This is a genomic window from Streptomyces albus subsp. albus (genome assembly GCF_000725885.1).
Classification (GTDB): domain Bacteria; phylum Actinomycetota; class Actinomycetes; order Streptomycetales; family Streptomycetaceae; genus Streptomyces; species Streptomyces albus.
Genome location: NZ_JODR01000018.1, coordinates 1 through 115,343, shown reverse-complemented (window position 1 = coordinate 115,343; position 115,343 = coordinate 1). Strand labels below are relative to the sequence as shown.

General features: G+C 73.3%; 93 protein-coding genes, 1 tRNA gene and 2 pseudogenes (1 of these 96 running past the window's edge). 44 read left to right on the top strand and 52 right to left on the bottom strand.

The genetic code is table 11. The features are described from left to right. The 3 genes from IO40_RS0121415 to IO40_RS0121405 form a co-directional block, all read right to left on the bottom strand. Positions 1–952, bottom strand: partial view of a cytochrome P450 gene (locus IO40_RS0121415; protein WP_016470752.1) — the 5' portion only. The gene continues 278 nt to the left of window position 1, outside the view; only the first 952 of its 1,230 coding nucleotides appear in the window; its start codon is at positions 950–952; its stop codon lies off the left edge, out of view. Between the two features lie 222 nt (positions 953–1,174). Then, the gene (locus IO40_RS0121410) at positions 1,175–2,083 is read right to left on the bottom strand and encodes a PDR/VanB family oxidoreductase (RefSeq protein WP_016470751.1); all 909 of its coding nucleotides are present in this window, start codon (positions 2,081–2,083) and stop codon (positions 1,175–1,177) included. 24 nt (positions 2,084–2,107) lie between these two features. Beyond that, a complete protein-coding gene (locus IO40_RS0121405) occupies positions 2,108–2,737 on the bottom strand; it encodes an MSMEG_1061 family FMN-dependent PPOX-type flavoprotein (protein ID WP_031175947.1) in 630 nt (209 codons plus the stop codon). Positions 2,738–2,910: 173 nt separating this feature from the next. On the opposite strand from IO40_RS0121405, the gene IO40_RS0121400 reads away from it, so the two are divergent. The 5 genes from IO40_RS0121400 (at position 2,911) to IO40_RS37080 (ending at position 8,245) form a co-directional block, all read left to right on the top strand. Next, complete coding sequence (locus IO40_RS0121400) at positions 2,911–3,552, top strand: TetR/AcrR family transcriptional regulator (RefSeq protein WP_016470749.1); 642 nt, start codon at positions 2,911–2,913, stop codon at positions 3,550–3,552. A 93-nt stretch (positions 3,553–3,645) separates the two neighbouring features. After that, positions 3,646–6,234 (top strand): polysaccharide lyase family 8 super-sandwich domain-containing protein, encoded by a 2,589-nt coding sequence (locus IO40_RS0121395; protein WP_031175946.1) that lies wholly within the window; start codon positions 3,646–3,648, stop codon positions 6,232–6,234. Between the two features lie 243 nt (positions 6,235–6,477). Beyond that, positions 6,478–7,221: a class I SAM-dependent methyltransferase gene (locus IO40_RS0121390; RefSeq protein ID WP_016470747.1), complete on the top strand. Its 744-nt coding sequence runs from the start codon at positions 6,478–6,480 to the stop codon at positions 7,219–7,221. Between the two features lie 186 nt (positions 7,222–7,407). Next, positions 7,408–7,869, top strand: coding sequence for a VOC family protein (locus IO40_RS0121385; RefSeq protein ID WP_016470746.1), 462 nt, complete (start codon positions 7,408–7,410; stop codon positions 7,867–7,869). A gap of 208 nt (positions 7,870–8,077) precedes the next feature. Then, positions 8,078–8,245 carry a hypothetical protein gene (locus IO40_RS37080; RefSeq protein ID WP_016470745.1) on the top strand — a complete coding sequence of 56 codons (168 nt, stop codon included), beginning with the start codon at positions 8,078–8,080 and terminating at the stop codon, positions 8,243–8,245. Between the two features lie 131 nt (positions 8,246–8,376). Here the strand turns inward: IO40_RS37080 and IO40_RS38915 are convergent, their stop codons facing one another. Continuing rightward, positions 8,377–8,748, bottom strand: coding sequence for a DUF5132 domain-containing protein (locus IO40_RS38915; protein WP_234029823.1), 372 nt, complete (start codon positions 8,746–8,748; stop codon positions 8,377–8,379). Positions 8,749–8,863: 115 nt separating this feature from the next. Between IO40_RS38915 and IO40_RS0121370 the strand changes: the two genes are divergently transcribed. Further along, positions 8,864–9,103 (top strand): hypothetical protein, encoded by a 240-nt coding sequence (locus IO40_RS0121370; RefSeq protein ID WP_016470743.1) that lies wholly within the window; start codon positions 8,864–8,866, stop codon positions 9,101–9,103. A 73-nt stretch (positions 9,104–9,176) separates the two neighbouring features. On the opposite strand, the gene IO40_RS0121365 is transcribed toward IO40_RS0121370, so the two are convergent. Beyond that, positions 9,177–11,582, bottom strand: a complete 2,406-nt coding sequence (locus IO40_RS0121365) for an ABC transporter ATP-binding protein/permease (protein WP_078659743.1) — start codon at positions 11,580–11,582, stop codon at positions 9,177–9,179. A gap of 21 nt (positions 11,583–11,603) precedes the next feature. Then, entirely contained in the window at positions 11,604–11,849 is a 246-nt protein-coding gene (locus tag IO40_RS36060; RefSeq protein WP_033229334.1) for a DUF5132 domain-containing protein, read from the bottom strand. 371 nt (positions 11,850–12,220) lie between these two features. On the opposite strand from IO40_RS36060, the gene IO40_RS0121355 reads away from it, so the two are divergent. The 3 genes from IO40_RS0121355 to IO40_RS0121345 all read left to right on the top strand — a co-directional run bounded on the left by IO40_RS0121355 (position 12,221) and on the right by IO40_RS0121345 (position 16,273). Then, complete coding sequence (locus IO40_RS0121355; RefSeq protein ID WP_031175944.1) at positions 12,221–13,132, top strand: hypothetical protein; 912 nt, start codon at positions 12,221–12,223, stop codon at positions 13,130–13,132. Positions 13,133–13,262: 130 nt separating this feature from the next. Beyond that, positions 13,263–14,951 carry an AMP-binding protein gene (locus IO40_RS0121350; protein ID WP_031175943.1) on the top strand — a complete coding sequence of 563 codons (1,689 nt, stop codon included), beginning with the start codon at positions 13,263–13,265 and terminating at the stop codon, positions 14,949–14,951. Positions 14,952–15,013: 62 nt separating this feature from the next. Beyond that, positions 15,014–16,273 carry a pyridoxal-dependent decarboxylase gene (locus tag IO40_RS0121345; protein ID WP_041969086.1) on the top strand — a complete coding sequence of 420 codons (1,260 nt, stop codon included), beginning with the start codon at positions 15,014–15,016 and terminating at the stop codon, positions 16,271–16,273. Here the strand turns inward: IO40_RS0121345 and IO40_RS33870 are convergent. The 4 genes from IO40_RS33870 to IO40_RS0121325 all read right to left on the bottom strand — a co-directional run bounded on the left by IO40_RS33870 (position 16,190) and on the right by IO40_RS0121325 (position 21,526). Next, positions 16,190–17,044 (bottom strand): GNAT family N-acetyltransferase, encoded by an 855-nt coding sequence (locus IO40_RS33870; protein ID WP_137017221.1) that lies wholly within the window; start codon positions 17,042–17,044, stop codon positions 16,190–16,192. The two genes, IO40_RS0121345 and IO40_RS33870, sit on opposite strands and share 84 nt — an antisense overlap. 412 nt (positions 17,045–17,456) lie before the next feature. Continuing rightward, a complete protein-coding gene (locus IO40_RS0121335) occupies positions 17,457–18,380 on the bottom strand; it encodes a hypothetical protein (RefSeq protein WP_033229368.1) in 924 nt (307 codons plus the stop codon). A gap of 220 nt (positions 18,381–18,600) precedes the next feature. Continuing rightward, on the bottom strand, positions 18,601–20,661 hold the full coding sequence (locus IO40_RS0121330; protein WP_031175939.1) for a phosphocholine-specific phospholipase C: 2,061 nt from the start codon (positions 20,659–20,661) through the stop codon (positions 18,601–18,603). A gap of 217 nt (positions 20,662–20,878) precedes the next feature. Continuing rightward, positions 20,879–21,526 (bottom strand): TetR/AcrR family transcriptional regulator, encoded by a 648-nt coding sequence (locus IO40_RS0121325; protein WP_016470734.1) that lies wholly within the window; start codon positions 21,524–21,526, stop codon positions 20,879–20,881. Between the two features lie 416 nt (positions 21,527–21,942). Here IO40_RS0121325 and IO40_RS0121320 point away from each other — a divergent pair, with 416 nt between their 5' ends. Further along, complete coding sequence (locus tag IO40_RS0121320; protein ID WP_031175938.1) at positions 21,943–23,433, top strand: MFS transporter; 1,491 nt, start codon at positions 21,943–21,945, stop codon at positions 23,431–23,433. Between the two features lie 155 nt (positions 23,434–23,588). On the opposite strand, the gene IO40_RS0121315 is transcribed toward IO40_RS0121320, so the two are convergent. Next, complete coding sequence (locus IO40_RS0121315; protein ID WP_031175937.1) at positions 23,589–23,996, bottom strand: PGPGW domain-containing protein; 408 nt, start codon at positions 23,994–23,996, stop codon at positions 23,589–23,591. 139 nt (positions 23,997–24,135) lie between these two features. Then, positions 24,136–24,510: an ArsR/SmtB family transcription factor gene (locus IO40_RS0121310; protein WP_016470731.1), complete on the bottom strand. Its 375-nt coding sequence runs from the start codon at positions 24,508–24,510 to the stop codon at positions 24,136–24,138. A gap of 94 nt (positions 24,511–24,604) precedes the next feature. Between IO40_RS0121310 and IO40_RS0121305 the strand changes: the two genes are divergently transcribed. Then, positions 24,605–26,605 carry a heavy metal translocating P-type ATPase gene (locus tag IO40_RS0121305; RefSeq protein ID WP_030405921.1) on the top strand — a complete coding sequence of 667 codons (2,001 nt, stop codon included), beginning with the start codon at positions 24,605–24,607 and terminating at the stop codon, positions 26,603–26,605. A gap of 204 nt (positions 26,606–26,809) precedes the next feature. Here IO40_RS0121305 and IO40_RS0121300 read toward each other — a convergent pair whose 3' ends face one another. Beyond that, a complete protein-coding gene (locus IO40_RS0121300) occupies positions 26,810–27,799 on the bottom strand; it encodes a DMT family transporter (protein WP_234336560.1) in 990 nt (329 codons plus the stop codon). A 37-nt stretch (positions 27,800–27,836) separates the two neighbouring features. Here IO40_RS0121300 and IO40_RS0121295 point away from each other — a divergent pair, with 37 nt between their 5' ends. After that, positions 27,837–29,252: an aminotransferase-like domain-containing protein gene (locus tag IO40_RS0121295; RefSeq protein WP_031175935.1), complete on the top strand. Its 1,416-nt coding sequence runs from the start codon at positions 27,837–27,839 to the stop codon at positions 29,250–29,252. A 360-nt stretch (positions 29,253–29,612) separates the two neighbouring features. Here IO40_RS0121295 and IO40_RS0121290 read toward each other — a convergent pair whose 3' ends face one another. Together IO40_RS0121290 and IO40_RS0121285 are read right to left on the bottom strand one after the other, a co-directional pair. Next, positions 29,613–30,458, bottom strand: coding sequence for an NAD(P)H-binding protein (locus IO40_RS0121290; protein ID WP_030405918.1), 846 nt, complete (start codon positions 30,456–30,458; stop codon positions 29,613–29,615). After that, positions 30,455–30,889 carry a nuclear transport factor 2 family protein gene (locus IO40_RS0121285; protein ID WP_031175934.1) on the bottom strand — a complete coding sequence of 145 codons (435 nt, stop codon included), beginning with the start codon at positions 30,887–30,889 and terminating at the stop codon, positions 30,455–30,457. Before IO40_RS0121285 ends, IO40_RS0121290 begins: the two co-directional genes overlap by 4 nt. A gap of 89 nt (positions 30,890–30,978) precedes the next feature. Between IO40_RS0121285 and IO40_RS0121280 the strand changes: the two genes are divergently transcribed. After that, positions 30,979–31,566: a TetR/AcrR family transcriptional regulator gene (locus IO40_RS0121280; RefSeq protein WP_031175933.1), complete on the top strand. Its 588-nt coding sequence runs from the start codon at positions 30,979–30,981 to the stop codon at positions 31,564–31,566. A gap of 154 nt (positions 31,567–31,720) precedes the next feature. On the opposite strand, the gene IO40_RS34935 is transcribed toward IO40_RS0121280, so the two are convergent. Next, a complete protein-coding gene (locus IO40_RS34935; protein ID WP_051719288.1) occupies positions 31,721–32,284 on the bottom strand; it encodes a TetR/AcrR family transcriptional regulator in 564 nt (187 codons plus the stop codon). A gap of 317 nt (positions 32,285–32,601) precedes the next feature. On the opposite strand from IO40_RS34935, the gene IO40_RS0121270 reads away from it, so the two are divergent. The 4 genes from IO40_RS0121270 (at position 32,602) to IO40_RS0121255 (ending at position 38,281) form a co-directional block, all read left to right on the top strand. Continuing rightward, complete coding sequence (locus IO40_RS0121270) at positions 32,602–34,431, top strand: flavin-containing monooxygenase (protein ID WP_031175931.1); 1,830 nt, start codon at positions 32,602–32,604, stop codon at positions 34,429–34,431. A 14-nt stretch (positions 34,432–34,445) separates the two neighbouring features. Continuing rightward, positions 34,446–36,170, top strand: coding sequence for an NHL repeat-containing protein (locus IO40_RS0121265; RefSeq protein ID WP_031175930.1), 1,725 nt, complete (start codon positions 34,446–34,448; stop codon positions 36,168–36,170). 114 nt (positions 36,171–36,284) lie between these two features. Beyond that, complete coding sequence (locus tag IO40_RS0121260; RefSeq protein ID WP_031026237.1) at positions 36,285–37,052, top strand: SDR family NAD(P)-dependent oxidoreductase; 768 nt, start codon at positions 36,285–36,287, stop codon at positions 37,050–37,052. Positions 37,053–37,177: 125 nt separating this feature from the next. After that, positions 37,178–38,281, top strand: a complete 1,104-nt coding sequence (locus tag IO40_RS0121255; RefSeq protein WP_041969087.1) for a GNAT family N-acetyltransferase — start codon at positions 37,178–37,180, stop codon at positions 38,279–38,281. Between the two features lie 131 nt (positions 38,282–38,412). On the opposite strand, the gene IO40_RS0121250 is transcribed toward IO40_RS0121255, so the two are convergent. The 17 genes from IO40_RS0121250 to IO40_RS0121170 form a co-directional block, all read right to left on the bottom strand. Then, positions 38,413–38,497 (bottom strand) — tRNA-Leu (locus IO40_RS0121250). A gap of 129 nt (positions 38,498–38,626) precedes the next feature. Then, a complete protein-coding gene (locus IO40_RS0121245; RefSeq protein WP_031175928.1) occupies positions 38,627–39,670 on the bottom strand; it encodes a sugar phosphate isomerase/epimerase family protein in 1,044 nt (347 codons plus the stop codon). Further along, positions 39,670–41,052 (bottom strand): alkaline phosphatase family protein, encoded by a 1,383-nt coding sequence (locus IO40_RS0121240; RefSeq protein WP_031175927.1) that lies wholly within the window; start codon positions 41,050–41,052, stop codon positions 39,670–39,672. Before IO40_RS0121240 ends, IO40_RS0121245 begins: the two co-directional genes overlap by 1 nt. An 85-nt stretch (positions 41,053–41,137) precedes the next feature. Next, positions 41,138–42,319: a metabolite traffic protein EboE gene (gene eboE / locus IO40_RS0121235; protein WP_031175926.1), complete on the bottom strand. Its 1,182-nt coding sequence runs from the start codon at positions 42,317–42,319 to the stop codon at positions 41,138–41,140. Between the two features lie 10 nt (positions 42,320–42,329). Continuing rightward, entirely contained in the window at positions 42,330–43,196 is an 867-nt protein-coding gene (locus IO40_RS0121230; RefSeq protein WP_016470717.1) for a TatD family hydrolase, read from the bottom strand. 84 nt (positions 43,197–43,280) lie between these two features. Next, on the bottom strand, positions 43,281–44,009 hold the full coding sequence (locus tag IO40_RS38270; protein WP_016470716.1) for an EboA domain-containing protein: 729 nt from the start codon (positions 44,007–44,009) through the stop codon (positions 43,281–43,283). Then, positions 44,003–45,022 carry a sugar phosphate isomerase/epimerase family protein gene (locus IO40_RS0121220; protein WP_016470715.1) on the bottom strand — a complete coding sequence of 340 codons (1,020 nt, stop codon included), beginning with the start codon at positions 45,020–45,022 and terminating at the stop codon, positions 44,003–44,005. Before IO40_RS0121220 ends, IO40_RS38270 begins: the two co-directional genes overlap by 7 nt. Next, a complete protein-coding gene (locus IO40_RS39475; protein WP_033229328.1) occupies positions 45,019–46,443 on the bottom strand; it encodes a UbiA family prenyltransferase in 1,425 nt (474 codons plus the stop codon). The genes IO40_RS0121220 and IO40_RS39475 overlap by 4 nt, the downstream gene beginning before the upstream one ends. Then, on the bottom strand, positions 46,440–47,570 hold the full coding sequence (locus tag IO40_RS0121210) for an inositol-3-phosphate synthase (protein ID WP_016470713.1): 1,131 nt from the start codon (positions 47,568–47,570) through the stop codon (positions 46,440–46,442). Before IO40_RS0121210 ends, IO40_RS39475 begins: the two co-directional genes overlap by 4 nt. Positions 47,571–47,745: 175 nt before the next feature. Then, positions 47,746–49,122 carry a ThuA domain-containing protein gene (locus IO40_RS0121205; RefSeq protein WP_016470712.1) on the bottom strand — a complete coding sequence of 459 codons (1,377 nt, stop codon included), beginning with the start codon at positions 49,120–49,122 and terminating at the stop codon, positions 47,746–47,748. A 13-nt stretch (positions 49,123–49,135) separates the two neighbouring features. Next, positions 49,136–51,580, bottom strand: coding sequence for a PQQ-dependent sugar dehydrogenase (locus IO40_RS0121200; RefSeq protein ID WP_016470711.1), 2,445 nt, complete (start codon positions 51,578–51,580; stop codon positions 49,136–49,138). A gap of 216 nt (positions 51,581–51,796) precedes the next feature. Then, complete coding sequence (locus tag IO40_RS0121195) at positions 51,797–52,795, bottom strand: sugar phosphate isomerase/epimerase family protein (protein WP_016470710.1); 999 nt, start codon at positions 52,793–52,795, stop codon at positions 51,797–51,799. Positions 52,796–52,804: 9 nt separating this feature from the next. Beyond that, positions 52,805–53,995 (bottom strand): Gfo/Idh/MocA family protein, encoded by a 1,191-nt coding sequence (locus tag IO40_RS0121190; protein WP_016470709.1) that lies wholly within the window; start codon positions 53,993–53,995, stop codon positions 52,805–52,807. Positions 53,996–54,170: 175 nt separating this feature from the next. Further along, a complete protein-coding gene (locus tag IO40_RS0121185) occupies positions 54,171–55,235 on the bottom strand; it encodes a substrate-binding domain-containing protein (protein ID WP_016470708.1) in 1,065 nt (354 codons plus the stop codon). Beyond that, positions 55,232–56,221, bottom strand: a complete 990-nt coding sequence (locus tag IO40_RS0121180; protein ID WP_030405902.1) for an ABC transporter permease — start codon at positions 56,219–56,221, stop codon at positions 55,232–55,234. Before IO40_RS0121180 ends, IO40_RS0121185 begins: the two co-directional genes overlap by 4 nt. A 127-nt stretch (positions 56,222–56,348) precedes the next feature. Beyond that, on the bottom strand, positions 56,349–57,848 hold the full coding sequence (locus IO40_RS0121175; RefSeq protein WP_031175924.1) for a sugar ABC transporter ATP-binding protein: 1,500 nt from the start codon (positions 57,846–57,848) through the stop codon (positions 56,349–56,351). Between the two features lie 385 nt (positions 57,849–58,233). Next, the gene (locus IO40_RS0121170; RefSeq protein ID WP_030405900.1) at positions 58,234–59,415 is read right to left on the bottom strand and encodes an ROK family transcriptional regulator; all 1,182 of its coding nucleotides are present in this window, start codon (positions 59,413–59,415) and stop codon (positions 58,234–58,236) included. Positions 59,416–59,610: 195 nt separating this feature from the next. Here IO40_RS0121170 and fdhD point away from each other — a divergent pair, with 195 nt between their 5' ends. After that, positions 59,611–60,453, top strand: a complete 843-nt coding sequence (gene fdhD, locus IO40_RS0121165; protein ID WP_031026211.1) for a formate dehydrogenase accessory sulfurtransferase FdhD — start codon at positions 59,611–59,613, stop codon at positions 60,451–60,453. A 43-nt stretch (positions 60,454–60,496) separates the two neighbouring features. Here the strand turns inward: fdhD and IO40_RS0121160 are convergent, their stop codons facing one another. Both IO40_RS0121160 and IO40_RS0121155 read right to left on the bottom strand, forming a co-directional pair. Continuing rightward, positions 60,497–60,904: a hypothetical protein gene (locus IO40_RS0121160; RefSeq protein ID WP_031026209.1), complete on the bottom strand. Its 408-nt coding sequence runs from the start codon at positions 60,902–60,904 to the stop codon at positions 60,497–60,499. A gap of 96 nt (positions 60,905–61,000) precedes the next feature. After that, complete coding sequence (locus IO40_RS0121155; protein ID WP_031175923.1) at positions 61,001–61,735, bottom strand: hypothetical protein; 735 nt, start codon at positions 61,733–61,735, stop codon at positions 61,001–61,003. A 387-nt stretch (positions 61,736–62,122) separates the two neighbouring features. Here IO40_RS0121155 and IO40_RS0121145 point away from each other — a divergent pair, with 387 nt between their 5' ends. The 3 genes from IO40_RS0121145 to IO40_RS38265 all read left to right on the top strand — a co-directional run bounded on the left by IO40_RS0121145 (position 62,123) and on the right by IO40_RS38265 (position 65,963). After that, on the top strand, positions 62,123–62,857 hold the full coding sequence (locus IO40_RS0121145; protein ID WP_031175922.1) for a Crp/Fnr family transcriptional regulator: 735 nt from the start codon (positions 62,123–62,125) through the stop codon (positions 62,855–62,857). Positions 62,858–63,026: 169 nt separating this feature from the next. Continuing rightward, positions 63,027–65,579 (top strand): ATP-binding protein, encoded by a 2,553-nt coding sequence (locus IO40_RS0121140; RefSeq protein WP_051719287.1) that lies wholly within the window; start codon positions 63,027–63,029, stop codon positions 65,577–65,579. 42 nt (positions 65,580–65,621) lie between these two features. Next, positions 65,622–65,963, top strand: coding sequence for a hypothetical protein (locus IO40_RS38265; RefSeq protein ID WP_016470699.1), 342 nt, complete (start codon positions 65,622–65,624; stop codon positions 65,961–65,963). A gap of 10 nt (positions 65,964–65,973) precedes the next feature. On the opposite strand, the gene IO40_RS0121130 is transcribed toward IO40_RS38265, so the two are convergent. Further along, on the bottom strand, positions 65,974–67,044 hold the full coding sequence (locus IO40_RS0121130) for a bile acid:sodium symporter family protein (protein WP_016470698.1): 1,071 nt from the start codon (positions 67,042–67,044) through the stop codon (positions 65,974–65,976). A gap of 282 nt (positions 67,045–67,326) precedes the next feature. On the opposite strand from IO40_RS0121130, the gene IO40_RS0121125 reads away from it, so the two are divergent. Then, complete coding sequence (locus tag IO40_RS0121125) at positions 67,327–69,153, top strand: AMP-dependent synthetase/ligase (protein ID WP_016470697.1); 1,827 nt, start codon at positions 67,327–67,329, stop codon at positions 69,151–69,153. 124 nt (positions 69,154–69,277) lie between these two features. Next, positions 69,278–70,114 (top strand): aldo/keto reductase, encoded by an 837-nt coding sequence (locus IO40_RS0121120; protein ID WP_016470696.1) that lies wholly within the window; start codon positions 69,278–69,280, stop codon positions 70,112–70,114. Positions 70,115–70,232: 118 nt separating this feature from the next. Here IO40_RS0121120 and IO40_RS0121115 read toward each other — a convergent pair whose 3' ends face one another. Continuing rightward, positions 70,233–70,538 carry a 4a-hydroxytetrahydrobiopterin dehydratase gene (locus tag IO40_RS0121115; protein WP_016470695.1) on the bottom strand — a complete coding sequence of 102 codons (306 nt, stop codon included), beginning with the start codon at positions 70,536–70,538 and terminating at the stop codon, positions 70,233–70,235. Positions 70,539–70,610: 72 nt separating this feature from the next. On the opposite strand from IO40_RS0121115, the gene IO40_RS0121110 reads away from it, so the two are divergent. Next, positions 70,611–71,429 (top strand): helix-turn-helix domain-containing protein, encoded by an 819-nt coding sequence (locus IO40_RS0121110; RefSeq protein WP_016470694.1) that lies wholly within the window; start codon positions 70,611–70,613, stop codon positions 71,427–71,429. 91 nt (positions 71,430–71,520) lie between these two features. Here IO40_RS0121110 and IO40_RS0121105 read toward each other — a convergent pair whose 3' ends face one another. Together IO40_RS0121105 and IO40_RS0121100 are read right to left on the bottom strand one after the other, a co-directional pair. Then, positions 71,521–72,705: a globin domain-containing protein gene (locus IO40_RS0121105; RefSeq protein WP_016470693.1), complete on the bottom strand. Its 1,185-nt coding sequence runs from the start codon at positions 72,703–72,705 to the stop codon at positions 71,521–71,523. Between the two features lie 107 nt (positions 72,706–72,812). After that, positions 72,813–73,262, bottom strand: a complete 450-nt coding sequence (locus IO40_RS0121100) for an Rrf2 family transcriptional regulator (RefSeq protein WP_016470692.1) — start codon at positions 73,260–73,262, stop codon at positions 72,813–72,815. A 133-nt stretch (positions 73,263–73,395) separates the two neighbouring features. Between IO40_RS0121100 and IO40_RS0121095 the strand changes: the two genes are divergently transcribed. Further along, positions 73,396–73,707 (top strand): YrhK family protein, encoded by a 312-nt coding sequence (locus tag IO40_RS0121095; protein WP_041969037.1) that lies wholly within the window; start codon positions 73,396–73,398, stop codon positions 73,705–73,707. A gap of 119 nt (positions 73,708–73,826) precedes the next feature. After that, a complete protein-coding gene (locus IO40_RS0121090; RefSeq protein WP_016470690.1) occupies positions 73,827–74,918 on the top strand; it encodes a fatty acid desaturase family protein in 1,092 nt (363 codons plus the stop codon). Between the two features lie 29 nt (positions 74,919–74,947). Here the strand turns inward: IO40_RS0121090 and IO40_RS0121085 are convergent, their stop codons facing one another. Next, positions 74,948–77,173: a phage holin family protein gene (locus IO40_RS0121085; protein ID WP_016470689.1), complete on the bottom strand. Its 2,226-nt coding sequence runs from the start codon at positions 77,171–77,173 to the stop codon at positions 74,948–74,950. Positions 77,174–77,315: 142 nt separating this feature from the next. Here IO40_RS0121085 and IO40_RS0121080 point away from each other — a divergent pair, with 142 nt between their 5' ends. Both IO40_RS0121080 and IO40_RS0121075 read left to right on the top strand, forming a co-directional pair. Then, on the top strand, positions 77,316–78,089 hold the full coding sequence (locus tag IO40_RS0121080; RefSeq protein ID WP_016470688.1) for an MBL fold metallo-hydrolase: 774 nt from the start codon (positions 77,316–77,318) through the stop codon (positions 78,087–78,089). Positions 78,090–78,125: 36 nt separating this feature from the next. Further along, positions 78,126–78,761, top strand: coding sequence for a DedA family protein (locus tag IO40_RS0121075; RefSeq protein ID WP_030405887.1), 636 nt, complete (start codon positions 78,126–78,128; stop codon positions 78,759–78,761). A 41-nt stretch (positions 78,762–78,802) separates the two neighbouring features. Here the strand turns inward: IO40_RS0121075 and IO40_RS0121070 are convergent, their stop codons facing one another. From IO40_RS0121070 to IO40_RS33855, 3 genes and pseudogenes are all read right to left on the bottom strand, one after another. Then, positions 78,803–79,996 carry an MBL fold metallo-hydrolase gene (locus IO40_RS0121070; protein WP_016470686.1) on the bottom strand — a complete coding sequence of 398 codons (1,194 nt, stop codon included), beginning with the start codon at positions 79,994–79,996 and terminating at the stop codon, positions 78,803–78,805. After that, positions 79,997–81,409 carry an aminotransferase class I/II-fold pyridoxal phosphate-dependent enzyme gene (locus IO40_RS0121065; protein ID WP_031175920.1) on the bottom strand — a complete coding sequence of 471 codons (1,413 nt, stop codon included), beginning with the start codon at positions 81,407–81,409 and terminating at the stop codon, positions 79,997–79,999. 781 nt (positions 81,410–82,190) lie between these two features. Next, positions 82,191–82,976 (bottom strand): annotated as a pseudogene (locus tag IO40_RS33855) (SigB/SigF/SigG family RNA polymerase sigma factor); the annotation flags it as partial. Positions 82,977–83,284: 308 nt separating this feature from the next. Between IO40_RS33855 and IO40_RS0121055 the strand changes: the two are divergent. Then, complete coding sequence (locus IO40_RS0121055; protein WP_031175919.1) at positions 83,285–84,094, top strand: methyltransferase domain-containing protein; 810 nt, start codon at positions 83,285–83,287, stop codon at positions 84,092–84,094. Between the two features lie 71 nt (positions 84,095–84,165). After that, entirely contained in the window at positions 84,166–84,519 is a 354-nt protein-coding gene (locus IO40_RS0121050; protein WP_016470682.1) for a VOC family protein, read from the top strand. A 164-nt stretch (positions 84,520–84,683) separates the two neighbouring features. Here the strand turns inward: IO40_RS0121050 and IO40_RS0121045 are convergent, their stop codons facing one another. Then, positions 84,684–86,678, bottom strand: coding sequence for a DUF5107 domain-containing protein (locus tag IO40_RS0121045; RefSeq protein WP_031175918.1), 1,995 nt, complete (start codon positions 86,676–86,678; stop codon positions 84,684–84,686). 150 nt (positions 86,679–86,828) lie between these two features. Then, positions 86,829–87,509: a 4'-phosphopantetheinyl transferase family protein gene (locus IO40_RS0121040; protein ID WP_030405883.1), complete on the bottom strand. Its 681-nt coding sequence runs from the start codon at positions 87,507–87,509 to the stop codon at positions 86,829–86,831. A gap of 649 nt (positions 87,510–88,158) precedes the next feature. On the opposite strand from IO40_RS0121040, the pseudogene IO40_RS33850 reads away from it, so the two are divergent. After that, positions 88,159–89,061 (top strand): annotated as a pseudogene (locus tag IO40_RS33850) (aminoglycoside phosphotransferase family protein). 51 nt (positions 89,062–89,112) lie between these two features. Here IO40_RS33850 and IO40_RS0121030 read toward each other — a convergent pair. The 5 genes from IO40_RS0121030 to IO40_RS0121010 form a co-directional block, all read right to left on the bottom strand. Then, entirely contained in the window at positions 89,113–91,155 is a 2,043-nt protein-coding gene (locus tag IO40_RS0121030) for a S9 family peptidase (RefSeq protein WP_031175917.1), read from the bottom strand. Between the two features lie 3 nt (positions 91,156–91,158). After that, on the bottom strand, positions 91,159–92,616 hold the full coding sequence (locus IO40_RS0121025; protein ID WP_016470676.1) for a M20/M25/M40 family metallo-hydrolase: 1,458 nt from the start codon (positions 92,614–92,616) through the stop codon (positions 91,159–91,161). Next, positions 92,609–93,442: a M55 family metallopeptidase gene (locus IO40_RS0121020; RefSeq protein ID WP_030405880.1), complete on the bottom strand. Its 834-nt coding sequence runs from the start codon at positions 93,440–93,442 to the stop codon at positions 92,609–92,611. The genes IO40_RS0121025 and IO40_RS0121020 overlap by 8 nt, the downstream gene beginning before the upstream one ends. A gap of 182 nt (positions 93,443–93,624) precedes the next feature. Next, positions 93,625–96,663: an MFS transporter gene (locus IO40_RS0121015; RefSeq protein ID WP_030405879.1), complete on the bottom strand. Its 3,039-nt coding sequence runs from the start codon at positions 96,661–96,663 to the stop codon at positions 93,625–93,627. Positions 96,664–96,927: 264 nt separating this feature from the next. Further along, positions 96,928–97,371, bottom strand: coding sequence for an SRPBCC family protein (locus IO40_RS0121010; protein WP_016470673.1), 444 nt, complete (start codon positions 97,369–97,371; stop codon positions 96,928–96,930). A 193-nt stretch (positions 97,372–97,564) separates the two neighbouring features. On the opposite strand from IO40_RS0121010, the gene IO40_RS0121005 reads away from it, so the two are divergent. The 3 genes from IO40_RS0121005 (at position 97,565) to hpnR (ending at position 101,055) form a co-directional block, all read left to right on the top strand. After that, positions 97,565–98,629, top strand: coding sequence for an Rv2578c family radical SAM protein (locus IO40_RS0121005; protein ID WP_016470672.1), 1,065 nt, complete (start codon positions 97,565–97,567; stop codon positions 98,627–98,629). Positions 98,630–98,641: 12 nt separating this feature from the next. Continuing rightward, entirely contained in the window at positions 98,642–99,055 is a 414-nt protein-coding gene (locus IO40_RS0121000) for a RidA family protein (RefSeq protein WP_016470671.1), read from the top strand. A gap of 158 nt (positions 99,056–99,213) precedes the next feature. Further along, on the top strand, positions 99,214–101,055 hold the full coding sequence (gene hpnR, locus IO40_RS0120995; protein WP_031175916.1) for a hopanoid C-3 methylase HpnR: 1,842 nt from the start codon (positions 99,214–99,216) through the stop codon (positions 101,053–101,055). Positions 101,056–101,058: 3 nt separating this feature from the next. Here the strand turns inward: hpnR and IO40_RS0120990 are convergent, their stop codons facing one another. Together IO40_RS0120990 and IO40_RS0120985 are read right to left on the bottom strand one after the other, a co-directional pair. Continuing rightward, on the bottom strand, positions 101,059–101,598 hold the full coding sequence (locus IO40_RS0120990) for a pyridoxamine 5'-phosphate oxidase family protein (RefSeq protein ID WP_031175915.1): 540 nt from the start codon (positions 101,596–101,598) through the stop codon (positions 101,059–101,061). Between the two features lie 75 nt (positions 101,599–101,673). Further along, positions 101,674–102,258: a HEAT repeat domain-containing protein gene (locus IO40_RS0120985; RefSeq protein ID WP_016470668.1), complete on the bottom strand. Its 585-nt coding sequence runs from the start codon at positions 102,256–102,258 to the stop codon at positions 101,674–101,676. Positions 102,259–102,616: 358 nt separating this feature from the next. Here IO40_RS0120985 and IO40_RS0120980 point away from each other — a divergent pair, with 358 nt between their 5' ends. The 10 genes from IO40_RS0120980 (at position 102,617) to IO40_RS0120935 (ending at position 115,211) form a co-directional block, all read left to right on the top strand. Beyond that, positions 102,617–104,401, top strand: a complete 1,785-nt coding sequence (locus IO40_RS0120980) for a 3-hydroxyacyl-CoA dehydrogenase family protein (protein WP_031175914.1) — start codon at positions 102,617–102,619, stop codon at positions 104,399–104,401. Between the two features lie 89 nt (positions 104,402–104,490). Next, on the top strand, positions 104,491–105,282 hold the full coding sequence (locus tag IO40_RS0120975; protein WP_033229353.1) for a TetR family transcriptional regulator: 792 nt from the start codon (positions 104,491–104,493) through the stop codon (positions 105,280–105,282). A gap of 128 nt (positions 105,283–105,410) precedes the next feature. Then, on the top strand, positions 105,411–106,940 hold the full coding sequence (locus tag IO40_RS0120970; protein WP_016470665.1) for an amino acid permease: 1,530 nt from the start codon (positions 105,411–105,413) through the stop codon (positions 106,938–106,940). 353 nt (positions 106,941–107,293) lie between these two features. Next, the gene (gene ccrA, locus IO40_RS0120965) at positions 107,294–108,631 is read left to right on the top strand and encodes a crotonyl-CoA carboxylase/reductase (protein ID WP_030405871.1); all 1,338 of its coding nucleotides are present in this window, start codon (positions 107,294–107,296) and stop codon (positions 108,629–108,631) included. 7 nt (positions 108,632–108,638) lie between these two features. Then, positions 108,639–110,744: a protein meaA gene (locus tag IO40_RS0120960; protein ID WP_031026182.1), complete on the top strand. Its 2,106-nt coding sequence runs from the start codon at positions 108,639–108,641 to the stop codon at positions 110,742–110,744. Continuing rightward, entirely contained in the window at positions 110,741–111,712 is a 972-nt protein-coding gene (locus tag IO40_RS0120955) for an HpcH/HpaI aldolase/citrate lyase family protein (protein ID WP_031026180.1), read from the top strand. The genes IO40_RS0120960 and IO40_RS0120955 overlap by 4 nt, the downstream gene beginning before the upstream one ends. A gap of 3 nt (positions 111,713–111,715) precedes the next feature. Further along, positions 111,716–112,240: a MaoC family dehydratase gene (locus IO40_RS0120950; RefSeq protein WP_016470661.1), complete on the top strand. Its 525-nt coding sequence runs from the start codon at positions 111,716–111,718 to the stop codon at positions 112,238–112,240. A 2-nt stretch (positions 112,241–112,242) separates the two neighbouring features. Next, positions 112,243–113,457, top strand: coding sequence for an acyl-CoA dehydrogenase family protein (locus IO40_RS0120945; protein WP_031026177.1), 1,215 nt, complete (start codon positions 112,243–112,245; stop codon positions 113,455–113,457). 169 nt (positions 113,458–113,626) lie between these two features. Beyond that, the gene (locus tag IO40_RS0120940; RefSeq protein WP_016470659.1) at positions 113,627–114,307 is read left to right on the top strand and encodes a phosphatidylserine decarboxylase; all 681 of its coding nucleotides are present in this window, start codon (positions 113,627–113,629) and stop codon (positions 114,305–114,307) included. After that, on the top strand, positions 114,294–115,211 hold the full coding sequence (locus IO40_RS0120935) for a CDP-alcohol phosphatidyltransferase family protein (protein ID WP_031026174.1): 918 nt from the start codon (positions 114,294–114,296) through the stop codon (positions 115,209–115,211). Before IO40_RS0120940 ends, IO40_RS0120935 begins: the two co-directional genes overlap by 14 nt. The last annotated feature ends 132 nt before the right edge of the window (positions 115,212–115,343 follow it).

The following is a 115,343-nucleotide window of genomic DNA, read 5'->3' as shown; positions in this document are numbered from 1 at the left end:
GCCCGAAGGTGCCGGGGTCGGTGTTGGCCTCGGGGACGCGTATCTCGACCAGTTCCCCGGCCGGCACCGTCACCTCCGCGCCGTCCGCCCCGGGAACGGTGAGCGGGGCGGTGGTGCGGCGGTGCAGGGCGGCGACGACCGGTTCGAGACGGAGGATCTCCTGGAGGACGGCCAGGCGCCCGCTCTCGTCGGCCGCCACGTACTGCGCACGGAGCGCGTCGTCGCAGAACAGGTGCCAGGCGGCGACATTGACGAACTCCCGCGTGGTGATCATGCCGGCGGCGGCGAAGGTGACGCACTCGCCGAGGATCTCGCCGTCCGAGCAGCCCTCGTCCAGCAGATGGGAGAGGAGGTCGTCGCGGCGCTGCCGGCGCCGGGCGCGTACCGCGGGCCGGACGTCCGCGAAGTACAGCCTGAGCCAGGCCGCGTTGCGCCGCAGCAGGAACCGCAGGCCGGGCAGGCTGGTGAAGGAGGCTTCCTCGAACTTGTCGGGGAAGAAACGCTCCAGCCGTCCGGCGAGACCCGGCCTGTCCCCGGCCAGTCCGATGACGGCGGCGGCCACCTGCACGGCCAGCTCGAAGCTGAGGTCCGAGAGCTGGGCCCGGCCCGCCTCCCGCAGCCGGGCGAGTTGCTGGTCCGCCACGCGCATCATCAGCTCGCGGTAGTGCTCGGAGACGCGGCGCGGGGTGAAGTAGCGGGCGGTCTGCCGCCGGTGCTCCCGGTGTTCGGCGCCGTCCCGGTAGAGGACCGGGCGCCGGAAGGAGGAGGGCAGCTTCTCCACCGTCTCGATGCCGAGCCCCGCCTGGACAGTGCCGCCGGCGCGCAATGCGGCCCGTGCGCTGTCGTGGCCGCTCAGCCGCCACACCCCGTCCTCACCCCGGGCCACCGGGCAGCGCTGCCCTTCCGTCCCTCTCCGGACCGCCTTGCGCCCGCCCGACGTCACGCCGTCCACCTGTGCCGCTCCTCCCCTGTGCCGGCCCGGTGCGGTCACCTCCGTGCGCGGTGCGCCCCGGTCGCTCCTCGTCCGCCTGTCCCCGACGTGCGGGGCCGTGTGGCCGAACCGTACGCGATCAGCGGCCGGCCGGCAGCCGGACATCGCGCCAAACGGGATACGGCGACGGGGTGTTGGGCGCTCCCGTACCGGTTCACCGGCACGGGAGCGTGCAGGTCCCGTTCACAGGTCCAGGACGAGCCGTGCGGAGCGGGCCCGTGACACGCATGCGAACATCCGGCCCTCGGCGGCACCGATGTCGTCCCGGTGCTCGGGCTCACCGTCGAGGACGGACAGTTCGCAGCTTCCGCAGACGCCCTCGCGGCAGCCGGACGCCAGGGGGAATCCGGCGTGTGTCAGGGCCTCCAGCAGTGATGCGTCCGCCGGTACCGGAACGGTCCGGCCGGACCGCGCACACGTCACCTCGAACGGGGTGTCGGGGGCGAACGTCCTGGCCACCGGGCGGAACCGCTCCGCGTGGAACCGTTCGGCGGGGAAGACGGCCTCGGCCGCGTCGAGCATCGGCCCCGGGCCGCAGCAGTAGACCCCGGTCTCGGGGCCAAAGGCGGCGGCCAGGGCCGCGAGGTCCGGCCTGCCGTCGCGCCGCGTGGCGATCACGCGCACCCGCTGACCGTACCGGTCCCGCAGCTCGTCGAGGAACGGCATCTTCTCGGGGGACCGCCCCACGTAGACGAGGGTGGCCGGGACCCCGGCGTCGCTCGCCGCCCGCAGCATGGACAGCAGCGGGGTGATGCCGATTCCGCCGGCCAGGAAGAGGTATTCCGGGGCGGGCAGCAGCGGGAAGTGGTTGCGCGGCAGCGACACCTCCAGCGGGCGGCCCAGGCGCAGGTAGCGGTGGATGTACTCCGATCCGCCGCGGCTGAGGCGGTCGTGGCGTACCGCGATGCGGTAGTGCTCCCGGTCGGCCGGGTCCGAGCACAGCGAGTACTGCCGGGTCAGCCAGTTGGGCAGGCGCAGGTCGATGTGCGCTCCCGGTTCCCAGGGCGCCAGCGGGCCGGCGGCACCGCGCAGGGTGACGGAGACGACGTCCTCGGCCACCGGCTCTATCCGGTCGATGATGGTCTGTTGCATCGGTGATTCACCTTGGGGTGGTGGTCAGTAGAGCTTCCGGTAGCTGTCTTCGAGCGCGTGGTCGAGCTGCTGAGGGGTGATGCCGGCCCCGATCTGGGCGGCGTACATCTCACCCGCGGAGGGCACCTCCTCGGCGAGGGCCTGGCTCGCGGGGTCCCACAGCCGGGAGCGGATGAGCGCACGCCCGCAGTGCCCGTATGCCTCCGCAACCTCGACGATGATGGCCAGCTCGGGGGTCCTGCCCTCGATCTGCATCCGGGCCAGCACCTCGGGGTCGTCGGTGGGGTACGCGCGGCCGTTGACCCGCAGCGTCTCGCGCACGCCGGGGACGAGGAACAGCAGCCCGATCCCGTCGTTCTCGGCAAGGTTGCGGAACGAGTCGGCGATCCGGTTGCCGGGCCGGTCGGGGATCGCGAGCGTGCGCTCGTCGAGGACCTTCACGAAGCCGGGGTAGTCGCCGCGTGGCGAGCAGTCGGCGCGTCCCCGGGCGTCGGCGGTCGCCATGGTCAGGAACGGCGAGTGGGCGATCAGGATCCGGAACTGGTCGTCGATGTGGTCGAGGATCTTGTCCTTGACCATGGCGTCCGGCTCCCCGAGCCGGGCGCGTACCTCTTCCGGTGACAGCGGCCGGGGGCGCGTACGGGCAGGCGTCACGGGGGCTCCTTCCGGATCGGGCTGAGGCGCCGGGCGCTCGGGGCCTGCGGCGCGCAGGGGCACGCCCCTGCCGTCGGCGGGACCTTCATGCTCCGCCGCAGCTCATGGCCCTATTCTGAGCAATAACTCAGTTCTTTGCCTACTCGCTTTCCCAGCGCTTCCCAGGAGGTCCCGTGCCGGCCGACCCAACGGAGCTCCAGCCTCGTAAGCAGCCACGCCAGGTGCGCGCCGAGCTCACCCGCCAGCGGATCCTCACCGCAGCTGCTCACGTTTTCGCCGAGTACGGCTACGCCGCCGGGACCACCAACCGCATCGCCGAACGGGCGCGCGTCTCGATCGGCTCGCTGTACCAGTACTATCCGAACAAGGACGCGATCCTTCTCGAACTGATGACCAGGCACCTCACCGCCGGGATCGTCGCCCACCGACAGCGGCGCGACGCCGAACCCTCCGGCACCCTCGAACAGGCACTCCGCGCCCAGGTGCGGGCCGTGATCGACAACCACAGGGACGATCCGAACCTGCTCCGGATCATGTTCGAGCACGCTCCCCGCTCCCCCGAACTGTTCCGGAAGATCGCCCAGTTCGAACGGGAACACATCGCCTACGCCCAGCAGTTGCTGGCCGAGTACCCGGAAGTCCGCGTCCAGGACACCTACGTGGCCGCGCGGCTCGTCGTCTCGACAGCCGAGCTCGTCATCCACAAACTCATGGCGGAGCCCGACCCCCTCGACGTCGAACGGCTCGAGAACGAGATGGTCGCCATGCTTCTCAGCTATCTGACGGCGCCGCCCCGCGCCGAGGGGGAAGGCTGAGGCCGCAGGCCCTGGATCCGCGCGCCCGCTTGTCGCGGGATGCCGGGCCTGTTTGACTGCGCCACGTCAGTCCGGCTCCCGGGGGGAGGCCCCATGGAGATCGCCCGCAGACATGTCCTGTCCCTCCTGTCCGCCGCCGGCCTGGCCGCGGTGATCCCCGCCCGCCCCGCCGAGGCCGGTTCCGCTTCCCGCACCCCCGTCGGCAGCACCGGCACCGGACGGCTGCTCGCCAACGCGGTCGCCGCCCTCGCCGGAACCCGCGCCTCGAACGCACGCCCGGAGACGGCGCCGAAACTGGCGGCCCTCGACAAGGCGGCAGCGGCCCACCTGGCGAAGATGGACGCGGCGGGCCCCGGGGAACTCTTCGCCGGCCTGCCCCTGGGCACCAGCGACGGCAACCTCAACGCCAGCTACCGGATGCTGTACGAGATCGCCCTCGCCGCCCGCGCACCCCGGGCCGGCGACGCTCCCGGGCCCCTCGATCCGGCCGCCGCCCGCCGCCGGGTCGCCGACGGCCTCCGCCTGCTGCACGAGCGCTACTACGGCGACCAGTCCACCGGCTACTACGGCAACTGGTACACGTGGGAGATCGGTATCTCCACCAGCGCGACCGCGACACTCGCGCTGCTCGCCGACGAACCGGCCGCCGGCCACTCCGCGCTGGTCCGCTCCTACATCACGTCCATGGACGCCTACCTGCGCAACGGCAAGGACGGCGACGTCGACCTCGACTCCCGCTTCCACACCGGCGCCAACCTCGCCGACATCACCACCAACCGCCTCCTCCAGGGCGCGCTGCTGGACGACGAGGCACGCGTCCGCAAGGCGCTGGAAGACCAGCTGACCGTCTACGCCACCGTCGACCCGTACCGCCTGCGGCACGGAGTCACCGACGGGTACTACGCGGACGGCTCCTTCCTCCAGCACGCCTCCGTGGCCTACACCGGGTCCTACGGCAAGGGCCTGCTGACCCGGGCCGTGCAGACACTGGGCCTCCTGGCCGGCACCGGCTACGCGGACACCGACGTCCTGGTGCCCGTCATCGCCCGCTGGGTGACCGACGGCTTCGCCCCCGTCGTCTTCGAGGGCTGGATGATGGAGATCGTCAAGGGCCGGGCCGTCTCCCGCACGGGCAGCGGCTACGCGGACTCGGCAGCCGTCGCGGAGGCCGTCACGGACCTGTCCGGCCACGCGGGCGGCGACCGCGCCGCCGCACTGAGGAGCTACGTCAAACATCTGGCCACGGCCTCGGCCACCGCCCCCGATCCGGCCAGGTTCGCCTCCCCCCTCACGGTGGTGCGCTACGCCGCCATCCTGGCGGACCCCGACGTACCCGCCCGCGACCTCAACCCGGCCGCCCGCAGCACCGCGTTCAACGCCATGGAACGCACGGTCCACCGGCGGCCCGGATTCGCCTTCGCCCTCGCCCGGAACTCCGAACGCATCAGCAAGTACGAGTACATGAACGGCGAGAACCTGATGCCCTGGTTCCAGGGAGAGGGCGCCCACTACCTCTATCTGTCCGGGGAGGACCAGTCGCGTACGTTCGGCGCCGACCACTTCACCACCGTCTCCCCCCACGGCCTGCCCGGGGTGACCGCCCCGGTCGAACGGCGCCGCACCGTACCCGAGCTGTACGGCAAGCCCTACTACGACAACCCGGACCACCCGCTCCACTTCACGGCCTCGTCCGAGTCGCAGAACGCCTACGTGTACTTCCCGCGCGGCACCCACGCCCACTCCGGCGGCGCCGTGCTCGGCACCTACGGCACGGCGGCGATGGTGCAGTCCGACGACGTGGCCTACGCACAACGGGACCGGCTGCCCGACGACTTCACCGTCCACCGCAACGCGACGGCGACCAAGTCGTGGTTCCTGTTCGACGAGGAGATCGTGGTGCTGGCGGCGGGCGTCGGCGACCGGGGCGGGCGCCCGGTGACGAGCACCCTGGACGCCCGCACCGCCGCCCCCGACTCCGTCATCACCCTCACCGGGGAGCGGACCGGCGGCGGCGAGTGGTCCGGCCCCGGCACGGCCCGGCTGCGCTGGCTCAGATACGCCGACGAGACCCACGGCACGGGCATCGGCTACGTCTTCCTCGACTCCCCCGGCCTCCGCGACGCGTCCGACCGCCGGCCGCACCCCGTCACCGTGAGCCTGGAGACCGTCACCCGCAGCCGCCGCGTCATCCGCACGGCCAACCCCGACACGCCCGCCACCCGTCGCGTCTTCCACGCCGCCTACCGGCAGGAGGCCGGAGCCGCGCCGCTCTCCTTCGCCTACGCACTGGTACCGCACGCCACGGCGCGGTCCCTGCGCGCGTACGACAGGCACGGGCCGCTGTCCGTCCTGGCCAACACCACCCGGCTCCAGGCCGTGCGCCACTCCCGGCTCGGGCTGCTGGCCGTCAACTCCTTCGGGCGGGGCGACCGTTCGGTGGCCGGCCTGCGCCTCGACGGAGCGGCCTCGCTCCTGCTGCGCCGCGACGGGCGTGAGGTCACGGTCGCCGTGAGCGATCCGACCATGCGCCGGGACAGCATCACCCTGCTGCTGCACGGCCGCCGCCTGCGCCCCGTACGCACCGACGACGGTGTGCGGGTGAGCCCCGCGCCCGGCGGCACCCTGGTACGGGTGCGGACCCGGCACGCCTACGGACGCTCGTTCGCCGCCACGCTCGCCTAGCACCTGTGCCGGCGGACCGCTGGACCATCACCCGGGAACAGCACCGGGTGCCCCTTGTGCGGACCTACGAAGTTCCGGTCGTCTGCCGCGGTGGATTTCGGGTCTTCCCTCCCTTAGCCGACACCACCTCTCGGCTGTGTACTCCTCGGACCGGCAGCAAGCGACCGGAAGCGGGCGTCCGCGAACGGCGGGCGCGCCCGGCCCGCCGGGCCGGGACACGAGGACGCACGGATGAGGACAGCGATGAGCGGGCAGCAGTACGACGAGATCGGCGAGGCGTTCGAAGGGTTCAAATCGCTGCCACTGGTCCGTCACGGGGAGGTGCCGAGCTTTCTCGGCATGGTCGGGGACGTGCGCGGCAAGACCGTACTCGACCTGGCATGCGGCACCGGCTTCTACAGCAGGGAGTTCAAACGGCGCGGCGCCGCGGACGTCCTCGGGATCGACATATCCGGCGAGATGATCGCCGCCGCCCGGAAGACCGAGGAGCGGGAACCGCTGGGGGTGCGCTACGAGATCGGCGACGTGGCCGAACTTCCGCCCCTGGGCAGGCGCTACGACATCGCCACCGCGGTGCAGTGCCTCAACTACGCGGAAGACCTCGCCGCGATGCGGCGGATGTGCCGCAACATCCACCAACATCTGGTTCCGGGCGGGGAGTTCTTCGTGTTCGCCCAGAATCCCGACTACCGGTTCGACTGCCCGGACCTGGACAGATACGGCTTCCGCTGCGAGCCGACGGGCGAGGAGACCGGGATGGGTCCGCGTGTACGGGTCACCGCGCTCCTCGATCCGCAGCCGATCAGCATCATCGGCGCAGCCCCACGCCGCGAGATCTACGAGGAGTGTTCGCGGTCGGCCGGGTTCACCGAACTCGCCTGGGTCCCGTTGACGATCTCCGACGCCGGTGTCCGTGAGTACGGCGCGGACTTCTGGGCCGATCTCCTCGCCCACCCGCCGCTGGAGATGTTGCGCTGCCGGGCCTGACACCAGCCGGCCGGACCGCCGGCGCATGCCGTGGTCTCTCGTGTGGCTCGGGCATTGCGGACGGATCCTGACCGCAAGGGACGGCAGGATGATCGTCGTGGGGACGGGGGAAACACCACCGGCCCGCTTCACGCGGACCGCGCCCGCACCCGCAGCACCCGCGCCCACCACGAACGGAGCGACCCGATGAGCCGCACTCTTCAGATCACCTTCGACGCCCACGACCCGCGGGCCCAGTCGACGTTCTGGGGCCGGGTACTGGGCTATGTCCACCCCGGCCCGCCCGGTGCCGGCCTTCCCGAGGGCGCCGACCCGCTGGCCGCGTGGGACGACTTCCTGGAGCGGGCCGGCGTCCCGGAGGAGCAGCGCAACACCAGATCGGCGATCGAGGACCCGGACGGCAACGGCCCGCGGCTGTTCTTCCAGCAGGTACCGGAGGGCAAAACCGTCAAGAACCGCGTCCACCTCGACGTCCGGGCCGCGCCCGGACTGCACGGGGAGGAGAGGATGGCGGCACTGGAGACCGAGTGCGAACGACTGGTCGCGCTGGGTGCCGGACGACTGCGCCGCGAGGAGCCCGCTCCTCCGCTGAGCGCCGGGTTCATCGTGATGGCCGACCCGGAAGGCAACGAATTCTGCCTGGACTGACGTCCGCACGGCTGGAGCCGCGCTCCGAGGAAACATCCGGCGCGGACGGGATCCCCGTCTCGTACGGGGTACCCGGCGGACGAAGGGACACGCACGGCCGCCCGGGGACCACCGCCGTTCCGCCGCTCCGCACCGGATCGCTCGGGATGCGCGGCCAGGGCCTGGGGCGCACCGTGGTGCACAGGGCCTTCTCCGAGAGGAGCTGAGGATGAGCGAGCAGACTCCCTCGCAGGCCGAGGGCGAGCGCGACGACGAGATGCAGGACGTCCGCCGTGGGGCGCCTGCGGAACGTCGTCGTCCGGAACACCCGGACTGCCCCCGCACGACGCCCTCTCAGGCCGAGGGCGAGCGGGACGAGGAACCCGGGAAGAGCTGAGGCGAGCGGGCCGGGGCGGCTCCGGTCGAGCCCTTCGGCCCGCCCCGGCATGGCGGCGACGACCGTGCCGGCCGGTCCGCGCGGCCGGGGTGGGGCGCGCTCCTTCACGTCCCTGGATGACGGAAGGTGCTTCAGGAGCCGGCCTTCGCGGTCGCCTGGCGGGCGGCCTTCTTCGCCGGCTGGCGCCCGTTGTCGCCGCGTTGCGGCTCCGAGGCGAGGATTTCCGCACTCGCCTCGGCGGCGATGTCGGAAAGCTCCTCATTCGCCTCGTGGGCGGCCCGTTTTGCACCAGCCGCCAGCTTCACCGACGTTTTGATGGTGCCGCGGACGATGGGTTTGACCATCTTCTTGACAAGTGGCGCCGAGACCACTCCGACCAGAAAGACAGGAACTACAGGAGGCATGACGAACCGTTCCCCTCGGAGTGTTTCCGCAGGTCTTCTGTGGTGTCGAGCATAGGTGTCCGGCCGCAGGCCCAACCAGACCGCATCCGAGATATTCACTCTTTCGAGTATTGCCGGCGGTTATTGCTCTTTTTCATCCGCATGTGTTCCGCGGGGCTGGCGAGAAAATTGTGGCTGCTATTTTCTCGTCACACACCTGCGGAGAGGAACTGCCGTGACAGAACATCTGAGCCATGACCCGGAAACCTCGGCGGACGAGGAAACCGGGGAGATCGCGGAAACGGAACCGGAGGAGGACATTCTGTATTCGGCCGAGGTGTACCGCACCGAGAACGGCTGCGTGCTGCGGGTCACCGACTGGCAGGACGGCACCGTGCAGACCTACCCGGTGGCCCGGAGGATGGTGGACAAGCTCCCCTTCTACCTCTCCATGCTGAAAAGCAAGCTCGGCTGAGCGCACCCCGCGCACCATGCGCCAAGCCGCCGCCGGGCCCCCGGCGGCGGCTCTCTCCCGTCGGCGGACGCCGTCAGGAGTTGCGGCCGTTCTGCTGGGTGACCACCGGCAGTCCGGCCGCCCTCTCCCCCGTCTGGAGATTCCAGAGGCTGGCGTACCGCCCCCCGCTGCGCAGCAGTTCCTCGTGCGTGCCCTTCTCGGCCAGGACCCCACCGCGGTCCAGCACATAGATGCGGTCGGCGTTGCGGATCGTGGACAGGCGGTGGGCGATGACGATCAGCGTCCGCCGGTGGGCGAACGCGTTGAGCGCCCGCTGGATCACCGCCTCGGTCTCGTAGTCCACGGCCGAGGTCGCCTCGTCGAGAATGACGATCGGCGGCGCGTTGAGAATCATCCTGGCCAGCGCGATGCGCTGCTTCTGCCCTCCGGACAGCGCCGCCCCGCGCTCCCCGACCCGGGTGTCGTACCCGTCCGGCAGCGCCTCGATGAACGTGTCGGCTCCGGCCTTGCGCGCCGCTTCCACGATCCGTCTCCGGTCGGCGGCGAAGGTGCCGTACTCGATGTTGTCGGCGATGGTTCCGTCGAAGAGGAACGGCTCCTGGGCCACGTAACCGATGGCGCCGCGCAGTTCCCGCAGCGACATCTGGGAGACGCTCCTGCCGTCCAGCCGGACACACCCCGAGTCGGGGTGCTCGAACCGCATCAGGAGCTTGGCGACCGTGGTCTTGCCCGCCCCGGTCGAGCCGACGATGCCGGTGACCTGCCCCTGCGCCATCTCCATCGACAGGTTCCGCAGCACAGGAGGGCGCCCCGGGTAGGCGAAGGTGACGTTCTCCAGGGTGATCCTGCCCGGCCCCCGCCGGGTGGCGGGCGGCTCGCCCTCGCCGTCCGCCTCGACGGGGAGGGAGTGCAGGTACCGCACCCGGTCGAACGCGGCCAGCGCGCGCTGGTGTTCGTCCGTGATGTCACCGAGCCGGTTGAGCCGCCACAGCGCGGCCGGCGGCATGTCGAACAGCGGGGCGAACCGTTCCACGGTGAGGGCCCCGGCGAACAGTGCCCGGCTGCCGAGCAGCATGGTGAAGGGCAGGGTCGCCCCGGCGCACAGCCGCACCAGATGGGTCTGGGCCAGGGCACTGCGGTCGGTGCGGTGGGCGGCGTCGCAGTGGGCGTCGCTGAGTTCACCGATGCGGCGGGCCTCGTAGTCCTCCGTGCAGGACGCCTTGACGGTCTGGTTGGCCTGGAGGTTGTTGACGACCTGCGCGTACAGCTGCGACTTGCGTGCCCCCGCCGCCTCGTGGTCGGCGACGGCACGGCTGTGGAACCGCAGCGACAGCCAGGTGACGAGGGGGATCGGCAGCATCGCGGCCCATGCCACCTGCGGGGCCAGCAGCAGATAGGCGCCGACCATCACACCGAAACAGGTGACCAGCGCGATGGACTCGTGCATCGTGCGCCCGACGAAGTCGCCCAGCTGGCCGACGTCCTCCGTGAGGACCTGTGCGATGCGGCTGGCCCGTTCGTCCTCCAGCACGGACGGCTTCATCCGCTGGACGTGGTCGTAGGTACGGGTCCGCCACTCGTGCTCGACCTCCTTGCCCAGCTTGTGCCAGGTGCGGCCCGCGCTGTACGAGAGGCCCATCAGCAGCAGTGTGGCCGCCCCGATGCCGGTGCCCAGGAACGCGAGCTGGCGGCCGAGACCGAGCACCCCGAGGCGGGTCAGCGCGGTGCTGCCACCGCGGATGACGGTCATCAGGGTGAAGGCGGACACCGCGAACAGCCCGCTCTCCACCACCTGCGAGAGCACCGAGAGGGACGCCGCCACGCCGAACTTCCGGCGGCGTCCGGCCACCATGCCCAGATACGCGTTCTGCCCACGCCGCCGTCCCGGCCCGGGTTCGCCGGGTCCGGGTGCGCCGGGGTCGGACCGCGCCAGTCCGGAGCGCCGCCACGCCCGTCTGATGACGACGGTCGTGCCGACGGTGACCAGGCCGAGCGCGACCAGCGGTTGGGTCAGCACGGAGAACGCGGCCTTGCCGCAGCCCAGGGCGAGCGCGGCGGTCGCGCCTCCGCCCGCGATCAGGAGAGGTGACAGGCCGGCTGCCGTCCCGCCGGCGGCACGTCGGGCGCCGGCGTCCGTCCGCGCCCCGTCCCGTGCCGGCTCCCCGCCGGACACGGCTGCCGTCCGGGCGCACACATCGGCCACGCACCGACCCAGCGCCCTGGCGACTTCGCGGGGCGCGGTCCGGGGGTCGTGGAGGAGCAGCACCCGGCCGGTGACCGGGTTGGCGCGGACCTCGTGGATGCCGTCGACCGCGGTGAGTGCGGACTCGACGAGCTGGGCGAGGTGGGGCCGGCCGAGGATGGCCGGCACGTCCCAGCGCTGCCGGCCGGGGACCACCGACCGCACCTGCACGGGGGCTCGGGCGCCGCCGGGCCTGCGGACGGCGGGCGGCCCGGGGGAACGGACCAGAAGTGACATGAGGGAAACCACCGGCTCCGGTCAGCGGGACTTGGCGGCGGCGGACCGGCTCTTGGGCACGGTCTTGTGCTCCTTGCCCTCCGGCTCGGCCATTTCGTCGAGGAAAAGCTCGGCTCCGGCCTCCGCGGTGATGTCGCGGAGTTCGTCATTGAGTTCGTGAGCAGCCCGCCGGGTGTCGGCAGCGAGTTTCAATGACGTTTTCACCACGCTGCGAACAGCGGGCTTCGCCACCTTCTTCGCGAGAACGGCCGTGAGAATACCCGCCATAAAGGCAGGAAATACAGGCATCGCGATCCGTTTCCTCTCCTGTGACGTGAGACGCGCACCGAAGCCTAGGGGACATGGCGGACCCGACCCGCCGGATTCACTCGTACGAAGGTTTAGTGCGTTGAAATTACCTCGATACGGTCAACTTCCCGGTGACGCCGGGGCCGTGCCTGCAGGATGGCGGCCGGCCGGTTCGCCGACCCGCCCGGCAACGGGCTCGCGGCGGTGCCACCCGCAGTCCCTCGGCGGCGACCGACGGCCTGCGGTGCCGTTTTCCCGTATGAGTGAAAGCATTTGACGGCCCCTCACGTCGGCCGATCGGTCCGGCAGCATGTTTCTCCTCTGACCCAGTTCATGACAGGAGGCGTCGGGTGAGCGCAGTCATTCGGGGCGGCTCGGGCGTACGGCGGACTTTCGAGGAACAGGAAGCACCGTGGAAAGCGCAGCTGCGCGAGGTGTGCCGGCGCCTTCCCGAGGACGCGCTGCCGCACACCTCGGTCACCTATCTCGAAAAACTCAAAGCCAGCGCCCTGGTGTTCGAGGTGCACCGGCTGGGCTCCATGCTCGGCTGTGAGCAGCAGGTCATCGCGCGGATGCTGCCGCTGCTGCTCCACCTGGAAGGGCTCGTCTACCGCGCCGACCTCGCCTACGAGGCGGAGCAGCGCGGCGGGGGCCCCGCCGGGACGGAGTGGCTGCGCGGCATGCGCACCGTCCTGGCCGCCCACGACCTCGACACCCCGCGGGTGGAGGCCCAGCTGTCCGCGCTGCGGGAGTACTTCGAGGAGGAGACCCGGGTGGTCACCGGGGCCGTGGAGCTGGACGAGGCCGGGCTGCGGGAGCTGACCCACAAGAGGTCATCCGATCTGCGGCTGCTGACGTGTGTGACGTGTCTGCACACGGGCCACGCCGCCGAACTCGACAAGGTGCTGTGGCTGCTGGACCCGCTGGTGGCACTGCGCGAGATCGCCAGCGACCTGCGGTCCTACCGGGCGGACTGCGAGGAGGGCACGTTCAACACCCTGCGCGAGTACGTCCGCCTGCACGGGAAGGACGAGGCCTTCGACCGGCTCGGCGCCGAATGGGGGCGGCTCACGGGCGAGTTGGCGCGCCGCTGGCGGACCGCGCCCCGGGCGTGGATGCCCGGTCTGTGGGCGGTCGCCTTCGGCCCGCTGCCCGGCTCCCGCGGACTGTTGCTGCGCATCCCGCCACAGCGCACCGTGGCCGGCTGGATCGAGCGCCGGCTGCCGCGCCCCGAGGACTACTTCACCGACTCCGTCGCGTGACCGCCACGGCCGCCGCGGAGGGCACACCCTCCACGGCGGCCGTTCCGTGTGCGGCGCCGCTTCGCACGCCGCACTCCGTACGGCCGGGACGTCCGGTCCCGGCCCCGCAGGAGAACCAGGGAGACAATCTGTGCGTGATGTCGTTGCCCGACTCCGTCCGCCGCAGGCCGCCGCGCGGCGGTACCGGGCCCAGGGCTGGTGGCGCGAGGAGACGTTCGCCGACGATCTGCGGACCGTCGCCGCCGAGGAGCCCGACCGCACCGCGCTGGTCAGCCGCCGCCACCTCGACGGCAGCGTCGTCACACTGACGTTCCGCGAACTGGGCCGCGCGGCGCGGCGCGTGAGCCGCGGGCTGCGCACCCTCGGGGTACGGCCGGGCCAGGTGGTGGCCTACCAGTTGCCGGACCGCTGGGAGACCGTCGCCTTCGTCCTGGGCTGCATCGAGGCCGGCGCGGTGACGGTGCCGGTACTGGACGGCGAGAGCCCCGCCGAGCTGGAGCGGGTGCTGGAGGCGACCGGCGCCTCGGTGTGCGCGGTCGGCGACGCGGGCGCGGCCCGTGCCCTGGCCCGGTGCGGCGGACGGCTGCCCTCGCTCGCCCACCGGATCGTGCTCGGCGCCCGGGACGGCGACGGCCGCACCGACGGCCCGGCGGCGGGCGGCGACGGCGGCGCGCTCGACTTCCACCACGCGCTGCTGTCCGCGACGCCCGGCGACCGGGAGGACCCTCCCACGCCGCTTCCGCCGGACGCACCCGCGCTGATCGCCTTCACCTCCGGCACCACCGGCCGCGCCAAGGGGGTGCTGCACAGCGGCAACACGCTGTACGCGGCCGTGACCGGGGCCCGGGACTGCGCCTCGCGGGAGCCGGCCGGCGGGGTGGTCGCCACCACGGCGCCGCTCTCCAACCTCGTCGGTGTCCGGCACGCGGTCCTCGAACCGCTGGTGCACCGCTCCACCACGGTGTTCCTGGACAGCTGGGACCCTGCGGCGCTGGTGGAGCTGGCGGCACAGCACCGGGTGGACTGTCTGCTGACCCGCCCCGCCGATCTGCGCCGGCTGCTGCACCACTCCCCCGGCCGGCCCGCGGCCTCGCTGGAGACCGTCGTGTGCACCGGCTCGCCGCTGCCCGCCGACCTGGTGGAGGCCGTCGAGCGGGGCTGGGGCGTGCGGGTGCGGAACGCCTGGGGCATGACGGAGACGGGCGGGGCGCTGAGCACCGCGCCCGACGATCCGGACGGCTGGGCGGCCCGCAGCGTGGGGCGGCCCTGGCCGAGCGTCGAGGTGCGTCTGCGGGAGGCCGGCGAGGCGGAGCCGGGCACAAGCCAGCTGGCGGTCCGCGGCCCGGGGGTGTGCCTGGCCGTTCTCGACCCGGCGCGCGGGCAGGTGACCTGGTGCCCCGACGACACCGACGGCTGGTTCGACACCGGGGACCTGGTCAGGGACGACGGGCGCGGCGGCCTGCGCCTGGTGGGCCGGCGCAGCGAACGGGTGCTGAGCGCCGCCGGGTTCATGGTCCCGGTGGTGGACGTGGAGAACGTGCTGCGGGAGCACCCCGACATCGACGACGCGGTACTGGTCGGCTGCCCGGACGCGGCGCACGGCGAGGTGCCGCGGGCCGTGGTCGTGGCGCAGGGGAGGGCACCGTCACTGGAGAACGTGCGGGACTTCCTCAGCGGCCGGCAGGTGCCCGACTGGCACCAGCCGCTGTGCCTGGGCACGGTCCCCCGGCTGCCCCGCAACGGCATGGGCAAGGTGGCCAGGAACCGGCTGCGCGAAGCCCTCTCCTGCCCGGCCGGCGCCCACGGAACCGCGCACTGACCCCCCGCACCCGACCCTTGATCCGGTATCCCGCGCGCGGCGCGGGGAAGAGGAAGTTGCACGTGCTGTCGCACTCCGATCTGAGCATCGGCCACAAGCCCCGTCCCGCCGAGGAGACCGGCCTGCTGCTGCGGGAGGTGTCCCGCCGGCTGGTGGAGGCCCGCGAACGGTTCCTGGGGTTCCCCGGGAACATGGCCTTCGACGACTCCGACAGCGGTCATCTGCTGGCCGCGCTGGCCAACAACGTCGGTGACCCCGACAGCGAGGACGCGTCCGGGGTGCACACGAAGCTCTTCGAGAGGGAGGTCACCGCCTGGTTCACCGCGCTGGCGCAGGGCGATCCGGAGACCACCTACGGGTATGTGACCAGCGGCGGCAGCGAAGGGATCACCTTCGGGCTGTACGTGGGCCGCCGCCGGTTACCGCACGCGCCCGTCTACGCGTCCTCGGCCGCCCACTACAGCGTGCGCAAGGCCGCCGATCTGCTGCGGATGCCGCTGGTCACCGTGGAGTGCGGGCCGGACGGTGCCATGGACGCGGAGGCGCTGGCGAAGCTGTGCCGCGCGCAGCGCCACGAGGACGAGGCCGCCGGACGCCCGCCGCGCGGCGCGGTGCTGCTGGCCACCGCGGGGGCGACGATGGGCGGGGCCTTCGACGACGTGCCCCCGCTGCGCGAGGCGGCCGGCGCCGCGGGCCCCTGCTATGTGCACACCGACGCGGCGCTGGGCGGCATCGTGGCGCCCTTCAGCACGCCCCGGCCCGCCTGGTGCCTGGGGGACGGCGCGGACAGCGTCTCGGTCAGCGGCCACAAGTTCCTCGGCGTGCCGGTGCCGTGCGGCATCGTGCTGGCGCGGCGGGAGCTGCTGCCGAGTTTCCCGGTGGGCGAGTACGTGGGCGCGCGGGACCACACGCTGGCCTGCTCCCGCAGCGGACTGGCCGCCGTACTGCTGTGGAAAAGGCTTCGCCAGCTGGGCACCTGCGGGCTGCGCACACTGGTGCACCGCTGCCAGGACACCGCGGAGTACGCGGTGGGGGCGCTGGCGGCCGTGGGGGCGCACCCCGGGCGGCACCGGCACGCGCTGGCCGTCACCTTCGACCGGCCGCCGGAGGAGGTGTGCCGGCGCTGGCGGCTGTCGGCGGAGGGCCGGCGCGCACAGCTGATCGCCATGCCGCATGTGACGCGCCGGGCGGTGGACGAACTGTGCGCCGCCCTGCGCCAGTCGGACCCGCCGGTGCCCTCACCGTCCCGGTGGGCAGTAGCGGTACGGGACGAGGACGCGTACCGGGCCGAACCCGCCGCGGCACAGCACCGGCCGGCTTGAGCCCAGCGCCTCCGTGTACAGCAGGCGGTGCCCGCGGTCGGCGGCGAGAGCGGCGCGGAGCCGGACGAGCGCCCGGTAGAGGCCCCGCCCCCGCCACGCGGGGGCGGTGGCCCCGCCCCACAGGGAAGCGAAGGGCGTACCGGGGTGGAAGCGGACCCACGCCGCGGCGACCAGCCGGCCGCGCGGGGTGCGTGCCGTGACGACGGTGCAGGGGGCGCGGTCGTCACGGACCCAGTGCGCGAGGGCGTCCGGCAGCCACGACCAGTCGCCGCCGCGCACCGTCCGGGCCAGGTCCCGCACCGCGGCGTAGTCGGTGCTGTCCGCCTGGACCCGGATGCCCGGCGGCAGGTCGTCGCCCCGGCCGGCGGCGGCGTGCCCGGCGCTGCCCAGCAGCACGGTGACCGGGCGGCGTTCCCGGAATCCCGCGGCGGCCAGCCGGTTCGGCAGCCGGTCGGGGAATCGCTCGTCCAGTTCCCAGTCCAGGGGCAGGCCCAGCGCGGCGGCCCGGGCGCGCTGGGTGGCCAGCAAGTGCTCCCAGCCGCGTTCGGGCAGCGCGCCGAGGGAGGCGGGGTCGGGGACGAGGACGATCCCGGCCTGTCCCGCAACGAACTTGGTGGCCACCCGCCCCGTGCAGTCCAGCGCCAGCGCGCCGGGGGAGGCGTGGAAGTCGCCGCGGACGCCGGGTCCCGCGGCGCCCACCTGCGCGTCCCAGTCGCTCAACAGTGCCTTGTCGCAGGCGGGTCGGGTCAGTTGCCGGTCGGTCCTCGTCATGGGGGACAGCATCGCCACGCTGCGGTGGTGATGATCGGCTTTCCGCTTGTGATGCCCTGCCCGCGTGACAGGGTCCGCCCGCGAGGGTGAACGCCCGAACAGCCGGGCCCGTACGCGGCCGGCGCGTCGGTACCGGCCCGGCCCGGGTACGGCGCAAGAACACGCCGGGGGCAGGCCGTCCGCGTGCCCCTCGGCGCCCGTGCGGGAACCCCGCCCGGCACACGCGTCGCGGCCGTGCCGTGACCGGACCCTCCGCATCGCCTCCGGCCGCGCGGCGTGCCGCCCCCGGCACCCCGGCACGAACCGCGGCATGCTCGGCACGGCGCAACCGGCCGTGGCTCCCCCGCACCTCGGCGCGGACCCCACCGACGGTTCCCGTGGAACTGCCCGGCACACAGCCGGGCCCTTCGCATCACTCCCGGCTGCGCGGCTTGCCGTCCCCGGCGTCCTCGGCACGGCCCGCGGCGCGCCCGGCCTGCTGCCGGGCCTCGGTGAGGGCGCGCTCGGCGCGGCGGAGCCGGTCGTGGGCGCCCCGCGCCTCGGTGCGGGCCTGTCGTTGTTGGGCGCGGGCCTGGTCGAGCTGTTCCGTCAGCCGCGCCACCTCTTCCTCGGTCTCCTGACGGCGTGTGTCCGCGCGGTGGGCCTCCGTCTCCGCGGTCTCGTGGTCCTTCTCGCGGGCGCGCAGTTCGCGCTCGGCTGCGCGGGCCCGTTCGCGGGCGCGGTCCGCCTCCTTGTGCTGTTCGCGCCGGGCGCGCTCTGCGCCGCCGCGGTCGCGCGCGGGCGCCTCGGCGGCGGGGCGTTGCGCGGGTTTCTCCGTACGGGTGGCCTTCGGGCGGCGGGACGGCGCCGGGGCGGCCGTGTCCGGGGCGAAGCCGACGGGTGCGGGCAGTGGTCTGTCCAGCCGGCCGGCGGCCCATTCGCCGGCGGCCCGGGGGTCGGCCAGCACCGCGTGCAGCGTCTCGGTGACCTCGCGCTGGGCATCGTCGCCGATCCTGTGCCCGGCACGGGCTGTCAGGTCCGCCGCTTCCCGGGCGAGCCGCGCGGTGATGCGGTGCTGTTCGGCGGAGAGCTGCCGCAGTTGTGCGCCGTCCAGGTCGCGGTGCGCCCGGCGCAGCTCCTCGCCCAGTTCCAGCAGCAGCCGCGTCTCCTCGGGCCGGTCGCGGACCAGCAGGTTGCAGGCCCAGGCGGCGAGGGTCGGGCGGCGCAGCCGGCGGATGCGCCCGGACAGTTCCCGGTCGCCCGACTTCCGTGCCTCCTGTGCCCGCCGGTCGCGTACGGCGGTGAAGTCCTCGGGCGGCAGCCCGTACAGCTCGTCGGTGACAGCGTCCAGGTCCACCGTGTTCCCTCCGCGCGCTCCCGGCACCGGTCCGGCGCGGGCCGTGAGGTCCGTACGCCGGGCCGCCCGCACGCCGGAGCGGTACCCGGCGGCGGGGGCCGGGGCGCGAGGCGGGGCGAGAAGCACCCGTGGGCGTCACCCCGCGCCCCGCCGATCGGGTGCCCGGCCGCCTGGGGAGGGCCCCTCGGAGGGGGGGCGAGGCCCCGGGGCCGGGGGCCGGTCAGGTGGTGAGCGTCGCCGGGTCGCTGACACCCGGGCGGCCGGTCTCCACGTGCCCGGCGAGCCGGCGCAGCCAGGACCGGTCGGTGTCGCAGGTGACGGTCAGGTCGTACCAGTGCTCGGTGCCGCGCAAGTTCACCGTACGGACCAGACGGGCGCCCGCCGGTATGCGGTGGGTCTCGGTGGTGCCGCCGTAGGCGTTGGTGATCTGCAAAGAGCAGTCGCTCTTCCCGGCGTTGGTCAGCGTCAGTTCGATGCCGTCGCTGTCCGGCAGGTGCCTCGCGGTCACCTCGGGGCCCGCCGTGCGGCCGGGGCCGCGGAAGGTGCGCAGGAAGCCCGCGGGGCCGTGCGCGGTCAGATCGTAGGAGCCGCCGGAGTAGGCGGTGTTCCAGGTGTCGGAGAGCGTCTTGCCCGCCTCGGCGGTGTACGTCCAGGGGCCGTCGTCGCGGTTGGCCGAGGTGACCAGGAAGCAGGCGCCGGCGTGCGGGCCGCCGCCGAAGGTCAGCGTGAACCTGCCCTCGGCGGTCTGCTGCGCGCCGTCCACCAGCGGCGCGTACCGCAGCGGACGGGTGGGCCGTGAGCCCTTCTCCTGTTTGGGCAGCACCGGGGTGGCCGGCGGCTTGGGCACGTAGCTGTCGTGCCGCTCGTTGTCCGGCGGCCGGTAGCCGTCGGTGTCCGGCAGGGCTGCCGGGGTGGTGTCCCGGAGCGAGAAGTCGAACGCGGAGGTCAGATCGCCGCAGATCGCGCGCCGCCAGGGCGAGATGTGGGGTTCGCGCACTCCGAAGCGGCGCTCCATGAAGCGCAGGAGGGAGGTGTGGTCGAACAGTTCGGAGCACACGTAGCCGCCGGTGCTCCACGGCGAGACGACCAGCATGGGCACGCGCTGGCCGAGTCCGTAGGGCCCGGGCGCGTATCCGGGCACGCCGCCACGGTAGGAATCGGGTTCGGTGTCGACGGTGGAGCGCCCCTGCGCGGCGGAGGCGGGCGGGTAGGGCGGGACGACGTGGTCGAAGTAGCCGTCGTTCTCGTCGTAGGTGATGAACAGCGCCGTTCTGGCCCACACCGCGGGGTCGGCGGTGAGCGCGTCCAGCACCTGGGAGATGTACCAGGCACCGTAGTTGGCGGGGAAGTTGGGGTGCTCGCTGAACGCCTCGGGGGCGGCGATCCAGGAGATCTGCGGCAGCTTTCCGCTCGTCACGTCGGAGCGGAGGATGTCGAAGAAGCCGTCGCCCTTCTTGGCGTCGGTACCGGTACGGGCCTTGTCGTACAGGGGGTCGCCGGGTTCGGCGTTCTGGTAGCGGGTGAACCACAGCAGGGAGTTGTCGCCGTAGTTGCCCCGGTAGGCGTCCTCGATCCAGCCCCAGCCGCCGTCCTCGTCGAGGCCGTCGCCGATGTCCTGGTAGATCTTCCAGGAGATGCCCGCCTCCTCCAGCCGCTCCGGGTAGGTCGTCCACCCGTAGCCGGCCTCCTCGTTGCCGAGGACGGGGCCGCCGCCCTCGCCGTCGTTGCCGGCGTGGCCGGTCCACATGTAGTAGCGGTTGGGGTCGGTGGCGCCGATCATCGAGCAGTGGTAGGCGTCGCAGATGGTGAAGGCGTCGGCCAGCGCGTAGTGGAAGGGGATGTCCTCGCGGGTCAGATATGCCATGGTGCCGGGCCCCTTGGCCGGTATCCACTGGTCGTAGCGGCCCTCGTGCCACGCCTGGTGCCCGCCGGCCCAGTCGTGGTTGAGGCCCGCGATGAAGCGCATGCCCAGGTTGTCGGCGTCCGGGCGGTAGGGCAGCAGGTCCTTGGTGCCGTCCGACTGGTGCCAGACCGTCTTCTTGCCGGCCGGTGCCATGGGGCGCGGGTCGCCGAAGCCGCGTACGCCGCGCAGGGTGCCGAAGTAGTGGTCGAACGAACGGTTCTCCTGCATCAGTACGACGATGTGCTCGACGTCCTCGATGGTGCCGGAGCGGCGGGCGGCGGGGATGGCGGCGGCGCGCTGGATGCTGGCGCTGAGCGCGGTGAAGGCGGCGGTGGCGCCGGCGATCTGGAGGAACCTGCGGCGGTTGAGTTCCGGCATGGGGCTGCTGACCTCGCAACGGTGGGGGGATCGTCGGGCCCTGCGAGTCTGCCAAGGCGCCCCACCGCCAGGGAAGCCACCTGTATGAACAAGCCGACAACGGACGGCAACGGCAGGGCTCTTGCGGCCCGCCCATGGGCCGCCCTCCCGGCGACCCGGCCCCCAGGCAGGAGCCGGGCTCGTGCACGGCACCGGCGCGCCCGCGCCCGTGGGGCGGTCAGCGTACGGAGGTGACCGGGGCGAGCCAGAGGCCGACGAGGGCGTCGATGAGCCCCGTCTCGTACGCCTCCCAGGTGGGGCGGGCGGTCTCCGTGCCCTCGGCCAGCGCGCGTTCCCGCTCCGCCAGGGTGTGCAGCACCAGATGGCGTGCCATGTCCGAGCGCTCCCGCCGTACCGGCGCGGGGAGTCCGGGCAGGCAGCGGTGGAGCCCGTCGAGGGTGTGCTGGAGCGAGGGGCCGAGGATCTCCTCCAGCATGACCTGGCGCAGTTGCGGGTCGGTCATCAGCTGTACGGCGAACCGCGCGTACCAGGTCGGGCTGCCCAGCTCGGCCAGGTGCCGGGGCCCCGGGGACACCAGGCAGGCCACCCAGTCGCGGATGCGGTCGGAGTCGCCGATCTGGCCGAGCATCTCGGCGCGGAGTTCCTCCACGCGTCCGCTGTGCCGGCGGACGATGGCGCGCAGCAGTTCGGTCTTGCTGCCGAAGTGGTAGCCGACGGCCGTGTTGTTGCCCTGCCCCGCCGCCTCGCTGATCTGGCGGTTGGAGACGGTGTTGACGCCGTGCTCGGCGAACAGCCGCTCCGCCACCGTCAGGATCGTCTCCCGCGTGCGGCCGGCCCGTGCGCCGCGGGCCTCCCGTCCGGACACCGTCACCGCCCGCACCGGCCGCCGTGCCGTCCGGCCCGTGGCCCGCGGTCCGCCGCCGCGGCGTCGAGCACAGGGGCGCGGTCACCGTTCCCAGCGCGGGGCGGTGCGGCGTGGTCAGCGTTCCCGGCGCGGGGCGGTGCGGCGTGGTCGGTGCGGTGACGGGTGGCCATGAGCTGCGGATCTCCCGGGGTGTGGCGGTTTCCCGCCCCGACGGTACCCGGGTGCGTGCGGCGGCTGGCCCGGGGGCGCCCGTGCGGCGGCGGCGTTCGAACGGACGCACGGCGCTCCAGCATCCTGCTAGCTTAAGTCAATCAGTTGACTTAAGGATGGGCCCGCACGTTCCGCACTGCCGGCGGGCGCGCACAGTCCCGTCCCCGCCACGGCGGCGGACAGGACGAGAAACCAGGAGGTGTTCCGTGCTGTCCGGTGCTTCGCCGCAACCCGCCGGCGGTCCCCCGGCCGAGCGTCCCGCACGAGGCAACGCCGTCGTCGCCGTACTCGCCCTCGCCGGGATCGTCGTCTCGCTGATGCAGACGGTCGTCATCCCCCTCGTCCCCGAACTGCCCCGACTGCTGCACGCCGGCCCGGCCGACACCACCTGGGCGATCACCGCGACGCTCCTCGCCGGCGCCGTCGCCACCCCCGTCATGGGACGGCTCGGCGACATGTACGGCAAGCGGCGCATGCTGCTGCTGAGCCTCGCCATGCTGACCGCGGGCTCCGTCATCGGCGCCCTCAGCGACACCCTCGCCCCGATGATCGCCGGCCGCACCCTCCAGGGCCTGGCCGCCGGCGTCATCCCGCTCGGCATCTCCATCATGCGGGACGAACTTGCCCCCGCGCGGATGGGAGCCGCCACCGCCCTGATGAGCGCCTCGCTCGGTATCGGCGGCGCCCTCGGCCTCCCCCTCGCCGCCTTCCTCGCCGAACGCGTCGACTGGCACGTGCTGTTCTGGGGCTCCGGCGCACTGGGCGCCCTCGCCGCGCTCCTCGTCGTCAGCCTGGTGCCCGAATCCGGCCTCCGCGGCGGCGGACGGTTCGACGTGCCCGGCGCACTGGGCCTCTCGGCCGCGCTGCTGTGCCTGCTGCTCGGCATCTCCAAAGGAGCCGACTGGGGCTGGGGCGGCACAGCGACACTCGGTCTGTTCGCGGGCGGCGCCGTGCTGCTGGCGGTGTGGGGCTGGTGGGAACTGCGCACCCCCGAACCCCTGGTGGACCTGCGCACCACCGCCCGCCGCCAGGTGCTGCTGACCAACCTCGCCTCCGCCGTCTTCGGCTTCGCGATGTTCGCCATGTCCCTGGTGCTGCCCCAGATCATCCAGCTGCCCGAGGCCACCGGCTACGGGCTGGGCGCCTCGATGCTGACGGTCGGTCTGGTCATGGCGCCCTCCGGGCTGGTGATGATGGCCGTCGCGCCGTTGTCCGCGCGGATATCCCGCACCCGGGGGCCCAAGGTGACGCTGATGACCGGCGCCGTGGTCGTCGCCGCCGGGTACGGGCTCGGCATCGTGCTGATGTCCGCCCTGTGGCAGCTCGTCCTCGTCTCCGCGATCGTCGGTGCCGGCATCGGCCTGGCGTACGGCTCCATGCCGGCCCTGATCATGGCGGCCGTCCCGCCGTCCGAGACGGCCGCGGCCAACAGCTTCAACACCCTGATGCGCTCGATCGGCACCTCCGTCTCCAGCGCGGTCGCCGGCGTCGTCCTCGCCCAGCTCACCATGCGGCTCGGCCCCGTCACGGTGCCCGCGCAAAGCGGCTTCCGCCTCGTGATGGCCATCGGCGCCGGCGCGGCCCTCGCCGCGCTCGCCGTCGCCTGCTTCCTGCCCGGCCGGCGCGCCCCGGCCGCGTCCGCCGCACAGCCCGCCGGCCGGGTCCCGGCCACGACGGCGGCCGAGCCCCGGGGCTGACGGGGAGACACGCGGCCCGCGAAGAGGCGGCCGGCACCGGCCGCCGTACTCCGGCGCACGGCGGACGGCCGGGACGGGCCGCCTGGCCAGGCCAGGCCAGGATGGACGGAGGCGCCCGGACCAGGACGTGGGCCGGGCACAGAAAGTGCGGTGGGTCAGCGTGGTGTCCGGGCGGCCACCACCCGCCGGCGGCTCCACACCAGCAGACCCGCCAGCAGGAACGCGGCCAGGATCAGACTGGAACCCGCGCTCCAGCCGCTGAACGGCAGCTCACGGACCAGCCCCCAGGCCACCCCGGCACCCGCCAGGGCCAGCACCGCCAGCACGGAACCGGCCAGCCGCAGCGGGGACGAGACACTCTCCTCCGCGGCTTGCAGCGCCCGCTCCCGGACGGGGACGACGTACCGGTCCAGCGCGGGGAACTCTCTTGCGAGGAGCAGCAGCCCCGCGAAGACGAGGAGCAGACCCGGCCCCGGGAGCACGAGCAGCGCCAGCCCCACGAGGACGAGCACTCCGCCGGCCACCAGGATTCCGGCGCGTCTGAAGTGCCTGCCGGTCACCATCGCCGCTCCCTTCGACGCCCTTGCCGTTCTCCAGCGTCCCCCCGGCCGGACTGCCCCCGCCGGACCGCCACGCCGTCGGGTACCACCCCCACGGACGGTCACCCGCGGCCCGTCGGCTGAGGGCAACAGGGCGGGCGGCTCAGCGGCCGGGGTCTTCGGGGGCGGGGTCCGGGAGGCCGAGGCGCTGGTGCTCGACGTGGTAGAGCGCCTGGTCGAGGAGCTCGGCGACGTGGTTGTCGTAGAGCGAGTAGACGACCGAGCGGCCCTTGCGGGTGCCCAGCACCAGGCCGAGGTTGCGCAGCAGACGCAGCTGGTGGGAGCAGGCGGACTGCTCCATGCCGACTTCGGCGGCCAGTTCGGTGGCGGCGAGCGGTCCTTCGCGCAGGCGGGCGAGGATCAGCAGCCGGGACGGGGTCGAGAGGGCCTGGAGCGTGGTGGCCACCTGCTGCGCGGCCTGCGGGGTGAGCCGCGTGCGCGGCGCCGCTGTCGTCGGGGGTTTCGCTCCGTGGCCCATGGGAACAGTCTACGGAGCCCGACGAATGAATACCTGTTCATTCATTCCTGTAAGGTGTCGGGCCGAACCGTCCCCAGCGAAGGGCAGCTCCCCCATGACCTCCGTCCTGTCCGCCGACACCACCGGGCCCGAACCCGGCGCCCCCTCCCCTCCCCCGCCCCGGACGCCGCCGACGGTCCGCACCCGGGTGCTCGCCGTGCCGGAGGCGCGCTGGGCGCTGGCGGCCCTGCTGCTCTTCCTGCTCGCCCTCCCCGCCTATCTGCTGGGGGCGCCCGCCTGGCTGTGGGGCCCGCTGTTCGCCCTGACCTACGCCACCGGCGGCTGGGAGCCGGGCTGGGCGGGGCTGTGCGCCCTGCGGGAGAAGACACTCGACGTCGATCTGCTGATGGTCGTCGCCGCACTCGGGGCCGCAGCCATCGGACAAGTACTCGACGGGGCGCTGCTCATCGTCATCTTCGCCACGTCGGGCGCACTGGAGGCGATCGCCACCGCCCGGACCGCCGACTCGGTCCGCGGACTGCTCGACCTGGCCCCCGCGACCGCCACCCGCCTCACCGACGACGGCGCGGAGGAGACCGTCCCCACCGGACAGCTCGCGGTCGGCGACACCCTCCTGGTGCGGCCCGGCGAACACATCGGCGCGGACGGCCGCGTGCTGGACGGGCTGAGCGAGGTCGACCAGGCCACCATCACCGGGGAGCCCCTGCCCGCCACCAAGAAGGCCGGCGACGAGGTCTACGCCGGCACCCTCAACGGCTCCGGGGCGCTGCGCATCAGGGTCGAGCGCGACGCGGGCGACTCCGTACTGGCCCGGATCGTCCGTCTGGTGGAGGAGGCGTCCCGCACCAAGGCGCCGACCCAGCTGTTCATCGAGAAGGTCGAACAGCGCTACAGCCTGGCCATGGTGACCGCGACGGTCGCCCTCTTCGCCGTCCCGCTGCTGTTCGGCGCCGCGTTGCAGCCCACACTGCTGCGGGCCATGACCTTCATGATCGTGGCCTCGCCCTGTGCGGTGGTCCTCGCCACCATGCCGCCGCTGCTCTCGGCGATCGCCAACGCCGGACGCCACGGCGTACTGGTGAAGTCGGCCGTGGTGATGGAACGGCTCGGACAGACCGACACCGTCGCCCTCGACAAGACCGGCACCCTGACCGAAGGCACCCCGCGGGTCACCCGTGTCCTGACGCTGCCCGGCGGCGGCCACACCGAGGAGACCGTGCTGCGGCTGGCCGCCTCCGCCGAGCACCCCAGCGAACACCCGCTGGCCCGCGCCGTGGTGGCCGCCGCCCGCGACCGCGGCCTCACCCCCGCACCCGCCGCGGACTTCACCGCCACGCCGGGCACCGGGGTGACCGCCACCGTGGAGGGCCGCACCGTGGCGGTCGGCAGCCCCGCCCGGCTGACGGCGGACGACATCGGCACGGCCCCCGGCACGCTGGAGGCCGAAGGGTGCACAACCGTACTGGTAGTCGTCGACGGCACCCCGGCAGGACTCCTGGGGATCGCCGACCGCCTCCGCACCGACGCCGCCGCGACCGTACGCGACCTGTCCGGGCTGACCGGCCGCACGCCGCTGCTGGTCACCGGCGACAACCGGCGTGCCGCCGCACGGCTCGCCGGCGAGGTCGGTATCACCGATGTCCGCGCCGGGCTGCTGCCGCAGGACAAGGTCGCGGCGGTGGAGGAGCTGCGCGGCTCCGGCCACCGGGTGCTGATGATCGGCGACGGCGTCAACGACGCGCCGGCGCTGGCCGCCGCCGACACCGGCGTCGCCATGGGCCGGACGGGCTCCGACCTCGCCCTGGAGAGCGCCGACGCCGTCGTGGTCCACGACGAGTTGGCCGCCGTGCCCCGCGTCGTCGCCCTCTCCCGCCGCGCCCGCCGCCTGGTGAAGCAGAACCTCGTCATCGCCGGCACGGTCATCGCGGCACTCGTCGTCTGGGACCTGGCCGCGACCCTGCCCCTTCCGCTGGGGGTCGCCGGGCACGAGGGCTCCACCATCCTCGTGGCCCTCAACGGCCTGCGCCTGCTGACCGACCGCTCCTGGAACGCCCCCGCCGCCGCCCACGAGGGAGCCCGCGCCCACGCGGAGTGACACCGACGCGGGCGGGGGCCGGCCGATGCGGGCGAGGCGGGCACGTGCGGCCGGACAGGACCGGGTGGTGCGGGGCGGCGCGCGGGCGGCCGGGCAGCGGCGGGTACGGGCCGCCCTCCGGGACGGGGCCGGACAGCCGGTCGGCACGGGTAGCCGGGCACTACGGGCGCCGGCGGCCGGGCGGGGCCGAGGTGCTGCGGGCCGCTACTCCGCTTCCGTGCCCGCGCGTATGCTCCCCTCCGCCACCGCCTCCGCGCCCGAGCCCGCACGCGGCTCCACACCCGTGCGCGCGTCCCCGCCCGCCGGCGCCGCGCGGCCCAGCCGGGTCCGTACGGCGGTGCCCGCGCAGCCGACCACGACGAGACCGCCCAGGACGGTGGGCCAGGTGAGGTGCTCGTGCAGGAGCAGCGCGGCCCAGCAGATGGTCAGCACCGGCTGGACGAGCTGGATCTGGCTGACCTGCGCCATCGGGCCGATGGCCAGCCCCCGGTACCAGGCGAAGAAGCCCAGGAACATGCTCACGACGCCGAGGTAGGCGAACGCGGCCCACTCGGCGGCGGAGCCGGTCGGCGGATGCTGCGCCATGGCGAGCACGGTGAGCGCGGTCATCACCGGGGCGGCCAGGACGAGGGCCCAGGAGATGGTCTGCCAGGCGCCGAGCTCGCGGGCGAGCAGCCCGCCTTCCGCGTAGCCGACACCCGCCGCGACGACGGAGCCGAACAGCAGCAGGTCCGACCAGTGCAGACCGCCCGGCCCGCCGCCCTGCAGGAAGGCGAACCCGACGGTGGCGGCGGCACCGACGCCGGCCATGGCCCAGAACGGCTTCGGGGGGCGTTCGTGCCCGCGGAGCACGGCCAGCACCGCCGTCGCGGCGGGCAGGAGCGCGATCACCACGGCACTGTGGCTCGCCGAGGCGGTGGTCAGCGCGTACGAGGTCAGCACCGGGAAGCCGACGACCACGCCGGCCGCGACGACCGCGAGCCGTCCCCACTGGAGACCGCGCGGCAGCCGCTGCCGGGTGACGGCGAGCGCGACGGCGGCGAGCAGTGCGGCGATCACCGCTCGGCCGCACCCGGTGAACAGCGCCGACATCCCGTCACCTGCGACGGCGACGCGGGTGAACGGCACGGTGAAGGAGAACGCCGTGACTCCGAGCAGACCCCACCACAGACCGGACCGGGCCGGGGGTAGCACCGGAGCGTCAGGAAGAGTAGCGCTACTATTAGATGTCATGCACAACGATAGCAGCGGGCGGATCGTCGCCGATCTTCGTGAGTGGATCGCGACGGCCCCGCCCGGCGCGAAACTGCCCTCCACCCGGGCTCTGGTCGCCGAGTACGGCGCGAGTCCGGTCACGGTGCAAAAGGCGCTGCGGGCCCTCGGGGCGCAAGGACTGGTGGAGAGCCGGCCGGGTGTGGGCACCTTCGTCCGGGCGGTCCGCGTCGCGCGGCCCCACGACTACGGGTGGCAGACGGCGGCCCTCGGCGCGCCGCCCCACCGTCTGCCGCGGCTGTCCGCCGCCTTGCGGACCACCCCCAACGACGTGATCGCGCTGCACTCGGGCTACCCGGACCGGGAGCTGCTGCCCGAACGCCTGGTGCGGGCCGCGTTCGGACGGGCGGCGCGCGGTGACTCCGCCGTCGGCCGGCCACCGGCCGCGGGACTGCCGGAGCTCCAGGCCTGGTTCGCGAACGAGCTGGCCACCGAGACGCCGCTCGGGGTCACCCCGCCCTCCCCCGGCGACATCGTCGTCTTCCCGGGCAGCCAGAGCGGGCTGAACACCGCCTTCCGGGCCCTCGTCGGCGCCGGGCGCCCGCTGCTGGTCGAGTCGCCGACCTACTGGGGGGCGATCCTGGCCGCCGCGCAGGCGGGGGTCCGTACGGTGCCCGTGCCCAGCGGAACGCACGGTCCCGACCCGGAGGCGCTGGCGCGGGCGTTCGCGCAGACCGGGGCACGGGCGTTCTACGCCCAGCCCCACTTCGCCAATCCCACCGGCGCCCGGTGGGCGCCCGGCCTCGCCGACCGGGTCCTGGATCTCGTCCGCGAGCACGGCGCGTTCCTGATCGAGGACGACTGGGCACACGACTTCGGGATCGACGCCGACCCGGTGCCGCTCGCCGCGCGCGACGACCAGGGGCACGTCGTCCACCTGCGCTCCCTGACCAAGAGCGTCTCCCCCGCCGTCCGGATCGCCGGGCTCATGGCCCGCGGGCCCGCCCGTGAACGCATCCTCGCCGACGCGCAGGCCGAGGCCATGTACGTCAGCGGGCTGCTCCAGACCGTCGCCCTCGACGTCGTGACGCAGCCGGCCTGGCGCACGCACCTGCGCAGCCTCCGCCACCAACTCGCCGCCCGGCGTGACGTGCTGCTCGGCGCACTGTGGGAGCACGTACCCGCGGCGCACGTCGAGACCGTGCCCCAGGGCGGGCTGAACCTGTGGGTCCGGCTGCCGGACACCACCGACCTGCCGCGGCTCGTCGCGGACTGCGAGAGCTCGGGGGTGGCCGTCGCCGCCGGGGGCGAGTGGTTCCCCGCCGAACCGACCGGCGCCTATCTGCGCCTCAACTACTCGGGGCCGAACCCGGGTGCCTTCCCCGAGGGCGCCCGCCTGCTCGGCCGGGCCCTCGCCCGGCAGGGGGCACGGTAGGGAAGGGCGCGTGCCAAGTCCCGTCCCGAGCCGTCACGTCACGCACGCGGGACGGCGCCGGACACGGACAACGGGGGGACACCGACAACGGGAAAGCCCCGTTCCTGCGTGTCGCAGGAACGGGGCTTTCCCGTACGGAGCGCCGGGCAGGCCTTGCACTTGCATTTCCCCGCAGGAAGCGGGGCGTCTTTCCTTAGACGACCGACGCACTGCCGACGGCCGCCGCTGCGGCCCGCCGTGCAAGATCAATCATAGGGGAGCCGCGCTCCTGATGCACATCGGGCTGACCGGGCACCATCAAGGAGCGCTGCCCGCGTCGGCGCGGCGGCCGGCCCGGAGTGCCGCCCGGCGGCGGCGCATTCACCGGGCGGACGACAACTCCCGTTCCGCGACGGTGCGGAAACTGTGCGGCGGACGGCCCGTCAGGCGCTGGACCGTGTCGGTGACGCGGTCCTCGGCCCCCTGCGCGATGGCGCCGTCCATGCCGGCCAGTATCCCGGCGAACTCCGCCGGGACCTCCGCCGCGAGACGGTCGCGCAACTGCGTCTGCGTCAGCCGGTGGTGGACCACCGGCCGGCCCGTCACCTCGGTGAGGACCGCCGCGACGTCGTCGTAGGAGAGGGCCTCGGGACCCGTGAGGACCAGATCGGTGTCCGGTGCCCGGTCGTCGGTCAGGGCCCGGACGGCGACCTCGGCGATGTCGTCCGCGTCGACGAAACCGACGCGGCCACTTCCCGTGGCGCTCCGGACCGTGCCGTCCTCGCGGATGCCACGGGCGTGCAGATGGTCGCCGGTGAAGTTCTGCATGAACCAGGAGGGGCGCAGCACGGCCCACTCGGGGAACAGCCCGGGCAGGGCCTGGTGCACCAGGCCGACCGCCGGTCCGCCGGAAGGCACGGCCGAGGAACTGAGGAGCACCGCACGGCGCACCCCTGCGGCACGGGCCTGCCGCAGGAAGGGCAGCATGACCGCGGCCGGGTCGGGATCGCCCACGGGCGGGACGAGATAGACGCGGTCCACGCCTTCCAGTGCCGGGGCGTGCGTGGCGGTGTCGTACCAGTCGAAGCGCACCGGTTCGGCGCCGGCGACCGGTGCGGCGCGCCGCGACGCGGCCTTCACACGGTGGCCCTCTGCGGTCAGCCGGGCGGCGGTGCGGCTGCCGGTGGTGCCGGTGGCACCCACGACCAGGACGGCGGGGGCGGTCACCGGCTGCTCCCCGCAAACTCGGCACCCGGCGCGACGGCGAGGGGGCTCCAGTAGTCGCGGTAGGAGGTGATGCGTCCGTCGTGGACGGTCACCACACCGACGTACCGCATATCGAAGGGGCTGTCGTCCGCGACGAGCCGGCCCACACCCCGCATCTCGACCACGATCGTCTCCGGCTCGGACGTCTGATGGATCACCACTTCGGGGAAGTCGTGCAGATCGATGTGGTCGGGATAGTGGCGCATGTAGGCGGCGACGGCCTGCTTGCCCTCCAGCCGTCGGGGCCAGTCGCCGTGGGCGAAGGGGAACTCCATGACGCCGTCCTCCGCCCACAAGTCGACCCATGCGGGGATGTCCTTGTCGAGCAGCAGACGCAGGCTGTGGCGGTACAGCTCCTCCGCCGGTGAGGGGAGTGAGGAGGGTTGGGGCATGACGCTTCCTTCCGCATAGAATACGGACCCGGAGTCCGCTTCACGCAACGATACGGACCCTTGGTCCGCTTTGCAAACGGAGGTACCGCGTGCCCGAGCGCAAACCCCGCAAGGACGCAGCCCGCAACCGGGCGGCCGTCCTGGCGGCAGCCGACAGCCTCTTCGCCGACTGCCGGAGCCCGGAGGACGTCACCATGGCCGACGTCGCCGCAGCCGCCGGCGTCGGCAAAGGCACGCTCTTCCGTGCCTTCGGCGACCGGACGGGGCTGATCCGCGCGCTGTACGAGGCCCGGCTCCAGCCGGTGGAGGAGGCGATCGGGAGCGGACCGCCGCCCCTCGGGCCGGCCACTCCCCCGGAGGAGCGCGCCCACGCCCTCCTCGACGCCGTGCTGTGCTTCAAGTTCGACAACCGGCACCTCGCGCTGGCCCTGGAGGGAGCCGGAAGCGGCAGCCCCTATCAAGCGGAGCACTACACCCGGTGGCACGCCCTGCTGAAGGGCATGCTGGAGGAGATCCCGGGCCTGGCCGGCGCCGACTTCGCCGCCCACGCACTGCTCGCCGCGACCCGCGCCGACCTCGTCGAGCATCTCGCGGGGCACGACGGCGTACCCCGCGAGGAGTTGCGCACCCGGCTCACGGTCTTCGTCACCCACGTCCTGCGCAGCCACACCGGGTAGCGCCCTCGCCCGGCACCACGGCGGACCCGGCCACCGCCGGGGCCCGCCGGCCCGCTCCCCGTCTCGATGGTGGCGGTCACGCTCCCGCCCGGCGCAGCCGGAAGGCACCCGCCCTCCGTGCCCCGCCGCACCCGGTACGGGCGGGCGCTCCCGTTCAGCGGCCGGTGAACAGGGTGCGGTGCAGCATGGCGCGTACGCGGCGGGCGAGACGTTCCCGGTCGGGCGCGTCGTGCGGCGGCGTCGCGGCCTCGGCCATCCTGAGCGCCGTCAGCACGTCCCCGGCCTCCACCTCGGGGTGGACGGTGCCGGCCTCCTTGCCCCGCGCCAGCAGCGGCTCGAACGCGCGCGTCGTCCGGGCGGCGAGCCCCTTGAACCAGGCGATGTCCGCCCCCGCGAGCACGTGCACGATGCCGCGGTCCCTCTCCTGCATGTCGAGGACGTAGCCGAACAGTTCCACGGCGCCGTCCGGTCGGTCCAGCAGGGCGGCGGCCCGCTCCTCGATGCGGTCCACGTTGGCCTCGAAGACGGTCGCCGCGAGCTCCTCCCGGGTGGCGAAGTTGCGGTACAGCGTCGTACGGCTGACCGCCGCGGCGCGTGCCACGTCCTCCAGCGGCACGTCGGGCCCCCGCTCCGCGAACAGCCGGCGGGCGGCCTCCAGCAGCCGCTCCCGATTGCGCGCGGCGTCGCGCCGCAGGGCCCGTCCGGTGTCCGTCGACATACGGGAAGGGTAGCGGCGGCCCTCCGGCCGGGACCGCCGGGGCCGGGGCCCCGCCAACCGCCGGGCCGGGCACGGCCGATGGGCGGACCGGACACGGGCGGGGACAGAACCGGCCAAGGCCGGGACGCGCACTGGCCAGGAACCGTACAGCTATGTACGGTTCCTGGGGTCGCGGTCGTTCCCGGCCTCCGCGAAGCCCTGCGCAGCACCAGTGGCCACGGGCCCGCTGCCCGTGCGGGGCGACGGCACGACCGCACGCCCGCCCGGCCCCCGGAACCGGCCGGCACCCGAGCCGCGAAAGGAGCGCACGCTCCCTGATGTCCGCACCTCCCACCGCGAACGGCGACGCACCGGCCGACCCGCCGGAAGGCGACTTCGACCTCCAGGCCCTCCGTGCGAAGTACCGGGCGGAGCGCGACCGGCGCATCCGCCCGGACGGAAACGCGCAGTACCGGCGCACGGAGGGAGAGTTCGGCTACTACGCCGAGGACCCCTACGCCGAACCCGACGTCCGCCGCGAGCCGCTGCACGACCGGGTCGAGGCGGTCGTGGTCGGCGGCGGTTTCGGCGGACTGCTGGCCGCCGCACGGCTGCGGCAGGCGGGCCTGGAGTCGATCCGGGTGATCGAGAAGGGCGGGGACTTCGGCGGCACCTGGTACTGGAACCGGTACCCGGGCATCCGCTGCGACATCGAGTCGTACATCTACATGCCGCTGCTCGAAGAGGTCGGCTACGTACCGAAGTGGCGCTACGCGCCGGGCGAGGAGATCCGGCAGCACGCGCGGGCCCTCGCACGGCACTTCGGCCTCTACGACGACGCCTGCTTCCGGACGGCGGTGACCCGACTGCGCTGGTGCGAGGACGACTCCGCATGGCTGGTGAGCACCGACCGGGGCGACGCCGTGCGGGCCCGCTACGTGGTGCTGGCCACCGGGACGCTCAGCCAGGCGAAGCTGCCGTCCATCCCGGGCATCGACACCTTCACGGGGCACACCTTCCACACCAGCCGCTGGGACTACGCCTACACGGGCGGCGACGCGTCGGGCGGCCTCCACGAACTCGCGGACAAGCGCGTCGCCCTCATCGGCACGGGCGCCACCGCCATCCAGGCCGTGCCGCACCTGGGCGCCGACGCCGGGCACCTGTACGTCTTCCAGCGGACGCCCTCCACGGTGGACGTACGTGACAACCGGCCCACCGACCCGCAGTGGGCCGCCTCCCTCGAACCGGGCTGGCAGCGCCGTCGCATGGAGAACTTCCTCGACGTCCTCTCCGGCGCCCCGGTGGACGAGGACCTGGTGAACGACGCCTGGACCGGCAGCGCACGCCTGCACGAGAAGCTCATCCCCACCGGCGCCGACGCACACCTGCCGCCCGAGGTGAGGGAACGGGCCTATGAGATCACCGACCACCGCAAGATGAACGAGCTGCGCGCCCGCGTGGACGCCGTCGTGACGGACCCGGCGACGGCCGAGAAGCTCAAACCGTGGTACCGCTACATGTGCAAGCGCCCCACGTTCAGCGACACCTACCTCCAGACCTTCAACCGGGACAACGTCACCCTGGTGGACACGGCCGACACCCACGGCGTGGAGCGGATCACCGAGACCTGTGTGGTGGTCGGCCCGGCCGAGTACGAGGTCGACTGCATCATCTTCGCGACGGGTTTCGAGGTCGGCGTCTCCGGCGTGCTGTCCGGCCGGCTCCCCGTGTACGGCAGGGGAGGCGTCTCGCTCCGGGAGGCGTGGCGCAACGGCCCGAAGACCCTCCACGGCTTCTGCAGCCACGGCTTCCCCAACCTCTTCCACCTCGGCCCGCTGCAGAAGGCCAGCTCCGTCAACTTCGTGCACGTCCTCGACGAACAGGCCCTGCACGTCGCCGAGATCGTCGCCGAGGCCCGCAGGCGCCGGGCACGCCGCATCGAGCCGAGCCCGCAGGCCGAGGACGGCTGGCTGGCGAGCCTGCGCGAGCACGCGCCGGACCTGCACAGGTTCCAGGCCGAATGCACGCCCGGCTACTACAACAACGAGGGCAAGCCGCGCGGACGCGATGACACGTACGCGCACGGACCCGTCGTCTTCCACGACCTGCTCCGCCGGTGGCGCTCGGACGGCGGCCTAAACGACGTCCTCGCCCCGGCCGAGTGAACGGGAGGCCCAGAGTGACGGAAGCGGCGGCATGGGCACGGCCCAGCAGATTCGACGACAGCGGCAACCGGCGGCCCACCTGCGCCCGTTGGCGGGCCGAACGGCTCAATCCGCCCCACCGGCTGTGGGGTTCCAACGGCGTCGCCTTCGGCCCCGACGGACGGCTGTACGTCGCGGAGTATCTGGCGGGGCGCATCAGCGCGGTGGACCCGGCGACCGGGGATGTGGACGTCGTCGTACCGATGGACAGCCCGGTGCAGTCCCCGGACGACCTGGCCTTCGGCGCGGACGGCTCCATGTACATCGCCGATCTGGTACCGGGCCGGGTGTGGCGCCGCAGCCCCGAGGGCGCGTACACCCTGGTCTCCGACCGGGTGCGGATGCCCAACGGCATCACATGCGCCGGCGACAGGCTCTTCGTCAACGAGATGCTGCCGGGCGGACGGCTGGTGGAGCTGTTCCCCGACGGCGGCGATCCCGTGGTCCTCACCGACGATCTGGCCATGGGCAACGCCATGCAGCGCGGTCCGGACGGCCATCTGTACTACCCGCACATGCTCACCGGCGAGGTGTGGCGCATCCCGGCCGACGGCGGGCAGGCCGAGGTGGTGGCCCGCCAGGTGCACGAGCCGGTCGCCGTCCGCTTCGACCGAGGCGGCGTCCTGCACGTCCTCTCCCGCGGCGTCGAGGGCATCGTGACCCGCATCGACCTGCACGGCAGCGGGTCGCGGACCCAGGTCGTCAGCGGTCTGACGGGGCTGGACAACGCGGCCTTCGACGGCGAGAACCGTATGTTCGTCTCCAGCTACGCCGGCGGCGGCATCACGGAACTGCGTCCCGACGGCCGCACCCGCGAGATCGTCCCCCGGGGTCTGGGCGGCCCCTACGGTGTGACCGTCGACCTCGGCGGCACCGTGTACGCGGGCGACCACTACCGCCTCGCCACCCCGGCGGCCACGCACGAGGGCGAACCCGTCCGGCTCCCCGCGGCGAGCGGCACGGGCGGCGGCGTGGCCTCCCTCACCTTCCTGCCGCCGTTCGTACACGGCGTGGTAGCGGCCGGCGGCCTGGTCCACAGCACCTCGCAGTACGGGGAGGTGCACACCCACGACCTCGCGCACGACACGACCCGGCTGCGCGCGAAGGGCCTGGACGAGCCCCGCGGAATCGCCGTCGCGCCCGACAGCTCGCTCGTCGTCGCGGAGGCCGGGGCCGCCCGGATCGTCACCGTCGACGCGAGCGACACCGTCACCGTGCTCGCCGAAGGCGCCGGCCGTCCCGTGGACGTCGCCCTCGACGCGGAGGGAGGCGTCTACGTCAGTGACGAGTCGCACGGTGCGGTGCTGCGCGTCGAGGACGGAGAACTGCGCACCGTCGTGGACGGGCTCGGAGCGCCACAGGGCCTGGCGGTCCTCGGGGACGAGCTGTTCGTCGTGGAGGCCGCATACCGCCGGCTCCGGTCCGTCTCCCTCACCACGGCGGAAAGCCGCATCGACGCGGAGGACCTGCCCCTGGGACCGCCGCCGGGCACCGTGCCGCGCGCCCGGCCCGCCCTCTTCGCCCACGGCATGCCCGGCGTCCCCCGCCTCTTCGCCGGCCTGGCAGCCGCCCCCGACGGCTCCCTCCTTCTCGCCGCCAACGGCGACGGAACGGTACTGCGCCTCACCCCGGTACGGGCGCAAGACGAGGCCCCCGGGGCGCGGGAGAGCCCGGCACCGGGTACGGCGTCCGAGAAGTGACAGCGCGCACGGACGGGCAGGCCGCAGGTGCCCCGGCGCCGGGCGAAGGTGCCGGGCCCGCACGCCGGTACTCGCCGGCCCTCACCCCTCACCACGGACAGGAGAGAGCAGCACATGAACACCTCCGGCGAGTTCGCCGACCGCGGTGTGGTCGTCACCGGAGCCGCCTCCGGCATAGGCCGGGCGACCGCCCTCGCGTTCGCGGAGCGCGGCGCTCGGGTGACCGTCGCCGATCTCGACGCCGAGGGTGCCGCCGCAGTCGTCGAGGAGATCGAGGGGGCCGGGGGCGGGGCGGTCGCCGTCGTCGGAGACCTCGGTGAACAGACCGTCGTGGACACGGTCGTCGACACGGCTGTGCGGCAGTTCGGCGGCATCGACGTGCTGGTCAACAACGCCGGAATCATGGACAGCATGTCGGCCCTCGCCGAGGTGACCGACGCCGAGTGGGAGCGGCTCATCCGCGTCAACCTGACCGCGCCGTTCCGCCTCACCCGGGCCGCGCTGCCCCATATGCTGCGGGCGGGACGGGGCGCGATCGTCTTCACGGCGTCGGAGGCGGCCTTGCGCGGATCGGCCGCGGGTGCCGCGTACACCGCCGCCAAACACGGTGTCGTGGGCCTGACCAAGTCGCTGGCCGTCATGTACCGCACCACGGGCGTGCGTGCCAACGCGATAGCCCCGGGCGGCACCGTCACCGGCATCCGGCTCGACACCGACCCCGAGGCCCACGGACCGCGCACCCTCGCCCCCTACATGGGCAACGTCGGCCGGCCCGCCGACGCGGAGACCCAGGCGGCGGCCATCGTGTTCCTCGCCTCGGACGCGGCGAGGAACATCAACGGCGCCGTCCTGCCGGTGGACGGCGGCTGGTCCGCGGTCTGAGGCCACCGTCGCCGGACGACGCGGCGCCGGGGCGGGTCCCGGCGCGGCGTTCCCGGCGCCGCGTGGCGGCCCGCACGGAACAAAGCGTTGGCCGGGTCTCACGGCGAGCCCTACACTCGCCGCGCATGGAGACAGCGGCGCGCGACGCCAACTCAGGCAGCCCCACGGACGGTTGGGCGGACGACGTGGACGCCACGGTGGCCGCCGTCACCACCGCGCTGCGCGCGGTGGTGGACGAGGACTGGTCGGTGCCCGCGCACGGACTGGAGTGGAGCTGCCGGGAGACGGCCGTCCACCTCGCCGACGACTTCGTCGGCTACGCCACCCAGCTGACGGGCAGGGCGGCCGAGGGATACGCCCCCTTCGAGATCGTCGCCGTACCCGGCACGGACCCGCGGGGACTCGCGCGCATCGTGCACGCCACCGGCGGACTGCTCAGCGCCGCCGTCCGTACGACGCCCCCGCAGGTGCGCGGCTGGCACCCCTACGGCGCGGCCGGCCCCGACGGGTTCGCCGCGATGGGCATCGTCGAGGCGCTGGTGCACACCCACGACATCACCGCCGCGTTCCCCGGCACCCCCTGGAAACCCCCGGCGCGGCTGTGCGAACGCGTCCTGGACCGCCTCTTCCCCCACGTGCCGCGCCCGGAGGGTGCCGACCCCTGGCAGCGGCTGCTGTACGCCACCGGCCGGCCCGCAGACGGGAGCGAGCCGCCCCTCACGGCCTGGCGCTGGTACGCCGCCCCGCTCCGCACCGAACGGCTGCTGCTGTGCGAGCTGTCGCCTCCTCTGGCGGCGGACCTGAGCGAGGGCGGCAGCGGCGGCTTCAGCTGGGCCGGCAACGGCCCCGAGGAGGGCACGAGGACCGCCGCCGGCATGGTGGCGAGCGCCGCGGAGGAGGGCTCCCACCGGCCGGGCTGGGGCACCTATGTGATCGTCCGCGCCGAGGACGGGCGTGCTGTCGGCGGCATCGGCTTCCACGCCCCGCCGGACGCGCACGGCATGGTGGAGACCGGCTACGACGTGGTCACCGCGGCCCGCGGCCAGGGCTGTGCCACGGAAGCGCTGACCGCACTGGCCGGCTGGGCCCTCGCCGACCCGTCGGTGCGGCTCGTCCGGGCCCGCGCCGCCCACACCAACGCCGCCTCCCACGCGGTCCTGACAAAAGCCGGCTTCCGAGCAGCGGGCTGCGACGAGGAAACCGTCCTGTACGAGAAGCCGGGAGGGTGAAACGAGCTGCGCAGCCGCTCCCGCCGAGGAGCCGGGGCGGCGCCGGCCGTGCTCCCGCGACGTCCGCCGTGCCCGTGGGCACAGGTTCCAGAAACAGAAAGACCCCAGGTGAGCTGGGGTCTTTTCCGGTGTGTCCGAGGGGGGACTCGAACCCCCACGCCCGATAAAGGGCACTAGCACCTCAAGCTAGCGCGTCTACCATTCCGCCACCCGGACCGGGCTGTGCCACGGAGCTGGGCTGCCGTGGCGACGCCCGTAACGATACCAAGGGTTTGGAGTGCTTCTCACCTGGGTTTGCTGGTGAATGGTGGTGATATGCGCCATTCACCGGGGATGTCCTCTCCGCTACCGCTTGCCGCGCAGGTACGCCGCGGAGCGGCGGGCCGAGGTGAGGGAGCCGGCGGGGTTGGCGGCGGGGTCGACGGCGTCGTCCCGTTCCATCAGCCAGTGGTGGCCGGCCCGGCCGCGGTGGCGGCGCAGCACGGTGTCCACGAAGTGCTCGTAGTCGATGTCGCCGTCACCGACGTCCACCATGTGGTAGCCGTCCGGTGACGCTTCGTCGTGTTCGCCGTCCTTGACGTGGAAGAGGGGGTAGCGGTGGGGGTGGGCCAGCACGTAGTCGAGGGGGTCGAAGGGGGCGGGCGTGCCGTCGGGGCGGACGCTGAAGCGGTGCTGTCCGGCGTACGCCCAGTAGATGTCCATCTCCAGGTGGACCAGCTCGGGGTCGGTCTCGGCCAGCAGCACGTCGTAGAGGCGGATGTGCGGCTTGTCCTCGGCGAAGCCGAATTCCATCTGGTGGTTGTGCTGGTAGAACTTCAGTCCGCGGGCGCGGGCCGCCGCGCCGTAGGTGTTGAAGTCCTCGGCGGCGCGCTTCCACGCGTCCACGGTGCGGCCGTAGCGGTCCGGGCTCGCCGCGGTGCCCACGTGCGGGAGGCCGAGGGCCGCCGCGTCGTCGACGACCTTCTCCAGCTGGGTGGCGAAGGTGTAGGCGGCCGGGTCGGTGGACCAGTAGCCGACGTGGCTGCCGATGCCGCGCAGGCCGTGGTCCCGCATCAGCCGTTTGAGGCCGCGCAGCGTGATCTCGCCGGTGCCCTGGGTGTACCCGGCGAACTCCACCGAGTCGTACCCGTAGCGCTCCAGTGCCCGGAAGACGGGGGCGAAGCCCAGCTTCTGGATCTGGTCGCGGACGGTGTACAACTGGATGCCCAGTTTGCCGCGGGGCACGATCGGGCGGTGCCCGTGCGCCTGCCCGGTGGCCGGGCCCGGGGCGGCGGTCGCCGTGCCGGGGCTGAGGAGGGCCGCGGCCGTGGCGCCGGCGGCGACGCCGAGGAAGCCGCGGCGGCGCAGCTTGCGGTCGAGTTCGGGGTGCTCGGAGTGTGCGGATCTCATCAGGCGTCTCCCAGTGCGAGGTCGAGAAGCAGGCGCTTCACGTCGGTGGCGGGGAACGGTTCGCGGGACGCGAGGGCGTCGGGGCGGGAGCAGAGCAGGACGGGGCCGTCCTCGGTGCGGTCGGGCAGCCGGCCGTGGCTGCCGCGGATCGGGGAGGGGTCCAGGGGGACGACGGCCATGCGGTAGCGCAGGCCGGCTTTCTTGCGGGCCAGCGCGGCGGCGGCGCGGAGCCGGACGTAGGGGTCGTGCGGGTCCATGAAGAGTTCGACCGGGTCGTAGCCGGGTTTGCGGTGGATCTCCACGAGCCGGGCGAAGTCGGGGGCGCGGCGGTCGTCGAGCCAGTAGTAGTAGGTGAACCAGGCGTCGGCCTCGGCGACGGCGACCAGTTCGCCCGCGCGGGGGTGGTCGAGGCCGGCCTCTTTCTTGCCGCTGTCGTCCAGCAGCCGCTCCAGACCGGGCAGTCCCGTCAGCGCCTCGCGGGTGGCGGGCAGGTCGGCGGGGTCGCGGACGTAGACGTGGGCGAGCTGGTGGTCGGCGACGGCGAAGGCGCGGGAGGTCCACGGGTCGAGGTACTCCATGCCGTCCTGGGTGTGGACGTTCAGCAGCCCGGCGCGGCGCAGCACCCGGTTGATGTCCACGTGGCGGCGCACCGGGGTGATGCCGTACTCGGAGAGGGCGACGACGGTGCGGCCCTCGGCGCGGGCGTCGGCGAGCAGGGGTGCGAGTGCGGCGTCCACGTCGGCGGCGGCGCGGTGGGCGCGCGGGTCGTCGGGGCCGTACCGCTGGAGATCGTAGTCGAGGTGGGGGACGTAGGCCAGGGCCAGGTCGGGGCGGCGGGTGCGCAGGATGTGCCGGGTGGCGCCGATGATCCACTGTGAGGAGGTGAGGTCCGCGCCGGGGCCCCAGAAGGTGAAGAGCGGGAAGTCGCCCAGTTCGGCCACGAGTTCGTCGTGGAGGGCGGGCGGCCGGGTGTAGCAGTCGGGTTCCTTGCGGCCGTCGGCGTAGTAGATGGGGCGGGGCGTGACCGTCCAGTCGACGTCGGCGCCCATCGCGTACCACCAGCAGATGTTCGCCACCGTGTAGCCGGGCTGCCGCGCGCAGGCGGCGTGCCAGAGTTTCTCGCCGTCGACCAGGGCGTTGTGCTGCCGCCACAGCAGGACGTCGCCCAGTTCGCGGAAGTACCAGCCGTTGCCGACGATGCCGTGCCCGGCGGGGAGTTCGCCGGTCAGGAACGTGGACTGGGCGGCGCAGGTGACGGCGGGCAGGACGGTGCCCAGCGGAGCCCGGGAGCCGTTCTCGGCGAGTGCGCTCAGGTTCGGCATGTGGGCCAGCAGGGCGGGGGTGAGGCCCACGACGTCGATGACCAGCAGGGGTGTCGTCACCGCGCTCCCCCGTCCGTTTCCCGTCCCGTGCGACGTGCTGCGGCGTGGGTCGTGGCGTGCCGTCCGGTGGCCGTGGGTGTCCGGTTCACGGCAGCTCCTTGAGTCCGAGGTCGACGAGCAGGTCCCGGGCCGTGGACAGTTCGGCGGCGAGGCCGTCCGCGAGCTGCGCGCGGGTGGTGGGCCGCAGCGCGGTCGGCAGGGCCTGCCAGGTGTAGGTCTCCACCTCAAGGTGCCGGGTGAGGGGGGCCGGTCCGCCGACGAGCTGCTCCAGCGTCCGGCGCAGCACGGGCGTGGTGGCCGTCAGCGGCGGGCTGAGCGGGGCGTGCAGGGGGACGTGGAAGTGCGAGCGCCAGGGGCCGGTGACGGGCAGGGCGCCGGGGGCCAGGGCGCGGTCGAGGTCGTCGGTGGCGCGCAGGGCGCCGGTGGGGGTCAGGGCGCGGGTCTGGTGCAGGAAGCGCGGCTCGGCGAACTCGGCGAGGGCCGCGCGGACTTCGGGGCGCTCGGGATGCTCGGCGTGCAGGGCGGCGGAGAGCTGGGTCTTGACGACGGACAGCCCGGCGCCGGTGAGCCGTGCCACGGCCTCGGCGGGGTCCTCGAAGGCGGTGGCCAGGTGGCAGGTGTCCACGCAGACGCCGATGCGGTGGGCGGGCGGGGCGTCGTCGCCTGTGAGGGCGGCGACGGCGTCGGCGGTCGTCTCGACGGTGCAGCCGGGTTCGGGCTCCAGGCCGACGCGGATGGTGCGCCCGGTCAGTTCCTCCAGCGCGTCGAGCCGGGCGGCGAGGGTGTGCAGGCGGCTGAGCGCCCGGTGCCGGGCCTCCGCGTCGAAGCCGGTGCGCCAGGCCAGCGGCAGCGTGGAGATGCTGCCTTCGCGTACGTCGTCGGGGAGCAGCGCGGCCAGCAGCCGGACCAGGTCGGTGGTGTGGTCCAGGCGGGCGTCGTCGGTCCAGTCGGGGCGGTAGACGCGGTATTTGACGTGTTCGTCGCCGAAGCCCTGGTAGGGGAAGCCGTTGAGGGTGACGACCTCCAGTCCGGCCCTCTCCAGTCCGGCGCGCAGCCGCCGTACCGCGGCCGGGTCGTCGGTGAGGGTGCGGGCCGCGTCGCGGGCCAGCCACAGGCCGATGCCGAGCCGGTCGCGGTGCAGTCGGCGGCGTACGGGTTCGGCGTACTCGGTCAGTTGGCGCAGGACGCCGTCGAGCTGCTCGGCGGCGTGCACGTTGGTGCAGTAGGCGAGGTGGACGACGGAGCCGTCGGGGTGGCGGAATCGCATGGCGCCGGCCTCACTCCCCGCCGCGCAGGACGGAGTTGCCCTGGTAGAGCTGCTCGGCCGGTGGTGCGGCCTCGAGGCGCAGCCGTCCGCTCTGGCCGTAGAAGGCGACCGGGTTGCGCCACAGCACCTGGTCGACGGCGTCCTCGTCGAAGCCGGCCGCGAGCATGGCTTCTCCGACGTGGGCGGTCTTGAGGGGGTCGCTGCGTCCCCAGTCGGCCGCCGAGTTGACCAGTACCCGTTCGGTGCCGTGCACCCGCAAGATGCGCACCATGCGGTCGGGGTCCATCTTGGTGTCGGGATAGATGGAGAAACCGAGCCAGCAGCCGCTGTCGGCGGCGGGGCCCACCGTGGTCTCGTTGAGGTGGTCGAGCACCACCCGTTCGGGCGGCAGCTTCGACTCGCGCAGCACGTCCAGGGTGCGGGCGAGCCCGGCGGCCTTGTCGCGGTGCGGGGTGTGGACCAGGGCGGGCAGTCCGTGGGCGAGGGCGAGTTCGAGCTGGGCGGCCAGTGCGGAGTCCTCGGCCGGGGTCATCGCGTCGTAGCCGATCTCCCCGACGGCCACCACCCCGTCCTTGAGCAGGTAGCGGGGCAGCTCCTCCAGCACCGGGACGCACCGCGGGTCGTTGGCCTCCTTCGGGTTGAGGGCGAGCGTGCAGTGGTGGGCGATCCCGTACTGCGCGGCGCGGAACGGCTCCCAGCCCAGCAGCGCGTCGAAGTAGTCGTAGAAGCTGGCCGGTGAGGTGCGGGGCTGGCCCAGCCAGAAGGACGGCTCGACCAGGGCGCGCACCCCCACGTCGTACATCGCGGCGTAGTCGTCGGTGGTGCGGGAGGTCATGTGGATGTGCGGGTCGAAGATGCGGCGGATCTCGGACGGCATGGGACGTCACGCTCCTCGCTGTGGCGGCCGGCTACGACTCCGGGGCGGTCTCCTGTGCGGGCGGTGGGCGACGGGGCCGAGGGGCTAGGTGTTCTCGAACCGGGCCAGCCGCAGTACGCGGTGCAGGTCCTCGGGGACGGTGCGGCCCGCGGCGGAGCGCTCGCGGGCGTAGTCCGTGAGCATCCGGGCCAGTTCGCCGTCCCCCGCCGCACGGTGTTCCAGGCCCGCGACGGCGTCCACCGGTACCCCGGTGAACAGGCACTTCAGTACGCCCTGCCGCCACTGGTGTGCGTCCAGGTGCGTGGCGGCGTACGGGCCCAGGGCGGCGGCGACCAGCCGCGTGTCGTTGGTGCGCAGCGCGTCCTCGACCAGGGCGAGGGCACGCGGCGTGCCGGGCGGTGGGTCCAGGTGCGGGAGGGCCAGCAGCACGGCCCGCCGCTCGTCCGCGGAACCGCGCTCGTAGAGGCGGACGACGGTGTCGGTGCCGGGCGCGGCGGCGTGCAGCAGCAGGACGCGGGCGGCGTCCACCACGTCGTGCCCGGCCTGGGCGTGGCGCTCGGCGGGCCGGCAGTTGCGGCCCGCCGTGACGAAGTGCAGCTCCCAGGCGGGCAGTCCGCGGGGGCCGGCGGTGTTCTCGGCGGTGCCGGGGCCGGTGGCCGATGCGGTGGTGTCCGCGCCGGTGGCCGATGCGGTGGTGCCGGCGCCGGTTTTCGTGTCGGCGGCCTCGGCGAGGGCCCGGTGCAGCCAGGCGCGGGACTCGACGGTCAGCCGTAGCTCCAGACCGGTGCGGAGCGAGGCGAGCGGGGTCAGCATCTGGCACCCTCCCGTGCCGGGTCCGCACCGGGCACCCCCGGGGCGGGGCCCGCGGCCTGCGCCGGACGCTGGGCACAGGGCGGCCCGGCCGTCCGTGCCCCGTCCGGCGCCCGCACCGCCCCCGCGGCCTGTGCGGCGGCGGCAGTCTCCGCGCGGGTCAGGAAACGGATCGACTCGGCGGCCCGGTCGGGTCCGGCGTGCGAGTCGCGGGGCAGTTCGACGGTGACCAGCCCCTCGTACCCGGCGTCCCGCAGCGCCGCCAGTACCGGCGGGAAGTCGATCTCCCCCGCGCCGAACGGCAGATGCTCGTGGACGCCGCGCCGCATGTCCTCGATCTGCACGTGCCGCAGCCACGGCGCCGCCGCCCGCACACAGGCGTCGGGCGGCAGCGGCTCCAGGCACTGGCAGTGCCCCACGTCCAGGGTGAGTCCCAGGGCCGCGGGGTCCCCCAGCGCGGTCCGCAGCCGGTGGAAGCCGTCCAGATCGGACAGCAGGTGGCCCGGCTCGGGTTCGACGGCGAGCGGGACGCCGGCCGCGTCCGCGGCGTCCAGCACCGTGCCGATCCCGGCGGCCAGCCGCGCCCATCCCTCCTGGGGCGCGGTGCCGTGGGGCAGCGGGCCGCTGAAGCAGTGCACGGCGTGCGCGCCCAGGTCGGCGGCGACCCGTACGGCCGTGAGCAGCAGTCCGGTGCGGGCGGAGCGGGCCTCCGGGCGGGCGTCCAGCAGTGTGGGGTGGTGTTTGCGGCGCGGGTCGAGCACGTACCGGGCGCCGGTCTCGACGGTGACGGTCAGCCCGTACCGCTCCAGGGCGCGGGCCACCCGTGCGGTACGGGCGGCGAGGTGGGGGGCGAGCGGGTCGAGGTGCATGTGGTCGAGGGTGAGCCCCACTCCCGCGTAGCCGAGGTCGGCGAGGAGGGCCAGGGCGTCGTCGAGCCGCAGGTCGGCCAGGCCGTTGGTGCCGTAGGCGTAGCGCAGCGCGGGGGCGGGGCGGTCGGCTGTGGGGTACGGCGTCATGTGGGGCTGACCTTCCGGGACAGGCGGCGGGCGAGGGGCAGCAGCGCCAGGAGTCCGGTGGCGGACGCGGCCGGGCGCCGGGCGCTGCCGCCGCCGGGCGGGGCGGCACCGGCGGCGAGCGCCGCCTGGAGCGGGATCATGGCGCGGATGCCGCCGCCGACCGCCCGCTGGAGCAGTGGTGGCGACGGGTTGAGCACGGCGTGTGCCAGCGGCCGTGCGGCGGTGGCGGCGTACAGGGCGCCGGCGGCGCCTGCCAGCGGGGTGCGCCGTCGTGCCGTCCACGCGGCGAGGGCCCCGACGGCGCCGAGTGCGGCCAGCGGTACGCCGGGGGCGCCGCCCTGTGCCTCCCGCCGCGAGACGGCGGTGACCGCGAAGGTGTGGGCGGCCATGACCGCCGCGGCGCCCAGCGCGGAGGCGGCACCGGCCCGGCGCGAGGGCACGAGGTCCGCGCGGGCGGCGGGTTTGGTGCCGCCCCGGGTGGCGGACGTACGGCCGGTCCGGGCTGCGGGGGCACGGACCGGCCGGGGCGAGGGCACGCCGCCCGCCCGGGCGGCGGCAATGGCACCGGCCCCGGTGGCGGACGTACGGCCGGCCCGGGTCGCGGCCACGACGCCCACGCGGGCTGCGGGCCTCGCGCCGCCCCGGGGGGCGGCAATGGCACCGGCCCCGGTGGCGGGCACACGACCGGCCCGGGCCGCGGCCACGACGCCCACGCGGGCTGCGGGCTTTGCGCCGCCCCGGGGGGCAAGCTCGGCACCGGCCCCGGTGGCGGGCACACGACCGGCCCGGGCCGCGGCCACGACGCCCACGCGGGCTGCGGGCCTCGCGCCGCCCCGGGGGGCGGGCTTGGCACCGGCCCCGGTGGCGGGCGCACTACCGGTCCGGGCCCCGGGCGCGCGGCCCGCCCGGGGCGCTGGCGCGCGGTCCGCCCGGTGTGGTGCGGCCGTGGGCTGCCGGGCGTCCGGGCCGGTGAGGACGGTCGTCGCGCCGAGGGTGACGTCGAGGAAGCGGGCCGCCGCCATGACGGCCGGTCCGGCCGGGGTGCGGCCCAGGCCCAGGTCGTACGCCCAGACGGTGGCGGCCAGGGCGGTGGCGGTGACCAGGGGCAGGCGGCCGGCGCGGGCGGCCAGGGCGAGCCCGGCAGCGGTCAGGGCGCCGGCGGCGGCGAGGGCGGCGCCGGGCCGGATGCGGCCGGACGGCAGGGGCCGCTCGGGCCGTTCGACCGCGTCCTGCTCGCGGTCGGCCCAGTCGTTGAGGGCCATGCCCGCCTCGTACAGGCACAGCGAGCAGCCGGCGGCCAGCAGGGTGGTGCGGTGGGGGCCGCGTCCGGTGGCCGCCGCTCCCGCGAGGGTGTCGCCGGGCACGGTGAACAGGGCGGAGAGGCGGAGCAGTTGCGCCCATGCCGCCGCCCGGCCGGTCATACGGCGGCTCCGCGCGGGCCGTCGTCGGCCAGCCGGCCGGCGAGGGCGAGCAGGGACTGCCACTGGCCGGGCAGGTCCGCGGGGCCGCTGTCGGGGTCCTTGAAGTAGAAGCCCAGCCCGTCCACGGGCCCGGTCACGCCCGCTTCGGCGGCGCGGGCGACCAGGCGGACGAGGTCGAGGACGAGGGGGGCGGCGAGTGCGGAGTCGCAGCCCTGCCAGACGGTCTGGAGGATCATGCGGGAGCCGAGGAAGCCGTCGAAGGCGATGTGGTCCCAGGCCGTCTTCCAGTCGCCCATCGCGGGGACGTCGTCGATGTGCACCTCGCCCTCGGGGAGGGCTCCGAGGGTGTCGGCCAGCACGCGTTCCTTGCCGGCGTTCTTGGCCGCCGCCGCGGCCGGGTCGGCGAGGGCTGCGCCGTCGCCGCCGCCCAGCAGGTTGGTGCCGGACCAGGCCCGCACGGCGAGGGCGCGCTGGGCGAACATGGGGGCGAGGACGGAGCGCAGAAGGGTCTGCCCCGTCTTGCCGTCGCGGCCGGCGTACGGGACGCCGGCGGTACGCGCCGTCGCGGCCAGCCGGGGGTGGTGCAGTCCGGCCGACGGCGTGAAGTTGACGTAGGGGCAGCCGGCGCGCAGTGCCGCCGCCGCGTAGCAGGAGCTCGGCGGGAGCGGGTCGTCGGACGCGGCGGGCTGGGGTTCGGTGCTGGCCACGTTGACGACGACGGTGCGGGCGAGGCCGTGTTCGCGGGTGAAGGCGGTGATGTCGGCGGCCAACGCCTCGATGACGGCGTCCTCGGAGGTCCGGTCGGGGGCGGGGGCGCCGGGCCGCACGGCGGCGTCGGCGGCGGCCAGTTCGGCGCCGAGCGCGGAGGGGAGGCGGTGGGGGACGACGCCCGCCTCGGCGAGGGCCTCCGCCCGTTTGGGCAGCGGGCAGGTGGCTGTGTCGTGGCCGCCGAAGACGAGGGAGTCAAGGGGTGGGAGGGAGGCGCCGGCGAACGGCGGTGTCGCGGTGACCAGTCCGGTGGGGCGGTGGAGTTCCGCCGCGAGGGCCGCGGCGCCGATGACGGTCGTGGTGGCCACGGAGCCTCTGGCGCCGATGAGCCAGACGCCCGTGCGCGGGTGGGTGCTCACGTTGTCCTCGTCCTCCCTGCATGCGGTGGTGCGGTACGCCTGCGGCGGGGTCCGGCCCCGGCGTCCGCGAAGGTGCGCGGGGGCGGGCCCGGCCGGGGTGCCCCCTCCCGGGGCGGGAGGGGGCGCCCGTTGTCCGGGCGGTGGCCGGGGCCGTGGCGGGCGGGCCCCGGCCGGGTCAGTCCAGCGGCCGGATGCGCACGTTGCGGAAGGCCACTTCGTCGTCGTCACCGTGGTTCTGGAGTCCGATGTGGCCGTCGGCCAGGCTTCTGGCCGGGTCGGTGTTGGTGTAGTCGTTGACGAGCACGCCGTTGAGGTACACGCGCAGGCGTTCGCCCTGGACGCGTATCTCGTAGGTGTTCCACTCCCCCGGCGGGTTGAGCGCCGCGTCGCGTGCGGCGAGGTCCGCCGACTGGAAGCCGTAGACGGAGCCGGTGGTCTTGTCGTCCGTGTCGGTGGCGTCGATCTGGATCTCGTAGCCGTTGTCCACGGCCGACCACGGGTCGTCGGAGGCGGGGAAGCCGACGAAGACACCGGAGTTGTCGTCGCCGGTCATCTTCCAGTCGAGTTTGAGGGAGTACGAGGAGAAGCCGCGCGCCGCGTACCACAGCAGCCCCATGCCGCCGCGGGTGGTGAGGGTGCCGTCCTCGCTCTCCTCGAAGGAGCCGGGGCCCGCCTGCCGCCAGCCGTCGAGCCCGTGCCCGTCGTACAGCGGCTGGTATCCGCGCTCGGGCCGGCAGTCGGCCCGCACGCTGCCGGTGGCGTACCGGATGCCGCCCAGCAGGTGCCGGCGGAAGGCGGGGTCGGCGTAGGACTCCTTGGTGTGCCCGGCGCCGGTGTAGAAGGCACGGCCGCCCGCGTACTCGTGGCACCAGGCCAGCGGGTGGTCCTCGCCCATGGCGCCGCCGGTGTAGGAGCTCTCGTCGAGGGAGGCCAGGACGTGGACGCGCCCGCGCGGGCTGTTGCGGTAGTCGTACCACTCGTCGGTGCGGTTCCACCGCTCGCCCAGGTGGGCGGTGGCCGGATGGCCGCGGTCCTCGATCTCCATGGTGGCGGGCTGGACGGCGGGGTGGGAGGCGAAGTAGGCGCCCGCCAGTCCGCCGTACCACTTCCAGTCGTACTCGGTGTCGGCGGCGGCGTGCACACCCACGTAGCCGCCGCCGTCGCCGATGTACTTCTCGAACGCCTTCTGCTGCTGCTTGCCCAGCACGTCGCCCGTGGTGGACAGGAACACCACCGCGTCGTACCGGGCGAGCCGGCGCGGGGTGAAGGCCCGTGCGTCCTCGGTGGCGTCGACGGTGAAGCCGTGCTCGGCGCCCAGCTCCCGGACGGCGGCGATGCCGTCGGGGATGGAGTCGTGGCGGAAGCCGGCGGTCTTGGAGAAGACCAGGACCTTCGCCGTCTCCGCGCCGGGGCCGGGGCCGGGGCCGGGCCGGCTCTCAGGGCCGGGCTGGGCGGCCTGGCTCGGCAGTGCGGCGGCACCGGCGAGGAGGGCGGCGGCCACCACGGTGAGCCGGGCCCGCCGGCGGTGCGCCCGGGGGCGGTGCGCTGTCATGACCGTCCTCCTCTCAGCCGGTGGTCACGGTGAAGCTGTCCAGGTCGAAGAGGGCTCCGTCGCCTCCGGTGAAGACCAGGAAGAGCGTGTCCGCGCCCTGGGGCACGTCACCGATCGCGGTGCTCACCTCGCTCCAGCCGCTGGTGGCGGAGACCTTCGCGGTGCCCAGCAGGGGACCGTCCGGGCTGCCCGTGCGGACCTCGATCGCACCGTCGGCCTTGCCGGCCACGCGTGCGGTCAGCTTGCTGACACCGGCGGGCGCGTACGGATCGAAGGAGATCCACTGTCCGTTGCGGGCTCCGGTGACGGCCTTGCCGCCCTCGGCCTGGTCCACGGCGCCGACGGTGACGCCGTCCGCGGCGGTGGTGTGGTGCTCGGCCTGGCGGTGCTTGGGCTGGAGGATGCTCTGGCCGTGGCTGGTCAGCGGCGGCTGCCCGTTCGCGCCGTTGTCGGTGTAGGAGGCGTCGATGACGCCGAAGATGTTGGCGTTGGGGTCGTGTTCGCCGTCCGCCTGCGTCTTGAGGGTGCCCTCACAGCCCTTGGCGGAGGTCATGGGGTGGCCGTGGCTGTCGTGGCCGAGGATGTAGTTGACCGTGACCTTGGAGCAGTCGATCTGCTCCTCCTCGGGGTCGGTGACCTCGACGCGGAAGGGCACCTCGTCGCCGAAGGAGAAGGGCTGTCCGTCGGCGGGCAGCTCGACCTCGACCTTGGGCGCGGTGTTGCCGACGGTGACGTGGACGCTGGCCGATCCGGTGCGGCCCGAGGGGTCCTCGGCGGTGACGGTCGCGGTGTAGGTGCCGTTCTCCTGGTAGGTGTGCGTGGGGTTGGCCTCGGTGGAGGTGGCGCCGTCACCGAAGTCCCAGCTCAGCTTGGTGGTGTCACCGTCCTCGTCGGTGGCCTTCGCGGTGAAGGCGACCGTCAGCGGTGCCTGTCCGTCGCTCACGTCGCTGCTCGCCTCCACGACGGGGCTGTGGCCGTCGGTGGCGTTCTCGATGCGGTAGAGCGCGGAGTTCTCGTCGCCGTTGAAGTAGCCGGTGCCGTAGTCGAGGACGTAGAGCGCGCCGTCGGGGCCGAAGTCCATGTCCATGACCTGGGTACCGGTCCAGGGGAAGTCGTTGATCTTGGTGACCTCGCCGTTGCGGTCCTGCTCGATCCGCTTGATCCACTTGCGGCCGAACTCGCCCGCGAAGAAGTCGCCGTCGTACTCCTTCGGGAACTTGGCCGGGTTGTCGTTGCGGGCGTCGTAGCGGTAGACCGGGCCGCCCATCGGGGACTCCGAACCGTCACCGAACTCGGGCACCGAGGCCCCGTCGTAGGGGATCCACGCGGGCTGCGCGGGCGGCAGCTTCGTCAGTCCGGTGTTGCGCGGCGAGGTGTTGCGCGGGGCGGCGCAGTCGAACTTCTCGCCCGGGGTGCCGGTGGCGAAGTCGTAGTCGGTGTAGGCGTCGTTCTTGCCGGTGCAGTACGGCCAGCCGAAGTTGCCCGCCTTGGTGACGCGGTTGAACTCGACCTGGCCCGCCGGCCCGCGCCGGGGGTCGGCGGCGCCCGCGTCGGGGCCGTAGTCACCCACGTAGACCGTGTCCGTCTTCTTGTCGACGGTCATCCGGAACGGGTTGCGGAACCCCATCGCGTAGATCTCGGGCCGCGTCTTCTTGGTGCCCTTCTTGAAGAGGTTGCCCTTGGGGATGGTGTAGCCGCCGTTCTTCTTGACCTTGATGCGGAGGATCTTGCCGCGCAGGTCGTTGGTGTTGCCCGCCGAGCGCTGGGCGTCGAACGCCGGGTTGCGGTCGGCGCGCTCGTCGATGGGGGTGAAGCCGTCCGACTGGAAGGGGTTGGAGTCGTCCCCGGTGGACAGCAGCAGGTTGCCCTTGGAGTCGAAGGCGATGTCGCCGCCCACGTGGCAGCAGGTGCCGCGGCTGGCGGGCACGTCGAGGAGTTTCTTCTCGCTGCCCTTCTCCAGGGTGCCGTCCTTGGCGAGGCGGAAGCGGGAGAGCCGGTTGACGCCGTCGAACTTCTTGAAGTCCTCGGCGGTTCCGGCGTCCGGCGCGTCGCCCTCCGGGGTGTCCAGCGGGGGCGCGTAGTAGAGGTAGACGAAACGGTTCTTGCGGAAGCCGGGGTCGACCCCGACACCCTGGAGGCCCTCCTCGTCGTGGCTGTAGACGTCGAGGGTGCCGGAGACCTTGGTGTTGCCCTTGGCGTCGGTCAGGCGCAGGGTGCCGTCCCGCGAGGTGTGCAGGACGGAGCGGTCGGGCAGTACCGCCATCGTCATCGGCTCGCCCGTCTCCGCGACGCCCTTGGCGAGTGTCACCTGCTGGAAGGCGGTCTCGGCGCGGGGGGCCGGGGGCGCGGTGGGGGCGGTGGGTGCGGCCTGGGCGCCGGCGGTGGCGGCGCCCGCGATCAGGAGGGCGCCCGTGAAGGACGCCAGGAGGGTGCGGAGTCTGCGGTGTGGTGTGTGCACAGCGTTCCTCCATGGAGGTACGGGGGTGTGACGGGTGCGGTGCGGGGGTGCCGTCGTGACTGTGCTGTGCGTGCGCGGCTGCGTCGTCCCTGGGACCGTAGCCGCGTTTGTCCGGGGCGTGAAGCCCTTTGACACGGTGCCGTGTTGAATTGTCCAGCGGGTGGACAAAGCCCTCCAGGTCTCCCTCTCCCGGGGGCTTTGTCCCCCGCCGTCCGCTCAGTTGCCGAACGCCGCGTCGAAGGACGCGCTCGGCGGGTCGTAGTCGAAGGCCCGCAGCCGGGCCAGGGCCTCCGGCGCGCCGGCCAGCCGGTCCATGCCGGCGTCCTCCCACTCGACGGAGACCGGGCCCTCGTAGCCGATGGCCCGCAGCATCCGGAACACGTCCTCCCAGGCGACGTCGCCGTGCCCGGCCGAGACGAAGTCCCAGCCGCGCCGCGGGTCACCCCAGGGCAGGTGCGAGCCGAGGCGCCCGTTGCGGCCGTCGAGCCGGCGGCGGGCCTCCTTGCAGTCCACGTGGTAGATGCGGTCGCGGTAGTCGTAGAGGAATCCGACCGGGTCCAGGTCCTGCCACACGAAGTGCGACGGGTCGAAGTTCAGCCCGAAGGCCGGCCGGTGCTCCACCGCCTCCAGGGCCCGCTGGGTGGTCCAGTAGTCGTAGGCGATCTCGCTGGGGTGGACTTCGTGCGCGAAGCGCACCCCCTCCGCGTCGAACACGTCCAGGATGGGGTTCCACCGCTCGGCGAAGTCCTCGTAACCGCGCTCGATCATCTCCGGCGGGGTCGGCGGGAACATGGCCACCAGGTGCCAGATGGACGAGCCCGTGAAGCCGATGACCGTGTCCACGCCCAGCGCGGCGGCGGCCCGTGCGGTGTCCTTCATCTCCTGCGCGGCCCGCCGCCGCACCCCTTCGGGGTCGCCGTCGCCCCAGATGCGCGGGGCCACGATGGCCCGGTGCCGTTCGTCGATGGGGCTGTCGCAGACGGCCTGGCCGGTCAGATGGTTGGAGACGGCCCAGCACTCCAGGCCGTGCTTCTCCAGCAGGGCGCGGCGCCCGGCGACGTAGTCCGGCTCCTTGAGCGCCCGGTCGACCTCGAAGTGGTCGCCCCAGCACGCGAGTTCGAGGCCGTCGTAGCCGAACTCGCGGGCCAGCCGGCACACCTCCTCCAGCGGCAGGTCGGCCCACTGTCCGGTGAAGAGCGTGAACTTCCGTGGCACGGTGACCTCCTAGGCCGGTGTGGGTTCCGCCACCGGCGTGTAGACGCAGTTTCGGCGGGCGCTCTCCTCGACGGCGGCCAGCACGCGCTGTACCTGGAGCCCGTCCTCGAAGGAGGGCGCCGGCTGGGTGCCGGCCGCGACGGCGTGCACCAGGTCGCGGGCCTGGTGGGTGAAGGTGTGCTCGTAGCCGAGCCCGTGGCCGGGCGGCCACCACGCCTCCAGATACGGATGGTCGTGCTCGGTGACGAGGATGCGGCGGAAGCCGGACTCGCCGGCCGCCTGGGTGTGGTCGTGGAACTCCAGCTCGTTGAGGCGCTCCAGGTCGAAGGCGAGGGAGCCGAGGGTGCCGTTCACCTCGACGCGCAGCGCGTTCTTGCGGCCGGCGGCGACCCGGGTGACCTCGAAGGAGGCCAGCGCCCCGGCGGCCAGCCGGCCCGTGAACAGCGCGGCGTCGTCCACGGTGACCTCGCCCAGTTCGCCGTCGGGCGCGTCCTGGCGCAGCGGCCGGTACCGCACGAACGTCTCCGTCTGCGCCGAGACACCGGTCAGCGGCGAGCCCGCCAGGTGCTGGGCGATGTCGATGGCGTGCGCCCCCAGATCGCCCAGCGCACCGGAGCCGGCCGCCTCCTTGCGCAGCCGCCACGCCAGCGGGAAGGCCGGATCCACCAGCCAGTCCTGGAGGTAGCTGACCCGCACATGGCGCAGCGTGCCCAGCCGGCCGTCGGCCACCATGCGGCGGGCGAGCGCCAGTGCCGGGGTGCGGCGGTAGTTGAAGCCGACCATCGCGACCTGGCCGCGCTGCCGCGCCTCGCGTGCGGCCCGCGCCATCTCCTCCGCCTCCGCCACGGTGTTGGCCAGCGGTTTCTCGCACAGCACATGCTTGCCGGCGGCCAGCGCGGCGAGGGCGATCTCGGCGTGGCTGTCGCCGGGGGTGCAGATGTCGACGAGGTGCACGTCGTCGCGGGCGATCAGGGCCCGCCAGTCCGTCTCGGCCGCCGCCCAGCCCAGCCGGGCCGCAGCCGCCCGTACGGCCGCCGGATCGCGCCCGCACACCGCCGCCAGCGCGGGCGCCAGCGGCAGGTCAAAGACCCGTCCCACGGTGCGCCAGCCCTGGGAGTGTGCCTGTCCCATGAAGGCGTACCCGACCATGCCCACGCCCAGGGGCGGCGCGGTGGCGGGCGCGGTGCTCTCGTACGGCATTGAGGTCCTCCCTCTCAGGGGATCCGCCCCCGGGGGCTCCGCCCCGGGGGACACGGCCCCGGCCCGCCCGGTGCCCGCGCGGGGCGGGCCGGCCGGCCGGGGTTCTCTCGGACGTCGGCGAGGTGGGGGCGGGCCGCCCGCGGGGGCGGGCCGGCCCACCGGGTGGAGCCGCCCGTCAGGTGAAGCCGATCGGGAGGTACTCGTCGACGTTCTTCTTGGTCACCACCGCCGAGTAGAGGGTGATGTGGGCGGGGATCTCGTACTCGGCCATGCCCGCGATGCCCTTGCCCTGGCCCAGGGCGCGGGCCAGGTCGATGGCGGAGGCGGCCATGGTGGGCGGGTAGAGGACGGTCGCCTTGACGACGCTGTCGTCCGCCTTGATGGCTTCCATGACGCGTTTCGAGCCGGCGCCGCCGACCATCAGGAACTCGTCCCGGCCGGCCTGTTCGATGGCGCGCTGGGCGCCGACGCCCTGGTCGTCATCGTGGTTCCACAGCGCGTCGAAGCTCTTTTGCGCCTGGAGGAGTTCGGACATCTTCTTCTGCCCGGACTCGACGGTGAACTCGGCGGACTGGCGGGCCACCTTCTCGATGTTGGGGTAGTTCTTGAGGGCGTCGTCGAAGCCCTTGGTGCGCTGGCGGGTCAGCTCCAGGTTGTCGATGCCGGCCAGCTCGACGACCTTGGCGTTCTTCTTGTCCTTGAGCTGTTCGCCGATCCAGTGGCCGGCGTTGAGGCCCATGCCGTAGTTGTCGCCGCCGATCCAGCAGCGGTAGGCCTGCTGCGAGGAGAAGATCCGGTCCAGGTTGACGACGGGTATCCCCGCACGCGTCGCCTTGAGGCCGACCTGGGTGAGGGCCTTGCCGTCGGCGGGCAGGACGACCAGGACGTCCACCTTCTTGTTGATCAGCGTCTCGACCTGGCCGATCTGGGTGGCGTTGTCGTTGGAGCCCTCGGTGGCCTCCAGGGTGACGTCCTCGTACTTCTTGGCGCGGTTCTTGGCCTGGGTGGTGATGGCGTTGAGCCAGCCGTGGTCGGCCTGCGGACCGGCGAAGCCGATGGTGACCTTCTTGCCCGGCTTGGAGTCGGCGACCTGGGCACCCGCCGACTTCTCGCCGCCGCCGTCGTTGTTCTCGTTGCTGGTGCAGCCCGCGGCGAAGAGCGCGGCGCCGGCCGCCGCGGTGCCGAAGAGCATGTTCCTGCGGCTGGTCGCCGCCCGCGGGGAGCGTGGGTTGTCTCTCATGTGGTGGATCGACCCTTCTGGACCAGGACGGCCGCGACGATGATCGCGCCCTTGGCGATCTGCTGGATGTCCGTCTGGAGGTTGTTGAGGGCGAACAGGTTGGTGATCGTGGTGAAGACCAGGACGCCGAGCACGGAGCCGAGGATGGTGCCGCGGCCACCGCTGAGCAGGGTGCCGCCGATGATGGCGGCGGCGATGGCGTCGAGTTCGTAGAGGTTGCCGTTGGTGTTCTGGCCGGAGCCGGTGAGGATGATCAGCAGGAACGCGGCGATGCCGCAGCACAGTCCGGACAGCAGGTAGAGCAGCAGCCGCTGCCGTTTGACGGCGATGCCCGCCAGCCGGGACGCCTCCGGATTGCCGCCTACGGCCACCGTGCGCCGCCCGAAGGTGGTGCGGTTGAGCAGCAGCCAGCCGATGACGCACACGAGGGCGAAGACCAGCACGATGGGCGGGACGCCCAGCACGTAGGAGTCCTGGACACCCAGGTCGAGAACGGCGTCCACGGTGACGACCTGGGTCTTGCCGTCGCTGATCTGGAGGGCCAGCCCGCGGGCCGCGGCCAGCATGGCGAGGGTGGCGATGAACGGCACCATCGGCCCGTAGGCGATCAGCAGTCCGTTGACGAGGCCGCAGCCCAGACCGACCAGCACACTGCACAGCAGCATGCCGCCGAGGCCGAAGTCCTGGGTGGCGACGGTGGTGGCCCACACGGAGGCCAGCGCGACCACGGCGCCGACGGACAGATCGATGCCGCCACCGATGATCACGAAGGTGACGCCGACCGTGACGACACCGATCACGGACGCCTGGGTGAGGATGAGGCGGAGGTTCTCCGCGGCCAGGAACTCGTCGGGTTTGGTGAGCGTGCCGACGACCGCCAGGGCGATCAGCACCCCCACGAGGGACAGTTGCCGTACGTCGAGGGGGAAGCGGCGGCTGCGCGGTTTCCCGTGCGCCGGGTGCGGGGGTGCGGAGTTGCTGGCCACGTTGGCGGGTGCGTTCATGTGGTCACCTCTGGGGCGGGGCCGGTGGGTGGGAGGTGCGCGCCGTCACCGGGTGCCAGGCGGCGTCCGGGCCCGGCACCGGCGGCCGGGAGCGGCCGTGGGCCTGCCCTCATGCCGGGCTCCCTTCCATGACGAGGTCGAGCACACGGTGCTCGTCCAGTTCGCGGGCGGGGGCCTCGTGCACCACCCGGCCCTCGCGCAGGACCAGCACCCGGTCGGCGAGGCCGAGCACTTCGGGCAGTTCGCTGGAGACGAGCAGCACGCACACCCCCTCGTCGGCGAGCCGCCGTACGACGGCGTACAGCTCGGCGCGGGCCCCGGCGTCGACGCCGCGGGTCGGCTCGTCCAGCAGCAGCACCCGGCAGCCGCGCAGCAGCCAGCGGGCGAGGACGGCCTTTTGCTGGTTGCCGCCGGAGAAGGTGCGCACCGGGCGTTCGGGGTCGTCGGGGCTGAGCGCCAGATCGCGGGTGTGCCGGTGGGCGGCGGCCCGCTCGCGCGCGCGGTCGAGCCAGCCGCCGCGCGAGAAGCGGGGCAGGCAGGAGACGGTGACGTTGCGGGTGACGGACTCCAGCATCAGCAGCGCCTGCGACTTGCGCTCCTCGGGCGCCAGTCCGATGCCCGCGCGGACCGCGGCCGGGATGCTGCCGGGGCGCAGCGGCCTGCCGTCCACCAGCACCCGCCCCGCGGTGGGACGGCGGGCACCGTAGAGGGTCTCCAGGATCTCGGAGCGCCCCGAGCCGACGAGTCCGGCCAGCCCGACGATCTCCCCGGGCCGCAGCTCCAGATCGACCGGCGCGAACTCGCCCTCGCGCGCGAGCCCTTCGACGCGCAGCACCGGTTCGCTCCTCGGCGGCCGGCCGGGCCGGTCGGGGAAGACGTGCCGCACGTCGCGGCCCGTCATCCGGGCGACGAGTTCGTCGGTGGGGGTGGTGCGGGCCGGCAGGTCGCGGGCGACGACGCGGCCGTCCTTGAGGACGGAGACGCGGTCGCCGATGCGGCGGATCTCCTCCAGCCGGTGCGAGATGTAGACGACGGAGACCCCGTCCGCGGTCAGGCTCTCCACGATGCGGAACAGGTTGCCGACCTCGTCGGGGTCGAGCGCCGCGGACGGCTCGTCCATGATGATCAGCCGCGCGTCGTGGGAGAGGGCGCGGGCCATGGAGACGATCTGGGCGCCGGCCGCGGACAGCGATCCGACGGTCGCGGCCGGGTCGATCTCGGGGTGGCCGAGCCGCGCCAGCAGCGCCGCGGCCCGCGCCCGTGCCTCGCGGGGCCGGACGATGCCGCGGGTGGCGATCTCGTGGCCGAGGAAGATGTTCTCCGCGACGGAGACGTGCTCGACCAGGTCGAGCTCCTGGTAGATGGTGGCGATGCCCAGCCGCATCGCGGAGACCGGGGTGGGCAGCCGCACGGGCCGGTCCCGCCAGGTGAGCCGCCCCGCGTCGGGCTGGTGGGCGCCGGAGAGCACCTTGATGAGGGTGGACTTGCCGGCGCCGTTCTGGCCCAGCAGACAGTGGACCTCGCCCTCCGCCACGTCCAGGTCCACACCGTCGAGCGCACGGACGCCGGGGAAGGACTTGGTGATTTCGGACATCGTCAGCAGGGGCATACGGGGCCTCCGTCCCAGGGCCGTACGGATCCACGGTGCGGGCGGTGCTGGTGCGGTGCGGGGTCCTGCGCTTTCGCCGAGCTGGTGCGCCGGTCTCGCGATGCGCTGTGCTGCGCTGCGCCGTGCCTCGGTTGGCTGGTGCCTGGTGCCTCTGGTGCCTGGCCGCGCCGGGTCTGGTGTGCGCCGGGCGGTGGTCCGCCAGGCAGTGATGCGTCGTGCGGGTGCCTGGCCGTGGCGCCTTGTGCGGGTGCCGGGCTGTGCGGTGTTGCGTTGCGCGAGTGTCGTGCTGTGCGGTGCTGTCCGCCCGCCGGGTGGCGGACGGTGTGGTGCGGGGCTGTGCTGTGGGACCTGTGCCGTGGGGGCGGTGCGGGGCGGGGTGGTGCGGTTACGCCGGGGAGAACAGGTGGTCGCTGGTGAGCCGGGCCGCGCCCGTCACACCGGCGACCTGGCCGAGTTCGCCCAGCACGATGGGCAGATTGCCGGTCGCCAGGGGCAGCGACTGGCGGTAGACCTGGGTGCGGATGCTGGCCAGCAGGGTGTGGCCGAGCCCGGTGACCCCGCCGCCGATGACGACGAGGCCGGGGTTGAAGAAGCTGACGAGCCCGGCGATGACCTGGCCGACGCGGGCCCCTCCCTCGCGGATGAGGTCCAGCGAGGTGCCGTCGCCGGCGGAGGCCGCGGCGGCGATGTCGGCGGCGCCGAGCCGCCCGTGCTGCTCCAGCAGCCGGGCGAGCTCCGCCGAACGCCCGGTGCGGGCGGCCTCCTCGGCGTCCCGCGCCAGTGCCGCGCCGCCGAAGTACGCCTCCAGGCAGCCGCGGTTGCCGCAGGCGCACTGGCGGCCCTCGGGTTCGACCTGGATGTGGCCGACGTCCCCAGCGCTGCCGGTGACACCGTGGTGCACCTCGCCGCCGACGACGATGCCGCAGCCGATACCGGTGCCGATCTTGACGCAGAAGAAGTCCCGTACGGAGCGGGCCACTCCGGCGTGCATCTCGCCGAGCGCCATCAGGTTCACGTCGTTGTCGACCATCACGGGGCAGCCCAGTTCCTGGCTGAGGGCCTCCCGTACGGGGAAGCCGTCCCAGCCGGGCATGATCGGCGGGGCGACGGGGACGCCCTCGGGGAACCGGACGGGGCCGGGCACCCCGATGCCCGCTCCGTCGAACCCCTCGGCGACGCCGCTGTCCCGCAGTTTGGCGACCATCGCCAGCACCTGGTCGAAGACGGCGACGGGCCCCTCCCGTACGTCCATGGGCTGGTTGAGGTGGCCGAGGATCTCCAGCTCCGGGTTGGTGACGGCCACGTCGACGGAGGTGGCGCCGATGTCCACGCCCAGGAAGCGGAGCTGGGGTGCGAGCCGGATGTTGTGGGAGCGCCGGCCGCCGCGTGAGGCGGCCAGACCGTCGGCGACGACCAGGCCGGTCTCCAGCAGCCGGTCGACCTCGACGGCCAGTTTCGAGCGGGACAGGTCCATGCGGTCGCCGAGTTCGGCGCGGGACCGGGGACCGCCGTCGCGCAGCAGGCGGAGCAGTCGCGCCTGGTGCGCGTTCGCGGGCCGTGCAGTCATGCGCCTCACCGCTACCCCTCCAGCCGCCTGTGGTCGGCATCGTGTCCGGGAATGCACGGGGAACGTAGCAGCGGCGGCCGGGACTGGGAAGAAGTTGTGCGCGAATCAGTGCGACTTTTTCCCGGGAATGGACAAAGCCCCGCTTCTCCGGGATCGAGGCGCCCTCGCTTAGGGTCGGAACCGGAGGTGAGGGACATGGGCAGAGTCACCGAGAGGCGTCCCGTCATCCGCATCAGGGACGGTGCCATGAGCTCGCGCCCGGACACCCTCGTGGCCGAGGAGCCGCTGGAGATCCGTCTCAACGGCAAACCGCTGACGGTCACCATGCGCACACCGGGCGACGACTTCGCGCTGGCGGCGGGCTTCCTGGTGAGCGAGGGCGTCATCGGCTCGGCGGAGGAGCTGGCCACCATCGTCTACTGCGGGGGCGCCCGCGACGAGGGCGGCAACACCTACAACGTGGTGGACGTCCGGCTGGCCCCGGGCGTACCGGTGCCGGACGTGTCGCTGGAGCGCAACGTCTACACCACCTCCTCGTGCGGGCTGTGCGGCAAGGCCAGCCTCGACGCGGTCCGCACGACGGCACGCTGGCGGCTGGACGCCGGCCGTCCGCGGGAGGTGACCACCGGACTGCTGTCCGCACTGCCCGACCGGCTGCGCGCGGCCCAGCGGGTGTTCGACCGTACGGGCGGGCTGCACGCGGCGGGGCTCTTCTCGCCCGAGGGCGAACTCCTCGACGTGCGGGAGGACGTGGGCCGGCACAACGCCGTGGACAAGCTGGTGGGCAACGCGGTACGCGCCGGATGGCTGCCGCTGCGCGACGCGCTGCTGATGGTCTCCGGGCGCGCCTCCTTCGAGCTGGTGCAGAAGGCGGTGATGGCGGGCGTCCCCCTGCTGGCCGCCGTCTCCGCGCCCTCGTCGCTGGCCGTGGACCTGGCCGAGGAGGCGGGGCTCACCCTGGTCGGCTTCCTGCGCGGCGCGTCCATGAACATCTACACGGGAGCGCACCGGCTGCTGCTGCCCGCACCCACCGGCTGACACCCCGCCCGCGCCCCCGGCACCCGCGGAACGGGGCCGGGGGTCAGGTGTGCAGGTCGCCGTGCTGGACGGCGATGACGGTGCCGGAGTCGTGGGCCGTGTTGGTCTGTTCGCACGCCGGGGTGCGCCGTTCGCCGGGCAGTTGGGCGCGGACCTCGGCGACCAGTTCGGCCAGGGCGCGGCGGCCGGCCTCGTCCTGGCGCAGCAGTACCGCCAGCTCCTGCGTCCAGGGGACGAGCAGCGCGCGCCGCACCTCGTCGGGTGCGGTGGCGGCGCCGACCAGTGCGGCGTCGTCGTCGAGCCGGGCCTCGGCCGCCGCCCGCGGCTCGGGCCCGGCGCGTCCGAACAGACGCAGCACACCGTCTCTGGTGCGCTGCCACACGTCGGTGGCCATGGCGGCGACCACGGCCGCGGCCCCGGCCTCGGCCAGTGCCGTCAATTCCTGACTCACAGGGGCTCCTTCGTAGTCTTGTCGTGAAGTGCGGTGCGGTGCGGTCGCTGTTCGCGGGTGACGTGGTTGGCCACTGTTCACGGCTGACGAGGGTGGTCACTGTTCACGGGTGACGTGGATGTGCTGGGTGCCGCTTTGCAGCGCGTACACGACCCCGTGGCCGGACGCCCTGTTGACCATCCGGGCGCCGCCCCTCACCGGCGGCGTCTCCCGCTCGACCCCGTCGTCCTCGGGCACCGGCGCGGGTCCCGCGTATCCGGGCAGGTGCAGCCAGGCGTGCGCGGTGTACTCCTTCTCCGCGAGCGGCACCCGGTGGAAGGTCTCCGGGTCGATCCCCGGATAGCCGTGCCGCACGGTCTCCTCGTGGAAGTGCGACGAGAGCAGCAGCGAGGCCGTGACAAAGGCGGGCGCCCGGCGGAGGGCGGCGCGGGCCGGGGCCGCGTCCAGCAGCCGCGCGAGGACTTCCAGCGGCTGCCCGGTGACCGGCCCGGCCGGGTCGACGAACACGTCTCCCGCGTGCAGGGCGACACGTACCCGGACGCGGGCCTTCGGCGCCGCGGTGCGGTTGTGCTCGCGGAGCCCGGCGGCGAGTTCGGGCACCAGCGGGTGGACCAGCCGCGCCTTCTCGGTCCCGGCCGGTGCGGTCAGACGGAACCCGTCGCCCAGGTCGTCGCGGAGCGCGTCCCGCCACTCGATGCCGCTGCGCGCGCACGCCTGGCGCAGCGCCCGCCCCAGCGCGTCCCGGATCAGGTGCAGGGCCGTGTTGCCGCGTCCCGCGGACCGTTCGATGTCCACGGCCAGCAGGGCCCGGTACTCCGGTCTGAGCGCCATGCGATGCCTCCTGTGCGGTGGGGGGTGTGCGGGCGGTGTCCCGGCGCGGCGGTGGGCCCGCGCGGGGCGATGGGCCCGCGCGGGGTGGTGGGCCCCGCCCCGCACCTCGTACGTCTCCCACTCTGCCCCGTGCGGGCGGGGCGGATCCCGTCGCGATACGGGATTGCCCGCCGCCGTGCGACGGCCGGACTGGCCGTGGTGCGGAATCCGGCCGCCGTGCCCCGCACCGACGGACAGTCCGTACTCCGGGCCGCCGGCACACGGCCGGCCGCCCGCGCAGTCAGCCGGGCGGCCGGCTGTCACCGGTACCGGTGAACGGGGTCCCGTCGGCGTCGCCGGGGCGCACACTGGTGTGCGCGGTGACAGCCGCGGAACGGGGGTGGACCGGTGAGCGGGACCACAGCGCGCGGCAGCGCCCGGGACGGGCAGCGGCCGGGCCGGGAGCCGGACTGGCCGCCGACGAGCCTGCTGGGCGGACTCGCCCCGCCCGTGCGCGACCGGCTGCTCGCCCTGGGGACTCGGGTGCGCTACACGGCGGACCACGTCCTGATGCGGGAGGCGGAGCAGACCGGGTTCGTGCTCGTACTCCTCGACGGCCTCGTCAAGGTGACCGGCCGTACGCACGACGGCAGGGACGCGCTCCTCGCCGTACGCAGAGGAGGCGATCTGGTAGGCGAGTTCGCCGCGGTGGACGGCCGGCCGCGCTCGGCGACGGTCACCACCTGCGGCACCGTCACCGCACGGCTCGTCACCCGCGGCGACTTCCTGGCCCGCCTGCGCGACGAACCGGCCCTCGCCCACGCGGTCAACACCGCCGTCGTCACCAAGCTGCGCACGGCCACCGGCCACCGCGTCGACTTCACCGGCTGCGACACCACCACCCGGCTGGCCCGCGTACTGCACCAGATCGCGCTCTCGCACGGCCGGCCCACCGGCGCCGGGGCCGTCATCGACTGGCCGCTCACCCAGCCGGAGTTGGCGACCCTGTGCGGCGCGGCCGAACCGACCGTGCACAAGGCGCTGCGCAGACTGCGCGAGGCCGGGGTCGTCACCACCGGCTACCGCTCCATCAGGGTCGAGGACCTGGCCCTGCTGCGCCACTGGGCCGACGAGGCGCCCTGAGACGCCTTCGGGGCCGCCGAGCGGGCCGGTGGAGGAATCGCGCAGAAACCGTCTTTCGACGGTGTTCCGGACGCGGGCCCTCACTACGGTGACGCCGGAAGTGGGGGCCGCGTCGGCACGGTCACCGCAGGACGGCCGCGCGCCCCGCGGGCCGGGAGAGGGGAGGGCGATGGAACAGCCGGAAGACCTCGACAGAACGACAGCCGGCCACACACCGGACGGCCCCGGCGACGGGAACGGCCCCGCGTTCCGGGTGGACATCCACGGCAATGCGACCGGGCCGGTGATCGCCGGCCACCACAACGTCGTGGTGGACGCCCACCACGGGTCCACCGTCACCCTGCTGATGGAAGGCCGGCGGCCCCGCCCCGTGCGCCGCGACCGGGTGGCGCTGCTGCCCGGCCGCCGCCGGCCGCCGCTGGGCCGCGAACGCGAACTGGCGGCCCTCGCCGACGCCCTCGCGGCCGGCGGCCCCGTGCAGTTGTGGGGCCCCGCCGGTGTCGGCAAGAGCACGCTGCTGCGGCACGCGGCCCGCACCCTGCCGCCCGGACCCGACGGCGTGCTGTACCTGTCCGCCGCGCACCGGGAGACCGGCGACCTGGCCCAGGAGATCTTCGAAGCCTGCTACGACACCACCGGGTACCTGCCCTCGGCCACCGAACTGCGGCGCCTGATGACCGGGGTGCGCATCACCGTGTACGTGGACGGTGCCGGGGGTGACGCGGACCGGCTGCGGGAGCTCATGGACGCCGCGCCGGACGCGACGTTCGTCTTCGCCGGCCGGAACCGCGCCCTGCTCGGTGAGGGCACGTCGCTCGGCCTGAAGGGCCTGGAGACGGCCGCCGCACAAGCGCTGCTGGAGAGCGAACTGGGCTCGCGGCTCGCCGGCCACGAACGCGCCGCCGCCGAACTGTGCGCGGCGGCGGCCGGTGCGCCCCTGCTGCTGTTGCGGGCCGCCGCCCTCGCCCGTGAGGACGGCACCGGCGGTCTCGTCCTGCCCCGGCCGGGCACCACCGCCGAGCTGCTGCCCCTGCTGCTCGACCAGCTCGACGCCGAACCCCTGCGCGTCCTGGGGCTGCTGGCGACGCTGGGCGAGGCGGACCTGGCGCCCGGCCACATCGGTGCCCTGGCCGGGGTGCCGGACGCGTCCGCCGTGTGCGGCCGGCTCGCCGGCCTCGGCCTCCTCGCGGCCACCGACACCGGGTACCGCTGCACGGCCGACGCGGTGGGGCCGCTGCGGCAGCGCTTTCCCGAGCCGTTCCCCGCCGAACGGCTCTGCGGCCACCTCGCCGAGTGGGCGGCGCTGCCCGACACGCCGCCCGCCCGCGTCGCCGAGCACGCCGCCGCCCTGGACGCCGCCTTGGACCTCGCGGAGCGGGCGGGGCGTCCGGACCTCGCGGTCCGGGTGGCTCGCGCCGCGGCCCCAGCGCTGGCCCGCGCCCTGCGGTTCGACGCGTGGGGGCGGATGCTCGACCGGGGCCGTGCCGCGGCCGAACGCGCGGGCGACGCCGGCTCCGTCGCCTACTTCACCCACGAACAGGGCGTCAGGTCCCTGGTCACCGGCCGCCGCGTGGTGGCCGGGGTGCTGCTCGCCGAGGCCGTCGTGCTGTGGCGGCAGCTCGGCGACCAGCAGGGCGCGGACGCCGCGGCGGGGGCCCAGCAGTTCGCACCCCCGGCACCGGCGGACGGAGGCGCGTCGGCGCCGGGCGACCTCGGCCCGGGGGACGGCGCGAACACGCCGAGCCCGGACGGTGTGGCGGACCCCGGCCCCGCGACCGACCCGGGCACGACGGCGTCCTCCCCGGACGCGGGCCTGTCCACCGATCCCGGCACCACCGCACACTCCCCGACCACCGACCCCGGCATCACCGCACACGCCCCGACCACCGACCCCGGCACCGCCGCCGGCCCCGGCACCACGGGCCACTCCCCCGCGCCGGACCCCGGCGCCACGGCGCACTCGCCGGCCCCGGACGCGGGTACGGCTCCCGACGCCGGGAGCGCGACGCACGGTTCGGTACCGGACGGCGGGCTGTCGTCCGGCTCGCAGAGCGGTGCGTCCGGCCATCCGGTGTCGCACGACGGCGGGTTCGCGCACCAGCCGGGTGGTGGCAGCGGGCCCGTGCCGGACGCGTCCGGCACGGCTGTTCCGCCACCGGCCGGCGGGGAGAGCGCCGGGCTGGCGGGGAGCACCGCGGGCGGCACCCAGGCCGGGGCCGCCGCCGCGGGCGGGGCCTCGGTGGCCACCACGGTGATGACGGTGCTGGCCGTAGCCGCTGCCGTCACCATCGGCGGCGTCGCCCTCAAGAACCACCAGGAGTCGCAGGAACGCGAGGCCACGCCGACGGTCACGGACCTGGCCAGGGGCCGGTCGACCCCGTCCCCCTCGGCCACCGGGCTGGCCGGCACCTGGCAGGACAGCCGGGGCGGCATGTACACCTTCCGCGAGGCGGGGCCCGGCGTCTACACGGTGACCGGGCGGTCGATGTGCGGCGAAGTCCTCACGACACGGTTCACCCAGCGCGGCAGCGGCTACTACGCCACACAGCCGCTGTACGACGTGAGCGGCGGCTCGTGCGGACGGCGGCTGGGCTACGTCGACACGACGATCACGATCCTGCCCGGCGGCAGCACCGCCCGGCTCGTCACCGCCCTGCCGTCCGGCGCCGGGCAGGTCCGGTGCTACAGCTGCGGCAGTTCGGCCCTGACCCGCCGGTCCTAGCCGGTTTCCCGCCCGACCCCCTTCCAGATGGGAGCTTCCCCGATGACCTCGTCCTCCGGCGGCCGATTCACGATCCGGATCGGCGGTGACGCCTCCGGCCCGGTGGTGGCCGGCCACGACAACCACGTCGAGGTGCACGGCGACGGCGGGGAGGGCCGCGAGGGCGGCGGCCCGACCCAGTCCAACGCGGCCCATGACCACGGGACCGTCTACACCGTGATGAACGGCGAACTCCACGTGCACCCGTACACCGCCCCGCAGAACCCCGCCCCGGACGGCACCGCCCAGGGCGGCACCTCCCCGGACGACGACCCGGACGACGCCCCGCCGAGCGCCGGCCCGGAAACCGCCGGTGCGGACCCGTCCGGTTCCGGCGGCCGGTGAGCCGTCCCCGTCAGGTGCCCTCGGTGCGTGCCGCGCCCGGCGCGGCGTGCAAGGGTGCCTGGGCGGGGGCCCCGGCCGGCCCGTCCGGCTCGGGACCGGATGCCGCGTCCTCGTCCTCGTCCTCGTCCGCCGCGTCCGGTGCCCACCGGCGGGCGAGGTAGGCGCAGACCATCAGCTGCATCTGGTGGAAGAGCATCAGAGGCAGCACCGCGACGCTGGCCTGGGCGCCGAACAGCACGCTGGCCATGGGCAGTCCGGCGGCCAGGGACTTCTTCGACCCGGCGAAGCAGATGGCCAGTCTGTCCGGGCGGTCGAAGCCGAGCCTGCGCGAGCCGTACCAGGTGACGCCGAGCATGAGGGCGAGCAGCACGGCCTCGACGCACAGCAGTGCCAGCAGCCGCACCGGGGTGACGCGGCCCCAGATGCCCTCCGTCATGCCCTGGCTGAACGCGGTGTAGACGACGAGCAGCACGGAGGAGCGGTCCACATAGCCGAGCACCCGTTTGTGCCGGGTCAGGAAGCCGATGAGCCAGCGCCGCACCAGTTGCCCGGCGACGAACGGGGCCAGGAGCTGGCAGACCAGTTCGACGAGGCCGGAGGCCGACAGCGCGGCCTGGCCGCCGATGAGCCAGGCCGCCAGCAGCGGGGTGGCCAGCATGCCGACGAGGCTGGAGTAGGTGCCCGCGCAGATGGCGGCCGGGACGTTGCCCCGGGCGATCGCGGTGAAGGCGATGGAGGACTGGATGGTGGAGGGGACGAGACAGAGGAAGAGCAGTCCGTCCTGGAGCTGCGGGGTGAGCACGTGCGGGACCAGTGCGTGCGAGGCGAGCCCGAACAGCGGGAAGAGGACGAAGGTGCAGGCGAGCACGGCCAGGTGCAGTCGCCAGTGGCGGAGTCCGTCCACGGCCTCACGGGTGGAGAGGCGGGCGCCGTAGAGGAAGAAGATGAGCCCGACGGCGATTTTGGTGGCCCAGCTGAAGCCTTCCGCGACCTGCCCGGAGGCCGGCAGCAGTACGGCGATCACCACGGTGGCCACCAGCAGCAGTATGTAGGGGTCCAGGAGGCGGGCGAGGCGACGCATGGCTCCAACATACCGACGAGTGGAAACGGGTTTCCGGATCCCTCCGCGGGGGGTGGAGCGGCGGCGCGTACCTGTTCGCGAAGAGTGCGAAGATCCGCGAAGGTTCCGTGCAGAATTCCTGGGCGTCGGGCGACGACTTGGCGAGCATGCCCGTACACGCCGTCGAACTGTCCTCAATTGACCGACTGACCTGGGCGGACTCCCTCCCGATCATGCTCTCTCATCGGATACGGTCACTCGCGCTGTGTCATGCGGCGCTGTGCAAGTCGAGGAGCAGGATCTTTGCGCGAGTTCACCGTCCCCGCCCTGGCGACCGCGCCCCAGGTGGGCGGGCTGGCCGACGCCGTGTTCGCGCACGCCGAGGCCTCCCCCGCGCTACCGCTGCTGTCCCGCAAGGACGAGCACGGCCAGTGGCAGGACGTGTCCGCGGCGCGGTTCCGGGACGAGGTCGTCGCAGTGGCGAAGGGTCTGCTGGCCCAGGGCGTCCGGTTCGGTGACCGCGTCGCGCTGATGTCCCGTACGCGCTACGAGTGGACGCTGCTGGACTTCTCTTTGTGGTCGATCGGTGCCCAGTCCGTGCCCGTCTACCCCACGTCCTCGGCGGAGCAGGTGTCGTGGATGCTGCACGACGCCGAGGTGACGGCCGTCGTGGTCGAGCACGAGGACCACGCGATGACGGTCGGCTCGGTCGTGGACCGGCTGCCCCGCCTGAAGAAGCTGTGGCAGCTCGACGCCGGCGCCATGACGGACCTCCTCGCGGCGGGCGCGCACCTGGACGACGATGTCGTCCACCGGCACCGGCTGGCCCTCACCCCGGACACGGTCGCCACCGTCATCTACACCTCCGGCACCACCGACCGCCCCAAGGGCTGTGTCCTCACGCACGCCAACTTCATGGCCGAGACGGACAACATCGTGGCCCGCTACGATCAGGTCTTCGGTGCCCGGTCCGGCGAGCAGGGATCGCTGCTGCTCTTCCTGCCGCTGACCCACGTCTTCGGCCGCATGGTGGAGGTCGCGGCGGTGCGCGGCGGGGTCAAACTGGCGCACCAGCCGGAGATGAACGCCAAGGCGCTGCTGCCCGATCTGGCGTCCTTCCGCCCCACCTTCATCCAGGCGGTGCCGCACCTTTTCGAGAAGATCTTCCAGTCGGCCCGGCGCCGGGCCGAGTCCGAGGGGCGGCTGGGTCCGTTCGACAAGGCGGTGGACGTGGCGGTCCGCTACGCGGAGGCCGTCGAGCGCAAGGCGTTCGGCACGGGCCCCGGCCCCGGCGCCTCGCTGCGCATGCAGCACCAGCTCTACGACAAGCTGGTGTACGCCAAGGTGCGGGAGGCCATGGGCGGCCGGTGCCGGTACGCGATGTCGGGCGGCTCGGCCATGGAGCGGCGGCTGGGCCTGTTCTTCGACGGCGCCGGCATGCGGATCTTCGAGGGGTACGGGCTGACGGAGAGCACCGCGGCGGCCGTCGCCAACCCGCCCGAGCGCCCCCGCTTCGGCACCGTGGGCCGGCCCGTGCCCGGCACCACCGTGCGGATAGCCGAGGACGGGGAGGTCCTGCTGCGCGGCGGCCAGATCTTCGGCGGCTACCTCAACGACGCGCGCGCCACCCGGGCGGCCCTGCGCGACGGCTGGCTGGCCACCGGAGACCTGGGGGCGCTGGACGAGGAGGGATATCTCACGATCACCGGCCGCAAGAAGGAGATCCTGGTGACCTCCGGCGGCAAGAGCGTCTCGCCCGGCCCGCTGGAGGACCGGGTGCGGGAGCATCCGCTGGTCGGCCAGTGCCTCGTGGTGGGCAACGACCGGCCGTACGTGGCGGCGCTGCTCACCCTCGACCAGGAAGCGGTGCAGCACTGGCTGACGATGCGGAACAAGCCGGAGCTGGACGCCGCCCAGCTGCTGCGGGACGCGGACCTGGAACGGGAGATGCGCCGGGCGGTCGTCGCGGCCAACACCCAGGTCTCACAGGCGGAGTCCATCCGCACCTTCCGGGTCCTGGTGCGGCCCTTCACCGAGGCGGACGGGCTCCTCACCCCGTCGCTGAAGCTGCGGCGGGCGGCCATCGAGACGGCGTACGCCACCGAGATCGAAGCCCTCTACCACAGCTGACCGGCGGTTTCGTGCCGGTTGTGCGGCCGGGCGCGGCGGGGGGCGAGGAACACCTGTCCGGCACTGATCGTTCACCATGGGGGGACAGCACAGACCACCCGAGACGAACGTGAGGACTCATCGCGTGAGCAACGTTCCCACCATCACGCTGAACAACGGCGTCGAGATGCCACAGCTCGGATTCGGCGTCTGGCAGGTGCCGCCCCAGGAGGCGGCCACGGCGGTGACGGCGGCGCTGGAGGCCGGCTACCGCAGCATCGACACGGCGGCGGCGTACGAGAACGAGGAGGGCGTGGGCCGGGCCCTGGCCGAGTCGGGGCTGCCCCGCGACGAGGTCTTCGTCACCACCAAGCTGTGGAACGCCGACCAGGGGTACGACAGCACGCTGCGTGCCTTCGACGCCTCGCTGGCCAGGCTCGGCCTCGACACCGTGGACCTGTATCTGATCCACTGGCCGATGCCCCAGGTGGACAAGTACGTCGACACCTGGCGCGCCTTCGAGGAGATCTACTCCGAGGGCCGGGCCCGCGCCATCGGCGTCTCCAACTTCCAGCCGGCCCACCTCAACCGGCTGAACGAACTGGGCGGCACCGTCCCGGCCGTCAACCAGATCGAGCTGCACCCCCGCCTCCAGCAGTCGGTGCCGCGCGCCTACCACGCGGACCACGGCATCGTCACCGAGGCGTGGTCGCCGCTCGGCCAGGGCGGTGACCTGCTGGACGACCCGACGCTGGGCGAGCTGGCCGCCGGGCACGGCAAGACCGTCGCCCAGGTGGTGCTGCGCTGGCACCTCCAGCTGGGCAACGTGGTGATCCCCAAGTCGGTCACGCCCTCCCGCATCCGGGAGAACATCGATGTCTTCGACTTCGAGCTGACCGGTGAGGACATGGCACGGATCGCCGAGCTGAACACCGACACCCGGCTGGGCTTCGACCCGGACACCATGAATTCGGCCGGCTGACCGGACGGCCCCGCCCGACCGGCCGACCGCACGGCGAAGCCCCCTCGCGGCCGTGCACGCGAGGGGGCTCGGTGCTCCCGTCGCCCGGGAGACGCACACCGGCCGGCCTTCCGGCCCGTCACTCGGCGCCGTGGCCCGCCGCGATCTGCTCGATCCGCCGGGCCAGCGCCACGTCCAGCTCCGTGATGCGCCCGCCGACGCTGTGGGTGTTCACCGTGACGGTGAGCTTGTTGTAGCCGATCGTCATGTCGGAGTGGTGGTTCAGCTCCTCCTGGATGGCGGCGATGTGCATGGCCATCGCGGCGGCCGGGAGATGGCCGGCCAGGGAGTAGGTGCGGGAGACGCTGTCGCCGTCCGTCGTCCAGTGCGGCAGCGCCGCCAGGGCCTGCTCGGTCTCCTCGGGGGTCAGCGGCTGCGGCGCCATGTCGCCTTCCTTCCGTCCTCGTCCGGTGCTCGGGGCCAGCGTGCCATGCCGGGTCGGTTACCGTCTGGTCCCATGACCGCTTCGACGGAACGGCCCGCGATAGGGGCACTGTTGCGGGACCGGCGGGAGCGCGCGGGACTCAGCCAGCTCGAACTCGCGCTGCGTGCCGGCTCCTCCGCCCGCCACATCAGCTTCATCGAGACGGGCCGCACCGCGCCCAGCCGCGAGATGGTGCTCAAGCTCGCCGAGACCCTGGACGTCCCGGTACGGGAACGCAACACCCTGCTGCTGTCGGCGGGCTTCGCACCCGCCTACCCCACGACCCCGCTGGACGATCCGGCACTCGGCCAGATCCGCGCGGCGCTGGAGCGGATGGTCACCGCCTACGAACCGTATCCGGCCCTCGTCGTGGACGGCCTCTACACGGTGGTGGCCGCCAACCGGGGCATCGCCGGCCTGCTGGAAGGGGTGTCCCCGCGGCTGCTGGAGCCGCCGCTGAACGCCATGCGCATCGCCCTCCACCCGCAGGGGCTGGCCCCCCGCATCCGCAACCTGCCCGAGTGGCGTGCCCATCTGCTGCACCAGATGGGCCGTCAGCTCGCGCTGCACCGCTCCCCCGCCCTGCGGGCGCTGCACGACGAAGTGGCCGCCTATCCCTCCCCCGAGGACGGGGCCGCCGCCCGGGACGGGGCCACCGCCGGGGAGGAGCCGGGCGAGGGGGACTCCCGCTTCGCGCTGCCCCTGGTGGTCGAGCACCAGGGGCGGACGCTGTCGTTCCTCTCCACCATCGCGACGTTCAACACGCCGCTGGACGTGACCGTCTCCGAACTCGCGGTCGAGACGTTCCTGCCCGCGGACCCGGCCACCGCGAAGGTCCTCGCCCAGTGGTGAGGCGCAGGGAGCTCCCGTACGGAGGTGCGCGGCGCCCGGCCGGCGAGGGGCGGCCCTCAGTGTGCCGGCCTCGCCCGGCGAGGGGCGGCCCTCAGTGCGCCAGCCACAGGTCGGGGCCGAAGACCTCGTAGTGGATGCGCTCGGCCGCCACGCCCCGCTCCAGCAGCTGGTCGCGCAGGGTCCGCATGAAGGGCACCGGTCCGCACAGATAGGCGCGCAGCCCCTCGGGCAGGTCCACGTCCGCCAGGTTCATGTGCCCGTCCCGTTCGGTGTACCAGGTGTGGGCGCGGCCGTCGGCCAGCTTGGTGAGCAGCAGCTCCCGTCCGGCGCGCAGGGCGTGGGTGCCCGGTGAGCGGTCCGTGTGGAGGGAGAGAACTGGCCCCTGGTGGCCTCGGTCGACCAGATGGTGCAGCATCGCCTGCACGGGGGTGCAGCCGATGCCCGCGGAGGCGAGCAGCACGGGGGTGTCCGGCGCGTCGTCGTGCAGGACGAGGTCCCCGAACGGCGCCGAGACGGCCAGCCGGGACCCGGGGCGCACATGGCTGTGCAGGTGGTGGGAGACCTCACCGGCCGGCGCGTCGGGGCGCTGCTCACGCTTGACGGTGATCGCGTGCTCGGGGTCGCCGGGTGCGCCGCTGAGGCTGTACTGGCGGATCTGGCGGGCGCCGTCGGCGAGTTCGACCCGGACGGAGACGTACTGGCCGGCACGGAAGCCGGGGGCCGGGCGGCCGTCGGCGGGCCGTATGCGGAAGGTGGCCACGTCCGCCGTCTCCTCGACGCGTTCGGTCACCTCCCAGGTGCGCCAGGTCTCCTCGGGGGTGCCCGGGGCCAGCCCGCGTTCGGCGTACAGCTCCCCCTCGGCCGCCGTGAGGGCCTGCGCCATCAGCCAGTAGACCTCGTCCCAGGCGGCGACCACGTCTTCGGTCGCCGCGTCGCCGAGCACCTCGCCCAGCGCGGCGAACAGGTGGGTGTGCACGATCTCGTACTGGTCGGGGGCGATGCCCAGGGAGGCGTGCTTGTGCGCGATGCGGCTCAGCATGCCGTCGGGCGACTGCGCGCCCGGGGTCACCAGGGCGGTCGCGAAGGCGGCGATGGAGCCGGCCAGGGCCCGGCGCTGGGTGCCGGAGGCCTGGTTACCGCGGTTGAACAGGTGCCGTTCCAGTTCCGGGTGCGCCGCGAACAGCCGGCGGTAGAACAGATCGGTGACCGTGTCGATCGCCTCGGCGACCGCGGGCAGGGTGGCGCGAACGGTCTCTGCTGATTTCTGCGACAGCACAGCACCCTCCAAAACTTGCATGTGAGATTCTTATTTAACGGCGCACCGAGGCACCTTCCCCCACCGAAGCGGTCCGCGGTCCGGTACCGGACGGAACGGCCGCCCGCTCAGCCGGCCGGACCCGGCCCCCGCCCCACCATGCCCAGCAGCACCGGACCGGTGGGCGGGCCGACCAGATCGCCGACCGTGAGCGGATCGAGGGAGGCGAAGAACGCCTCCTGCGCGGCGCGCAGCGCCGAGCGCAGCCGGCAGGCACGGTGCAGCGGACAGGGGTTCTCCCCCTCGCACTCCACCACATCCCCGGCGCCCTCGAACTCGCGCACCAGCCAGCCGACGGAAGCGGTACGCCCGGCCCCGGTGAGCGTGAGCCCACCGCCCCGGCCGCGCCGGGTCTCGACCACGCCCAGGTGCTGGAGCCGGTTGACCACCTTCGCCAGGTGGCTGTAGGGCACCGCGACGTCCTCGGCGACCTGACGCGCGACGCACAGCTCGTCCCCGGCGACCGCCAGGCGCATCACGACCCGCAGGGCCAGGTCCGTCGACTTCGCCAACCGCATGCCAGCAGAGTAGGCAAATGTGAATCTGTTGTGCAACTTTATGGAGAGCCGATGAACATTCCAGGGCATGCGTCCAGGCCGCCCCGGCCCGTCCTCCCGCATCGCGCCCCGCCGCTCCACTAGCGTCGGCCCCGTGCCGAAGAAGCCCGCGCCCCACCACCCCACCGGCCGCAGCCTCACCCTGCACATCGGCCACGAGGAACTCGTCGTACGGCGGCGCTACGAAGCCGCCAGCGTCGTCAACGACGCGCTCATCGCCGCCTGGTTCCTCGTCGGCAGCGTCATGTTCCTCTCCCCCGACTGGACCCGCACGGGCACCTGGTTCTTCATCCTGGGCAGCATCGAGCTGATGATCCGGCCCGTGATCAGGCTCAGCCGCCAGCTCCACCTGACGCGGATCCGCGGCGGCGTCCAGGGCACGACCGTCTCCGACCAGGACTACTGACCGGGTCACCGGCCGCCCCGGTGTAGCTAGCTACACCCTTACGGGTGGCCTGGCCCCCGGACCGACAGACGTGCTGCGCGGCTGTCCGCGCCCCCGCCCCGGCCGGAAGGCTGGGCGGCATGACGACAGCGATCGAGCAGGCCCGCCCCCGTGCGGGCACGGCCCCCGCCGCGAAGACCGCGAGCCGCCGGCAGGGCAGCGACTTCTCCCGGCTCTCCGCCCGGATAACCGAAGCCGGACTGATGACCCGCCGCCCCCTCTACTACGCCGTACGCCTCAGCCTCGTGGCTCTCGCCTTCGCGGCGGGCTGGGTGGCCCTGTTCACCGTCGGCACCTCCTGGTGGCAGCTGGCGGTCGCCGCGTATCTGGGCGTCGTCTACGGCCAGTTGGCGCTCGTCGCGCACGATATGGCCCACCGGCAGGTCTTCCGGGGCCGCCGCGCCAGTGAGGTGTTCGGCCGCGCCGTCGGCAACCTGTGCATCGGCATGTCGTACGGCTGGTGGATGAACAAGCACACCCGCCACCACGCCAACCCCAACCACGAGGACCTCGACCCCGACGTGGCCCCCGACATCCTCGTCTGGTCCCGCGAACAGGCCGCCGAGGCACGCGGACTGCCCCGGTTCATCGGACGGCACCAGGCGGCGCTCTTCTTCCCCCTGCTGACCCTCGAAGGCTTCAACCTCCACGTCTCCAGCGTCCGCGCCCTGCGCCAGCCGCACATGAAACGCCGCGGGCTGGAAGCCGGACTGCTCCTGCTGCACACCGCCGGCTACCTCGGCGCCCTGTTCACCGCGCTGCCCGTCGGCATGGCCCTGGTGGTGCTCCTCGTCCACCACGCGGTGTTCGGCGTCTACCTCGGCAGCATCTTCGCGCCCAACCACAAGGGCATGCCCACCCTCAAGGGCGACGAGCGGCCCGACTTCCTGCGGCGGCAGGTGCTCACCTCCCGCAACGTGCGCGGCGGACTGCTCACCGACATCGCCCTGGGCGGGCTCAACTACCAGATCGAGCACCACCTCTTCCCCAGCATGCCCACACCCCACCTGCGCAAGGCGCGGCCCCTCGTGCGGGACTACTGCGCCGAACTCGGCATCCCCTACCACGAGACGGGGCTCATCGCCTCCTGGCGCGAGGCACTGCGTCACCTCAAGGACGTGGGCGCCCCCATCCGCGAGGCAGGCGCGGCAGGCGCCCGGCCGGCGGACTGAGGCCCGGCCGGCCCGGACCCCGCCGCCGGTCAGGTCCGCGGGGTCAAGGGCTCGCGCCGCGCACCGGACGCGGGAGCCGGCACGGGGGCGGGCGCGGCCGACTCGGCGAGCCAGCGCCGCAGGACCCGGTGCACCGCCTCCGCCCCCACCAGTTCCTCCCCCGGCTCCACGGGAGGGGAGAAGGCCAGCGGCGACAGCAGGAAGGCGTGGCTCTGCTCACCGCCGAGCCCGCCGTGCGACCCGATCTGCTCCTCGAAGGCGTGCACGGCCCCGGTGCCCGGATCGACCGCCGAGTTGACCATGATGTCGGCGGCGTGCGGGAACCGCGCGGTCCGCAGGACCGCCGCCGCGGCGCCCGGACCGAACGGTGCCAGGGGATCGCGCGGCCCGACGACCTCCCCCGTGGCCAGCCGGTGCTCGCTCCCCCCGGCGCCGAGCACGACGGGCCCGTGCCGGGCGCTCTCGACGAGGACGAAACCGATGCCCTGGTGCTCGGCGAGCGTCGGCAGCAGCGCGGGCCGCAGCGCGTCGATCTGTTCGCGGGTGAGCCGCCCCGGCACCTCCGGGAACGAGATCAGACCGAGGTTTCCGGAGGCCAGCACCACCGGCCCCCGGTCCCGGGCGGGTTCACGGGGCGCCTCCTGGCCGCACTCCTCGGGCCTGCGCAGTGCGGCGCGGGCCGCCGCCCTGGCCTCCGAACCGCTCGGGGTGCGCCCGGCCCGGCGGGGCACCTGGAGGCCGCTGCCGGCCCGGACCAGCTCCTCGAGGGTCAGCCCGTAGGCGCCCTCGAACGTCTCCCCGTGGCTCTGCCCGTGATCGGACAGCAGGACCAGCCGGTAGGGGCGGGGAGCGTGCTCGGCGACCTTGGCGATCAGCCCCACGGACCGGTCGAGACGGCGCAGCACCTGCCGGGTGTCCCGGCCCCGCGGCCCGGAGTGGTGGGCCACCTCGTCGTAGCCGACGAGGTCCGCGTAGACGGCGGTGCGGGAGCTGAGCATGTCGCCGAGTACGGCGGCCACCACCACATCGCGTTCCACGACGGTGGCGAAGGCCCGGATGAAGGGGTAGAGCCCGCCGCGGCCCACCCGGGGCCGCTCGCGGCGCAGCAGGACGCGGGCGTACTGGGCGATCTCGCGGAAGACCTCGGCGACGAAGGACACCGCGGTGCGGGTGGCGTTGGCCGGGTCGGCGAAATAGGCGAAGTACCCGGCGCGGGAGCGGGTGTCCTTGCCCCGGCGGGCCGATACGGACAGCACCAGCGCCACCTGCCGGGCACCGCCGGTGAACAGGTTGCCGCGGCTGGCGCCGTCCTGCGCGAGGAGCCCCTTGTCGCCGGTGCGCCGCACCGCGCGGCGCTGGAGTTCGGCGGCGCTGGTGGGGCGGTTGCTGACGACGACCTCGCCGGTCTCCTTCTCGTACCAGCGGAACGCCGGGACGTCCTCGTTGCTGCCGTGCAGGATGCCCAGCTGGCTGGCACCGGTCTGGCTGGACCAGTCGGTGCGCCAGCGGGTGAGCCGGTGAGTGGTGCCGCACAGCCGGGCGACCGCGGGCATCAGCGGTTCGCCGCCGCCCTCGGGGGGCCGGATCGCCTCCCTCAGCACCTCGTACCCGAGCCCGTCGAGCTGGAGGAAGACGGTGCCGGGGGTGGTGGGCGGCGCGGTGCGGCCCTCCCTGCGCCGTCTGCGGCCCGCTATCCGGGAGAGGCGGTGCCGGTAGGCGCGGTCGTCACGGACGGCCAGCAGCGCGTTGGTGGCCGAGGACGCCGCGGACATGGCCGCCGCCACCACCACGGCCATGGTGGGGTCGGTGCTGCCGCCGCCGTACGGCACCAGGAGCAGCGCCAGCCACAGCAGCGAGCCGTTGAGGAAGAAGACCAGCAGTCCCAGGACGAGCGCGGGCACCAGCAGGAAGGCCCGTACCAGCAGCGGCCACACCAGGGCGCTGAGCAGACCGAAGGCACCGGCGCCGGCCGCGGCCGTGATGCCGATCACCGTGGCGCTGTCGCCACTGGCGGACTGGAGCCGGAAGTCCGGCAGCACCCCCGCCAGGACGAGCATGGTCGAAGTGCTCGCCAGCCAGACGGCACCCACGCGCAGCGCGGCGCCGCCGAGCCTGCGCCACGGTATCCGGGACTCGCGCACGTTGTTGAGGTCACCTCCGCCCGTCGGGAGCACGTCCGCCAGGGATGGCCGTTGATGGAGCAACCTCCACTTTTGCACAGAGGTGTCCGCGCACGGCACGGCGGACGGGGGCATCCTGGGGCGGGCCCCGGCCCGGCGGCGGGCCGCTGCCGGGCCGCGCTTAGGCTCGTAGGTGACCGGACACCCGGCCCGAGGGTGCCCGCAGCAGCGAAGGGGTGCCGCGCGCACCCGCCCGAGGCACCGAGGAGGAACGCACGTGCCGGTCGACGTCACCTGGTGGGGACATGCCACGACCACCGTGCGGGACTCGGGCGTCACCGTGCTCACCGACCCGCTGCTGGTGCGCCGCCTGGCCCATCTGCGCCGCAGGCGCGGCGCCCTGCCGTCACCGCGGGCCGTACGGCCGGACCTGGTGCTGGTCTCCCATCTGCACGCCGACCACCTGCATGTGCGCTCGCTCGCCCTCCTGGAGCCGGGCGCCCGCGTCGTGGTGCCCCGCGGCGCGGTACGCGCCGTGCCCGGGCTGCGCCGGCTGGCCCCGCTGCTGGAGCTGACCGAGGTGGTGCCGGGAGAGACGGTGACCGCCGGACCGGTCACCGTTCGGGTCGTGCCCGCCGCGCACGACGGGCGGCGGCTGCCGGTGGGGCCGCACCTCGCACCGGCGCTGGGCTTCGTCGTCGAGGGCGAGCAGCGCACCTATTTCGCCGGGGACACCGGCCTGTTCGACGGCATGGCCGAGGCGGTCGGCGAGGTGGACACGGCGCTGCTGCCGGTGGGCGGCTGGGGGCCGTTCCTGGGCGAGGGCCACCTGGACGCGGGACGGGCCGCCCAGGCGCTGGCCCGGCTGAGGCCGCGCAACGCGGTGCCGGTGCACTTCGGGACGTACTGGCCGGTCGGCATGGACGCCGTCCGGCCGCACGAGTTCCACTCCCCCGGCATGGAGTTCAAACGGCTGGCCGCACGGCCGGCTCCCCAGGTCACGGTGCATCTGCTGGAGCACGGCCAGAGCGTACGGCTGGAGGCGGAGTAGGTGAACACTGCCCTCGCGGACGGGCTCGGCACGAGCCTGGGCGCGGTCGCCGAAGCCGTCTCCGACGCCGTGGTGCGGCCACCGGAGGCCACCCAGCAGGCACTGGGCTACCCCTCGCTGTTCCTGCTGGTGGTGCTCGGCTCGCTGGTACCGGTGGTCCCGACCGGGGCGCTGGTCAGCGGCGCCGCCGTGGTGGCCCTGCACCAGAGCCTGCCGGTGTTCGCGCTGCTGACCGTCTTCGGCATCGCCTCCTTCGCCGCGTTCCTCGGCGACCTCGGCCTGTACTGGCTCGGCAAACGCGGCGTCGGCTCCAAGAACGGCTCCCGCTGGCTGTCCACACTGCGGGAGAGGGCCGCGCCCGAACGGCTGGCCCAGGCCGACCGGAAACTGCGCGAGCACGGAGTGGCCGTGCTGGTCGTCTCCCGGCTGGTGCCCGCGGGCCGCATCCCGGTGATGCTGGCCTGCCTGCTGGCACGGATGCGGATGCGCGAGTTCGCCCGCGGCGACGTCCTGGCGTGCCTGGCCTGGGCCGCCGTCTACCAGTTGATCGGGGTGGCCGGCGGCTCCCTCTTCCCCCGCCCGTGGGAAGGCGTGGCCGCCGCGGTCGGGCTCACGCTGCTGCTCAGCGCGCTGCCCGCGCTGTGGCGCCGGGTGCGGTCACCGCGTACCTGACGTGGGACGCGGTGGCCGCACCCGCGCGGGGCGGGCGGCGGTCAGGAACCGTCCTGCTCCAGGACGCGGGAGGCGCCCACCGGCAGGTCCCACAGATCCTCGGCCGGCAGCTCGGCCTTGCGCCAGGCCGCCCGCACCCGGATGAGCGGCTCCAGCGGCGGTTCACCCGACAGCAGGAAGGTCGCCCAGTGCATGGGCGCCATCCTGCGCGCCCCCAGGTCCTGGCAGGCGAGCACCGCCTCCTCCGGGTCCGTGTGCACGGGACGCAGCATCCAGCGCGGGTCGTAGGCGCCGATCGGCATCAGCGCCAGGTCGATCCCCGGGTAACGGCGGCCGATCTCGCCGAACCAGTGCCCGTAACCGGTGTCTCCGGCGAAGTACACCCGGTGCCCGTGCCGGTCGGTCAGCACCCAGCCGCCCCACAGGGAGTGGCAGGTGTCGGTGAGGGTGCGCTTGGACCAGTGGTGGGCGGGCACGAAGTCGAAGCGCACCCGGGCCCCGTCGGGTGCGGGCAGCTCGGCGCCCTCCCACCAGTCGAGCTCGGTGACGGTGGTGAAGCCGCGCCTGCGGCACCAGTCGCCGAGCCCGGCCGGCACGAACAGCGGGGTGTCGCGGGGCAGCCGGCGCAGGGTGGGCAGATCGAGGTGGTCGTAGTGGTTGTGCGAGATGACGACCGCGTCGACCGGCGGCAGGTCACGCCAGGCGACACCGACCGGGGTCACGCGGGCGGGGGTGCCCAGGATCTTCCGGGACCACACCGGGTCGGTCAGCACCGTCAGCCCGCCGATGCGCACCACCCAACTGGCGTGCCCGGCCCAGGTGACGGCTACGGTCCGCGGGCCGACGTCGGGCAGCGGCCCCGGCGCGAAGGGCAGCTTGGGGATCTCCTCGGCCAGCGCCGAGGAGACCGGCCGCATGGCGCCCTCACGGGCCAGCCGCGCCATGGCCCGTACCCCCGGCAGCGGCGAGGTGAGCCGGTCGGCGAAGGAGCGGGGCCAGATCCGCCGGGCACCGACGGGGCGGGGCGGGGAGAGCGCGGGCGGTGGGGGCTGGACGATCACGTCGGTGGGGCCGGTGCGGCCCGCACCGCAGGCGGAGGCGGGTCTGTCCACCGGTGTACCGCCCACCGCGGACCCACCGGCGGGGGCGGCTGCCCCGGTGCGCGGGGCTTCCCCTTCCGGCAGGGGCGAGGCGGCGGAAGAGCGCTCGGAACGCTGCCCGGTCCGTTCGGTCATCTACTGAGGGCTCCCATCCGTGAGGTCGGCCAGCACCGACTGCACCTGTGCCAACGACTCGGCGGCATCCGGCAATTCCCCGGCCAGCGACTCGGCGGCTGCCGCGGTCCGGCCACGCCGGGCCGCGGGGCCGGCACCGGACGCAGGACCAGCACCGAACGCAGGACCGGCACCGGCACCGGGTGCGGGGCCGCCGCCGGAGCCGCCGGACGGTGGGCGGCCACCGGTCGTGAGGTCCGCGGGGCCGTCGCGGCCGGCCACGGGTCCGGCTCGGCTGCCGCCGGGTACGGGCCCGGCGCGGCTGCCGCCCGGTGCCGCTCCGGCGTGCGGGGCGGTGGCCGCCGGGGTGGTGGTGAGCAGGTCGGTGGTCAATCGGACCCGCAGCTCGCGCGGGTGGTCGCCGAAGCGGTGCCCGCCCTCGGCGTACGGACCCAGGGCACCGACCAGCGCCGCCTCCAGACGGGGCGCGTCGGTGATGCCGCGGGCGGCCAGCCGGGGACGGAAGCGGTCGAGGTCGGCGTACACGTACCGGCCCAGGCTCGGGGGCCGGCACAGCGCACCGGCCTCGGTGACGGCGCAGTGCAGCGCGCGGGCCAGCCGGCCGGTGGCGTGGGCCTGCGCGGACCGGCGGTCACGCAGGCCCGCGGATTCGGTCAGTGCCCCGGCTGCCGCCGCGGCGGCCGTGCCGGACAGTGCGGGACGCAGCGCGGTCAGCAGCTCGTGCACCCGCTCGCCCAGCCGCCGGCCGCGTCCGGCGGAGGGGAAACGGGCGATGCCCACGCCGGCCTCGCCGGACGGCGACGCGGGCCTGCCGAGGTCGGCGAGGACCACCACCTGTGCGTCCTGGCCCGTCGGGGCGAGCATCTCGGCGGGACTGACCAGCACCGTCCGGTGTGCGTCGTGCGTGGTGTCGCGCCAGGTCTCGTCGCTGACCAGCAGCAGCCCTTCGGCGACGGCTGCCTCGCACACCTCGTGCAGCAGTTCGGGCGGGGCGGCCGTTCCGGTGACCTCGTCGGCGACGGAGAGCACCAGCACTCGCGGTTCGTCACCCGCGGAGCGGACCCGGCGCACCGTCTCCAGCAGGGCGAACGGGTCGGGCAGCCCGCCGCACTCGGCCGGCACCGGCACCGTGTGCACCGTACGGCCCAGCAGCCGGGCCTGCGGCGCGTACCAGGACGGGCAGGGGTGCGGCAGCAGCACGCTGCCGCCGCCGGGCCGGCCCTCGCCGTCGCCGGCCGCCGCGAGCACGGCGAGCAGCAGCAAGGAGGCGTCCGGCGCGACGGCCACCTGGGCGGGTTCCGTCGGCAGTCCACGCCGGTGCCAGTAGCCGGAGGCGGCCTCCCGCAGCCCGGGCGGCGAGGAGGCCGGGCGCGCACCGGCGGGCCCGCCGTGCCCGGGCTCCGTGCTGCGCATATGTCCCGCCCACCTGTAGATCGGACAACCTGCCTTGTGTACACCTTCCCAGACGGCGCCGACACCGGCATCGGCGACACGGATGGCGGACACCCGGCCGCGACGCCGGCCGGTGTCCTGTCCGCCTCCGCTCGCGGGGCGGCGTCTCCGCTCGCGGGGCGGCATCTCCGCTCGCGGGGCGGCATCTCCGCTGGCGGGGCGGCCCGCCCCGGAGGGCGCCCGCCCCGGCCGGGTTGCCGCGCCGCGCGGAACCCCCGGGCCGGGTGGGGCACCGTTCGCGGGGGCCATCCCGGGAGGCGCCGGCCAGAGGCACCCGAACCGGGAAGCGCCGGACAGGGAGGTGCCGACCAGAGAGTGCCGACCCGGGAGGTGCCGACCAGGGGGTGCCCCGCCCGGGACGTACCCGACCAGGACGTGCCGGCCAGGGGACGGACGGCGCCCCGGTGGGTGCCGTCCCGGGGCGCCGCCACCTCGCACGCCCGGCGGCCTTCTCCCCAGCCGGGCCGTCGGCGGCTCAGGCCGCCGGAGCGGGGGCGTACGCGCGCCGCCTGCGGGCGCCGCCACGCGCGGTCTCGCGCCGGGGGTTCCGCCCGCGCACGGCCTCCTGCCCGGGCGCGGTACGGCAGCCGGCCGCCCTCCGGACCGCGGCGCGCTCTCGCCGGGCCGCCGCCTCGGAGCGGTCCCGGCGCACGGCGGACGCCCGGTTGCGGGGGACACCGCCCGCGGGGGCACCGTCCCGGGACTCCGCCGCCGCAGGGTCTGCCGGGAGGCCGAGGCCCCGGTCGGCCTCGACCTCGCGATGGATGCGGCTGCACGTACGGCTGATGAGGCGGGAGACGTGCATCTGGGAGATGCCGAGCTGCTCGGCGATCCGGCTCTGCGTCATATCGCAGAAGAAACGCATGTACAGGATGCGCCGTTCACGTTCGGGGAGCCGTTCCAGCCGGGGTTTGACCGCTTCGCGGTAGACGATCCGGTCGTAACCGGGTTCGGCGTCGCCGAGCGTGTCCGCGAGGGAGTAGCCGTCGTCCGCGCCGGGCAGTTGCGCGTCCAGCGACAGGGTGCTGTAGCTCTCCAGGGCCTCCATGCCCAGGAGCACGTCTTCTTCGCTGAGCCCGGTGTGTTCGGCGATGCGCTGCACGGAGGGGCTGCGGCCGTCCAGGGTGTGGCTCAGTTCGCGCTGGCCGATGCGCACCCGGTTGCGGAGTTCCTGGACGCGGCGGGGGACGTGCAGGCCCCACATGTGGTCCCTGAAGTGCCGTTTGATCTCGCCGACGATGGTCGGTACGGCGAAGCTCTCGAAGGCGCAGCCGCGGGATATGTCGTAGCGGGCGACGGCTTTGACCAGGCCGAGCGCCGCGACCTGTTCCAGGTCCTCCAGCGCCTCACCCCGGTTGCGGAAGTGCCGTGCCAGCCGCCCGGCCATCGGCATTCAGGCGCGGACGACGCTCCGGCGCAGTTCGTCCTTCTGCGGCCCGTCGGGCAGTTCGGCGATGCGTCGGAACTCGGCGCTCGTGTCGGGGGCGTCGTCGTGGGGGTGCTTCGAGCGTTTCGTACGAACGGTCATCGGCTGTGCTCCCGTAACGGTCACGTCGTCGGACGGTCACCGCGGGAGCGAAGGCACCGGCGGGGCGACGGCCGAGAACGGCACAGGCCACTCCCGCGGAAGGTGCCTGCTTTCCGAAGCACGGCGGTGCGGGTGCCCGTAGCCCTCGGGGCACAAACGTACGGATCCGGAAACGGGCCTCCCGGGCGGCCAGTTGCATGCTGCCGACGCCCTCTCCCCCGGCCCTCCGGCGACGCCCCACCCCATCACTCGTCCACATCGCGGAACATTCTTGCTCACATAACAAGACGCCTGGTTATGGTGCGTGCATGGCACAAGAGACCGCCGTTTACACCCACGGCCACCACGAGTCCGTTCTGCGCTCCCATCGCTGGCGCACGGCCGCCAACTCCGCCGCCTACCTGCTCGGCGAACTGCGCGCCGGCCACCGGGTGCTGGACGTCGGCTGCGGCCCCGGCACCATCACCGCCGACCTGGCCGCCCTCGTACCGGAGGGCTCGGTCACCGGACTGGACGCGGCACCCGGCGTACTGGAGCAGGCCCGCGCGACAGCGGCCGAACGCGGCCTGGACAACCTGACGTTCACCACCGGCGACGTCCACGGCCTCGACTTCCCCGACGGCACCTTCGACGTGGTGCACACCCACCAGACGCTGCAACACGTGGGCGACCCGGTCGGCGCGCTCCGCGAGATGCGCCGGGTGTGCGCACCCGGCGGACTGGTCGCCGCCCGGGACGCCGACTACGGCGGCATGTTCTGGTACCCGCACATCCCCGGCATGACGGAGTGGCTGGACCTCTACCGCCAGGTCACCCGCGCCAACGGCGGCGAACCGGACGCCGGGCGCCGGCTGCACGCCTGGGCGCGCGAGGCGGGTTTCACCGACGTCCGCATCTCCACGAGCACATGGACCTTCACGTCTCCACAGGAGCGCGCGTGGTGGAGCGGACTGTGGGCCGAGCGCACCGTCGAGTCGCGCTACGCCGAGCGCGCGGTCGCCGGCGGGCTGGCCACGCCCGAGGATCTGCGCCGCATCTCGGAGGCATGGCGGACGTGGGGCGAGGAGGAGGACGGCTGGTTCACCGTCGTGCACGGCGAGATCCTCTGCCGCGCCTGATGCCCGCCTGCAACTGCGCTGCCCCTGCGGCCGGTTCGGTACCGCGGGCCCACGCACCCTAGGGTGGGCCCATGGACATTCTGGGGACCTCGTTGCGTGTTTGCGTCGACAATCTGGACGCCGCCGTACCGGTGTACGAGCGGCTGGCGAACGCGGAGGCGGTGCGCTTCCAGAACGGTCCGGTGGAAGTCGCCGCCGTCGGCCCGTTCTTCCTGATGAGCGGCCCGGAGGCGCATCTGGAGGTGCTCAGCAAGATCAAGGCGACGCTGGCGGTGCAGGACGTGGACGACGCGCTCGCCGATCTGCACACCGTCGGCGCGCAGATCATCGCGGGCCCGAAGTCCACCCCCATCGGCCGCAACCTGGTGGCCCGCCACCCGGACGGCAGCGTCTTCGAGTACGTGGACCGCAAACCGGCCCAGTGACCCCCCGGCGTCCCGCCTCGGCGCGGGACGCCGGAACGCCTCCACAGCCCACCCGGCACGGACGCCGGAACATCTCTTCGCCCCGGCACGGCGTCCGGCGCCGGTTCACGCTGGTTCCGTCGGCCGTGGTTGCTCTCCGCGCCGCGAATCACCGGCCGGCAGCGCTACGGACGCATCCGGAAGTCGTAGCGGGCCGGGAGGGGGTCGTCGGTGAGCGCCTCCCAGGTGGCGTTGAGCACCTCCTCGCCCTCGCGCAGGTCCTCCACCTCGAAGTCGCCGTCGAAGACCGCGCGGGCCGCGGCGGTCTCGCCCCGGGCCAGCAGCACCCGGGCCCGCAGGAGCCGGCAACGGCCGCGCTGCGCCTCCGCGTCGGGAAGCCCGTCCAGCACCTCGGCGGCGTCGTCGGGGCGGCCGGCGTCCAGCAGGGCCTCGGCCGCCTCCCGGGCGAGCGCACCGAGCGCGGCGCGGCCTGCCGGGGTGGCCGCGTCGAGGCGGGCGCGGGCGTCCCGTACGGCCGCCAGATACCGTTCGGCGGCTCGTGCCGGGTGGCCGTCCTGCCCGTCGGCGACGGCCAGACAGCGCAGTGCCGGCCAGGTGGGGCCCCGCCCGCCGGGGTGGCCCAGCGACCGCTCCCAGCTGCGGACGGCCTGCGAACGGTCACCGGCGTGCCACTGCGCGACGCCCAGGTGGTAGTCCAACTCGCTGCCCGAAGACCCCTGCGCCGGATGCGCGGACTCCAGCAGCTCCCGCCATTCACCGGCCACCAGGGTGGGACCGGGCGGTTGGTCCCCGGCGCTGCCCGGCAGGGTGCCGGTGCGCAGCAGGTGGAGCCACGGCTGCTGGGCGGCGCCGAGGGTCGCGGCCGGGAACGGCGTACCCGGAAGGGTGAATCCGCCGCGTTCCACCTCGAGGGCTCCCCAGCCGGAGCCGGTGGCCAGCCACTCCCCCTCCGGTTCGGTGTCGGCACAGGACAGCCACGCCGTGTACGCGGCGTCCACGGTGGTGCGCGGCAGTGCCGCCTCGAGCCGTTTCCCGGTGTGGGAGCGGGCCCGGGCCCAGTCGGCGCCGTGCACGGCGGCCGGATCGGCGGCCAGCGGCCCGTACGCCTCCAGCCAGCTGAACTCCCCGCCGGCCTCCAGCGGCGCGTGTTCGAGCTGGGTGCGGGCGAGTCCGGCCTGGATCTCCGCGTATCCGGGAGTCCCCGGCTCTGTCAGCCACTGCTGCCAGCGCCGGCCGCCCGGGCCCGCGCCCCAGACGAACAGCTTCCGGCCGCGCAGCAGGTCCGTCGAGGTCTGGACGAGGCCCTGCCCCTTCTCGTCGAGCGAGGCGATCCATCTGCGGGCGCCGTCGGGCACCTCGTAGAAGTAGTCGGCGGGGAACCGGCTGTGCAGCGGGTAGGTCAGGTCGGCGCCCTGCCATTCGGGGACGGGGATCCGGCGCAGCCGGCGCTCGTAGGCGAAGTACCACGTCTCCTCGGCCGGCACCAGGACGCGAGTGGTCTCCTCCTCGGGCACGGCGATGTTCGACCACCAGTAGACGGGCACGGTGCGGTGGTGGGGGTTGCGGATGCGGACGCCCACGTACAGGAAGTCGGACTCGCCGGGCAGCCACAGGTCCACCTGGAAAGGTGTGTCGCGCAGCCGCTCCCACTCCCACAGCCGCACCATCGCCCCGTCACCGCCGGGCGCCGGCACGCGCGCCGCGTGCAGCGGCGCGCAGGAGAGGGTGGTGTGCCCGGTCGCCCCGATGTTCCATTCGACGCCCCCGGAGTACCAGGCCCCGTTGAGGGCGAAGTCCGCAGGCTGGAAAACCGGGTTGACGTAGAGGAGTTCACGCCCGGTCGGCTTGTGGAACAGGGAGGCGATCCGGCCCCCGAGCCCGGGCTGGACGGTGACCCGCAGCCGGTCGTTCTCCAGCACCACCGTCTCCAGCGTGGCGGGGGCGCGCCGCCGTCCGTAGCCGTCGAGGACGCGGGTGGGCAGCACCGTGCGCAGCGGCCCGTACCCGACCTGCCGGGCCATCTGCGGGGGCAGCGCGGCGCGTTCGGACTCCTCCAGGGTGTGGGCCTCGTCCAGCGGCAGCAGTGCGGGAAGCGGGTTCTCGGGGCCGAGCGGCGCGAGGGGCAGGGTCCGGGTGCTGCGTCGTACGGTCGTGGGCACGGCAACCTCGCTTCTTCCACAGCGTCGTCCACGGGTGCCGCCGTCTGACCGGGACTCCCGACGACCATGGAACACGGTCCGCACCCCGTGCGCCAGATCTTCCCCGCGCCTCACTCCTTCCGCGTCAATCCGACGCCCGGCTCGGCCGCGTCACTGCTCCGCGGGGCGGCGCACCGCGCACGCGGCGGCGTAACCGGCGGGCGCCGCCAGATCGGTCAGGTGCCAGCCGGCCGGCTGCGCGGGGCGGTCCAGGGCGCTGACGTACGTGCGCCCCGGGTCCTCGCCCAGACCCGCGCCGGTGGCCTTCAGATACGCCTCCTTGCGCGTCCAGCAGCGGGCGAACGCGGCGGGCAGCGCGTCCCGTCCGACGGCCGCCAGCTCCTCCTGCTCGCGCGGGTGCAGCGCGGTCATCGTCTCGGCGGCGGAGGACACGGCGGGGTGGCCCTCGACGTCCACTCCCACGGCGGCGTCGGCGAAGGCGAGCAGAACGACGTCCCCCGCGTGCGAGAGGGAGAAGTGCACGGGGTTGCCCGGCACCACGGGCCGGCCGTGCGGGCCGCCGCACACCGGGCAGTCCGCCTGCGCGAACGGTACGTCGGCCGGGTCGGTGCCCAGCAGCGCGCCCAGTTCCCTGCGGAGCGCCCAGTGCGCGACGACGTAGCGGTCCCGGTCACCGGGGCGTACGAATGCCTCGGCCCGCTCGCGTTCCGCCGCCGAGAGCACCGCGAGGGCTTCGGGGCCGGCCGCCTCCGCGGCGTACTCGGAGACGCGGAGCAGGTGGACGACGGGAGAACGGGCGGAGTCGGTGTCACCGGGTGCGGCGCTCGTCATGCCCGAACCGTACCCCGAACGGACGACGGACGGGACTGGGGAAAGACCGGAAGAGTCCCACTCGGCAGCCCCACTCGCCGGGACCGACGGGGCGGCCGGTGACAGCCGGACCGGGACGGGCCCCATGGAGGAGTCGGGGGGGCACGCCGATGGGGACGGGGCCCTGCGGAACGCCCGGTGACGGCGTTGGCCCGGCTGTTCCGCGGCCCGTGGAGCAACCTGGAACAGCTCCGACTGCGACGTGGCCCCCGCGGGAGCCGGCACAGCTTCGCCCGGCCGGGACCCGCGGCGTAGCGAGCAGCAGCCCTGCCCGGACGGCTCCCGCGAACACCGGTAACAGCCCCGCCGGGCCGGAACCCGTTGGGCCCCGTTGGGCCCCGTTGGGCCCCGTTGGCCCCGGCAACGGCCACCGCGCCCCGCAGCACTCGACGGCGCGCCCCGCACCACCGGGCCGATCCGGCCGGTCGGCCGGCGCGAGAGGCCGTTGGGGGCGAAAACCGCTCGGGGAGGCGGGACCGGCGCCGTACCGTGGACGGGTCCGTGCCCGCCGCTGCCACCGCAGACGACCGTCAAGGACGGTGCCGTGACCGATCTCGCGCCTCCCGCACCCGCCGCCCTCTTCCCGGCGGACCTGTCCGTGTTCACCGAGATGAGCCGCACCGCCGAGGGGCGGGCCTGGCTGGCCGGGCTGCCCGCGCTGGTGGAGACGATGCGGGACCGCTGGCAGCTGCGGCTGGGAGCGCCGTTCCACGGCGGAAGCTGCTCCTGGGTGGCGCCGGCCCGGCGGCCTGACGGCGGCGAGGCCGTGCTCAAACTGACGTGGCCGCACCCCGAGGCCCGCACCGAGGGGGCGGCCCTCGCTCTGTGGGACGGTGACGGCGCCGTACGGGTGTTCGACAGTGACCCGGAGCGGTTCGCTCTGCTGCTGGAGCGGGTGACGCCGGGGACCGAGATGGGCGACGCGGTCCATCTCTCCGCCGACGCACGGCTGTCGGCCGCCGCCGAGGTGCTGCGCAGACTGTGGTCGGCCGATGCCGACGAGGCGCGGGCACGCGGCGTCGGCCGGCTCGCGGACACCACTGCCGAGTGGGCCGGGCTGGCCGAACGGCAGGCCGCCCGGCGCTGGCCCCCCTAACTGGACACCGGGCTGTACCGGCTCGCAGCCCAGCTCTTCCGCGAACTGCCGCACACGGCCGGGCGCCAAGTGCTGCTGCACGGCGATTTCAACCCGGGGAACCTGCTGGCCGCCCGGCGCGCGCCATGGCTGGCCATCGACGCCAAGCCGATGACCGGCGACCCGGCTTTCGAAGCGTGGCCGCTGCTGGAGCAGGTCGACGACCCCTTCGGGCACTCGGATGCGCAGCGGGTGCTGAGCCACCGCACCGCGCTGCTCGCCGACGCCCTCGGCGAGGACGTCGGCCGCGTACGTGCCTGGGCCGTGGCGCGGCACGTCGAGTACGCCCTGTGGACCGTGGACGAGGACGACGACCTCGCCGACAGCATCACTCTGCTCCACCAGGCCCGCACCCTCGCCCGGGTGGCGGGCCTGTGACTCAGCCCTCCCCGTCCCCCTCCTTCCCGCCCCGCGGAAGCACCGGCCTTCTCATGTGCGCATCTCCAGCGGGGGCACGTCGTCGCGGTCGAGTCCGAAGGCGTGGCAGTACAGGGCCAGTTCGGACTCCACCGCGCGCACGATGGTCTCCGCCTTGCGGAAGCCGTGGCCCTCACCCTCGAACGCGAGGTAGGTGTGGGGGACGCCCCTGCCCTTGACCTGTTCCAGGAAGCGCTCGCACTGGACGGGCGGGCAGATCACATCGTCGAGTCCCTGGAGCAGCAGGAAGGGCGCCCGCACCCGGTGGGCCCCGTGCAGGGGTGAGCGTTCGCGGTACCGGCCCGGGACCTCGGCGAGGGGGCCGACCAGTGATTCCAGGTACTGCGACTCGAAGTCGTGGGTCTCGCCCGTGGCCCACCCCGTCAGGTCGAGGATGGGGTAGCTGATGGTGCCGCAGGCGTACAGGCCCTCGGTGAGCGGTGAGGTGAGGGAGGCGGCGCTGGTCCAGCCGCCGGCACTGCCGCCGCGGATGGCCAGCCGCGCCGGGTCGGCCGTGCCCTCGGCCGCCAGGGCGCGGGCGACGGCGGCGCAGTCCTCCACGTCCACGACGCCCCACTGGCGCCGCAGCCGGTTGCGGTACTCCCTGCCGTAGCCGGTGGAGCCGCCGTAGTTGACCTCCGCGACACCGATGCCGCGCGAGGTGAAGTAGGCGATCTCCAGATCGAGCACCAGCGGGGAGCGGCTGGTGGGCCCCCCGTGCACCCACACCACATACGGGGGCGCCTCCCCGCCGGGACCGGTGTGGTCGGGGTGGTGGGGCGGATAGACGTGGGCGTGTACGTCCCGCCCGTCGGGACCGGTGAAGGTGCGGATCTGCGGCTCGGGGTAGTAGGCCGGGTCCACGTGGTCCTTGTGGGGTGCCGCCAGAACCACGGTGTGCCCAGTGCGGGTGTCCAGTTCCACGATCTCGTAGGACGTCCGCGGGCTGGCGGCGATGCCGACGACGCGGGAGTCGACGACCGCGAGGGACGGCGCCCACTCGGTCCACGGCCCGGCCGCGTCCACGAGTTCACCGGTCTCCGGGTCGAGTACGCCCAGCCGCTGTGCGCCGCGCCCGTGCAAGGCGGCCACCGGGCCGGCGGCCAGGGGTGCGAACCAGCGCTGGCCGATCTTCCAGGCGGCTCCGGCGAACTCCTCCTCGCGCGGGCACAGCGCCACCCTCGGCGCCTCGGTTTCCTGCCCCGCTCCGCCGGAAATGGCGGCCTCTACCGCTTCGGCGTCGATGCGCTGGAGGTTCCACCAGCCGTCGGCGTCCGAGGCGATGAGCAGCGAGCCGTCGGCCGCGAACTCCGCCTGGGCCACGGACTCCTCGGGGCCGCCGGCGATCCGCCGCGCGCCGGTGAGGGCGCCCTCGTCGGTGATCCGCGCGGTCATCACGCGGGTGCCGTCCCAGGGCATCGCGGGGTGGTCCCAGGCGAGCCAGGCGAGGTGCCGCCCGTTGAGCGAGAGGCGCGGCCCGGTCACGAACCGGTCCTCGTCCCCGGTCAGTTCCCGCACGCGGCTCCGGTCACCGGCCGCCGAGCCGTCCAGCGGCACCGCGGCCAGCAGGCGCCGCAGTTCGGTGGGGCCCTCGCCGGTGAACTCCTCCAGCACGCACCACACCTCGCCCCGCTCGGGCAGCACCACCGGGTCGCACCAGCGCAGCCCGCCGGCCGTGAGCTGCGAGAGGGGGGTGAGGGGGTAGGGCTCGGCGTGCGGGGCGTCAGGCTGAAGGGCGTAGAGCCGCTGGTCGGCGAAGTGAGTGAAGACGATCAGCGGGCCGCCCGTGGTGCGCGGGGCGCCGGCCCAGGGCAGGCCGCCGTACTCGATGACGCGGTTGCGGACGTTCCACGGGGCGGGCAGCACGCTGACCGGGGGCCGTCCGTCGCCGGGGCACCGCATCAGGGCTCGCCGGCCGCCCTCGCGGGGGCGGGGCTCGGTCCACCACAGCTCCTCACCGACGGCGCCGAGGAACTCGGGCCTGCCGTCGTTGGCGGCGACGAGCGCGGCGTCGATGGGTGAGGGCCAGGTGCCGTAGGGGGCCTGGGTCGTCATGGGTCAGCCTCCTGCCGTGGCTGTCGCGTCGGGGGCGGAAGAGCGGGGACTGTCCGCAGCCGGCGCCGGGTCGGCCCCCGGGGCGCCGCTGCCGAGCAGGGTGCGGTCGAGGACCCGGATGCCGAAGTGCAGCGCCTCGACGGGCACCCGTTCGTCCACGCCGTGGAAGAGCGCCTGGTAGTCGAAGCCCTCGGGCAGTTTGAGGGGGGTGAAGCCGTAGCCGACGATGCCGAGCCGGGAGAACTGCTTGGCGTCGGTGCCTCCTGACATGCAGTAGGGCACCGCGTGGGCGCCCGGGTCGAAGTGCTCCAGCGCCTCGCTCATGGCGGCGAACAGCGGCGAGTCCACGGGGGCTTGCAGCGGGATCTCGCGGTGCTGGAACTCCCAGCGCACGTCGGGGCCGGTCAGTTCGTCGAGGGTGGCGTGGAACTCCTCCTCGGCGCCGGGCAGCATCCGCCCGTCCACCCGTGCGGTGGCCGTACCGGGGATCACGTTGACCTTGTAGCCGGCTTCCAGGACGGTGGGGTTGGCGCTGTTGCGCACGGTGGGCTCGATGAGCGCTGCGGCCGGGCCGAGCTGGGTGAGCAGCGCGTCCACCTCGGCGTCCTTGGCGTCGGCCGGGAGGGCGCGCAGCCCGTGGAGTTCGGCGAGGCGGTCGAGTGCGGCCCGCACGGTGGGGGTGAGCCGCACCGGCCACTCGTGTTCGCCGATGCGGTGCACGGCTGCGGCGAGGCGGCTGACGGCGTTGGCCCGGTTGACCTTGGAGCCGTGCCCGGCTCTGCCGCGGGCCGTCAGCCTCAGCCAGGCCGTGCCCCGTTCTCCCGCCGCCACCGGGTAGAGCCGCATGCCCTGCCCGGCGTGGAAGGTGAAGGCGCCGGACTCGCTGATGCCCTCGGTACAGCCCTCGAACAGGTCGGGGTGCTCCTGGACGAGGAAATCGGAGCCGAACTCGGCGCTGTCCTCCTCGTCCGCGGTGAAGGCGAGCACGATGTCGCGGGGCGGGCGGACGCCGGCGCGGGCCCAGGCGCGGGCCAGGGACAGCGCCATGGCGTCGGCGTTCTTCATGTCGATGGCGCCGCGGCCCCACACCACGCCGTCCCGCACCTCGCCCGAGAAGGGGTGCACCGTCCAGTCGGCCGGCTCGGCGGGGACGACGTCGAGGTGGCCGTGGAGCAGCAGCGCGCCCGCCGAGGGGTCGGTCCCCTCGATGCGGGCCACGACGTTGGTGCGGCCGGCCTTCTTCTCCAGCAGCCTCGGCTGGATCCCGGCGTCGGCGAGCCCGGCGGCGACGTACTCGGCAGCCTGCCGCTCGTTGCCGTCGCCGCCGCCCCGGTTGGTGGTGTCGAAACGGATCAGCTCGGAGGTGGCCGTCACGACCTCCTCGAAGACCTGCGCGTCCAGGTGGCCGGGCCCGGAGCGTGGCTGACCGGTGCCGTGCTGGGGGGTGTGGTGCTCAGCCATACTGTTCCTCCACCGCCGAGGAGACGACGGTCGTGACGGCCTTGAAGCAGCGGATCGCCTCGTAGGCGCTGGGCGAGGTGAAGGTGACACGGCGCTCGCCGGAACGTTCCACTCCGGGCACGACGGTGGCGGCGCCGACGAGGTGTTCCGCGTCGAACTCGATCTCGATGGTGTGCGGTTCGGGCTCGGGCGGGGTGCGGCGGCCGGCCAGCGGCACGGAGCGGCGTGCCGCGTCGCGGATCTCGGCGGCGGTGCGGGCCGGCGGCCGGCAGACGGCGGCGTACCGGGACACGTAGTCCTTGACGGCGACGGTCACGGCCTCGGGTGCGTATCCCTTGGCGTCCTCGACGGCGCGGTCGTCGCCGGTGACCAGCACGACCGGCACACCGTACTCCGTGGTCACCAGGGTGTTGAGGTATCCCTCGCTGGCCCGTACGCCGTCGGCCCACACGCCGGTCAGCGAGTTGGCGAGGAAGGTGTGGGCGAGCACGCCCTCGCTGCCGGCGCCGGCGTGGTAGCCGATGTAGGCGATGGCGTCCACGTCGCCGTGCTGGACGCCCTCGATCATCGAGAGGGACTTGTGTCTGCCGGTGAGCATCTCGGCGCGCTCGTCGAGCTGTTCGAGCAGCAGGTTGCGCATCGTCCAGTGCGCTTCGTTGATGAGCACCTCGTCAGCGCCCGCCTCGAAGAAACCGCGCACGGCCGCGTCCACGTCGGAGGTGAACATCGACCGGCAGCGCTCCCACTGCGGGGTGCCGGGCAGCACGTCCGCGGGCCAGGTGACTCCCGTTGCGCCCTCCATGTCGGCGCTGATGAGGATCTTCATGCCGCGAACGTTACGCGGTCGCCAACCGCCAGGACAGCCCTGTGGATAACTCCACTGGTCTATGCCACAGGTTTCCACCCGGGCGGGTGAGGAAAGCCTCCACACCCGCCTCTGACCTGCGGATTCGACACATGCGACGCTCGGCTACCGCCATCGGCGGGCGCGTGGGGCCGCCGTCCTGGTCAGTCCTCGTGCCCCAGTTGCACGTCCCGCTCGGTCCGTCCGCCGCCCGCGATCTGGAGGACGGTGGCCACCGGCGGATAGCCCGCCGCCACCACGGTGTACTCGCCGGAGGCGAGATCCACGAAGCGGAAGACGCCGTCCGCGGCGGTCGTGGCGGTGTCCACCACGTTGCCGGCGGCGTCCAGCAGCGTCACCCGGGCGTCCTCGACGGGCCGTCCGCCGCCGGCCCGTACCGTGCCGCGCAGCACCGCACCGCCGGCCAGCTCGATGTCCTGCCGGGTCTCCCGGGACGCCTGGACGGAGACGGGGAGGGCCGCCGGGCGGTAGACCGGGGCGCTTGCGGCCAGCGTGTACTCACCGGCGACCAGTTCCGTGATGACGTAGGCGCCCTCGCGTCCGCTGCGGGTGGTGGCGACGACCTCGCCGCGCACATCCGTCAGGGTGACGATGGCGTCCTTGACGGGAGTGCCGTCGGCCGTCAGGACGCTGCCCGCCAGCCGTCCCGCACCGCCGAGGACCACGTCGAGGTCCACCGGCCGCTCCCCGACGGTGACGCTCACCGCACGGGGCTGGTGGCCCCCGGCGGCGGCGATCAGGACGTAGGAGCCCTCGCCCGGCGTGCTCAGCGCGTACCGTCCGTCCTCGCCGGTGGCGCCGCGGCCGATCTGCCGGCCCCGGTTGTCCACCAGGGTGAGCGCCGCGCGCGGCACGGCGCTGCCGTCGTGGTGCCGCACGGTCCCGCAGACCGGCACCCCCGCGGCGTACGGCGCGGACTGTGCCGGCGCGTACCGCGCCTGGCCGTTCTGTTCCGCGACGCCGCCGTCGACGGCAGGGGCGGCGGGGGCGGTGCCCTCGCGGGCCTGCGGCACGGACGTGTGCTGTGACACCAGTGGTTTCTCCTTGAGGAAGAGGGACAGTGCCAGCCCGAGGACGAGCACCGGGACGAGGTAGAGGAAGATCCGCGGCATGGCGTCCGCGTACGCCTGGATGTAGCCGTCCCGCAGCGGCGCCGGCAGGGCGCGCACCAGTTGCGGGGTGAGCGAGTCCGGGTCGGGCAGCTGGCCCGCGCCGCCGGGCAGTTCGCGGGCCAGCGCGTCCGCGAGCCGGTGCGCCAGCAGGGTGCCGAAGAGGGCGGCGCCGACGCTGCCGCCGATCTGCCGGAAGTAGTTGCTGGCGCTGGTGGCCACCCCGATGTCGGCCGGCCTGACGGAGTTCTGGACGGCCAGGACCAGCACCGGCAGCACGAAGCCGATGCCCAGGCCGAGGATCGCGGACCAGACGCCGAAGACCTGGCGGGAGGTGTCCTCGTCCAGCTTGGAGAGCAGCCACATGCCCTCGGCGGACAGCGCGCAGCCGATGACGGGGAAGATCTTGTAGTGCCCCGTACGGGAGATCAGCTGGCCCGACAGGGTGGAGGAGACGACGACGCCGCACATCAGGGGCAGCATCAGCAGCCCGGACGAGGTGGCGCTCGCGCCCTCGACCATCTGGAGGAAGCTGGGCAGATAGCTGGCGGCGCCGAACAGGGCGATGCCGATGGCCGCGCCCACCAGGCCCGTCACGTTGAAGACGGAGTCCTTGAACAGCCGCAGCGGCAGCACCGGTTCGGGTGCGCGGCGCTCGGCGGCGAGGAAGAGCACACCGCTGATCACGGCCCCGGCCGCCAGGCCGATGATGACGCGGTCGTCCCAGGCGTAGGTGGTGCCGCCCCAACTGGTGAGCAGGACCAGGCAGGTGGAGAAGACGGCCATCAGCAGGGCACCGAGGACGTCGAGCCGCGGCCGGACACGGGTGCGGGGCAGCTTGAGCGCGTACGCCGTGACGACGAGGGCCACCAGGCCGACGGGGACGTTGAACCAGAAGCACCAGCGCCAGGAGAGATCGTCGGTGAACCAGCCGCCCAGCAGGGGTCCCGCGACGGAGGCGAGGCCGAACGCGGCGCCGATGAGGCCCATGTACCGGCCGCGTTCCCGGGCGGGAACGATGTCCGCGATGATCGCCTGCACCCCGATCATGAGGCCGCCCGCACCGGTGCCCTGGATGGCGCGGTAGACGATCAGGGCCTCCATGGAGCCGGCCCAGCCGGCGAGGGCCGAGCCGATCGTGAAGACGCCGATGGCGAAGAGGAAGAGCCCTTTGCGGCCGAAGAGGTCGCCGAGCTTGCCGTAGACGGGCAGTCCGATGGTGGCCGCCAGCAGATAGGCGGTGACCGCCCAGGACATCTGCCGCAGACCGTCGAGTTCGCCGACGATCTTGGGAAGTGCCGTGGCGACGATGGTCTGTTCGAGCGCGGCGAGCAGCAGTGAGAGCATCAGGGCGCCGAAGACGACGCGCAGCCTGCCGGGGCTGAGAGCGGCCCCGGCCACGGTGCCGTCCGCCTGCCGCTCCTCGCCTGGCGCACTCCCGGAGGCCGGGCGGCGTGCGTGGTCCCGGGCGGCCTCGGGAGCGGCTGCCGCCTCGTGCCGCGCAGCAGGCTCCGGCTTCTCGCGCGGGCTGCGCCCGGACGCGCCGTCCGGGGCCGCGCCGGACCGCTCGTACGGAGCCGGCGCGGAATCCTCGTACAGGGCCTGCCCCGGCCCTTCGTACGGGCTGTGCCCCGGTCCCCCGTACGGCGCCCGGCCCGGCTCCGGGTCTCGCGGCGCGGCGGGCGCGGGGCGTTCGAGGTCCGGCGCGCGATGGCCGGTGACGGTGCCCGGCACGCCCGCGCTGTGCGGGCCGGTGTCGTCCGGCCGCCAGGACCGGCCGGTGTCCTGGACGGCCACCCGCCCGCGGAGGTCGGGGACGAACGGCCGCTGCGGCGGTACGGAGCCGGGGCCCGCCGCGCCGGGCCGGGCGGCGACGCCCGGCTGGCCGGGAGCCGCCAGGGGCACCCGCACGGGTGTCGTCGTCAAGGGCGCCGGGCGCTGGCCGGGAAGTTCCACCGACACCTCGACGGCGGCCGGAGCCGCCGCCCCGCTCCCGGAGAACCCCGCATGAGTGAGGGAGGACTCGTCGCCACCGTCCAGGCTGTCGAGGGTCCTCCCGCCGGTCCCGCCCATCGCACTCCCCTTGCCGCTGCTTTCGGGGGAGTATTTCTCGCATTGCACGACAAGAGCGTTCAACCAGCGGACGGGTGCGCGGCATGGGCCGCAGGAGGCCCAATTCCATTGCCCGAGGCGCCCTTTGAGCCGCCGAGCAGGGGTTTTGCCCGACGGCCCGTACCGGTCGCCGCCATGCGCCCGGCCGCGGGAAACCACCCGAACCGGTGAGCCGACGACCGGGGACCATGACGCCGGTGACGACCGCGGCTGCCGCCCGGAGGACTACTCGACCTTGGCCGCGAGCCGCGCCAGCACCTGGTCGTAGATCCGGGCCAGCCCCTTGGGGGCGAAGGTCCGCTCGAAGAAGCCGCCGATTCCGCCGGCACCGTTCCAGACGGTGGTGACGGTGACCCGAGCGGTCTTCTCGCGCTGCCCCGGGGTGACACGCCAGGTGGTGACCATGGAGGAGTTGCGGTCCTTCTCCACCAGCTCACCGTCCGCGGGCTCGGTCACCTCCAGCAGGCAGTCACGGACTCGCTTGCTGGTGGCCTGGAGCTTCCAGTGCACGAGCGTGCCCTCGCCGTCGCCGCCCTCCCGCACCTCGTACTCGCTGAACTGCTCGGGGAGCAGTTCGGAGCGGGCTCCGGTGTAGTCGGCCAGCGTGTCGAACACCTTCTCGGGTTCGGCGGCGATCTCCCGCTGCGTGGTCGCCTCGACCTGCGCCATGGCTCCTCCTGTGCTGGTCGCCCCGCCTCTGCCGCGCGGGGCCCTACGGACGTGGCGACCAGCCAATCACCCCTGACCGGCCCGCCCAAATCGAGCTTGACACGACCGATGGGAACAGGTGTTCTATTCTGTGACCGAACAAGCGACCGTGCCGCCAGGGGGAGAGCGACACCACCGACCGAGGAGGCCGCACATGCGCTGGGACGAGCTGAGGAACACGGACGAGCAGGGCTCCGCCTCGGCACCCGCCCTCTTCGGCGCCTCCGCCGTCACACGGACGTTCGACACCCCCGAGTTCCGCGGCATCACCTTCCACGAGGTGCGGGCCCGCTCCCTGGTCAACCGGGTGCCCGGCGCCTCACGGATGCCGTTCGCCTGGACGGTGAACCCCTACCGCGGCTGTTCGCACGCCTGCGTCTACTGCTTCGCCCGCAAGACCCACGGCTATCTGGACCTCGATACCGGCGTGGGCTTCGACACCCAGATCGTCGTCAAGGTGAACGCGCCCGAACTGCTGCGCAAGGAACTGAGCAGCCCGCGCTGGCAGGGCCAGCACATCGCCATGGGCACGAATGTCGACTGCTATCAGCGGGCGGAGGGCCGGTACCGGCTGATGCCGGGCATCCTCACCGCGCTCCGCGACCACGCGAACCCGTTCTCCGTCCTCACCAAGGGCACCCTCATCCTGCGCGACCTCGATCTGCTGCGCTCGGCAGCGGCGGTCACGGACGTCGGGGTCAATGTGTCGGTCGGCTTCACCGACGAGGAGCTGTGGCGCACGGTGGAACCGGGCACCCCCGCCCCGCAGCGCCGGCTGGAGGTCATCCGGCGGCTGGCGGAGCACGGGATTCCGTGCGGGGTGCTGATGGCGCCCGTGATCCCCTTCCTGGGGGACTCCCCGGCCCAGCTGAGGACGACCGTCCGAGCCATCGCCGCGGCGGGCGCGACCTCCGTCACCCCGCTGGCACTCCATCTGCGTCCCGGGGCGCGCGAGTGGTTCTTCCACTGGCTCCGCCGGCACCACCCGGGGCTGGTGCGGCACTACGAGGCGCTGTACTCGGACGGGGCGTACGCACCCCGGTGGTACCAGCGGCGGATCACCCGGCAGGTGCACGAGCTGGCCGCCGAGTACGGTGTCGGCCCCACGGGACCGGCGCAGGCGCGGCGGATCACGGACGGGCACGCGGCAGCCACCCGGGAGCCGGAGCCGCGGGAGCGGGCCGGGGAAAACCGCTGCACCCAGCTGACGCTCCTTTGAAAACATGCCCGCATGTCATCGCTCACTCATCTCACCACTCCCGCGGGCCTCGCTCCCGGCAACGGCTTCAGCCACGCCGTCCTGGGCGAGGGCCGGCTCGTGGCGGTCTCCGGCCAGGTGGCGCTCGACGCCGACGGCCGGGTCGTCGGCGAGGGGGACCCGACGGCGCAGGCCAAGCAGGTGTTCGCCAATCTGGAGCGCTGCCTCCAGGCGGCCGGCGCCACGTTCGCCGACGTCATGAAGTTCACGTTCTTCGTCACCGATCTGTCGGTGATGCCCGCGCTGCGGGCCGTGCGGGACACCTATCTGGACGCCGACCGGCTGCCGGCGTGCAGTGCGGTACAGGTGGCCGGACTCGTCCGGCCCGAACTCCTGATCGAGATCGAGGCGCTCGCCGTACTGCCCGGCACCACCGAGCGCAGCTGACGCCAGGGCGCTCCCGTCCACGCCGTTTCGGGCACAAGCCGCGAAACGGCGTGTCTCAGGACGGAAGGGCGGTAGGCGGATAATGTGCGTCGAAGGGGCAACGTCCCTGGCCACGTCCGTTCGCCGACCGCCTTGCCCTGGAGATCTGGAGCGCCCGTATGCGCCTGTTGCTGGTCCACCCAAGCGCGTTGATGTACTCGGAGATCTTTCTCCGCCTGGAGCCGCTGGGGCTGGAACGGGTCGCCGCGGCGGCCCGCGACGCGGGACACACGGTGCGGGTGGTCGATCTGCAGGTGCTCTCGCACAAGCTGCTCGACCGTGAGCTGCGCTCCTTCCAGCCCGAGGCGCTCGGCATCTCCCTCAACTACCTGGCCAACATCCCCGAGGCCATCGAGATCGCCCACCGTGCCAAGGCCGCGTCCCCCGGCTGCTTCGTCTTCTTCGGGGGCCACAGCGTCTCCTTCGTCGGCGATCACGTGCTCGAACAGGCCGAGGGCGCGGTGGACGCGATCGCCCGCGGCGAGGGCGAGACGGTCGTCGTCCCCCTGCTGGAGGCGGTGCCGGACGACGCCGCGCACACCGTCCCCGGGGTGGTGACGGCTCAGGGCCGGGGCCCCGCGCCGAGGATGCTGGAGAGCATCGACTCCCCCCGCCCCGCCCGTGATCTGATGCGCCGCCGCAACCGCTATTTCATCGGCGAGCTGGACCCCTGCGCCTCCATCGAGTTCACCCGCGGCTGCCCGTGGGACTGCTCCTTCTGCTCGGCCTGGACGTTCTACGGACGCAGCTACCGGCGGGCCGCGCCCGAGGCGGCAGCCGAGGAGATGGCGTCCATCCGGGAGCCCAACGTCTTCATCGTCGACGACGTCGCCTTCATCAAACCGGACCACGGCCACGGCATCGCCGCCGAACTGGAGCGGCGCAACATCCGCAAGCAGTACTACCTGGAGACCCGCGCGGACGTGCTGCTGCGCAACGAGGAGGTCTTCGAACGCTGGACCAGGCTGGGGCTGCGCTACATGTTCCTCGGCATGGAGGCGCTCGACGCCGACGGGCTGGACCAGTTCCGCAAGCGCATCAGCCCGGACGAGAACTTCAAGGCACTGGAGACGGCACGCCGGCTGGGCATCAGCGTGGCGATCAACCTGATCGTCGATCCGGGCTGGGACGAGGAGCAGTTCCGTCTGGTGCGCGAGTTCGCCATGGCGGTGCCCGAGATCGTGCACCTGACGGTGATGACGCCGTACCCGGGCACGGAGGTGTGGCACACCGAGAGCCGGCAGCTCACCACCCGGGACTACCGCCTCTTCGACATCCAGCACGCCGTGGTGCCCACCCGCTTGCCGCTGGAGCAGTTCTACCGGGAGCTGGTGCGCACCCAGGCCGTCATCAACCGCAAGCACCTGGGGCTGCGCACGGCCGTGGGCGCCCTGGGCATCCTGGGCCGCCATCTGGCGCGCGGCCAGACCAACTTCGCGCGGATGCTGTGGAAGTTCAGCCGGGTCTACAACGCGAACCGGCAGTTCTCCGACCACGCGCGTCCGGTCCGCTACGAGCTGCCGCTGCCCGAGCGCCGTACGGCGGCGCCCGGGCGCAAGGAACTGTTCGTCCACACCATCGGCCGGAGCGGCAGCCGCCCCCGGGCGGGAGCCGGGGCGCAGGCCCCGGCCGGGGGCGGGACGGAGACACCGGCCGGTGGCGGGGCGGGGGTTACGGCCGGGGCCGGGGCGGATCCTGTGGCCGGAGGCGGAACCAGTGCGGAGCCCGCGGCCACCACCGGCGCCGCGACGGAGACCGCAGCCGCCACCGGACCCGGCACGGGCAGCACCACCGGCACCGGGGCCGGCACGGGAGCCGGGGCAGGCACCGCAGCCGGGAACAGCACGGAAACCGGGGCCGGCACGGGATCCGGGACCGGCACCACCACCGGGACCGCAGCCGGGGACGGAACCGGTACCGGGGGCGGGGCGGCCGGAGCCGGCTCCGCGTCGGGGCAGTAGCGGTCAGCCGGCGGTCTCCTCGCGGGGCGGCGCGTCGTCGTTGCCCCGCCGGATGATGCGCAGCGGACCGGACGGCCGCCAGGTGCGGAAGACGATCTCCTCGCCCTCGACGGAGATCCTCACCACCTCCTCGACCTGGGACCGGAAGAGGTGGAACTGGTCGGGAACGCCGTCCGGCGCCCCCGCGGCCCAGCGGGCCAGCTCCGCGGGGTCCGTGACCTCCACGGCGCGTCCCGAGACCCGCACGTCACCCCCGTCCATCTCCGTCCCGCTCCCGGGGTTGGCGTACAGGGCGAACCGGTTGTCCCGCCGCAGGTCGAGGGCCTTGAGGGAGTTCGGCATCATGCCGAGCCACAGCTCCCCCTCCCGGAAGTCCACCTCCAGCCCCGTCAGGCGGGGTGAGCCGTCCTTGCGCAGGGTGGCCAGGACGTGGTGGGTGTAGCGGCGGAAGCGCTCTTCCACCTGGGCGGCGAAGTCGGGCTGGGCGGTGTGGAACCCCGACCAGTTGATGCCCTGCTCCGTGCGCTGTGCTTGCGTCGTCATGCGGCCAATCTGCCGGGGATACCGGACATCCTGCGTCGGATTTCCACGGGGATCTCAACTCGGCAGACGGGAATCTCAGCTGGGTATCCGGGCGAGCGCCGCTTTGGCGGAGGGGCACAGCCGGTGGTGCTCGGCGGCGGCGTCGAGCACGGGGACGGCGCGTTTGTCGCCGAGTGCGCCCAGCCCCACCACGCACGCCTCGGCGATCGGCCAGTAGTGCAGCGGTCCGATCAGCAGTCGCTGGAGGACGTTGATGAGGGTGGGCACCGACTCGGGGGCACGCAGTGCCGTCAGCAGACGGACGGGGTAGAGCGCGTAGGCGGTGCGCAGTTCGTTGGTGGCCAGTGCCGCCGCGGCCTTGGCGGTCCTGGGGTCGCGCAGCCGCTCCAGGGCGTGCGCGGCGCTGGCGCAGCGGACCGGGTCCCGGTAGTTGAGCATGAAGACGAGCGTCTCGAAGGCCCGGCGGTCGCCGGCGCTGCCCAGCGCGAACGCCGCGATCTCACGGGCCCACAACGGCCGTCCGCTCTCCACGAGCACGGCGGCGAGCTGGTCGCGCGCCTCCGTACTGCGCTGCCTGGCCAGCGTGACCAGCCGTGCGTACTCGACGGGATCGGCCTCGGGCCGCACACGGTCGATCAGCGCTCGGAACGCGTCGCCCACTCCGGCTCCCCCTCACGTGCTGAGTTCCACGACGGTAGAAGAGGTTCTACCCCTGGCTTTCTGGTTACCCACGAGTTACGGTGCTCATCAGAGCGGTATCCCCGCTCAGGCGGTTCGGTGACGCGACCGCCGAGAGTGACGTCGGTTCGGCAGCGGGCACGGCACGCGCAGCGCCGTGTGCGGCCCGCAGGGACCGCCCCGCGAACGGGCCCCGGGACAGGGCCGCGCCACGGGGCGTGACCGGTAACTCCCCTGCCCCGCGCGCCCGTACGCACGCGCGCCCGGTAGTGCACGAAACCCTCACCCTCATCAGCCGCGCCCCCTCGGGGGCCTGTGTCACATCCTCTGGAGTCCCCTGATGGACCGTCCTCCCCTGCGCACGATCGCCGTCGTCGGCCTCGGCACGATGGGCACCGGCATCGTCGACATTCTCGCCCGCGCCGGGCGAGAGGTCATCGGCATTGACACGAACGAAGCAGCCGCGCGGCGGGCCGTTGCCGCGCTGGAGTCCTCCACGGCGCGCTCGGTGGAGCGCGGCCGGATGACACAGAGCGAGCGTCAGGAGGTGCTGTCGCACTTCCGCACCCACCCGGGGTGCGAGGCGGCGGCCGAGGCCGATCTGGTGATCGAGGTGGTGCCCGAGGACTACGACACCAAGTGCCAGGTGTTCGCGGCGCTGGACGCCGTCGTCAAACCGGAGACCATTCTGGCCACCGGTACCAACGCGCTGTCCGTGACCAGGCTGGCAGCCGACTCCGACCGGCCCGAACGCGTCCTGGGGCTGCACTTCTTCAACCCGGCGCCCGCGATGAAGCTCGTCGAGATCGTCTCCTCCGTGCTGACCGCGCCGCAGGCCGTGGCCGCCGTCACCGCCCTGGTGCGCGAACTGGGCAAGGATCCGATAGCGGTCGGTGACCGTCCCGGCTTCGTGGCGGACGGACTGCTGTTCGGCTATCTGAACCAGGCCGCCACGATGTACGATGCGCGCTACGCCAGTCGCGAGGACATCGACTCCGCCATGAAACTGGGGTGCGGTCTGCCGATGGGCCCGCTCGCCCTCCTCGATCTGATCGGGATCGACACGGCACGCACGGTGCTGGACGCCATGTACGCGCAGTCCCGGGACCGGCTGCACGCCCCCGCACCCGTTCTGCGCCATCTGTCCGAAGCGGGGCTGACGGGCCGTAAGTCCGGCCGCGGCTTCTACACCTACGCCGGGCCGGGCAGCGCCAGGGTGGTGCCCGACGCGCTCACCCCCGATCCGGCCACGCCGCGCACACCGGGCCGGCCCGTCACCGCGGTGGGCGTCGTGGGTTCGGGGACGATGGCCGGCGGCATCGCCGAGGTGTTCGCCCGGTCCGGGTACCCGACGATGCTGGTGGCGCGCAGCGCGGACAAGGCGCGGGCGGCCAAGGAGCGGGTGGCCGCCTCGCTGGACCGCTCGGTGCGCAAGGGGCGGATGACGGCCGAGGACCGTCAGGCCGCTCTCGCACGGATCGCCCCGGCCGGTGAGCTGACGGCGCTGGCCGAGGTGGACCTGGTGATCGAGGCGGTGGCCGAGGACCTCGACGTCAAGCGGGGGCTGTTCGCACGTCTGGACGCGGTCTGCCGGCCGGGTGCGGTGCTGGCGACCACCACCTCCTCGCTGCCGGTGGTCGCCTGCGCCCGGGCCACCTCCCGGCCGCAGGACGTGATCGGGATGCACTTCTTCAACCCGGCGCCCGCCATGAAGCTGGTGGAGGTCGTCACCACGGTGCTGACGGACGATCAGGTACGCGCCACCGTCCGCGAGGTGTGCGCGGCGATCGGCAAGCACCCGGTGGCCTGCGGCGACCGTGCGGGGTTCATCGTCAACGCGCTGCTGTTCCCCTACCTCAACAACGCGGTCAAGATGGTGCAGGAGCACTACGCCTCCCCCGACGACATCGACGCCGCGATGAAGCTGGGCGGCGGCTATCCGATGGGCCCCTTCGAGTTGCTGGACGTGGTGGGGCTCGATGTGTCGCTGGCCATCGAGCGGGTGCTGCACGAGGAGTTCCGCGACCCGGGCCTGGCCCCGGCGCCGCTGCTGGAACACCTGGTGGCGGCCGGCTGTCTGGGCAGGAAGACCGGGCGCGGTTTCCGCGAGTACGCACGCCGGTGACCGGCGGGTGGGCGGGGTGGGGCGGGCTGCTGGACCCGGCGTCCGGCGGCCCGTCCCCCGATCCCGTCACGGCGTGTAACGTTCACCACATGCCAGAACCCGAGAAGAACTCCCGTACCACCAGCCCCCGCGCGAACGGTGCCGCGACCCAGCGCCTCAAGGTGCGCCGGGAGTTGGCCGCGGCGGCGATGGAGCTCTTCGCCACGAAGGGTTACGAGGCGACCACGGTGGATGAGATCGCCGCCACCGCGGGGGTCGCCCGGCGCACCTTCTTCCGGCACTTCCGCTCCAAGGAAGAGGCCATCTTCCCGGACCACGACGACACCCTCGTGCGGGCCCAGGCGGTGCTGGAGGCGGCGCCGCCGCACGAGCATCCGCTGGATACGGTGTGCCGCGGCATCAAGGAAGTCATGAAGATGTACGCGGCCTCCCCCAAGGGCAGTGTGGAGCGGTACAAGCTCACCCGTGAGGTGCCGGCGCTGCGGGAGCGGGAGATCGCCTCGGTCGCCCGCTACGAGCGGCTGTTCACCCGCTATCTGCTGGGCCACTTCGACGAGGAGGCGCACCGCGACGGGGTGAGCGGTTACGACGAGCCGCTGCTGGCCGAGGTGGCGGCCTCCGCCGTGGTCACCGCGCACAACCACGTGCTGCGGCGCTGGCTGCGCTCGGGCGGTACCGGCGATGTGATGGCACAGCTCGACCATGCCTTCGCCATCGTGCGGCGCACCTTCGGCACCGGTTTCGGCGCGCACCGGCCCGCGTCCGGCCAGCCGGCGGCGACGGTGGAGCGCCGGGACGAGGTGCTGGTGACCGTGGCCCGGACGGACGCGCCCCTGGGCGAGATCATGTCCACGATCGAACGGGCGCTCGGCAAGGGCTGAGTGCCGCCCCCGCCCGGCTCCCCGGGCCGAGGGAGTCGGGTGAATTGCGCCCCCGCCCCGCCCGCGCTGCCCGCTCCCGGTACGCGGAGCGGAAACCATGGCGTCTTCAGGCGATGTGGAGGTGCGGCATGCCGGTGGCGCCGGGCGGGCACAGAGGTCCCAGGCAGTGGTTGCGTACCAAATCGGTGGAGGAGTCGATCCTCGACACCGACGATCCGGAGCGCGGGCTCACCCGCTCGCTGACGGCGCTCGACCTGACGGTCTTCGGGGTCGGTGTGGTCATCGGCACCGGGATCTTCGTGCTGACCGGGCAGGTCGCCAGGACGACGGCGGGCCCGTCGGTGGCCATCTCGTTCGCCGTGGCCGGCGCGGTGTGCGCGCTGGCCGCGCTCTGCTACGCCGAGTTCGCCTCCACCGTGCCGGTGGCGGGCTCGGCCTACACCTTCGCCTACGCCTCGCTCGGCGAGCTGTCGGCCTGGATCATCGGCTGGGACCTGCTGCTGGAGCTGGCGCTGGGCTGCGCGGTGGTCGCGGTCGGCTGGTCGGGGTACGTCCGCTCGCTGCTGGACAGCATCGGCTGGCATCTGCCCAGCTGGCTGTCGGGCACCAGCGAGGAGACCGGTTTCGGCTTCGATCTGCTGGCCTGCGTCCTGGTGCTGGCGCTGACGGCGGTGCTGGTGGCCGGGATGAAGCTGTCGGCGCGGGTGACCTCGACCGTGGTGGCCGTCAAGGTGGGCGTGGTGCTGCTGGTCATCATCGCCGGGGCGTTCTTCGTCACGGCCGACAACTTCGACCCCTTCATCCCGCCTGCGCAGGGCACCACGGACGGCGACGGCGGGCTGCGGGCCCCGGTGATCCAGCTGATCTCCGGCTACCAGCCGACCACCTTCGGTGTACTGGGCGTCTTCAGCGCGGCGGCCGTCGTCTTCTTCGCCTTCATCGGTTTCGACGTGGTGGCCACCGCCGCGGAGGAGACCCGCGACCCGCAGCGTGACATGCCGCGCGGCATCCTGGGCTCGCTGGCGATCTGCACCGTGCTGTACGTGGCGGTCTCGCTGGTGGTCACCGGGATGCGCAAGTACACGGAGCTGACGGTGGACGCTCCGCTGGCGGACGCGTTCAAGGCCGTCGGGCAGCCGTTCTGGGCCGGGCTGATCAGTTTCGGGGCGGCGGTCGGGCTGACAACCGTGTGCATGATCCTGCTGCTGGGCCAGTCGCGGGTGTTCTTCGCGATGAGCCGGGACGGGCTGCTGCCGCCGGTCTTCTCCCGGGTGCACCCGCGCTTCCGTACGCCGTACCGCTCGACGCTGCTGCTGGGCGTGGTGGTCGCCGTGCTGGCGGGGTGCACCAGCATCTCGGAGCTGGCCGAGCTGGTGAACATCGGCACGCTCTTCGCGTTCATCGTGGTGGCGCTCGGCGTCGTCGTCCTGCGGCGGTCCCGGCCTGATCTGCCGCGCGCCTTCCGCACTCCGCTGGTTCCCGCGCTGCCGCTGGCGTCGGTGCTGGCCTCGCTGTGGCTGATGCTCAACCTGCCGGCGGAGACCTGGGCGCGGTTCGGGGCGTGGATGGCACTGGGGGTCGTGCTCTACGCCTGGTACGGGCAGCGGCGCAGCCGGCTGCGCCGTGGCGAGGAGCCGCCCGAGCACCGGGTGCCCTGAGCGCGGCGCGCCCCCGCACCGGCTCCACCCCTTCTGACCTGCATGGCGGCACGTACTGATCGATCATCGCTCAAATGAGAGCGGCATCCCCCATGTGAGAAATTGCGGCACCGGGTGTCTTGTGCACTGGCACTCGGTGTCATACCTTGGCATCAGTCCGGGCGTTGTCCCCGCGGCCCCCGCCGCGTCGTCCCGGACCGCTTGGCGTCACGAGCGACGAGCGCACACCCACGCGCTCCCCCAGCACCGGCCGAACCGACGGCACTGCCTCATCACCCGACGACCCCTGGGGGCACCTCCCGGCCGAAGGCCGGGGGCGTCCTTCCGACCTCGCGCATCGCCGGAGGCACACCGTGAACCAGATCCTCGACGCGATCCTCGCGTCCGACACCTCACCGGAGGACTTCGCCGCCCTCCCCCTCCCCGAGTCCTACCGCGCCGTGACCGTCCACAAGGACGAGGCCGGGATGTTCGAAGGGCTGGAGACCCGGGAGAAGGACCCGCGCAAGTCGCTTCACCTGGACGAGGTGCCCGTGCCCGAACTCGGCCCCGGCGAAGCCCTGGTGGCCGTGATGGCCTCCTCGGTCAACTACAACTCCGTGTGGACCTCCATCTTCGAGCCGCTGCCGACCTTCGGGTTCCTGGAACGCTACGGCCGCCTGTCGCCGCTGGCCAAGCGGCACGACCTGCCGTACCACATCATCGGCTCCGACCTGGCGGGCGTCGTGCTGCGCACCGGACCCGGCGTCAACTCCTGGCGCCCGGGCGACGAGGTGGTCGCGCACTGCCTGTCCGTCGAACTGGAGTCCGCAGACGGCCACAACGACACGATGCTCGACCCCGAGCAGCGGATCTGGGGCTTCGAGACCAACTTCGGCGGCCTCGCGGAGATCGCGCTGGTCAAGTCCAACCAGCTGATGCCCAAGCCCGGCCACCTCAGCTGGGAGGAGGCCGCCGCGCCCGGACTGGTCAACTCCACCGCCTACCGCCAGCTGGTCTCCCGCAACGGCGCCGGCATGAAGCAGGGCGACAACGTGCTCATCTGGGGCGCCAGCGGCGGACTGGGCTCCTACGCCACCCAGTTCGCGCTGGCCGGCGGCGCCAACCCCATCTGCGTCGTCTCCAGCGAGGACAAGGCCGGGATATGCCGCCGCATGGGGGCCGAGGCCATCATCGACCGGAAGGCCGAGGGCTACCGGTTCTGGAAGGACGAGCACAGCCAGGACCCCAAGGAGTGGAAGCGGTTCGGCAAGCGCATCCGCGAACTGACCGGCGGCGAGGACGTCGACATCGTCTTCGAGCACCCCGGGCGGGAGACGTTCGGCGCCAGCGTCTACGTCACCCGCAAGGGCGGCACCATCGTCACCTGCGCCTCGACCTCAGGCTACGAGCACAGCTACGACAACCGCTACCTGTGGATGTCGCTCAAGCGGATCATCGGCTCGCACTTCGCCAACTACCGGGAGGCGTGGGAGGCCAACCGGCTGATAGCCAAGGGCAAGATCCACCCGACGCTCTCCAAATCCTACCCCCTGGAGGAGACCGGCCAGGCCGCCCACGACGTGCACCGCAACGTCCACCAGGGCAAGGTCGGCGTGCTGTGCCTGGCCCCCGAGGAGGGACTGGGCGTGCGGGACGCCGCCATGCGGGAGCGGCACCTGGACGCCATCAACAGGTTCCGGAACGTGTGAGGGCCCGATGAGCGAGCGTCACAAGGACCGGCCCTGGCTGATGCGCACCTATGCCGGGCACTCCTCCGCCGAGGCGTCCAACGAGCTGTACCGGCGCAATCTCGCCAAGGGCCAGACGGGCCTGTCCGTCGCCTTCGACCTGCCCACCCAGACCGGCTACGACCCCGACCACGTCCTCGCCCGCGGTGAGGTCGGCCGGGTCGGGGTGCCCGTCTCCCACCTGGGCGACATGCGCCGGCTCTTCGACGGCATCCCGCTGGAGAAGATGAACACCTCCATGACCATCAACGCCACCGCCATGTGGCTGCTGGCGCTCTACCAGGTGGTCGCGGAGGAGCAGGGCGTGGACATCTCGCAGCTCCAGGGCACGACGCAGAACGACATCGTCAAGGAGTACCTCTCCCGCGGCACCCACGTCTTCCCGCCGGGTCCCTCGCTGCGGCTGACCACCGACATGATCGCCTACACGGTCACCCACATGCCCCGGTGGAACCCGGTGAACATCTGCAGCTACCACCTCCAGGAGGCCGGGGCCACCCCGGTCCAGGAGATCAGCTACGCGATGGCCACGGCCGTCGCGGTCCTCGACGCCGTACGGGACAGCGGGCAGGTGCCGCCCGAGGAGTTCGGCCGGGTCGTCGCCCGGATCTCCTTCTTCGTGAACGCGGGCGTCCGCTTCGTCGAGGAGATGTGCAAGATGCGGGCCTTCACCCGCATCTGGGACCGGATCACCGGCGAGCGCTACGGCATCACCGACCCCAAACAGCGCCGCTTCCGCTACGGCGTGCAGGTCAACTCGCTGGGGCTGACCGAGGCGCAGCCGGAGAACAACGTGCAGCGCATCGTGCTGGAGATGCTGGCCGTCACCCTCTCCAAGGACGCCCGCGCCCGCGCCGTCCAGCTCCCCGCCTGGAACGAGGCGCTGGGGCTGCCCCGGCCCTGGGACCAGCAGTGGTCGCTGCGCATCCAGCAGGTGCTGGCGCACGAGAGCGATCTGCTGGAGTACGAGGACATCTTCGCCGGCTCCCACGTGATCGAGAAGAAGGTGTCCTCGCTGGTGGACGAGTCGCTGGCCGAGCTGGCGCGGATCGAGGAGATGGGCGGGGTGATGGCGGCCGTCGAGTCGGGCTACCTCAAGTCCCAGCTGGTCGCCTCGCACGCGCGGCGGCGGGCGCGGATCGAGTCGGGCGAGGAGAAGATCGTCGGCGTCAACTGCTACGAGACGAGTGAACCCAGCCCGCTGACCGCGGACCTGGACACCGCGGTCCTGACCGTGGACCCGGCCGGGGAGGCGGCCACCGTGGCGGCCGTCAAACGGTGGCGCCAGACCCGCGACGAACCGTTCTGGCGGGAGGGGAACCGCGACCCGGGGCTGTACCCGAGCGTCCGGCAGGCCCTGGCCATGCTCCGCGAGGCGGCGGCCGACGGCACCAATCTGATGGAGGCCACGCTGGAGTGCGCCCGCGCCGGGGTGACCACCGGCGAATGGGCGGGAGCGCTGCGCGAGGTCTTCGGCGAGTTCCGGGCACCGACCGGGGTCTCCTCCGCACCGCTGGCGGTCTCCGCCGAGGAGGGCTCCGCGCTCGCCGGGGTGCGGGCGGCGGTCGAGCGGACCGCCCGGGAGCTGGGCGTCGGCAAGCTGCGGCTGCTGGTGGGCAAACCGGGGCTCGACGGGCACAGCAACGGCGCCGAGCAGATCGCCGTGCGGGCCCGGGACGCCGGGTTCGAGGTGGTCTACCAGGGCATCAGGCTCACCCCGGAGGAGATCGTCGCGGCGGCCCTGGCCGAGGACGTGCACTGTGTGGGCCTGTCCATCCTCTCCGGTTCGCACACCGAACTGGTGCCCGACGTGCTGGAGCGGATGCGGGCGGCGGGCGCGGGGGACGTTCCCGTCGTGGTGGGCGGCATCATCCCGGCCGCGGACGCGCGCTCGCTGCGCGCGGCGGGGGTCGCCGCCGTCTTCACCCCGAAGGACTTCGGGATCACCCGGATCATCGGCCGTATCGTCGACGAGATCCGGACCCGGAACAAGCTCGGCCCGCACCACAGCGGCGGGCCGGGCGCGCAGGCCGGGCGGCCCGGCCGGCGAGAAGCAGTGGAGGTCATCAAGTGAGCAGCGACAACCAGCAGCGCGCCCTGCGTCCGCGCCGTTCCTGCCTGGCGGTGCCCGGCAGCAACCCGCGGTTCCTGGAGAAGGCCCAGGGCCTGCCCGCCGACCAGGTCTTCCTGGACCTGGAGGACGCGTGCGCACCGCTGGCCAAGCCGGAGGCCCGGCACACCATCGTGAAGTTCCTCAACGAAGGTGACTGGAGCGGCAAGACGCGTGTGGTGCGGGTCAACGACTGGACCACCGAGTGGACCTACCGCGACGTGGTCACCGTCGTGGAGGGCGCCGGCGCCAACCTGGACTGTGTGATGCTGCCCAAGGTGCAGGACGCCGCGCAGATCCAGGCCCTCGACATGCTGCTGACGCAGATCGAGAAGACGATGGGCCTGGAAGTGGGCCGGATCGGCATCGAGGCGCAGATCGAGAACGCCAAGGGCCTGGTCAACGTGGACGAGATCGCCGGGGCCTCGCCCCGGATGGAGACCATCGTGTTCGGCCCGGCCGACTTCATGGCGTCCATCAACATGAAGTCGCTCGTGGTCGGCGAGCAGCCGCCCGGCTACCCGGCCGACGCCTATCACTACATCCTGATGCGCATCCTGATGGCCGCCCGCACCCACAACCTCCAGGCCATCGACGGCCCCTACCTCCAGATCCGCGACGTGGACGGCTACCGGAAGGTCGCCCAGCGGGCCGCCGCCCTCGGTTTCGACGGCAAGTGGGTACTGCACCCGGGCCAGGTCGAGGCTTCCAACGAGGTCTTCTCCCCCTCCCAGGAGGACTACGACCACGCCGAGCTGATCCTGGACGCGTACGCCTACTACACCTCGGAGGCGGGCGGCAAGAAGGGTTCGGCGATGCTCGGCGACGAGATGATCGACGAGGCGAGCCGCAAGATGGCGCTGGTCGTCTCCGGCAAGGGCCGCGCCGCGGGCATGAAGCGGACCACCTCCTTCACCCCTCCGGAGGGCTGAGCGATGCAGTTCGGACGCACCTTCGAGGAGTTCACGGTCGGCGACACCTACAAGCACTGGCCGGGCAAGACGGTCACCGAGTACGACGACCACCTCTTCTGTCTGCTGACGATGAACCACCACCCGCTCCACATGGACGCGCACTACGCCGGCGAGACCACGGACTTCGGCCGCAACGTGGTGGTGGGCAACTACGTCTACTCGCTGCTGCTGGGCATGTCGGTACCGGACGTCTCGGGCAAGGCCATCGCCAATCTGGAGGTCGAGTCGCTCAGGCACCTGGCGCCCACCTTCCACGGCGACACGCTGTACGGCGAGACGACGGTGCTGGACAAGACACCTTCCAGGTCCAAGGACGACCGCGGCGTCGTGCACGTGGAGACCAAGGGCTACAAGCAGGACGGCACGCTCGTGTGCGTCTTCCGCCGCAAGGTGATGGTGCCCACGCGGCAGTACGTCGCCCAGCGCGGCGGAGAACAGCCGGGCCGCCCCGAACTGCGCGAGCCGGCCCCGAAAGGCGGTGCGTGAGGGTGGGACGTCTGGCACAGACCGAGGGTCTTACGGAGATACAGCGGGAAATCGTCTCGACGGTACGGAACTTCGTCGACAAAGAGATCATCCCGGTGGCCACGGAACTGGAACACCGCGACGCCTATCCGACCGAGATCGTCGAGGGTCTGAAAGAACTCGGGATCTTCGGCCTGATGATTCCGGAGGAGTACGGCGGCCTCGGTGAGTCGCTGCTCACCTACGCACTGTGCGTGGAGGAGATCGCCCGCGGATGGATGAGCGTCTCGGGCATCATCAACACCCACTTCATCGTGGCCTACATGCTCAAGCAGCACGGCACGCAGGAGCAGAAGGACCATTTCCTGCCGAAGATGGCGACCGGCGAGATCCGTGGCGCGTTCTCCATGTCGGAGCCGGGGCTGGGCTCGGACGTCGCGGCCATCACCAGCAAGGGTGTGCGCGCGCCCGACGGGAGCGGGGACTTCCTGCTCACCGGGCAGAAGATGTGGCTGACCAACGGCGGGTCCGCCACGCTGGTGGCCGTCTTGTGCCGCACCGACGAGGGTCATCCGGAAGGTACCCCGCCGCACAAGTCGATGACGACCTTCCTGGTGTCGAAGGAGCCTGGATTCGGCCAGGTCAAGCCGGGTCTCACCATCCCCGGCAAGATCGAGAAGATGGGCTACAAGGGCGTCGACACCACTGAGCTGATCATGGACGGCCTGCGGGTCCCAGCCGACCACGTCCTGGGCGGGCGGACCGGCCGCGGCTTCTACCAGATGATGGACGGGGTCGAGGTCGGCCGCGTCAATGTGGCGGCACGTGGCTGCGGAGTCGCGCAGCGTGCTTTCGAGCTGGGTATCGCCTACGCGCAGCAGCGCCACACGTTTGGCAGGCCCATCGCCGGGCATCAGGCCATTCAGTTCAAATTGGCCGAGATGGCCACCAAGGTCGAGGCGGCACACGCCTTGATGGTCGGCGCCGCCCGCAAGAAGGACTCCGGTCAACGCAACGACCTGGAGGCGGGGATGGCGAAATATCTCGCATCCGAATACTGCAAGGAGGTCGTCGAGGACTCCTTCCGTATCCACGGCGGGTACGGTTTCAGCAAGGAATACGAGATCGAGCGGCTCTACCGCGAGGCGCCGATGCTCCTGATCGGCGAAGGAACCGCAGAGATCCAGAAAATGATCGTGGGCCGGCGGCTGCTGGAAGAGTACCGCACCCAAGGCTGAATGTCCCTTTCGGGGTGTTTTCTTCGGGATCAAGATCACACCCCGAACCGGGACTTCGGCCACGGACTGGCCCGCTGGCTTGCCCAGTTGCCATCAGAAACCGATAGCATCCCGGGAAAGCCGCCGTCCCCTGTCATCTATGCGGCTCCCTCCGCTACGAAGGTCATCCATGCCCCACAGTCCATCCACAGCACCCAGCGGCTCACCCTCGTCCGGCCCGGCGTCCGGCGGGCCCCGCGTACGCCTCGCGCGCGGGGCGTCGCCGTGGCTCGTGCCGACCCTCGCCACGGCGGCCGTCAGCCTGGCGCGCGTGCGCAAGTCGCCGCGCGCCGCCCTGGTCGCCGTCCCGGCGACGGCGCTCGCGGCCGGGATGCTGTGGTTCTTCCGGGACCCGGAGCGGGAAATCGGCCAGGGCCGGGTGCTCTCCCCGGCCGACGGCGTGGTGCAGAGCATCATGCCGTGGCAGGACGGCCGTACCCGCGTCGCCATCTTCATGAGCCCGTTGAACGTCCATGTCAACCGCGCGCCGCTCGCCGGCACCGTGACGTCCGTCGAGCACATCCCCGGCGGATTCGTTCCCGCTTTCAACAAGGAGAGCGAGAACAACGAACGTGTCGTGTGGCACTTCGACACCGAGCTCGGCGACGTGGAGATGGTCCAGATCGCCGGCGCCGTCGCCCGGCGCATCGTCCCCTACCTGCCCAGCGGCGCCAAGGTCGAGCAGGGCGAGCGCCTCGGGCTGATCAGGTTCGGCTCCCGGGTGGACGTCTACCTCCCGCAGGGCATCGAGGCGGCCGTGGAGGTCGGCCAGACCACGACAGCGGGGGTGACTCGCCTTGACCGTGATTGATCCCGACGCACAGCCCGCCTGGGTCCCCACCGCCGACCGCACCGCGGAGCGGTCCGGGGAGCGGGACGGCTTCACCGACGAGTTCGCCGACGACGACTTCCATGACGACACCGACGACGAGATGCCGCTCTCGACCCGGCTGTCGATCGCGGACACCCTGACCCTGGGCAACGCCACCTGCGGCTTCATGGCGGTGTACTTCACCACCACCGGCGTCCTCATCCCGCATCTGACGGGCAGCGAGGACGGCGGCATGGCCCGGCACAGCGCCGCCACCGCGGTGGTGCTGATGCTGATGGCGGCGGTCTTCGACCTCTTCGACGGGCTCGTCGCCCGCAAGCTGCGCAGCTCGGCCATGGGCGCCGAGCTGGACAACCTCTCCGACCTCATCAGCTTCGGACTGGCCCCCGCCTACTTCGTGGCCGTCTGGGGCATGGTCGCCAACGACGCCAACCAGCGGGTCTCGGTGGTCGCCGCGGTCGTGGTGCTGCTGGCGGTGGTGCTGCGGCTTGCGCGGTTCTCCTGCGTGCCCATGCGGAACGGGATGTTCCAGGGCATGCCGGGACCCTTCGGGGCGCTGACCGTCATCTCCATCGTGCTGCTGGAGCTGCCGTTCGTGCCGACCGCGCTCGGCATCCTGGGCGTCGCATGGCTGATGGTCAGCCGCGTCGAGTACCCCAAGCCGCGCGGACGGCTCGCGGTCGCCATGCTCAGCTGGATCGTGCTGAGCATGGGCCTGCTGGCCTCCTGGGCGTTCGACGCGCCCGGCGGCGAGCTGCTCCTGCAGACCGGATGCGCCCTCCAGGTCGTCCTGGGCGCCGTCATCCCGCTGTTCGCGACCGCACGCCGCGTCAACACCTTCCGCGACAACCGTCGCGAGGCCCGGGCCGCCGCCCAGGGCTGATCCCGCACCTCGTGAAAGAGGGGCCCGCCGCGGACCTTAGGTTCTAGTAGTCGTCGCAACACCCCAGCTCAAGGGGTGCGATGGATTTCGAGATCCGAGCGGACCGGGCTCCGCAGGGGCGTAAGAAGTTGT

What these genes read in the sequence shown, in the direction of transcription:
- IO40_RS0121410 (WP_016470751.1), bottom strand. Translation starts at nt 2,083, where the DNA reads ATGCAACAGACCATCATCGACCGGATAGAGCCGGTGGCCGAGGACGTC.
- IO40_RS0121395 (WP_031175946.1), top strand. Translation starts at nt 3,646, where the DNA reads ATGGAGATCGCCCGCAGACATGTCCTGTCCCTCCTGTCCGCCGCCGGC.
- IO40_RS0121390 (WP_016470747.1), top strand. Translation starts at nt 6,478, where the DNA reads ATGAGCGGGCAGCAGTACGACGAGATCGGCGAGGCGTTCGAAGGGTTC.
- IO40_RS0121385 (WP_016470746.1), top strand. Translation starts at nt 7,408, where the DNA reads ATGAGCCGCACTCTTCAGATCACCTTCGACGCCCACGACCCGCGGGCC.
- IO40_RS37080 (WP_016470745.1), top strand. Translation starts at nt 8,078, where the DNA reads ATGAGCGAGCAGACTCCCTCGCAGGCCGAGGGCGAGCGCGACGACGAG.
- IO40_RS0121365 (WP_078659743.1), bottom strand. Translation starts at nt 11,582, where the DNA reads ATGTCACTTCTGGTCCGTTCCCCCGGGCCGCCCGCCGTCCGCAGGCCC.
- IO40_RS36060 (WP_033229334.1), bottom strand. Translation starts at nt 11,849, where the DNA reads ATGGCGGGTATTCTCACGGCCGTTCTCGCGAAGAAGGTGGCGAAGCCC.
- IO40_RS33870 (WP_137017221.1), bottom strand. Translation starts at nt 17,044, where the DNA reads ATGACGAGGACCGACCGGCAACTGACCCGACCCGCCTGCGACAAGGCA.
- IO40_RS0121330 (WP_031175939.1), bottom strand. Translation starts at nt 20,661, where the DNA reads ATGCCGGAACTCAACCGCCGCAGGTTCCTCCAGATCGCCGGCGCCACC.
- IO40_RS0121315 (WP_031175937.1), bottom strand. Translation starts at nt 23,996, where the DNA reads ATGGTGACCGGCAGGCACTTCAGACGCGCCGGAATCCTGGTGGCCGGC.
- IO40_RS0121310 (WP_016470731.1), bottom strand. Translation starts at nt 24,510, where the DNA reads ATGGGCCACGGAGCGAAACCCCCGACGACAGCGGCGCCGCGCACGCGG.
- IO40_RS0121305 (WP_030405921.1), top strand. Translation starts at nt 24,605, where the DNA reads ATGACCTCCGTCCTGTCCGCCGACACCACCGGGCCCGAACCCGGCGCC.
- IO40_RS0121295 (WP_031175935.1), top strand. Translation starts at nt 27,837, where the DNA reads ATGCACAACGATAGCAGCGGGCGGATCGTCGCCGATCTTCGTGAGTGG.
- IO40_RS0121285 (WP_031175934.1), bottom strand. Translation starts at nt 30,889, where the DNA reads ATGCCCCAACCCTCCTCACTCCCCTCACCGGCGGAGGAGCTGTACCGC.
- IO40_RS34935 (WP_051719288.1), bottom strand. Translation starts at nt 32,284, where the DNA reads ATGTCGACGGACACCGGACGGGCCCTGCGGCGCGACGCCGCGCGCAAT.
- IO40_RS0121270 (WP_031175931.1), top strand. Translation starts at nt 32,602, where the DNA reads ATGTCCGCACCTCCCACCGCGAACGGCGACGCACCGGCCGACCCGCCG.
- IO40_RS0121260 (WP_031026237.1), top strand. Translation starts at nt 36,285, where the DNA reads ATGAACACCTCCGGCGAGTTCGCCGACCGCGGTGTGGTCGTCACCGGA.
- IO40_RS0121255 (WP_041969087.1), top strand. Translation starts at nt 37,178, where the DNA reads ATGGAGACAGCGGCGCGCGACGCCAACTCAGGCAGCCCCACGGACGGT.
- IO40_RS0121245 (WP_031175928.1), bottom strand. Translation starts at nt 39,670, where the DNA reads ATGAGATCCGCACACTCCGAGCACCCCGAACTCGACCGCAAGCTGCGC.
- eboE (WP_031175926.1), bottom strand. Translation starts at nt 42,319, where the DNA reads ATGCGATTCCGCCACCCCGACGGCTCCGTCGTCCACCTCGCCTACTGC.
- IO40_RS0121230 (WP_016470717.1), bottom strand. Translation starts at nt 43,196, where the DNA reads ATGCCGTCCGAGATCCGCCGCATCTTCGACCCGCACATCCACATGACC.
- IO40_RS38270 (WP_016470716.1), bottom strand. Translation starts at nt 44,009, where the DNA reads ATGCTGACCCCGCTCGCCTCGCTCCGCACCGGTCTGGAGCTACGGCTG.
- IO40_RS0121220 (WP_016470715.1), bottom strand. Translation starts at nt 45,022, where the DNA reads ATGACGCCGTACCCCACAGCCGACCGCCCCGCCCCCGCGCTGCGCTAC.
- IO40_RS39475 (WP_033229328.1), bottom strand. Translation starts at nt 46,443, where the DNA reads ATGACCGGCCGGGCGGCGGCATGGGCGCAACTGCTCCGCCTCTCCGCC.
- IO40_RS0121205 (WP_016470712.1), bottom strand. Translation starts at nt 49,122, where the DNA reads ATGACAGCGCACCGCCCCCGGGCGCACCGCCGGCGGGCCCGGCTCACC.
- IO40_RS0121190 (WP_016470709.1), bottom strand. Translation starts at nt 53,995, where the DNA reads ATGCCGTACGAGAGCACCGCGCCCGCCACCGCGCCGCCCCTGGGCGTG.
- IO40_RS0121185 (WP_016470708.1), bottom strand. Translation starts at nt 55,235, where the DNA reads ATGAGAGACAACCCACGCTCCCCGCGGGCGGCGACCAGCCGCAGGAAC.
- IO40_RS0121175 (WP_031175924.1), bottom strand. Translation starts at nt 57,848, where the DNA reads ATGCCCCTGCTGACGATGTCCGAAATCACCAAGTCCTTCCCCGGCGTC.
- IO40_RS0121170 (WP_030405900.1), bottom strand. Translation starts at nt 59,415, where the DNA reads ATGACTGCACGGCCCGCGAACGCGCACCAGGCGCGACTGCTCCGCCTG.
- fdhD (WP_031026211.1), top strand. Translation starts at nt 59,611, where the DNA reads ATGGGCAGAGTCACCGAGAGGCGTCCCGTCATCCGCATCAGGGACGGT.
- IO40_RS0121155 (WP_031175923.1), bottom strand. Translation starts at nt 61,735, where the DNA reads ATGGCGCTCAGACCGGAGTACCGGGCCCTGCTGGCCGTGGACATCGAA.
- IO40_RS0121140 (WP_051719287.1), top strand. Translation starts at nt 63,027, where the DNA reads ATGGAACAGCCGGAAGACCTCGACAGAACGACAGCCGGCCACACACCG.
- IO40_RS38265 (WP_016470699.1), top strand. Translation starts at nt 65,622, where the DNA reads ATGACCTCGTCCTCCGGCGGCCGATTCACGATCCGGATCGGCGGTGAC.
- IO40_RS0121130 (WP_016470698.1), bottom strand. Translation starts at nt 67,044, where the DNA reads ATGCGTCGCCTCGCCCGCCTCCTGGACCCCTACATACTGCTGCTGGTG.
- IO40_RS0121115 (WP_016470695.1), bottom strand. Translation starts at nt 70,538, where the DNA reads ATGGCGCCGCAGCCGCTGACCCCCGAGGAGACCGAGCAGGCCCTGGCG.
- IO40_RS0121110 (WP_016470694.1), top strand. Translation starts at nt 70,611, where the DNA reads ATGACCGCTTCGACGGAACGGCCCGCGATAGGGGCACTGTTGCGGGAC.
- IO40_RS0121100 (WP_016470692.1), bottom strand. Translation starts at nt 73,262, where the DNA reads ATGCGGTTGGCGAAGTCGACGGACCTGGCCCTGCGGGTCGTGATGCGC.
- IO40_RS0121090 (WP_016470690.1), top strand. Translation starts at nt 73,827, where the DNA reads ATGACGACAGCGATCGAGCAGGCCCGCCCCCGTGCGGGCACGGCCCCC.
- IO40_RS0121085 (WP_016470689.1), bottom strand. Translation starts at nt 77,173, where the DNA reads ATGCCCCCGTCCGCCGTGCCGTGCGCGGACACCTCTGTGCAAAAGTGG.
- IO40_RS0121070 (WP_016470686.1), bottom strand. Translation starts at nt 79,996, where the DNA reads ATGACCGAACGGACCGGGCAGCGTTCCGAGCGCTCTTCCGCCGCCTCG.
- IO40_RS0121065 (WP_031175920.1), bottom strand. Translation starts at nt 81,409, where the DNA reads ATGCGCAGCACGGAGCCCGGGCACGGCGGGCCCGCCGGTGCGCGCCCG.
- IO40_RS0121055 (WP_031175919.1), top strand. Translation starts at nt 83,285, where the DNA reads ATGGCACAAGAGACCGCCGTTTACACCCACGGCCACCACGAGTCCGTT.
- IO40_RS0121050 (WP_016470682.1), top strand. Translation starts at nt 84,166, where the DNA reads ATGGACATTCTGGGGACCTCGTTGCGTGTTTGCGTCGACAATCTGGAC.
- IO40_RS0121040 (WP_030405883.1), bottom strand. Translation starts at nt 87,509, where the DNA reads ATGACGAGCGCCGCACCCGGTGACACCGACTCCGCCCGTTCTCCCGTC.
- IO40_RS0121030 (WP_031175917.1), bottom strand. Translation starts at nt 91,155, where the DNA reads ATGACGACCCAGGCCCCCTACGGCACCTGGCCCTCACCCATCGACGCC.
- IO40_RS0121025 (WP_016470676.1), bottom strand. Translation starts at nt 92,616, where the DNA reads ATGGCTGAGCACCACACCCCCCAGCACGGCACCGGTCAGCCACGCTCC.
- IO40_RS0121020 (WP_030405880.1), bottom strand. Translation starts at nt 93,442, where the DNA reads ATGAAGATCCTCATCAGCGCCGACATGGAGGGCGCAACGGGAGTCACC.
- IO40_RS0121015 (WP_030405879.1), bottom strand. Translation starts at nt 96,663, where the DNA reads ATGGGCGGGACCGGCGGGAGGACCCTCGACAGCCTGGACGGTGGCGAC.
- IO40_RS0121010 (WP_016470673.1), bottom strand. Translation starts at nt 97,371, where the DNA reads ATGGCGCAGGTCGAGGCGACCACGCAGCGGGAGATCGCCGCCGAACCC.
- IO40_RS0121005 (WP_016470672.1), top strand. Translation starts at nt 97,565, where the DNA reads ATGCGCTGGGACGAGCTGAGGAACACGGACGAGCAGGGCTCCGCCTCG.
- IO40_RS0121000 (WP_016470671.1), top strand. Translation starts at nt 98,642, where the DNA reads ATGTCATCGCTCACTCATCTCACCACTCCCGCGGGCCTCGCTCCCGGC.
- hpnR (WP_031175916.1), top strand. Translation starts at nt 99,214, where the DNA reads ATGCGCCTGTTGCTGGTCCACCCAAGCGCGTTGATGTACTCGGAGATC.
- IO40_RS0120990 (WP_031175915.1), bottom strand. Translation starts at nt 101,598, where the DNA reads ATGACGACGCAAGCACAGCGCACGGAGCAGGGCATCAACTGGTCGGGG.
- IO40_RS0120980 (WP_031175914.1), top strand. Translation starts at nt 102,617, where the DNA reads ATGGACCGTCCTCCCCTGCGCACGATCGCCGTCGTCGGCCTCGGCACG.
- IO40_RS0120975 (WP_033229353.1), top strand. Translation starts at nt 104,491, where the DNA reads ATGCCAGAACCCGAGAAGAACTCCCGTACCACCAGCCCCCGCGCGAAC.
- IO40_RS0120970 (WP_016470665.1), top strand. Translation starts at nt 105,411, where the DNA reads ATGCCGGTGGCGCCGGGCGGGCACAGAGGTCCCAGGCAGTGGTTGCGT.
- IO40_RS0120960 (WP_031026182.1), top strand. Translation starts at nt 108,639, where the DNA reads ATGAGCGAGCGTCACAAGGACCGGCCCTGGCTGATGCGCACCTATGCC.
- IO40_RS0120950 (WP_016470661.1), top strand. Translation starts at nt 111,716, where the DNA reads ATGCAGTTCGGACGCACCTTCGAGGAGTTCACGGTCGGCGACACCTAC.
- IO40_RS0120940 (WP_016470659.1), top strand. Translation starts at nt 113,627, where the DNA reads ATGCCCCACAGTCCATCCACAGCACCCAGCGGCTCACCCTCGTCCGGC.